This window comes from Streptomyces sp. NPDC006372 (assembly GCF_040612515.1).
Lineage (GTDB): Bacteria > Actinomycetota > Actinomycetes > Streptomycetales > Streptomycetaceae > Streptomyces.
Genome location: NZ_JBEXQJ010000018.1, coordinates 1 through 113,255 on the forward strand (window position 1 = coordinate 1; position 113,255 = coordinate 113,255).

Consider the following 113,255-nt stretch of genomic DNA (forward strand, 5'->3'; position numbering starts at 1 on the left):
AGGCAGCACCTGAACAACCCGCATGCCACCGAAGCCATCAACGAGACACCGAAAGAAAAGCAACGTCACCAGCCGGTCAACCCCGCAACCCACACGCCGGCCCCGGAAGGCGCTGTGCCTCGTCCAGCACCAGCACGCGCGGCTGCCGTAGCGCGTTCACCAGCATCAGGTCTGCCTCCCCCGCACCGCGCGGCAGACGCCTGCCCAGTTCAAGAGCGTCCGCGAGCACCCGGCGCAGTTCAGGGACTGTCGGGTGCACACCGACATGGACCCGACGGACCCTGGCCGGGTGCGGCAGCTGGGACAGGGCGTACTGCAGCGCGACGGTCTTCCCCTGGCCGGCGTCGCCGTACAAACACACCACCGCCCCCACCGCGGCCGCGTGCGCGACCGTCCGCAGCACCGACCGAACGGCAGGTGTGTGCACCACCTGGGCATCCGGGACCAGGACCGGGACCTGCGCCAGGTGCTTCTGCTCCCGCAGAAACACCTGCCCACCCACGCCCTTCTCGGCCACCACGTTCAGGCCCAGCTCGCTGAGGGGATCCGGCCGGCGCGGCCCGGCCACCTCAGGCTCCCGCCCGGTCAGCAAAGCCCGCCCCGCCCGTCGGTCCCTGCGGATCACCCGGCTCAACGTCGACATCGACGGAACGGGCACCTCACCGCCGGCAGCCACCAGCCGACGCCTCAGCTCCGAGACATTGCCCCCCGCCTCACCGAGCAGCTCCCACACCTCGTCCGACACCGCATACCCCTGCCGGACCGGCGCTTCCACCCGCCCGGAAGCCTTCGCCTGCTCCAGCCAGCGCCAGACCGTACGCTCCGAAACACCCACCGTCTCAGCGACCGCACGCACATGCCGCGTCGACAACTCCCCCGCCTGCTGCCGCTCCAGCAGACGACGCACCACCAACGCCCTCGGCAGCACAGCCCTCCGGCCGGCTCCTACACCTTGATCCACCCCACGATCACACCCGCCCAGCCCACCTCAGCGCATAAGAACTCACGAGCCTGAGACAGCATCACCCACCATCAGATAAAGCCCCACGCCAGCGACCCCACCCACCAGCCTCTCGCCTCATGACAGTGCCAGCCCTCCCTTCAACACCCCACCGACCAGCACCAAAACACCAACCACGACACCAGCACCACCGACTCTCACCACCACCGACGCCACACCGAGAGGCCGCACGTGGGGGGTAGTTGACGCAGGCGGCGGTAGGCGAGGAAGTTCTGCAGGAGGGCCAGGGGTGCGCCGACGATGAGGCTCAGCGGGCTCCACCAGCCCTGCCAGAGGGTTCTGGTGGTCATCTGGCGTATAAGCGCGATGCCACAGATCGAGCAGCACCAGGCGGAGATGGTCTCCCACTGCATTCGGATCAACAGGCCTCGGTGGGCCCGGATGTCGACGTGGGCGGCCGGGAGCCCCCCGCAGACCTGGCAGGCATCGCGTGGTGGCGCGGGCATGGGCCCGACTGAGTGCCACGGCGGTCCGCCCTGCTGCACCGGATCCAGGTACCAGGCCGGTGGCTCGTACTCCGCCCGGACCTGTGAGCCCGGAGAGGTGTTGCCATAGTCCGGCGTGGTCACCAGGCCCCCTTCGGTCGGACGTCCGGTGCTACGGCCAGCGGGTCGAATGCGTCGTCCCATCCCGGCGTGCCCCGCCACGCCGGCTCGGCGAGGCAGCGCAGGGCCCAGCCCAAAGCGCTGATTCGCGCGGCGAACTCGTCGATGTCGGCCCTCCGGGCCAGGTCCCGGTTCCTGTCCCACTCGCCGAGGATGCGCTCGATGCCGGCGGCCAGCTGCCGCTCCTCGCGGCACCCGGTGGCGTCGATGTGGGCCAGTCGCTGACGGATGAACAGAGCGAGGGCTGCATCTCGGGCCTGCTCCCACCTGTCGTCCGGGGCCTGTTGGGGCCATCGCGGCTCAGCCGGGGCGGGCTGGGGATCGCCGGGGCTCACTTGGACCCCGTGATCCGGTATTCGAGCTCCGTCACCTTTGCCTTCTTCTGGGGCTGGAGCTCGGCCAGGCCCTGGCCCTCGTAGCTGTTGGTGATCGCGATGCGCGGGGTCGGGTTGAACACCGCCGCTTCCTCGCCTGGAGTGATCTTGGAGTTGTACAGGTATGCGGGTTTGAGGACGGACGTCTCGGTGTGCGCGGTGGGGAAGACGGCGAGAACGCCGCCGTTGGTGAGGTTGAGCGCGTACACCTTGGGGTGGGCGGGTGCCGTCTCGCGGTAGGTGGTGGTCGACCAGCGGCCTTCCTCGCCCGCGTTGCGGTCCGTGTAGACCTTCGTGGATTCACGGGTGTCTGCGGTGGAAGCGAAGTGCCGCTTGGCCTGCTTGCCGCCTGTGGCGAAGAAGTCCTCGTAACGCTTACCGAGTTCGTTGGGGGCGAGCGTGCCGACCTTCTTTGACGGATCGGCCGGTGTGGCGAAGCCGTTCTTGTCGAGAGCGATCGTCGGTGCGGATTCGAGACCGAGAGCGGCTGTCATCTTGTAGCGGCCGTCGACCTTGTCGAAGATCAGCAGGCCGCCGGGGTCCTTCGGGTCCTTAACCGAGCGGGCCTTGACGGCGAACCAGGTCGCCCCGCTGTCTTTGGTCGGTATGTAGTACTGGCGGTCGCGGTAGTAGAACGGGCTGGCATAGGTCTTCTGCCGCTTCTTCGTCCAGGTCGGCCAGAGCTTGTAATCCGCCTTGGACTGCTCATGGACCTGGCCAGCCTCCACCGTGCCCAAAAGCTTGGCGTTCCGGGTCGCGTTCGCCTTGTTGTTGGCCTTCTGGTAGTCGTCGACGACGGACGCCGCGGTCGTCTCGTCGACGACGCCCTTGGGTGTGGGGCTCGCACTCGGGGTAGCGGAGTCGCCGCCTGCCTCGTTGCTGGAGCTGCCGCATCCGGTGAGACTGATCGCCGTGGTCACGCCGATAGCGAGCACGGTCATGCGGCGTATGGGGCGCCTGGTAAAGCTGGACATGGGGTGTTCCTCCTCCTGGAACGGTGATGTGGGGGGGATGGAGCGGGTCGTCAGCGCACGGGTCGGCGCACGCCTTCGGCGAAGGCCTGGGCAACTTCGGCCGCGGCTACATCGGGGGCTTCGGGCTGGGTCTGCATGTGGCGGATCACGGCTGAGCCGACCACCACCGCGTCCGCGTAGGCGGCTGCTTCGGCGGCTTGAGTTGGGGTGCTGATGCCGATACCGACGGCCACGGGCATGCCGGTCTCGTCCCGCACGCGTCGCACGACGCGCGGCAGATACCGAGTGAGCGGCCGCTGGGCGCCGGTGCGGCCTGGGGTGGCGGGCGCGTAGACCATGCCGCTGGACTCGGCGCCGATTGCGGCCAGGCGGGCGTTGGAGACGTGGGGCGGGATCAGCGGGATCATGTACAAGCCTGCCTCGCGAGCAGCCCAGTGCCAGGTGGCGGCCGCATGCTCGGGAAGGTCGGGGATCAGGACGCCGCCGACGCCGGCCACGCACAGCCGCTCCGCGAAGGCCTCGGGGCCGTAATTCTCGATCGGGCTCCAGTACGACATCACCACCAGGCCCGCCGTGGTCGATGCGGTGAGCTCGGTAGCCACCTCGAAGAGGTCGACCATCTGGAAGCCCTCGGTGACTGCTTGTGCGCTGGCCTGCCGTATCACCGGACCGTCCATGTGGGGGTGGTGGTGCGGTATGCCGAGCTCCAGCACATCGGCATGCTGGGCCATTTGGCGAAGCGCTTTCACGCTCGCTCGACGCGTGGGGTAGCCAACGGGGAGGTACAGGCCCAGCGCGGCTCGCTGTTCAACGCGGCTGGTCGCGAGGGCGTAGTCGAGACGGGCGGCCGCCCAGGACGGGGGCATGGACGTGATCACGTGGGCCTCTCGAACGGGTGGGGGGCGTCGGCGGCCGCAAGGTAAAGGCATTCGCGCTCCAGAGCGCGGATGGCGCGGTAGTCGCCCTCGATGGCCTTCGAGTCGCTGCTGCTGAGCACGACTTCCGTCCTGGCCGGTGGGGCGGCGGGCACGGTCGCCTGGAGGTTGGGGCTCACGGCAGCCACGGTGGGCAGTCCGCGCAGGATGCGCGCGGTACACGGGTCGATCCGGCCGCTGAGGCGGGGGTGGAGGTGCACGCGGGTGACTCGGTGGCCGGTCGGTGCGGGGATGAGCTGGCCGGGAGCGGGTGGAATTACCGCGTCGAGTGCCGCGGTGAGCCGGTCGTGGCCGGTGGCCTCACGCAGTGCTCTGTCCGCCGCTGAGGTGGCTGGGAGGGCCACGGCGGATATGAGTACCGGTCCCCGGGCTGCGGCGTAGGCGATTCGGCTGGTGACCGGCCCGCAGACCACCCTCAGGGCGTCGAGTGCGCGGAGTACGTACATGTGCAGCGCGCGGGTGAGCAGTTGATGCCGGCTCAGCAGGTCGGTTCGGGCCAGCCGTCCGCTGGACGCGTGTGTCTCGGCCCAGGTGTCGGTGATGACGTGGTCAGCCTGACCGTCGACCATCCGGGTCACGCTGTTCACAAGGTAGCGGCGTCCGGGCAGATGCTCGGCGAGGACCAGGTGCTCGTCGCCGGAGGGGTGTGCGGCTTCGCGCTTCATGCTGGGCCAGGTGGCACTGATCTGGAGTTCGTGCTCGCACACCACGGGCTCGACGGGCGCTCCGGCCGCGGCCGGAGCCAGCATGTAGGCGGGCAGGCGGTGCTTCTCGGCCCAGGTGAGCGCTTCGGCCAGGCTCGTGGTTCGCATGCTGCGCAGCGCTGGGAGGCCTGTCTGTTCCAGGGCGGTGGCCTGTGCGCCGCGGTCATGGCGCAGCAGCGAAGTTTCGGGGTCGGCTCCAGCCAGGTGCAACTGCCTTGCTATCAGTTCGGCCAGGGGGATGCCTGCCGCGCTGCCGGCAACCACCGCGGACACTCCCAGTGCCCGCAGGGACTTCACCGTGTGGTTTAGAGAGCCGGTGTGTTCCAGCCGTTGTGTGTAAGGTCCGGGTGCGTTCGGCGCTGTGAAGGCGGGCGGCCGCCGACTGGGGGCCAGATCGACGGCGACGGGCTGCCAGCCCTGACGGACGATGGCCGCCGCGTAGCGGCATTCGCTGTCTGGCGCGACCACTGCCGCCGTGCCGACGGCAGCAGCGGACCGAGTTCGGGCCTCAGACGCCGCTGGGGGGATGGCCATGGGGACAGGGCTCCAGGTCGAAGGACTCGAGGCAGACCGGACGTGAGTCTGGGAGGGAGATGGCCGAGACCGCGGGCGTGGAGGAAACGCGGCGGATGGAGCCGGAGCTCAGCACTCGGTCGACCTTTAGCGTCGAAGAGCGGGTGGTCGACGTCGTAGGAGTCCGGAGCTCATGGCAGCCGCCGGATCGACAAATCCCCGCGTGCTCGTCGTGGACGCTTTCGCGTTCTGCCCGGCGGTGGCCCCGGGCGACGCGGAGGCGTGTCGAATTGGATGTGGCCAGCAAGCGGACCTTTGCTCCGGTACCGGCCGATCGCGGAGGGAGGGACGAGTCATGCGGGATCCCCTTGGGTGAGGGGAGCTCCGGCCAGAACCTGTGGTTGCCGAGGAAACGATCCCTTGGTTCGTACAGGCAGGTCTACTCGGGTCTTGGCGGCGTGGTCGCAGCACGCTGCCGGAGCGCCCCAGGGTTTCGGGTTTGGATTCGGTCTGTGGTGCGATGACTCTGGCTGAGTCAGGTGTGGTGGCCGTCTCCTGGGCCAACGGGGGACGCCCACACTCAGGTCACGGGCTGTACGGGGCGCTCCGCCCAAGAGCAGGATGATGCGGCCTGCTTAGTCGCGGCCCTGGTCCTACTCCGGTCGCGGCGGAGGTATGCACGGTCAACAGCTCCTGAGTCGCCCAGGGTGCTCCCCCGTGGTCAAGCCAGCCGCAGTGTTCGAGGAGCTCTCGGTAGTCGCCGCTGCCAACCTGGTTCCTGGCACGATCGCTCGCACCAGTGAGCACCCCAGTGAGGTGGGTCCTGGTTCTGATGGTGGAGTTGTGGCGGCCGTCCTTGCGGAAGCAGAGGACAGCCAGCGTCATTTCGGCCACGGCATGTGAACCGCAGCTAGCTCGATCCTTCTGCACACGCAGCCTCACTGTCAACATTTGTAAACGACTGTGGCGTGAGAGGGTGGCCGCCCGTACGATCAAGGAGCAGCCGATCTGCGGACCACGTGCGCGGTACTCTCGTGGCACCCCCACTGAAATACCGGGCCACCGATGGAGAGCTACAGGTGACAGATGCCGCCCCAGAGCCGGCCGCGGTGGAGGACCAGTTCACACCCTGGCTGAAAGAGGGCAACCAGATTCTCTCGCAGCTCGGCCTGTCCTGGGCCGACGTGCTCTCAGACCTCGATCGGGTGAGCTATGCGACAGGAGTTACCCCTGAGCGCATCAGGGCCCGGCTCGAGGGGGCTCCTCCCAGAACTGACCCGGCGACCTTCGCTGAGCGGCTGAGTTTCCTGCACGAGACCCGCAGGGACGCAAACGGCAAAAAGCACGTGCTGCGGGTCATCGCGGAGACCATCGCAAGCGAGCAGAAGGTCAAGCTCACGGCCTCGGCGGTGCATCACCTCCTCCACGGCCGCAACGAGCCCACCCGGCAGACTGCGGCCTGGCTAGAGAAGTATTTCAAGGTGCCCGTGGGGTGGTGTTCCCTGAGCGAGGGCGAGGCACTCGCCGCGTACGTCGGGGCCCGCCTGACGCCTCTTCGGGCTGCCCAGGACACACTGCAGGCCCTGCAGACTCAGGGCGTCACCTCCGTTTCGGCGCGCCGCACCGGCGACCTCGCAAAGCAGCCCGGGCTGCTCGCAGACCTGCTGCCCACGCTGCTGGCTGTCGTCGACAACCCCTGGGAGCCCCGGACCTCTCGCGACGGAGAATGACCACGCCACGCGAGCACGCGTGACGGACAGGGATGCCGCCATCCTTGACGGCGGCATCCGCTGGGTCTTAGCGGCGCCTCAACGGCCGCCTCAGCCTGTCCAGTACGCGGCCGACAGCGGCAGCCCGCAGGGCCCACCGAGGGAGCAACGCGAGATGTGGGAACATCAGCGTCCTTTCTGATCAACGGATCGGGGAGGCTCCTCCCCCACCAAGGTGGCCAGAACACCGAAAGGCCCATGCTCTGGCTGGAACCTGCTGCCTGCGGTGTCAGACTGGTGCGGGCGCCTCACGCGCCTGAACGGTCATCACCATCTTCCCCGGCCGCACCGTCGCCCCTCCCACCGGCCGAACTGTCTGCCCAGGGGCCAGATCGAAGCGCAGGCGCCGCAGGATCGTGGCGACTGCGGTGATCAGCTCGGCGCGGGCGTAGAAGTCACCGATGCACTTGTGCTTGCCGTGCCCGAACGGGAGGTACGCACCGGACGGCGGCGGCTGCTCCGTGTCCAGCCAGCGGTCGGGGTTGAAGGACAGCGGGTCAGGGAAGAGCGCCGGATCACGGTGCAGGGCGTGCTGGCAGTAGGCGAGTTCGGTGCCGGCAGGCAGTGTCCACTCCCCCAGGCGGGTCTCGGTGAGGGTGCGCCGAGTCACCAGGAGACCGGTGTGGTGAAGTCTCAGCACTTCGTCGAGGACGCGCTGCAGGTACGGCAGGCGGGCCTCGCCCTTGACCCTGACGACGTCTGCGAAGGTGACCGGGCGGCCGGCCAGGACCTGGTCGAGTTCGGCCAGGACGCGGGCCTCGATGTCGGGGTGGCGGGTGAGCTCGTAGAGGGTCCAGGAGAGCACGGACGCGGTGGTTTCGGTGCCGGCCACTGCCAGGGTGAGGATCTCAGAGCAGATCTGATGCCTAGTCATGTTCGCCCGCAGGAGCATGGACAGCATGTCGTCAGCGCCGTGGTCGCCCGAGACGCGCCGTTCGGCCTGCAACTTGTCGACGGCACCCTCGATGGTGGCGCGTACGGCGTCCCGGGCCCTGTTGAAGCGGCGGTTGGCGGGCAGAGGCAGCTTCTCGACCCAGTCGGGCATCATCACGCGGGCACCGACGCCGGCCATCACGACCGACAGGTCCTGGCGCACGCGGCGAAAGGCGCTGTCGTCGAGACTGTCGGACAACACGGTCTTTGCGAGCATGTCAAGGGAGAGCTTGACCATTGCCTCCCGCACGTCGAAGGCCTGGCCCGGCTTCCAGCTATCAACGGCCGCAGTGACCTCGTCGCGCATTTTGTCGACGTACCGGGCGATCTCGTCGCGGGCGAAGGCGGGCTGCAGCTGATGGCGCTTGTCGCGGTGTACTTTCCCGGCGGCCGTGACGACGGAGTCGCCGAGGAGCTGCCCCATCTTCTCGAAGAACCGGCCCTTGTCAAGGTGGGGGCTGAGGTCTTTGAGCATGACTTGGATGAGTTCCGGGTCTTGGACGATGACGGTCCGGGTGCCGGGCTGGAGGGTGATCTCGACGACAGGTCCGTAGTCGCGGCGGAGGGAGGCGATGAAACCGAGGTTGTCGCGGATGAGCGGAATCATGTGACCCAGGAGCGGCAGGGAACCCGCGGCCCTGGGTATGGGGGGAGACTCAGCGGTCACGACAGTCCTTCCACGAGGATGACTCCTGATCACTGCCCATTGGGTGACCGGCGGCATGCCCGCTGCAGGCGTGGTGTCGGCCACGCTGAGGCAACCGGTGCACTCGCTCAGCTTGCTCTTAATCAGAGCGCAGTCGGGCGCGCAGGACTGCCGCACAGTCCCCCTCAAGGTCCCCGCGAGCTGCTGATCGGCCTGCCATCCCCATCACCAGCGAGAGGGTCGGCCCCCGAAGCAGATCCCCCGAGCCGGTGGTGAACGGTCCGTCTGTGGCCTCGGCCCAGGCAGCGTGCGCCCGGCGGACTGGGAGGGAACGGAAGCGTGACTGCCGAGCGCCGTCCTGCCCGGCCCAGGCAGCCAGGCAGCCCGTCCCGAGCAGAAGGCGGTGAACCGGCCAAGGAACGAGGTCGGATTCCCGCCCGCCGCGGCCGCTGCCCGGCAGTCTCGCCGAGGTCGCCGCGTCTCTGCTGGGTGCGCGGGTGCCGGTGTCGACGCTGGTGCGGGTCCTGGACGAGGTGCTTGGCGGGGATCCGCACGTGGGCCGGCTGTACCTGGTCACCGGCGGCGCGGACGGTGACGGACGGCCCGGCGCCGCGGGGGCTGCTGGCCGCCGGCGCGGTGCAGATGCGCTCTTCCGGGACGCAGGCGCCGTCGTACACGCGGTCTGCGGGCCTTCCGACTACCCGCCGTGGCGCACGATCTACGGGTTCGCCAGGAGGTGGGCCGTCACTGGTGTCCTCGGCCTCATCCGGGACCAACTGCGCCGCCGCATCCGACTCGCTGCGGGCAAGACACCCCAGACCGCCTCGGTGATCGTGGATTCCCAGTGATCTGCGACCATCGCAGTCTTGTTCTGCTCGTCATGGTGACTCCCGCCGACGCCCAGCTCCCTCGTGGCACGGGAGTTGCTGTTCCGTCCTGCCCTGCTGCACCCGGAGATCGCCATCGTCTGGGCCGACTCCGCCTACGCCAAGAACGGGCTGGTGCCCTGGGCGAAGAAAGATCTCGACATCGCCATCAAGACGGCCCGGCGCCCCACGGACGCCAAGGGCTTCGTCGTCCTCCCCCGCAGGTGGGAAGTGGAACGATCCGGGTCGTGGATCACGAGGGCCCGCCGCCACTGCCGCGGCCACGAACGCCTGCCCGAGATGAGCGAAGCACTGGTACCGACGAGCCGAGCTTGACAGGAGCGGTCGGCGCTCAACCACCTGGCGATGGGCTCAAGGGCCTCAGCGGCGCACCCTGCCCCTGCCCAGGCGGCCACCGTAAGACGAGTGCCGATGGCCGCCCAGCCGTTGCTCGCGAGCTACACGGAACACCAGTCCGTGTTGTTCCAGGACGCGAACAGACTCCTGGTCTGCGGTCCGGCGACTCCGTCGATGTCGGCGCCCAGGAAGTTCTGCAGCGCCTTGATCGTGTTGTTTCCGACGACGCCGTCCGCGACGAGCCTGCTGCCGACGTTCAAGCCATAGTGGTTGAAATACCTCTGGGTCGCCTTCCAGCTGTTGGAGCCCAGATGTCCGTCGATGGTGCCAGGGTTGAAGCCCCTGGATTTCACCCAGCACTGCCAGTGCTTGGCTTGCTTGGTGTTCAGGCCGAGGTTGTTCACGGCGAGGATGGAGACGTCCTGGGTGCTCACCGCGGGTTTAGCGGCCGGCTGGGGCGCCGCGAAGCCGGCATTTGCGCCCGCCAGGCTCCCGGCAGCAATCCCGACGACGGCAGTGACACTGACGAGTGTCCTCGTCACAACATTCGGTTGCATTCGCTTCCCCTCGGGTCGTGGGACGTCACCTGACGCGGCTGCGCGCAGGTGGCGGTGGCGATCAGTTCGAGCGCGAGCGCACTTTTCCTTGGAGACTGTGGCCGTACGCCGAGCACACGAGCTATGCGAGGCAGGTCACACAGAGCAGGGCAGAAAGCCAGCGTCTTCGGATATTTCGCCGAAGTTGGCGTACGACATCCAGCCGTGGGTCTCGGTGCCTGCCTTACGGACGTAAACCCACACGTTCCCGTAAGAGTTGATGACATAGCAGTGGAAGTACAGCTTGGTGCCGGAGCCGAGGCTTGTCACGTTTCCGCAGGACGCGTAAGGAGCCTTCTTGAGGTTGTACGTCCCCTTCAACTTGCCCCAGCCAGTGGAGTTGTTCTCGTGGTACGGGGGCGTGCAGTCGACTGCGGCGGAAGCCGGGCGGACATCCGCTGTTGCCGTGCCGCCAGTCCCGGTCAGCAGTCCAGCCGCGGCGATACCTGCAGCGAGAACCGTGCTGATCTTGGTACGTGTGAGCATCATTCTCCTTCGTGGTCGTTGGACGTCCTTTGCCGCACCGCGTATTCGAGGTCTCCGCGCATGTTTCCTCGACTGCAAGTCCAGGCTGGGCCCAAACGACGGGCCCAAGTAGGGGGACGCCGGCCCGTGGCCAGGGCGACCGCTGGGGTCGTCCTGGATCGAGTTCACCGGGCTGGGGGTTGTTGCACAGCCGTGTCCCGGGCGTGAAACAAAGCAGGTCACCGGCCTGAGTTGGCGAGATGGTGTCTTCTCGTGGCGGTGGGGCGGGTGTTGGGATGAGACGCCGCTACTGGTCACGGGGGAAGGGATTGATATGGGGCGTCCGGAGTCGGACCTCGATCCGGGGCTGGGGCCGGTTCAGCGGTTTGCGTTCGAGTTGCGCCAGCTGCGTCAGGAAGCGGGCGGCATCACCTACCGGCAGATGGCCCGGCAGGTGGAGGTCTCGGTCTCCACCCTGTCGAGAGCGGCCAAAGGTGAGCAGCTGCCCTCCCTGCCGGTGGTTTTGGCCTACGTGCGGGCGTGCGGCGGCGAGGAGCGGGCGTGGGAGCGGCGCTGGCGCGAGGCGGTGACGGAGCAGGCCCGGGCGGCCGACCTGGTGGCGGAGGAGACCAGCCCTTCCCCCTACCGTGGCCTGGCCCGGTTCGAGGTGGGAGATGCGGAGCTCTTCTTCGGCCGGGACGAGATGACCGACGCGCTCGTCCGCGCAGTGGCGGAGCACCGCGTGTTCGCAGTCTTCGGGCCGTCCGGCAGCGGCAAGTCATCCCTTCTGCGGGCGGGGCTGATTCCCCGCCTGCGCAGCCTCGACGGACCACACCGGCCGGCCGCGGTGCGGATCCTCACCCCGGGTGAGCACCCGCTGCGCACCCACGCCACCGTGTGCGACCCAGCACCGGGCAAGGGGGTCACCTGGCTGGTCGTGGACCAGTTCGAGGAGGTCTTCACCCTCTGCCACGACACCGGTGAGCGGGCCGGCTTCCTGGCCCGCCTGTTGGCCGCCGCCGAGCCAGCAAGCCGGCTGCGCGTCGTCCTCGGCGTACGCGCCGACTTCTACGGACGCTGCGCCGAGCACCGCGAGCTCGCCGACGCCCTGCGGGAGGCCAACCTGCTGGTGGGCCCGATGAGCCCGGCCGAGCTTCGCGAGGCGGTCGTCAGGCCCGCGCAGTCGGCCGGACTGATCGTCGAACGCGAGCTGACCGCGCGCCTCGTGGAGGAGGTGGACGGAGAGCCGGGCGGTCTGCCGCTGCTTTCGCACGCCCTGCACGAGACCTGGCGGCGGCGGCGCGGCAGGGCGCTCACCATGGAGGCGTACGAGGCGGCGGGCGGTGTGCACGGCGCGATCGCGCAGACCGCCGAGGAGATCTACACCCGGCTGGCGTCCAACCACGCGGAGCTGGCCCGGCTGATCCTGCTGCGGCTGATCGCCCCCGGCGAGGGCTCCCAGGACACCCGGCGCCCAGTCAACCGGAGCGAGCTCGACATCGGCACCGCCTCCCAGGACGACATCGCCCTCGTCCTGGACCGGCTCGCCCGCGCCCGGCTGCTTACCCTTGACGACGACACCGTCGACCTCGCCCACGAGGCTCTGATCCCCGCCTGGCCCCGGTTGCGCGGCTGGATCGAGGAGGACCGGGAGCATCTGCGTACCCACCGCCGCCTGACCGAGGCGGCCCGCGCCTGGGACGACCTCGGACGCGACCCCGGCGCCCTGTACCGCGGCACCCGGCTGGCCACCGCCGAGGAGACGTTCGCCCCGCCCGGACACGGCGCCGCTCTCACCGTGCTGGAGGCGGACTTCCTCACCGCCAGTGCCGCAGGACGTGATCAGGAGCGGCAGGCGGTGACCCGGGCCCGACGCCGGCTGCGCACGCTGGTCGGCTCACTGTCCGCTGTGGTGGTGCTCGCCCTTTTGGCGGGCGTCGTCGCCTGGCAGCAGACTCAGCAGAGTGACCAGCAGAAGGTTCTCGCCGCTGCCCGCAAGGCCGCCGTCGCGGCAAACGGGCTGCGCTCCGCCGACCCCCGTCTGGCGCTTCAACTCAGCGTCGCCGCCTGGGAACTGAGCCGCACTCCGGAGACCGAGTCGGCGCTGCTGGGCGCCTTGGAGCAGCGGGAGCGGGCGCGATTCGAGCTGCCGTTGGCCTTCGACTACCAGGCCCAGCAGTTCCTGAGCGGCGACGGCCGCACCTTCACCCGTATCGAGAAGACGCGCATCACGGTGCGGGACGCGGAGACGGGCCGGGTGACCGGCACCTACCGCGCATTGCCGCATAACGTGGACGCGGAGGCAGGCCGCCCTCTCCAACAACACACTCCCGACGGCGCAGCGCTCGCCATCCCCACGGGCGCCGGCATGCAGGTGCGGCTGTGGGACATCCGCGCCGGACGGTACCGTAGCCCCGCCCTCGGCCCTACCTATGCAGCAACCACCCCGTTCTCCGTGGGATTCAGCAGCAGCGGGCGGGCAATGTTCTTCAGCACCGACGACCGCGGCATAGAGGTGTGGGACACGCGCACCGGGCGGCGGCTGTTCTCCGCCCCGGATGCCTCCGTACCGGAAACGGTGGACGTCAGCCCGGACGGCCGCCTGCTGGCGCGCTGCGGCAAGGACGGTCACCTCGAGCTGTGGGACATGCGCCAGGACCGCCGATCGGCTGCCGAGTGGCTTATGAAGGTGCCCTGCCCGGACCTGCCGGGCACACAGTTCTCCCCCGACGGACGCACCCTGGCGGTAACGGATGGGCAGGGACTGCGGCGCTGGCGGATCTCCTCCGGTACGGAACTGCCCAGGCTCCGCCAGACCTCCCCGGAGCAGTATGTTTTCAGCGACGACGGGGAGTTCGTGGCGGGAGCGGGCAGGAACGAGATTCTGCTCTGGCGCCTTGACCGACCGCAGGTCCCGGTCTTCCGCCACGCACTGGCCGACGAGTACAACGACTACGCGGGCCCCGGCGGCATCGCAATCGACATGAGGTCCCGTGCGATCCGCTACGTGGGAAGCGGGACCGGTACCCGACCCGTGGTGCACACGCTCGATCTGGGCCGGTCCGTCACCTCCTCCTGGCGTGCGCAAACCGTCGACAACGCCACGTTCAGCGCGGACGGCAGCACACTGGCCCTGGCCCGCGCGGGCTCCCGGGCGGACCGCTTCACCCTGCTCGACGCGCGCAGCGGCAAGGCCACGGCGGAGGTTCCCGGGCTGAAGCGGTCCGCCTCGGCCGACAACGACAACCCGTTCCTTCCGATGTCGCTGAGCGCCGACGGGGACCGCTTCGCCTACGGCCTTGATGAGTCGCCCATCCCGTACGGCGCAGACCGGATCCGCGTGTGGGATACGAGGAGAAACCGGCAAGTCACGGAGCTCACCCTCGGGGACGCGGACTTTGAGTTCATGGCAGTGGTCGTCAGCCCGGACGGTCGGGAGGTGATGACCACCGGATCGGAAAGCGGAATCAAGGTCTGGGACACCCGCAGTGGAAAGCGGCTGCGCACCCTGCCCAAGCCGAACCGTGGCAACCACGATGAGCACGTCCAGGAAATCAGCGGGCTCAACGCCGACGGCACGAAGCTTCTGACGGACACCGGTGCCCTGATGAGGATATCCGACGGCAAGACCCTGCCCGACGAACTCGGCCAGTGCGATTTATGCCTCTTCGCGTTCAGCCCGGACGCGTACCGGATCGCAGTGGCGACATACCGGGGAAAGGTGTCCATGTGGGACGGCACCCTGCAGACGCCGCTGGGCACACTGCCCGGCACCCTCTCCCGCACCACACCCGGCGAACCGGAGGAAGCAACTGCGATGGCATTCTCCCCAGACGGCACCACCCTCGCCCTCGCCGGGAACCAGGGCACCCTGCAACTGTGGGACATGGCCTCCCAGCAGCCCCTCGGCCCCGCCCTGCCCACCCCGGGCGACGCCCTCCTATCCCTGGCCTTCAGCCCAGACGGCGGCACACTGTACGCGGCAAGTGAACACGTGCCGTGGCAGAAGTACGACATCGATCCGGACCGAGCCGTCGACACCGTGTGTGCACGCGCCGGAGCGCCGCTGTCCCCAGCCGCTTGGAACCGGTTCCTCCCCGACGTCCCCTACAGGCAGTTGTGCCGAACCTGAGCGTACGCAGTCCCCCGAGCGCGCTACCACGTCCACGGCGCCCGACCTGAACCTGATCTCCACCGATGCGGACGTCTCCAAGGATCAGCGCCGCCAGCACATCGGCCGGCTCCCCCCCCACCCTCGGGGAGGTGAAATCGATGCCGGGTCAGTCTCCCTCGGCTTTGGCAGGTCAGGGTCAGACACAGGCTCTAAAGCCCAGAGGGGTGACGACGGAGAACCGCGGCGCAGTCCTACGTCGCCCGCCCTGTCCACCGAACGAGGCCCATGCCGTTGAACGAACCCGAGCTCGACAGGGCGGTTGCTCAACTCCGACTTTGGAATGCAGCTACAGCGACTCGGAGAAGGTGGGGACCGGCGCCGGAGGTGGGGCAAGGCGGTCCACGACGGTGGTGACGACAGGGTCATGCACACAAGCCGCTACCCGCAGGAGGTAGCCACGCTCGTCGGTAGGAAGGCCATTGGCGGCGTCCGTCGAGGCACGACTCGGTGTCGCCTCCCCACCGCGGTGTGCGTCCGAGGCACTCCGCAGGCGGCGGTCGTAACGTAGGGCGGCAGCGGTCTTGAGCGCCCTGAGGTGTTCGAGATCATCAGCGGTGGCGTCGTTGATCGTCCTGTACTCGGCTTCGACCTGGTCGTGGACTGCGCGGTGGGTCCAGGGGCGAAGCAGTCTGATGTTGTCGAGGATCTTGATCACGATGTGGGTGAGCGCGAACTGGCTGTTGAGCCAGCTCGGGGGCAGAGGGTCGGACTGCCCAGGAAGCGCCACGACCTCCCACAGGGGGATCAGCGCCTGGTGGTCGCGGCGGTCGGCAGCACGAGCGGTCAGCGCTGGCTTGGCCAGTCCGTAGCTGGCGACGAGAGCGCTGCCTCCGGCGAACACCCAGGCTGCCGCGGCAAGCCCGTCGAAACGGTGATCATCTTGGGAGGCTGCGATGACGGCGAGCGCTGTTCCCGCGACGTAGGCGAGGTCCAGGGCGACGGCGGCGGCAAAGAGTTTGAGGCTGTGCGCGAGGTCGGGTCGCTCGGGCAGGGCGATCACGCCGTCCGGTCCGCGGCACTGTCGTACCGTAGCGATGATCCCGACGACCAGTGCAGTGAGAAAGATCAGCTCAAAGGCAAGCACCCACGGCAGGTGTGCAAACGCTACTGCGAAGGTGAGCGGACGGGCTGGCCCGACCGGGCCGGCAGCCACGAACGAGATGATCATGGCGGCCACCGCGACCGTGTACATCGGGGCCCACGTGGCTATCGACCGTCGCAAAGCGTCGTGGGTCCGGCGCCGAGGATGCCACAGCATGGTCAACAGGTGGGCGTGCCCCATGCACAGCAATATGAAGACGCTGACCGGCAACGAGGCCAGGTTCGGCCAGCTGAGCGCCTCCCCCACCGCCCGGTACACCGCCGGTGCCGACAGCAGGTAGACGGCCGAGGCGAAAAGCAGGACCGATGCGGTGATCTTCAAAGGCAGGCCCGGCCTGCTGCGCGCGTTCACGGCCTTCCCGATGCCCGCGCCTGCGCACACGACCGCGACGAACAGGTTCACGCCGGTGAGCACGGCGTCGAGCATCAGATTCCGGTCCCCCGCTCCAGAGAGGAGATGATGGCGCCGGACCCGGTATCCGCGTTCAACGGCAGGAGCCCAAGCAGCTCCGTTCCGAAGGTCTCTGCCGCATCGAGATCCTCGTGTTCCCCCGCGCGCATGTGCACCCTGACACGTCGTTCTTGAACATCCAGCACGAGGCTGTCCGGCAGTGCCGGCAGCAGGCCGGCAAGCAGCTCTGGGGAGAGCAGCGAACGGTTTGGGTCGTCGCACGCCGTAGGACGGGGCGTCCGCAGGTGGCAGCGCTCAAGGAGCCGGACCAGCCGGCGCCGTAGACGTTGGGCGCGGCTCCCGCAGTCCTTGAGCAGGTGCCGCACCTCATGCCCGAGGACCTGCAGCCCCAACAGGGGTGTAGCCGCCGTGTCGATCAGGATGATGTCCGCTTGGTTCGTCTCGATGCACAGCCCGGACACATCATTGAGCAGGGGCTCGTACTGGACGATCAAGGGCTTGCCGCGCATACGGGCGACGGCCTCGACGAGGGATTGCAGTCCCTCGTGCGGTTTCAGGCGGCCTTGCCGCAGGAGACGTCTGGCGCTGGCGCGAGCCCATGCCACGGTGAGCTCGGCGCGCAGGGTCTGTATGAGTCCTCGTCGGCGCTTACTCATGATCGAAGGAGCGCTGTCTCGTCAGAATGGAGGTACTGAACGTCGCCACCCACGCTCCCTGGCCTCCCCTACCGCATGGTCTGTTTTGCGTGGTCACCGTGAGGCTATCAGCGACAGCAGTTCGTTGGTGGGGCGGCGGGGCAGACGATGTGTGATCAGGAAAGAAACCCTGGTCGGAAGGGCTTACATGGCTATTTCTGTGCGGTGCAGCGGGAGGGGAACCGGTCTGCCCGGCCCGTTTAACACCCAACCAATCGGTCTGTTTTGCTGGTCAGGCTCTCGACCGGGTGCAACTCCGTGAGGAGGATGCCGGCGGACGACCCCTGGATTGGTTGTCCGCCGGCACGCTTTACGGAACCCGCCGCTATGCGGCGAGCCGGTCAGCCAGTTGCACGGGCAGGCATGCCGCGCTCTGCGACGAAAGGGACGCCATCCGTGGCAGAGAGGCCCGGCTCTCCGGCGCGGTCACCTTCCGCTGGGTGAACAGCACCCGCAGGGCGATCTCGGCTCCCATTTGCGCGAGCTGCGCCCCCAGGCAGTAATGCGGTCCGTAGCTGAAGGACAGGTGGCGCATCTGCGCCGGCGGACGGTCGAGCCGGAAGACGTCCGGGTCGGGTGCGGTACGCGGGTCCCGGCCGATCGCCGTCAGGCAGAACAGGACCGCCTCGCCCCTGCGGACGGTCACTTCACCGATCGTCGCGTCGCGCAGGGCGAAGTAGAACATCAGCGTGCTCAGCGGGCTGTCGTAGCGCAGCGTCTCGCTGACCGCCGTGGCGTAAGTGGCGACGCCGGCGAGCAACAGGCCGAGTTCCGCGGGGTGGTCCAGCAAGGCCAACGCACTGTTGACGATGAGGTTCTGCGTCGTCTCCATACCGGCTATGAGCAGCAGGAACAGCACCTCGTGCAGCTCCTGGTGGCTCAGGCGGTCCTCGTCATCTCGAGCCCTGATCAGCGCGCTGGTGAGGTCGTCGCCCTGCTGGTGCCGCTTTCGCTCGATCAGTCCGGTGATCACTTCGTGAATCACCGCCTGGGCAGTGCCGGCCTGCTCCTCGGTGACGTGGCTGTCCAGGAGGGCGTCGCAAGCGTCCGCCAACCGCTCCCGGTCATGGGGGTCCTCGAGGCCGAAAAGCTCGCTGATGACGCGGATCGGCAGAGGGCGCGCGTAGTGCCGGCGCAGGTCCACCCTCTCGCCGGTGGGCTTCGACGCCGCAGACGCCCGGCCTGCCAGCATCCGAGGGCAGGGCCGCAAGGGTGTCCTTGCCGCGCTGCGCGACGCCGCTGTCCTGAAGACGATCTACGCCTACGGGACCCGACGCACGGAATCCTCCCGGGTGGACCTGGTCGACTTCAGACGCAACCGCAAGGCGCCACGGTTCGGCAACTTCGGAAGCGTGATGGTCCGCTTCGGCAAGGCGTCGGCGGGGGCCCCGTCCAAGCGCCGGACCGTGCTGACGGTCCCGGAGATGGACTGGGTGGTCGAAGTCCTCCAGGAATGGCTGACCGAGATACGCCCGCACTTCTCCCCGGGCCGGCACCCCGCGCTCTGGGTGACCGAGCGGGTGAGCCGCCTGTCCCCGAGGTCGATCAACGAGGCTTTTGTGAACGCCCGCGAGGCCGCAGGCTTGGACGAGGACCTGGACCTGCACTGTCTCAGGCACAGCTACATCACCCATCTGACCGAGTTCGGCTATCCCGCCAGGTTCGTTCAGGAGCAGGTCGGTCATTCCCACGCATCGACCACAGCGATCTACATGGGCGTCTCGAACGAGTACAGGAACAAGCTGCTGGAGGCCTCGATGAAGGCACGGCTGGGCGAGGACTGGGAGTGACGGCGTGATCCGGAAGATGGGGTATCAGTGGAAACTGCGGCAGCTGATGGCCGAGCGGGAGATGTTCCAGACCTCGGACCTGGTTCCGCTGCTGGCCGAACGCGGGGTGGCGTTGTCCCGCGAGCAGGTCTATCGGCTCGTCACCCAGCCCCCGCAGCGGCTGAGCATGGACACTCTCGTCGCGCTCTGCGACATCCTGGAGTGCACCCCTAATGACCTGATCAAGCCGGAAGCCGTCAACGCGCAAGTCCGCAAGGCCGCCGACGGGACGCCCGGTCCTGCTCCGGCAGCTCCGCGCCGGACCGTAGTGCGCCGGCCCGGCCAGTCGTGACGAGCGCCCCACAAATACGGCGGCGCGAGGTTACCGAAGTCCGGTCCTGGCTCATCGGCCGCCTCCAGGAGGTCGTCGGCCCGGCGCTCTCCGTGGAGGGCGCCGAGGCGATTCTCGTACAGGCCAAGGCATGGAGTCCGGCCGTCGCGCGAGAGATGACCGGCCACCTTGAAGAACGCCTTGATGCCCCGACGGCCCCTTCGCCGCACTGCCCGGCTGCGCTGCCGCGGCTGCTGCAGCAGCTCGATGCCCAGGGCTACGGCTTCGCCGTCACCCAACTCGCGTGTCCTCGATGCGGACGTACCGACAAGCCGCTGGTTCGTCCGATGCCCGAAGGCCGCTGCTGCGGATGGTGCGGAGCGCGCACCGAACTGCGCGCATGCGCCCGCTGCGGCATTGACGGCCACATCGTCACCCGCCGGGAAGAGGGACCAATCTGCCGCACCTGCTACCGCACGGACCCGGCACGGAAGACTGAGTGCGCGAGGTGTGGTCAGCGGCGCGAGCCTGCCGCCCGCCGCCAGGACGGGGCGGCCATTTGCAAGCCGTGTGCTCCCAAGCCGGAGCGCGAGTGCTCGCGCTGCGGCCGGCTGGCGCCTGCCGCGGTGACCGGCGACGAACCCATCTGTCATTCCTGCTACACGCTGCCGCTTCGGCTCTGTGGGGTCTGCGGAGAATCCCGGCCGATGGCCAAACGAGCCGTTGACGGGCAGCCGGGCACATGCCGGAGCTGCTACCGCTCCCCGCTCGGCGAGTGCAGCGCCTGCGGCCGTCAGCGTCCCGTCCGGCGCCGGAAGGGACCAGACGGCGCCCTGTACTGCGATGCCTGCCGTCCCCGATCCATAGCGACTTGCGTCGACTGCGGCAGGAGACGGCCGTTGAAGGCCACCTGGCCGGTCGGGGCCCTGTGCGACACCTGCTACCGGCGCCGCACCCGCGCCCCCGGGCCCTGCTCCGGCTGTGGCACTCTGCGGGTTCTGGTGGGCCGCTCCGAGATGGGACAAGATCTCTGCGGTCCGTGCTCAGGCACGGAGATCGACTACGTCTGTCGCCGTTGTGGCTTTCCCGGGAACATCTATGCCGACGGGTGCTGCGGTCGGTGCGTCGTCAGCGATCGAGTGCAGGACCTCCTCAGCAGCGAGGACGGCAGCGTGGTACCGCAGCTGCGCCCGCTCAAGGACAAGCTCACGGCCGCGAACCCCTGGGCGGTGGGCAACTGGCTCACCACCAGCAGAGGCGCCCGCCTCCTGGCCGATCTCGCCGCCCAGAAGGCGGAGATCACCCACGACGTCCTCGACGGACTGGAACAGGACGCCAGCACCCGCTACCTTCGCGAACTCCTCGTCACCACCGGCGTCCTGCCGCGGCGCGACGAGAACTTCGCCCGGCTTCGGCTCTGGCTCGACGCGGCCCTCGACAGCCTGCCGACCACGCGTGTGCGGGTCCTTCGTCCCTTCGCGGAGTGGTGCATCCTCCGCGATGCCCGACGCCGGTCCGAGCGCGGCAGGTACACCCCCGGTGCCGCCTCCGTCGACCGCATGGAGTTGCGCGCCGCCATGGACTTCACCGCCTGGCTGGAGACGGAAGACCTCGATCTCGGCTCGCTCACCCAAGGCGAACTCGATCTCTGGCTGACCTCCCACCCGACCCGGCGCATCGGGGCATTCATCCGGTGGAGCGTCGCCCGTCGCCTCACTGGGAAACTCACGGCCGTGCGCAAGCACAGCGGCCTGCCGACCCGGTTCCTCAGCAGCGAAGAACAGCACGGACAGCTGCGACGATGCCTCAACGACAGTGAACTGCCCCTCGAAGTCCGCATCGTCGGAGCCCTGACCAGGCTCTACGGGCTGCCCACCGCTCGCATCCTCCAGCTCACGACAGACCGGTTCCAGCGCGAAGATGACGGTGCTTCCCTCACCGTCGACCAGAACCCTGTTCTGCTGCCCCCCAGGCTGGCCCGGCTCATCGAGGAACAGGCCGCCCGCCCCGTCGGCCACGTCTCGATCCTCGAACAGCCAGGTGGAGACCACCCGAGGTATTTGCTGCCCGGACGCCCACCCAGCCGTCCGCGATCTGCTGACGGAATTCACTCGCTCATGCGCCGGCACGGTCTTCCGGGCCTCAGCGCACGCAACACGGCCATGATCGAAGCAGTCGCCGACCTTCCACCGATCGTCGCGAGCGACCTCTTCGGCATCCACCCCGACACTGCACACCGATGGACCCGCTTCGCGCAGGACAGCTGGGCGGACTACCTCGCCGCCTGTGCAGCCACAGAACAGTGAGTCACGAAGGCGGGGCTTGGGCTGTCCGCCTACTGGGAGCCGGAAGCAGACGCGGGATCGTCCGGTAGACGACCAGGTCGATCCCCTCGACGAGGGGTCCGGGTGATCAAAAGCGACTGCGGCAACAGCCAGTGCACGGGGCAGGGCGAAGGCCGGGCAAGGACGACGAGGGAGTTGCGGGTCGCGCCGGTGAACACGGTGGTCCGCCCGTCGGGGGCGTCGAGACGCAAGAGGCGTGTGGCGGCGAGATGCGTCGGTCCTCCAGCGCATGACGTCTTGCGCCTCTGACTTGACAGCGCCGGTCGCAATCTGTCCTGGCTTCCCGTGTCACTCACGATGCGGATTTGCTTTTTTGGGAAAAGTGTAGGCAATCGCTCCTTTGACACTTCGCGAGACACGCACACAGCCGGAAAGCAAGCGTCTTTGAGAAAAACCAGAATTCTGGAGGCACACAGGCGACGTACGCCTGTCAAGTGCGAAAACGCCACATGGCTGCCGTCCAGGAGGGCATCGGTTCAGGCGTCGCAGTGGTGCTAGAGTTCCGATTCGTATCGCGCTGGCCGACCCTCTCAACTAGTGTGCGATGCACGGCGTTGACGCCCTCCCAGCCCCATTCCTTTCAGTCTCGGGCCTATTCGGAAAACAATTTCAAGGAAATTGAACTCCTTGTTTTATTCTCGATGCCCGGGCTCCTCATTTCTTTTCCTGGAGTTGTATTCATGTCCACTGCGGGTACGTCTGTCGCCGATTCCATGCCCCGGGGGGCGCCCTCGGGGGGACGTCACCTGGGCCTGGCGCTGATCGTGATCGCCTCGGCGCAGTTGATGCTGATCCTGGACGGCACGATCACGAACATCGCGCTTCCGAGCATCCAGACGGACCTGGGTGTGTCCGATGCGAATCTCGCGTGGATCGTGAATGCCTACGCGCTGGCCTTCGGCGGGCTGCTGCTGCTCGGCGGGCGGGCCGGTGACCTGTTCGGGCGCCGGCGGATGTTCCAGGCGGGCATCGCACTCTTCACGCTCGCTTCCCTGCTGGGGGGTCTGGCCCCGAACGAGGAACTGCTGATCGGTGCGCGGGTGCTGCAGGGCATCGGTGCGGCACTGACCGCCCCCAGCGCGCTGGCGTTGATCACGACGACGTTCCCGGAGGGCAAGCCGCGCAATACCGCGATGGGCGTGTACGCGGCGATGGCCGGCATCGGCTCGACGGTTGGTCTCCTGCTGGGCGGGATCCTGACCGAGGCACTGGACTGGCGGTGGGTGTTCTTCGTCAACATCCCCATCGGCATCGCCATCCTGGCCGGGACCCGCATCCTCGTGGAGGCCGAACGGCACGCCGGGCGGCTGGACGTTCCCGGTGCGGTCACCGGCACGGGCGGTCTACTCGCCCTGGTCTACGCCATCACTCGCGGCGGTGAGCATGGCTGGGACAACAGCCTCACCCTCGCCTCGTTCGCCGTCTCCGCGGTGCTGCTCAGCGTGTTCCTGCTCATCCAGAGCCGAAGCGATGACCCGATGCTGCCGCTGAACCTGTTCCGGGACCGTAACCGGTCGGGGTCCTACGCCACGATGCTGTTCATCGGCGCGGGCATGATCGCCACGTTCTACTTCCTGACGCTGTACATGCAGCTGGTCCTGGGCTACGGAGCGGTCAGCACCGGCTTCGCCTACCTCCCTTTCAGTGTGGGCATGGGTGTTGCGGCCGCGGGCAGTTCCAAGCTGATCGCCCGGTTCGCTCCCCGCCTGATCGCCGGTCCCGGACTGGTGGTCGCCGCGGCGGGCATGTTCTGGTTCGCCACCCTTGAGCCCGACTCCTCCTACGCCGGGCACCTCATGCCGGCCATGTTCCTGACCGCTCTGGGGTTGGGGATGTGTTTCGTCCCGATGACGCTGGGAGCGGTCAGCGGTGTACAGGACCAGGAGACGGGCATCACCGCGGCGCTGTTGAACACCGCGCAGCAGGTCGGCGCCGCGCTGGGCCTGGCCGTCCTGGCGACGATCTCCACGTCCTTCGCCGACGACAAGCTGCCCGACGCCGCGCAGTCCCTGTACCGGGGTCTGGGCACCAAGGACGCCGCCTTGATCGACAAGGCCAGTTCAGCGCTGACGCACGGCTACACCATGGCCTTCGTCGCCGCCGGGGTCATGTTCCTGGCCGCCCTGCTCATCACAGTGATCGCCGTCAATGCCCGCAGGCAGGACAACACCGAGGCCACCGCCCTCGTCCACATGGGCTAACGGCCGCCCCCGGCCGGCTCTCGTGCCCGGCGCGCACCAGCGCGTCGGGCCACAGCCACACCACGAATTGCCACCGCACCTGCCGCCGTCCTGCGCCGGCGGTGCCACCTGCACGTCACTGCACGCCAATGGGGTGAGGAAGGACGAAGGCATGAACGACACCGGTGCAAAGGCAACACGGTCAAAGGCCCGTACCGGCAGGCCGCCGCAGACACCGCCCGCGGGGACGGCCGGCACGCCGCGCGGCCGCTGGCTCTTCCTCACCGGGGCGGCCGTCTTCCTGGCCGGGCTCCTTGGCTACGGAGTCTTCGAGGACCGGCAGCAGCATCAGGCCGAACAGGAACGCAGAGCGGCCGGGGCAAAGAAGCACGTACGCGGCGAGCAGACCTGGGACGCCGAAGAACTCACCTACCGGCACGTCAAGGGGAAGGTCGCCTACCGGGTGAACCCGCCGGTCGGCGGCGATCACAGTGCGCTGTGGATGAACTGCGACGGCGACGTCTACACCGAGGCCATCCGCAAGGAGAACGCTGTCCACTCCCTGGAGCACGGCGCCGTCTGGATCACCTACAACGCCCAGGCCGACGCCGCCTCGGTGCGAGCCCTGGCAGGCAAGGTCGCCTCCATGCCGTACACGCTGATGAGCCCGGTCAGCACACAGCCCGGCAGGATCATGCTGACCGCCTGGGGCCACCAGCTGAGCCTCGACACCGCCCATGACCCGCGGATCGCGGAGTTCCTCACCACCTATGTCCAGGGCCCGCAGACACCTGAGCCGGGGGCGCCCTGCACCGGTGGGAGGGCCACGCCGTAACCGATAGCTGAGCCGGGTCGGGCGAGGCGTCAGTCCTTGTCCGACGCAGTGCCTGTGCGGTGTTGGCTCGGGCTGATGCCCCGCGCCTTCTTGAACGCGGTGCTCAGGGAGAAGGCGCTGGAGAAGCCCACGCGCGCGGCGACCGTACCGATCGTCGTCTCGGGCTCGCGCAGCAGGTCGGCCGCCAGGGCGAGCCGCTGCTCGCGCAGGTAGGTCATGGGAGGTTGTCCGACCAGTTCGGTGAACATCCGAGCCAGGGCCGCACGGGAGACGCCCGTCGCGGCGGCCAGAGAGGTGACTGTCCACGGGTGGGCGAGGTCGGTGTGCAGCAGCCGCAGGGCCGATCCGATCACCGGGTCGCTGTGGGCGCGGTACCAGGCGGGAAGCGGGGCGCCGGGGCGGGTGAACCAGGCGCGCAGTGCGGTGATCAGCATCAAATCGAGCATCCGGTCCAAGAGCACCTGCCGGCCGGGAGCCAGACAGAACATGTCCTCGAAGGCTTCTGGGTTCACTGGGCAGGTGCCCTGGTGCGAGGGGACGACGGCGAGCGGGGGCAGAGCTGCGAGCAGACGGCCGGGGGTGACACTCGGCAGGGTGTAGAGACCGTTCAGCAGGACAGTGCCGCCCGTGTTGGTGACACGCGCAGGGCCCAAGTCGTGGGTGAGGTGCTCGGTGCCGTCGGGCACGGTGCAGCGTCCGCCGGGGCGGATGGTCACGTCCGGGGCGGCGGACGGGTCGCCCGCGATCGTGTACGGGGTGCCGCCGCTGAGTACCGCGACGTCGCCCGGGTCGAGACGGACCGGCTCCTCGTTTTCAAGGACAACCCAGGCAGGTCCGGTCATGGGCACGGCCAGGGCGAGCGGGGAGCCGTCCTCGAAACGGACCGCCCAGGTACCGGACAGGGCGGAGCGGTTGAAGACCGCGCCGGTGGTCCGCACGCCATCGAGCAGGTCCGTCAGCGGATCCGTACCGGCCGGCGTCAGGGCGTCCATGCTGGTCAGCGTAGACGAACGCGTATGTATGTGAGCGGGCCCGCCATGGCTCGGAGCGCAGTCGTCCGCTTGGCTTGGCAGACATGAGCAACGAGACGATTCTGGTGACCGGCGCCACCGGCAAGACCGGCCGCCGCGTGATGCAGCAGCTGACGGACCGCGGAGTTGCAGCGCGGGCGGCATCCCGCTCCGGCGAGGTGCGCTTCGACTGGGCGGATCGCACCAGCTGGGAGTCGGCCCTGCACGGGGTGGACGGGATGTACCTGGTCGCCCCTGATCTCGGCAGCCCGCAGGCGGCAGACGACATCACCGCCTTCGCCCGTCAGGCCGCCGCGACCGGGGTGCGGCGTGCGGTGCTGGTCTCCTTCCCCGACACCGGTGCTCCGGGTCTGGAGCACGCTGTGGCGGCCGAGCAGTCGCTGGGCGAGGCGGGCCTGGAGAGCACGGTGCTCCGGCTGCGGTGGTTCTCCCAGAACTTCAGCGAGGACTTCCTGCACGACGCCGTCCTGTCCGGTGATGTGCGGCTGCCGGCCGGGGCAGGCACGGAGGCGTTCGTCGACGCCGAGGACATCGCCGCCGTCGCCGCAATCACCCTGACCGAGACCGGGCACGCCGGAGAGACCTACGAACTGAGCGGCCCGCAGGCGATGTCATTCGCCGACGCCGTCGCACATATCGCCGACGCCACCGGCCGCGACATCCGCTACACCCCGCTGACGCCCGAGGAGTACGCCGCTGAGCAGCGCGCGCACGGCGTGCCCGAGCAATGGGTGCAGCTGACTGTCGACCTATACGCCCAGGTCCGCGCCGGCGCTCTCGCCTCGGTCACCGATGACGTGGCGAAGGTGCTGGGCCGCCCGCCCCGCACTTTCGCCCAGTACGCTCGATCGGCCGCCGCACAGGGCGCCTGGAACGCCTGATACACCACAGGGGTTACTGCCGTCCCGCTGCCCTACGCGGTCAAAGATCAAGCTGTGCCCGCCGCGGAATAGCGCAAGGTTGAAACACTGCCTCTTCGCCAGTAAGGCGAGTCCGGTAGAGCGGAACCGGAGTCGACACTGAAGGCTGCCGAGTGACCGTGCCCTTCCCGACCGGTTCGGCAGTACGCAGCGTGGAAGGCACCCGTGCATGACGTGGCCCTTGCCCGAGCCGATGCTCACCGGGGCCGTCGACAGCACCGCCCTGGTGACGCGCGTGAAGCGGCGGTGCGGCCTCGTTGAACTGAGTGACTCCAAAGAGCGCCACGACTCCATCCGCTTCGAGTGGCGCGTCACGCCCTGGCCGGACTCGCTGATGGCGCCCCCACCGGGAACTCCGCTGGTCCCGAACCGCGCACCGGGTGTGGCCGAGGATGCGCTGCCACCGGAGTATCAGCGCATCCTTGTCGCCGTGCGGCACTCCGCAGGCCCGGTGACGACCGGCCGCCCGTCGCCACGGCGGGCGGCACCGATCACGGCGGCCCGGCTCTCTTCATGCCAGGGACGACGCTGTGTGCCCGGCAAGGAGGACGATGAGGAGGGCGGAGGCGGCGAAAGCGGCGCCGAACCGCTACTGGGAGTGTGCGTGTCGCCCCTCGCACAGCCCTGCCTGGACGACGGCTTTCATGTCGTCGTCCTGCGCGTCCGTTCCACCCGGGTCGACGTTCGTCATGACCGTCGCCTGCCTGCCGTCGGCTGTGGCGCCGCCCGCGGTCTGATAGCCGAAGATGTCGCCGCCGTGGCCCCAGTAAAGGCCGCCGCAGGGCAGCGCCCGGCTCTCCAGGCCCAGGCCGTACTCCCGGCCGTCGTCACTGCCGGTCGACCGGGTCTTCATCATCGCCCTGAGCTGGGCCGGGCGCAGCAGCTTGCCGCGAACGAGGGCGCCCAGGAAGCGGTTGAGGTCGGCAATGCTGGAGATCATCTCGCCGGACGCGCCCGCGACGGAGGGGTTGAATGCGGTGATGTCCACGAGCGGCGCGTCCTCGGCTGGGCGTACGTACCCGCGCGGGTGCGGTCCGGGGATCGACGTGGCATCGCCTGGCACGGACGTATCGTGCAGGCCGAGAGGCTCGATGATGCGCCGACGGATCTCTTCGCCATACGAGTGTCCGGTCACCTTCTCGATGAGCATGCCCGCCAGCAGGTAGTTGGTGTTGGAGTAGTGCCACTCGGAGCCGGGCTTCGCACCGGGCTTGTCAAAGGTCGGCGGGTGGGCGAGCGCGAGGTTCACCAGGTCGCGGGTGTCGTGGTGGGCCAGCGGGTCCTTGAGGATGTCCTGTGGGTTGAGGTAGTCGAGGTAGTCGGGCAGGCCGCTGGTGTGCTGGAGGAGCATACGGACCGTGGTCACCCGGCCGTCGTTTCCGTGGCCGCGGACGACGCCGGGCAGGTAGCGCTCCACCGGGGCGTCGAGATCGACGCGGTGCTCTCCCACCAGCTGGAGCACGACCGTGGCCACGAAGGGCTTGGTCATGCTGCCGATCCGGAACCTGCTGTCGCCGCGTACCGGCGCCTGGCTGTCCACGTCCGCGACGCCGCTGGTCAGCACCGTGCTGCCGCGTCTGTCCCGCGTCGCGGCGAGTGCTCCGGGCGCACCGTCAGCGGTGGTCAACCGGTGCATGAGCGCGCGCAGATGAGTGTCCTCGGCAGTGTGGGTGGATGGTGCGGTGGTGATTTTTGCCGCGGTCGCCGCGGTGGCGGCGTTACTCGGAAGGCTGCTTCCCATCACACCGACTGCCACGGCCAGCGTGAGTGCCCCACCCAGTGCACGCTTGTGCTTGATCACGTGTCCATCCTCCGTCGTCGTGGCAAGACCGCTGCGACGGAGCACTCTTCACACCCCGCCCTCTCGTCGCCAGTTCACGATGCCCGAGCGGTGCCGGCCGATGCGATGGGGAGATCATCCGGAACGGCAGTGGGGATAACCCCCGGTAAGGATCGATGACTGAGCCTGCGTCACCTTGAAATGTCTGGTCAGGGGGCTGGCGTGGCGATGCGCGGGGGTGTTGGTCGCCCACGCCCTGCTTGGCTCCGTGTGGGCCGCCGCCGACAGCCTGGATCAAGTCATCCAGCAGACCGCCCAGTTCCTCGACCACCTCAGGGCTGCCGGGCTACTGACCTCCGTCGACGGCCCGGGACACACAGACGGCCGGCTGCGCAGTGCCGACAGTGCGCTGCATCGGGCACGTGAGGCGTTCACGCTGCTCCCCACCGCGCTGCGTGACGCCCGCGTCGCCACCAGCGGACTCGACACCACCACGCCTGAGAACGGCAGATGGACACTCCCCACCGCATCCGGCTCCATGCCCTCCATGGTGAGTCCGATGCCCACGGACCCGGCCGAAACAGGGAAGCGGGACAGCTTCTGATCTCTAAGCTAAGAGCGCGGTCCCCAGCGACGCTCTAAGCCTGGCCTCAGGTTGATCGGGGACAATGAGCGGAAAAAGCATCGACTGGACGGGGGCGGGCTGGCGTGCGGATCATGATCGCGGATGATGAGGTGGCCATCCGTGAGTCGCTGGAGCGGGTGCTCCAGGTCGAGGGTTACGACACCAGCACCGTCGCCAACGGTCTCGCCGTGCTCGACGGGGTCGGTGGGGCCGGCGGTGACACGCTGGATCTGCTGATCCTCGACGTGATGATGCCCCGCCTCGGCGGGTTGGAGACCTGCCGGCGATTGCGGGCCGCGGGTCGGGATCTGCCGGTGCTGATGCTGACCGCCCGTGACCAGGTCTCCGACCGGGTCACGGGGCTGGACGCGGGCGCCGACGACTACCTGCCCAAGCCGTTCGCCACCGAGGAGTTGCTGGCACGGGTGCGGGCCCTGCTGCGCCGGCGCACGCCGACCGACGGGGAGTCGCAGATCCTGTCGTTCGCCGACGTCCGGCTCGATCCCGACAGGTTCGAGGCCTGGCGGGGCGTGCGGCCGCTACGCCTGACCCGGACCGAGTTCTCCCTCCTGCAAGTCCTGATGCGCAACGCGACCCGGGTCTTGACCCGCGACGCGCTGTTCGAGGCGATCTGGGGCTTCGACATGAGCGCCACCGCCAACAACCTCCAGGTATATGTGAGCTACCTGCGCCGCAAGATGGAGGCCGAGGGTGAGCCGCGATTGATCTACACGCTGCGCGGCCTGGGATACACGTTGCGGGAGACTCCTCCGTGAGCGGGCCCGCCGGCCGGGAAACGCGCCGGCTGACCCGATGGTGGCGCCGGCGGTCCCTGCGGACCAGGCTGACGGTGATCGCGGCGACGGCCATCGCGGTCAGCGTGTTCGTGGCCTTCCAGGTGGCCAGCGAGCTGATGGACTGGGAGCTGCGGGACACCGCCGAGGATCAGCTACGCGCCGACTCCCGCGTCCTGGCGACGAACGCGGAGCGCGCCGGTCTGGCGCAGGTCGAGCTACCGCCGTATCCCGGATCGGGTCGGCTGGTGCGGGTCATCCTGCCCGACGGCTCGACCCGGACGCCGGCCGGCCAACCCGCGCTGCCCCCCGTCAGCGAGCACGCCGAGCGCGTCGCGCAGGGCGCGTCGGCCGACCTGATGGAGTCGAACGACAGCGAGGAGGGCTACCTCATCTACACGCTGCGGGCGGGCGACGGCGCGGTCCAGGTGGCCCGCCTCGCCGACGACAGCCCGATCAACCGGTTCGGGTTCGGCATGCTGCTGATCGGGTTGTTCTGCGTGGCCGGCGGCGCCCTTGTCGGGCGGACCGTGGCGCGGACCGGGCTGGCGCCGATCGACCGGCTGACCGCCGCCGCGGTACGTGTCGCGGACACCCGGGATCTCGACGCCGACATCCCGGACGAGGGCGGAGGGGAGATCCGGCGGCTGATCCGGTCGATCAACGACATGCTCGCCGCGCTGCGGGACTCCCGGCGGGCCCAGCGGCTGCTCGCCGAGGACGCCGCCCACGAGCTCAAGACCCCGCTCACCAGCCTGCGCCTCAACGCCGAGCTGCTGATCCGGCTCGATCGGCGCGGCACGCTGGACAGCGCACTGCCGGCGGAGAGCCGGACCCGGCTGCTCAACGATCTCGGCGCCCAGGTGGCCGAGTTGAGCACCCTGGTCGCCGAGCTGACCGACCTGGCGCGCGGTGACGTCAGCGACGAGAACACCGAGCTGCTCGACCTCGCCGACGTGGTGGTGGCCGCCGCGGCCCGGGCGCGTTCTCGTGTGCCCGACATCGAGGTGGCGCTCGACGTGACCTCCGTGTGGGTGAGCGGGCGTCCCGCTGCGCTCCAGCGGGCGGTGCTCAACCTCATCGACAACGCCGGCAAGTGGTCCCCCGCGGACCAGCCGGTTAAGGTCCGGCTCCGTGCCGAGGGCGCGTCGGCGGTGCTCGAGGTCGACGACGCCGGGCCGGGCATCGACGCCGCCGATGTACCGCGGGTGTTCGACCGGTTCTACCGTGCCGACAGCGCCCGGGCGTTGCCGGGATCCGGTCTGGGGCTGTCGATCGTGCAGCGGGTCGTCGACGCCCACGGCGGCCGGGCAACCGTCGCCCGCTCCGCACGCGGTGGCGCGCTGCTTCGGGTCGACCTTCCGGCCGCGGCCCCGCCCGACCCGATCGCGCCGCGCGCCGCCGGTGAGGACACCGCGGTGCGCTGACCCGCCCCGGCGGCGCGGCGCAGGACAAGGGACGGCGGGCGACCCTCGGGCATGGCCCCGCGCGGCTCACCGTCGGGGCAGGACACCGCGGTGCGCCGGCCCCAGCCCCGGCGCGTGGCGCAGGGCCAAAGGGCGGCGACCGTCGGGCCCATGAAAAGATCCGGGACGGGCCCTGCTCCCCGTCCCGGATCTCGTCCGTGCCGCCGCGCTCACCGTTGCAGCGCGGGCTCCTCGTCGTCGGCGAGCGGCTGTTGACCGTCCGGCAGCTCCGCCGCCGGCCGGGACAGTCGGCTCGGCCACCAGATCCGCCGGCCGATCAGCAGGGTGAGTGCGGGCACCAGGACCGACCGCACCAGCAGGGCGTCGAGCAGCACGCCGAAGGCGACCAGGAACCCGACCTCGATCAGCATCACCAGCGGAAGTGTGGCGAGGACCGCGAACGTGGCCGCCAGGACCAGGCCTGCCGAGGTGATGACGCCACCGGTAGCGGAGAGGGCTTTGAGCATGCCCTCTCTGGTGCCGAGGCGCACGCTCTCCTCCCGGGCCCGGCTGGCCAGGAAGATGTTGTAGTCGACGCCGAGCGCCACCAGGAACAGGAATGCCAGCAGCGGCACCGAATAGTCGACGCCCTTGAACCCGAGGATCGTGTCGAAGACGAACATGCTGCCGCCGAAGGCCGCCGCGAATGAGACGATCACGGTGGCCATCAGGACCAGCGGGGCCAGGATCGCGCGCAGCAGCAGCCCCAGGACGATCAGGACGACGGCGAGCACCAGCGGGATCACCAGCTTCTCGTCGCGGCTGGTGGTCACCTCGGTGTCGAGGTTCTCCGCGCTCGGCCCGCCGACGATCGCCTCCGCCCCGCTCACCGCGTGCACGGCGGTGCGCACCCGCTTGATCGTGTCGTACTCTGCGACGGTGTCCGGCGCGTCCGTCGGGAACACGGAGATGCTGGCCCAGCCACCGCTGGTCTGCTCCGGGATGGCCAGGGCCACACCGCGAGTGTCCTTGACGATGTCGAGCACCCGCTCCTGGTGCGCCGGCCGCGTGAAGATCGTCATCGGCTGGCCGCCGAGCTCCGGGAAGTGCTGGCGCAGAACCGTGAAGCCGGTGACCGACTCCGGCGCGGTCAGGAACTGGTCCTGCTCCCGCAGGTTGCCGGTGTTGCCCGCCAGCCCGATGGCGAGCACGCCGAGGACCCCGAGCGAGCCGAGCGCCGCCACCCACCGGCGGCGGCTGATGGCGGCGCCAAGCCGCCCCCACAGCCCCGGCTTCTGCTCCACGGCCGTGCTGAACCGCGGAATGGCCGGCCAGAAGATCCGCCTGCCGAGCACCACGAGCACCGCCGGGAACAGCGTCAGCATGGCCACCAGCGCGCACAGGATGCCGGCCGCGCCGATCGGGCCCAACCCGCTGGTGCTGTTCAGGTCCGCGACGAGCAGGCAGAGCAGGCCGGCGACCACGGTGGCCGCGGACGCGACGATGGCCGGCGCCGCGCTGCGCAGCGCATGGACCATCGCAACCCGAACGTTCTCATGGTGGTGCAGTGCCTCCCGATATCGAGCGATCAGTAACAGCGCATAGTCCGTGCCGACGCCGAACACCAGGATCGTCAGCAGCGCCGAGTTCTGGTCGTTGACCACGATGCCGAAGCCCTTGACGAGCAGGTAGACGGTCCCCATCGAGGTCAGTGCGGCCGCGCCAACGGCCACCAGCGGGATGATCCACAACACCGGGCTGCGGTAGGTGAGGATGAGCAGGAGCGTGACGACGACGATGGTGGTGAGGAGGACCTGCACGTCGATGCCGTCGAAGACGGCGTCCATGTCGCCGTCGATCGCGCCCGGGCCGGTCACGTCGAGTTCCAGGCCGGCGGGGCGGTCCTTCGCGGCGTCACGTAACGGGCCGACGATGTCCTCCGGTGCGCCGTAGGTCGTGCTCACCTCGAGGGTGAACATCATCGCCTTGCGGTCGGTGGAGGGGCTCGTCGGTGAGCCCTCGTCGTCCTCGCCGGCCGCCGCCCTCGCCTTCGGCGGGTACCGCTTGGCAAGGGTGTTGTAGTGGCGCTCGACCGTCGCGCGGTCGGCGTCGGTCATGCCGCCGGCGCGGTGGTACACGAAGACGAACTCGTTGTCGTCACCCTCGGGGAGACTGTCCTCCAGAACCGCCACCTTGGTGGACTCGGCACTGGCCGGCAGGGTGTCTACGGCGCTGTCGGTGGTGACCGAACTCAACTTTCCACTCAGCGGCACCATGAACACCGCCAGCACCAACCACAAGCCAATCACCAACCACGGCACCCAGCGGCCTGCCAACCAACCGGCCGGCGCTCGCCCGGACGGCGCTGCGTCGACTGCCATCACTAGCCTCCTACACACGGGTTACATCGCTCATCTGACGCCAACTTCCTAACGAGCGAACCTGAGACCACCGTTAGAGCCTGTGAAGTAACCGGCGCCCAGTGCATGTGATAACCGGCGCCCAGTGCAGATGGTGATGTTGATCAACGATGTCCTGTGAGTAGGTCTCCTGGGCCAACTGCGACAGCTGGAACCCCGTCGACCCCCGCCGCGTCCTCGCCTCGATGACGGCCACCGCCTACGCGGAGTGGGAGCAGGAGTACGCGGCCCAGGCCAAGCCCCGCGCCGACATCATGGCCGCTGAGGTGACCGCCTCCGCCGAGGCCCGCAAGGCCACCGAGGCGATGATCGAGTCCATCGGGCAGGCGTGGCTGGCCGAGCAGATCCTGCTCTGGCAGAAGTACTGGGCCGCCGAGCCCAAGGACAACATCCACCGGCCCAAGGCCGCCGTCTTCACCCAGGCCAAGACCGATCTGACCAACGCACAGAAGCGGGCCGCCGACCAGCTCGTCCTGGCCAACAAGGCGGTGGCCGCTGCCAAGACGGCGTCCAGCACGGCCGACACCGCGCAGAACAGCGCGTACGCCATTGCGGACGCTGCCAAGACGCCCCGAGGGCGGGGGCTGTTGCACGCGCAGCAGTCGGTGCAGGTCGCTAAGGCCTCGTACGCCGTTGCCCAGGCGGCGGCGAAGGCCACCACCAAGGTTCCGGCGGTCGCCAAGGCGATCTAGCGGGTCGGCAACGGCATCCACTCCTACTGGCAGGGCCTGGACAGGGCCAAGGACCCCCTGGACCGGCTCCGTACGGTCGCGGACCGGGTCAAGAAGGGTGAGAGCGCCGTCGCGTGCCTCTTGCCGATCGCCCAAGGCGCCGCCACCCCACGGGCCACGTTCCACGGTGCCTCCGAAAGGCCGTCCCCGCTGCCGTCTCCGCCGACAAGCCGAAGATCTGCGTGACCTCGGCGCTCGGCAAGAACAGCAGGCTCGCCAAGCTCGCCGAGGAGTCCACCAAGAACCAGGCCGTCCAGCGTGAGATGAACGCTCTGATCAACAAGCTGATGGACGGCAACGACCAGCCGGGGAAAGGCTCCTCCGGGCTGTCAGGCGGCATCCGGTACCTTCGGGGCCACGAGCGCGCACGTCTGTTCTTCCGTCTGGTCGACGGCGGCTGGGAGATCGTCGGAAAGTCCGACAAAGAAGCACGAGTCGAAGGTCATCGCGGAGTTGATGAAGATTTATGGCTCATGATCCTCTGGTTGTCGTAGAGACGGCCGACTTCTCCGTCACATTCATACTCGCTCTGGAGGATGACGCCGAAACGGTCGAGGATATCGACGCGATCATCCGCGCCCCCGGGGGGCAAGAGTTGGACCGTCACCCTCATGACCCCCCGGAAGATCGTCGAGGTGATGGACCGCTGCTCCACCACCGGCGGGTACGCCGGCGGTCTGTACGTCCACATCCCCGACCTCATGATCGTCCGTGAAGGCGGCCTGGACGCCATGACCAGAGCCCTGGCCGACCTCTTCGGCAAGTACGGCATGGACACGGACGTCCTACCGAGCTTCTACGACGAAGAGGACTAGGGCGACGGACCATAGGCGCCCACCTACCGAGCCCCGGCGGAAGGTTCCCTTTCTCCGCCGGGGCTCCGGCACATCCGGCCGCTTAACAGGTCCCCAACCAGGGCGTGATCCGGCTGCAGACGCGCAGTGCTGTAGCCGGCCGACCTGGGCCCGCGCTCCGTATCCCCTCGCCGGCTTCTGCGTTCAGCACACGTCCTCGGGCACGATCCTCCAGCCTGGGCCTCCGGCGCCTCCGCCTGGATCCGGCAGCGCCGCGTCACCTACGCCAGCAACCTCGACGACCCACGCCACCTCGAAGCCGTCAGCGCCCGCTCCAACCGGAAGGACGACCAGGACCCGGCCACCTGGCTCGTGCCCGAGAACCCGCCGAACGCTGCCACTACCTCGCCAACTGCACGGCTGTGAAACTCCAGTGGGGTCTGACCGTGGACCCGGTCGAGCAGGACACGCTGGCCCTCGGCGCCGCCGAGTGCCCCGGCACCGACATCACCATCAACCCCGTCCCCTGACCCCAGTCGGCCGGGGGTTCCCGCACTGACGGATCGCGGGACCCCCCGGCGAGGGCCAGGCCCGCCAGCTCACCGATCGCCCAGTGGGGTGAACCCCCGACGCAACATGCCGTCCCTGCCCACGGCGGCCAGTACTTGTCGCAGTTCCCTCGCCGGCCGGCCGGGGTCGGCCCCCAGTCGCCGTGCGAGCTCCGGGACCAACATCTCCTGCCAGCCCAGTTGCTTCTCGAAGTGCCGGGCGCGCAGTGACGGCGTGTCCACCACTCAGTGGGCCATCACGGGCTCGCCCTCGGACGGCTCCAGAGCCCGATTCGGAATCAGGAACGCCGCGATCACCGCACCGACCACGAAGAACCCGGAGCCCCACGCCAGGGTGGCCGTGTAGCCCTCGACCCCGGCCTGCGCCGCGGCCAGCGCGCTGGGCTTGTGCGAAGACAGGTAGTCGGCCGCGGCCGACGAGGCAACGGTGGTCAGTAGCGCCGTACTGATCGAACCGCCCACCTGCTGACCGGTGTTGATCAGCGCCGAGGCGACGCCCGCGTCCTCGTGGTGCAGGCCTGAGGTCGCCCCCTGGAACGCGGTGGTCATCACCGCGCCGAGGCCGAGGCCCAGCAGGATCAGGCCGGGCATGATGTGGGTGGCGTAGGTGCTGTCCAGCTCGAGCCGGCTCAGCAGGGCCATACCGGCTGCGGCGACCAGGAAGCCGGCGCTGACGACGATCTTCGGGCCGACCCTGGGCAGCACCAGCGAAGGCATCGTGGTCGACGAAGCGACGACGGCCGCGACCATCGGCAGGTACGCCAGACCGGTCTTGATCGGCGAGTAGCCGAGGCCGGCCGCGAAGTAGTAGGTCAGGAACAGGAAGATCGAGAACATCCCCATGCCGATGACGAACACCGCGGTGAACGAACCACCGCGGGTCCGGTCCAGCACGACTCGCAGCGGCAGCAGCGGATGCGCGACCCTGGTCTCCAGCCAGACGAACACCGCGAGCAGCACCGCGCCGACGATCATGGAGCCGAGGGCGACCGGGTCGGTCCAGCTGGTGGACTCGACGTGCGCGAACCCGTAGACGACGGCGAACAGCGCGGCGCTCACCACGACGATGCCCGGAGTATCGAGTTTGGGCTTCTTGGTGATCACGGGCTTGGCCAGCAGCAGCAATGCACCGATCAGGGCGGGGGCCGCGAAGGCGACGTTCACGTACAACACCCACCGCCACGACGCCCATTCGGTGAGCATGCCGCCGACCAGCAGCCCGATCGCGCCGCCCGCACCACCCAACGCACTGAAGACACCGAAGGCCTTCGCCCTTTCAGACGGTTCGGTGAAGGTCACGCTGAGCAGGGAGAGTGCCGCGGGCGCGAGCAGCGCGGCGAAGAGGCCTTGGGCCACGCGTGCCGCGACGAGGATCTCGAAGCTGGAGGCCGCGCCGCCGACGACGGACGCGGCCCCGAAACCTGCCAAGCCGATCACGAAGAGGGTACGTCGGCCCAACAGGTCACCGAGCCGGCCGCCGAGCAGCAGCAGGCTGCCGAACGCCAGCGCGTAACCCGTGATGACCCACTGCCGACTGCCGTCACTGAAGCCGAGGTCCTGCTGCGCCTCGGGCAGCGCGATGTTCACGACGGTCGCATCAAGCATGACCATGAGCTGTGCCGTGCCTATGACGACCAGCACCCACCAGCGCACGGCATGTGAGCCGCGAAGGCCCGAGTCTTTCTTTCCGGAGGCGGGCGCCCCGCGGTCGATGCTGATACTCATTGTTTCCCTTGCTTGCTGGGCATGATTGAAAACCGTCTGGAAACTGAGATCTCAGGGCTTCGAGATCATCGTGTGGCCGCTTCGGGGCTTCCCTCGGCGATCTCCTGGAGGGCCGCGTCGGTGTCCGCGATGGCCAGCGTCTTGTTGATTTCGGCGCCGGCCAGTGCACCGGCCGCTGCGGAGGCCCCGACCTGGGCGACCGGATCGGTGACGTTGCCGGCCACCCACACACCCGGCACCTCGGTGGTGCCGGCCGCACCGGAGGCGAAAGCGTGGCCCATGTTCGGCAGGTCCTGCACCGGCAGGTTCAGACCTTCCAGGCCCTGGGTGCGGGCCTGCATCTGCGGGCCGACCGCGAGGACGCGGCGGGCCACGACCTGGCCGTCGGCCAGGCGCACCCCGGCGAGGGCGCCGTCGGCGTCGTTGACGACCTCGGTGACCGGGGTGTCGATGATGCGGATGCCGCGGGCGGCGAAGCGGGCGCGGCTGTCCTCGTCCAGGTCAGTGCCGTGGGTGAAGTAGGTCAGGTCCTCGGTCAGCTGACGGAACAGAAACGCGTGGCCGACGGAGGCGGGGCCGGTGGCGAGGATACCGATGGGCTCGTCGCGCACCTCCCAGCCGTGGCAGTACGGGCAGTGCACCACACTGTGTCCCCAGTGCTCGGCGAGCCCGGGCACCTCCGGCAGCACGTCCGTGAGGCCGGTGGCCACCAGGATGCGGCGGGCGGTGATGCTGCGGCCGTCGGCCAGGGTGACGGTGAACCGCAGGTCCCCGTCCGCCGACGCGGCGGCAGGCTCGGCCGAGACCACCTCGCCGAACACGACGCGTCCGCCGTACTGGCGCACCTGCTCCCGGCCCCGTCGAAGGATCTCGGACGGCGGGGTGCCGTCCAGGGCGATGAGGCCGTGCACGGCCTCCGCGGGCGCGTTGCGCGGGGAGCCGCTGTCGATCACGACGACCGAGCGGCGGGAGCGGGCGAGGATCAGTGCACCGTTCAGCCCCGCGGCGCCCCCGCCGATCACCGCCGAGTCGACGGTCCCCTCGGCCAGTGCGTCGCTCGCGTACGGAGGAGTCGTCACAGCCATGACCTCCTGCCTTTCCTTGTCAGTCATGGTTCGGTCAGCCCTTCGAGTTCTGGGTGGTTGGAGGGGGTCAGCTGTTCAGAAAGCCCAGGAAGTGGTCGGCGACCGTCTTGGGCTGTTGTGGAGAGTCCGGCCCCGGTTTGCTCGGGATGTTCGTGATGTACAGATCCCGTACGGCGATCAAACTCGCCATAGCCAGGATCGCGAGGATCGGACCGGGCCTTGTCGGCCCGGAAGGCATCGAAACACCGGGCGGCGCGGAGGAGTTCAAAGGCATGGGTTGCCCTCGATCGCGCCAGGCGTGCACGCAGCCTGTCCGGTGAGCTCAGGAGGGTTGTGTACTGGACAGTCAGAAACCTAGGCGGTTCTGTACTGGATTGTCAAGTACGACAGGTGGGCCCTCGCTCACCACGACGATGCCCGGAATGTCGAGTTTGGGCTTCTGAGTGATCACGGGCTTGGCCAGCAGCAAGGCGCCGATCAGGGCGGGGCACGTCGTGGCGGTGGGTGATGTACGTGAACGCCGCCTGCGCGGGCCGAAGAAGGTGGATCCCGAGCTGAGGGCCCGAGCCGTCCGGCTGGTGCTGTAGCACCGTGCCGAGTACCCGACCAAATACCGCGGCGGTGCTGACAGTGTCCAAGCAGGTCGGTGTAGGCAGATGTCGTTGTGGCGCTGGGGCGTCCAGGCCGAGAATGACGGCGGCGAGGCGCCCGGGGTCACGATCGAGGAGAACGAGGAGATCCGCCGGCTGCGTTCGGAGAACCGTCGGCTACGCGAGGACGTGGCGATCCGGAAGACGGCCACAACTCTCTTCGTCGGGGAGCTCGACCCCCGCAACGGTTGATGGTCGCCGTCATCGACGAGCAGCGTTCACCTCACGGTTCTGACGGGAGTGCCGAACAGGTTCTGCGGCACAGATGAATCCTGATCCACCACTGACAGCTCTGGTCGGCCAGGCTCAGCGCAGCGTGTCCGCCCAGTCCGCCGGCACACGCCCCGCCGGTCCCGGCGTGGGCTGGTCGGCAGGGTGGGCGGCCGGGGGAGCCAGGGCCGGACCGGACTCGTAGAGCTCGGACGTCTCGAAGTTCCAAAACCAGGCCTCGCCCGGCTCGTAACTGCGGATCACCGGATGGCCGGTGTCCCGGAAGTGGCCGGTGGCGTGCTTGGCGGGTGAGTCGTCGCAGCAGCCGATGTGACCGCACTGGGCGCAGCGCCGCAGATTTAACCACCAGCCGCCGTCGGCGTCGCACTCGACGCATCCGGCACCGCTGGGCGGGCCGCTGGGGTCGATTCCGGTGTCCTTGGTCATGAGGGCTCCTGGACCGGGGCGGGGACGGTATCGGGCTCGGTGTCGGGGTCGGTGGCGGTGAGGGGAAGCAGCACCTGGAAGCGGGTGTCGCCGGGTACGGACTCGACTTTCAGGTCACCGTGGTGCTTGTTGACGACGATCCGCCAGGAGATGTCGAGCCCCAGCCCCGTGCCCTCGCCCACCGGCTTGGTGGTGAAGAACGGGTCGAAGATCCGGCCGCGGATCTCGGCCGGCACTCCCGGGCCCGTATCGCGGAACTCCACCAGCAGCCGGTCGTGCACCAGAGCGGTGCGTACGGTCAAGGTCCCTTCGCCGCCCGCGCCCTTGATGGCGGAGACCGCGTTGTCGATCAGGTTGGTCCACACCTGGTTCAGTTCGGCCGGGTAGGCCGGAATGCTCGGCACCGAACGGTCGTACTCCTTCACGACCTTGACCTGTGGACCGATCTTGCCCGACAGCATCAGCAGCGTGCTGTCGAGGAGTTCGTGCACGTCGGCGACCTGGTAGGGCGCGCGGTCCAGTTGCGAGTACTGCTTGGCGGCGTCGACGAGGTGCGAGATTCGGGTGGTGGAGTCCTCGATCTCGGACATCAACAGCTCGGCCTCGACCGTGTAGTTGAGGCACTCGAAGGCACTCTGCAGGATTGCCTGCTCGCCGACGGCCGCCGCGATCTGCTCCAGCCAGTCGACGTCGAGACCGCCCTGCACGAAGGTCGGCGCGATCTGCCAGCCGTTTGGGACACCGTGGTCGTCGAGCCAGTCGGCGAGTTCGTCCTCCCGGTCGGAGGCTTCGAGCGGGCTCAGTGCCGGCGCCTTGGAGACCCGCTCGGCCGTACGCTCCTGGAGGTCGACCAGGGCCTTCAGGGCGTCGCGGTGGTAGGGGCCCGAGGCGATGACGCCGAGCTTGTTGCGCATGTGCGCGACCCGGTCCCTGAGCGACGAGGTGGCCCGTGCGGCCGCCGCGGCGGGGTTGTTGAGCTCATGGGTGAGGCCTGCGGACAACGAGCCCAGCGCCAGCAGCCGTTCGCGCTGCCCGACGGCCCGCTGAAAGGTCTGCGAACCGAGGGTGAGCCCCTCCAGGAGATGGACCGCCATCGGAAACCACTCGTGGATGAAGTTCGCGAACGATTCGGCGGGCAGGACGAAGAACCGTGTCGGCTCCGATACCCGCACCGAGTTCATGTACCGCTGCGGTTTTCCGTCCCAGAGGTACGCCATCACGGCCCCCGCGTACACCCCTGGCTGGGACGTGCGGCTCACCTCGATGTCGTCGCTGCCCACCCGGCGCGACATGACGAGCGTGCCCTCGATCATCACGTAGAAGTCGGTCGCCGGGTCGCCTTCGGTGAACACCGGCCCGGGGTCGAACAGTTCGAGCCGTCCCTCGCTGCACAGCCTGTCGAGCTGCTCGGCGCTGAGCTTCTCGAAGAGGAACAGCGAGCTGATCTCCGCCGCGCTGCACGGCATCAGCCGCCCGCTCACGACTGCTCCAGATACCGGTGTACGAGCATCACGGCCATGGCTCCCTCTCCGACGGCGGACGCGACCCGCTTGGCGGACTCCGCGCGCGCGTCCCCGGCGACGAACACGCCGGGGATGTTGGTCTCCAGGTGGTACGGCGGCCGGTCCAGCTCCCAGTTGGCCGGTGGCCGCCCGTCGGCGGTCAGATCGGGCCCGGCGAGGATGAACCCGCGCTCGTCCCGCAGCACCGTGCCGTCCAGCCAGTCGGTCAGCGGGGCCGCGCCGATGAACACGAACACCCACTGCACGTCGACGAGTTCGGTCTGCCCGCTCGTCGTGTCGCGCAGGGTCAGCTGTTCCAGGTGGCCGTCGCCGTGCGCGGCCTCGACGACCGTGTGGGCCCGTACCGAGATGTTCGGCGACTCGGCGATCTGCTGGATCAGGTAGTGCGACATCGACGCGGTGAGGTCCGCTCCGCGCACCAGCAGGGTGACCGACTTGGCGCCCCTGGACAGGTACATGGCGGCTTGCCCGGCGGAGTTGGCGCCGCCGACGATGTACACGTCGTGGCCCTGGCAGGCGGCGGCCTCGGTGAGCGCGGACCCGTAGAACACCCCGCGGCCCGACAACTCGTCGGCACCCGGCGCCTCCAGCTGCCGGTAGGACACACCGGTCGCCAGGATGACGCTGTGCGCGGCGACCGCCGACCCGTCCGAGAACCGCACGGTGCGGGCCGCGCCGTTGACCTCCAGGCCCGCCACCTCACGGGCGGTGAGGATCTCGGCCCCGAACTTCGTCGCCTGCCGACGAGCCCGGTCGGTGAGCTGCCCGCCGGACACGCCGTCAGGGAAGCCCAGGTAGTTCTCGATCCGCGAGCTCTGCCCGGCCTGCCCGCCGGTCGCCGACCGCTCCACGAGCACCGTACGCAGGCCCTCCGAGGCCCCGTACACGGCCGCGCCGAGCCCGGCGGGGCCGCCGCCGATGACGACGAGGTCGTAGAAGTCGGCGGTCGGGGTCGTGGCGAGGCCCACGCGGGCGGCGAGGTCGGGCGCCTCTGGCTCGACCAGGGGATCGCCGTCTGGGGTGATCACCACCGGCAGCCGCTGCCCGTCCTGGCCCGCCGCAGCCAGCAACCGCTGCCCCTCGGGCTCGTCCGAGGAGTACCAGCGGTACGGCACCTGGTTGCGGGCCAGGAACTCCCGTACGGCCGACGAGCGGGCCGACCAGCGGTGTCCGATCACCTTGGTGGCGGGCACCGGCCGGAAGTCACTGCACCGCCACGCCTCCAGCAGGTCGTCGAGCACCGGGTAGAGCTTCTCCTCCGGCGGGTCCCACGGCTTGAGGAGGTAGTGGTCGAGGTCGACGACGTTGATCGCGTCGATCGCCGCGTTCGTGTCCGCGTACGCGGTCAGCAGCACGCGCCGGGCGCCTGGATACACGTCCAGCGCCTGTTCGAGGAACTCGATGCCGTTCATCTGGGGCATCCGGTAGTCGGCCAGGATCACCGCGACCAGATCACCGCGCAGCTTCAGCTCCCGCAGCGCCTCCAGCGCGGACTCGCCGGACTCCGCGCGCACGATACGGTACGACCCGCCGTAGCGCCGCCGCAGGTCACGGGCGACGGCCCGGGACACCCCGGGATCGTCGTCCACGGTCATGATGACGGTCCGCGCAGCGTCCGCGGTCTGTGCCATACCTCTCCCACCCCGAGTGATGTGATCCGCTACTCGGTCCATGCCGCGATCCTTTCCGCGATCGCCTCGGGGGCCTCGATGTGCAGGAAGTGACCGGCGTCGGGGAAGATCTCCAGCGCGTGCGGGGCGGCGAACCGATGTCGGTCGTCGACCTGCGGGGGGAGGATGCCGCCGTCGTCGGCACCGTGGAGCTGCAGCAGGGGCACCGTGATCGGCTGAGACAGGCGGCGCGTCACCCCCAGCATGCCGGGTCGCAGCATCTGCCGGTAGTACTTCAGAGGCGCGGGCATGCTCGCCCGCAGGTGCTCGTGCAGCTCCGCCTGGAGAGCTGGATCGAGCGAGAGGCTGGGCGACCACTGACGCCAGAGGTGGTCGATGAGGGCGAGATCGCGGGCGGTGGCCATCCAGCCGCTTCCCGGCAGTTGAAAGAGCCCCATGTACCAGCTCCGGCGTAGCTGAGCGGGGCGCGGCCTCAGGAACGTGAGTGGGTGGGGGATTGCGAGCGTGACCGCGCGTTCGATCCGCTCCGGCGCGGTGACGCAGGCATCGTAGGTGAGCAGGGCGCCCCAGTCGTGGCCGACCAACTCCACGGCTCGCCCCGGAGACCAGCGGTCGACCAGCGCGAGCACGTCGCTGGTGAGGGATGCGAAGTCGAACGGCCCCGCGGTCGGGGACGGCGCGTAACCGCGAAGCCAGGGTGCGACGACGTGACGTCCGCGGCGGCCGAGCTCGGCGAGGAAGGGCTTCGCGGTCGGCGGATGGTCCGGGAAGCCGTGCAGGACGAGCGTCGGTTGACCATCGGGATCACCACCCTGCAGCGCGTGAAGGGTGCCGCGTGGCAGGTCGAAGGTGACGTGTTCGAACTCCATGTGCGTCAGCCTTTTCCAAGCGCGGTCGGACGACAGATGCTGATGCCGGCTTCGGTGTCTCTGGTTTTGGACATGTGCGTCTCCTCGGGCGCCGGGTGTACTGCGGGGTCAGCCGGCCAGTCGGTTGAGCTTGCGGACTTGTCTGTCGAAGGCGCGCGAGGGCACGATCCGGCGCAGGGCGCTGACGCGCTTGGCCATCGGGCCGGCGGTGTACCGGAGCTTGGGCTTGGAATCGGTGGCGGCCGCGACGATCACCTTCGCGACAACGTCCGGGTGGTCGGCGTTGCGCACGGCCGTGGCCAGCACGTCTCGGGAGACCTCCCGCTGTGCGGCGTAGATCGGCAGGGGCGAGTCGGGTGCCATGCTGCTCGCCTCGAAACTCGTGCTTGTGTAGGCCGGCTCGACCAGCACCCGGACGCCGTGCTCACGAAGCTCGTGGTCGACGGACTCGGAGTAGCCCTCGACCGCATGCTTGGTGGCGGCGTAGACGGCCATGAAGGGGGCTGGGATCAGACCGAGTACCGAGGAGACGTTGACCACGCGGCCACTTGCCTGGGCGCGCATGTGGGGCATCACTGCGTTTGTCATCCGAATCAGGCCGAAGACGTTGATGTCGAAGACCTCCTTGGCCTGGTCGATCGAGCTCTCCTCTCCGGCGCCGACCGCGCCCACGCCTGCGTTGTTGACCAGGACGTCGATCCGGCCGAACCGATCGAGCACCTCCCCGACCAGCGAGCGGACCGACTCGTCGCTGGCCACGTCGAGATCGAGGAACGTCACCCCGGCGAGCGGCTCGGCGTTCGCCGCGTTGCGGCTCGTGCCGACCACCGCGAAGCCGGCACCCACGAGAGCGAGCGCTGCCGCCCGCCCGATCCCGGAGGAGGCGCCCGGCACGAGGGCCACTGGGGAAGCTGTCTGCATGGTGGTTCCTTCGGTTGTGGCCATGACCGACACGGTCCGCACTGGTCCTGCAAGCCCGGACCAAGCCGGTCCGGCAAGCCCAGGAAGGTTGTGTACTGAATAGTCGGAAACCTAGGCGGTTCTGTACTGAGTTGTCAAGAAGGGCGGGTCGGCTTTACCTTCTGTGTATGGCGAGACCACGAAGCTTCGACCCCGACCACGTCCTCCATGCCGCCGAGCGGCAGTTCCGCACCTCGGGCTACAACGGCACGAGCGTCGACGACATCAGCGCCGCCACCGGTCTGGGCCGCGGCAGCCTCTATGCCGCGTTCGACGGCAAGCACGGCGTGCTGCTGCAGGCGATGGCCGACTACTTCGCCCGGCTGGGGCACTTTGCGCCGAAGGCGCTCGCCGGACCGGACGAGGGCGCCCTGGAACGACTGCACGCGTACTTGCTCCGCGCCGTCCACGGAGTGCCACTCGCCGCCGACGTACCCCCCGCCCCTGACCGGGCGGCGTCGGCCTGCTTCGCCGCCAAGATGGCCCTGGAGATCGGCGCCTCCGACCCCGAGGTGGAACGCCTGGCCAAAGACTGCTTCTCCGCGGTCGCGACGGCCGTGGCCGAGTGTGTGCGAGCGGCGCAGCGCAACGGGGACATCGACCCCGACGCGGACCCCGACGACCTTGCGTACCTTCTGCTGACCGTCATCCGCGGAATCGATGTCGTAGGCGCGGCCGGCCACAGTCCCGCCCGCCTGACCTCGATTGCGGAGAGCGCGTTCGCCTTGCTGCCTCGCCCGCGCCACCGCTGACAACGGCACGGCCGGCCTCGTTGCACAGGCATCTGATGCGGTCGGCCCACTTCGCCGCCGCGCAGGCACGGCCCGAAGGTTTGCCCGCCGCCGGGCGGTCGTCTGGGCGGTTGGCGAAGAACTGCGCCCGCATCCAGTCGAGTTGCTCCACCGCATGCGCGGTGTCGCCGGGCTTGAACTTCACGGTCAGTCGCCGAACGCCTCGCCGCCTGCAGACGGTGGTACTTCAGCCGCCGCCTGGAGGCACATGGCAGCTACAGAAACTCCGACCAATCGATCACGGACTCCTACCGGTGTCACACCCCGACTGGCCTTGACCGCGGTCGGGTCCGCTCGGCAGCCTCACCGAACGCTCAACCATTCCGCAGGTTCGCATAACCACGTTCGCCAGTACTCCGCGAGGCCCTCAAGCGGTCTGCGAAGGCCGCCGTGGCCAAGTACGCGTGGTCCGGCCGCGAGTGGCTGGGCCTGCTGCGGGTGCGCGAGGAGGCGATCGTGCTGCACGCGATGCGCTGGCCCGACGAGATTCGTGACCCCGCTGAGCTCGTGCCGGAGCCGGTCGAGCTGAGCGATGACGGGATCGACGGTGCGCTGGAGCCATTGGACAGCATGACCCGTGAGGACCTTGAGGGAGACGAGTTCCAGGACGCCTGCACCGAGGCGCTCTCGCAGATCATCGAGGCGAAGCGGGAGCACCGCGAGCCATCGCAGGTGGAGGAGCCTGAGTCGCAGCCGGGGCAGATCGTCGACCTGATGGCGGCCCTGAACGAGTCCGTGCAGCAGGCCAGGGCCTCGCGCGGCGAGGACGCCGACGTGCACGAGTGCCGAGGCAGAAGGCCGCGAAGAAGCAGCCGGCCAAGAAGACGTCGGCGAAGAAGACCACGAAGAAGGCCGCGGCCAAGAAGACGTCCGGGTCCGGCCGCGCAGCGCTTAGTTGGGAGGAGGCCGCCCGCAAGGCTGGGCGTAGCCCCGGCCTCCCTCACCTCTGCCCCTCCCGCGCCCCGCTTCGCCCAGACTTGGGCACGGATGCAGCAGGAGCCGCCCTGCTCGGCCTGCGGCCGGCCGTCGCGCACCAGCGGCGTCATCCACGACCCGGACCATGGGACCCGCTGGCTGGACCGATGCCGCGAGTGCTTCCTCGCCACGCCGCCGACGCTGCGCGCGCCGCCGACGCAGTTCCTTGAGGAACTAGGGCGGGTGGGAAGGTGAGTGACGTGGACGACGAGCGGTTCCGCCTCATCCTGCCGGCGGGCGGGAAGCTGGCTATCAGCTGGGACGGACGCCCTCTCCGAAGCCGGCGCCTCACGCAACCTGGCGAACCTATGCAGTCACAACATCAGACCGTATGCGCCTCGTTACTAGCGGTGATCGCTGAAGCCCTCGACGATGAGGGAGATTCCGATGCCCAGCGTCCAGACGTCCTTGGCCAGCGCGGTTCCCTGCTGAGTGGGTCGCAGGCTGCCCTCCTTGCGCATGCCCGGCGCGCGCAGGTACAGCCCGAGCGTGCCGGCAGAGAACGCGGTCAGCGCGGCTCCGGCAACTGCGGCAGGGACCACCGGCAAGAGCAACGCGGCGGCAGCGGCGGCCTCTCCGGCAGAGAGCAACCGGACGAACTGCTGGGCATCGAGTTTGCCGAGGAAGGGGTAGGCGGTGGTGGCGAACTGCTGCAGTCCCTCAGCGGTGGCCTGATCCGCGCCGCGTTTCGACAGCGCGGAGTTGAGGAAGAACGTGCCGACGGGGAGCCTGAGCGGCAACTGCCGCGCTGCGGATCGCCAGATGGAATCGGATGCCATGCCGAGCCTCCCAAGTGGGCAGTTGGCTCCTGCCAGAACGACCGTCGGGCCTACGAAGCACCGACCGAGTCACGGAACGTCACAGATCAGGGCGGAGCGACACCACTTCTCAGCGCGTCGCCCAGCACTGCGACGGCCTGGGCAACGGCCGCACGGGTGGCATGGGTGTCGCTGAGGGGGTTGAGCATCATGAAGTCGTGGGTGATGCCGTCGTAACGGACCGTGGTGATGTCGACGCCCGCCGCGCGGAGCTTGGCCGCGTACGCCTCGCCCTCGTCGCGTAGCACATCTGCCTCGTCGACAAGGAGGAAGGCCGGTGGGAGGTCGGCGAGCTGATCGAGGTCGGCCTTCAGGGGAGAGGCGGTGATCTCGCTGCGCTGCGCGCGGTCGGGAACGTAGGCGTTCCAGAACCACTCCATGGCCTTGGCGGTGAGGAAGTAGCCGGTGGCGAGATCGGCGTAGGACTTGGTGTTCATGCCGGCGTCGGTGACTGGGTAGTACATGGACTGATGCACGAAGCGGACGTCGCCGCGCTCCTTGGCCATCAGGGCGAGAGCAGCCGTCATGTTTCCGCCGACCGAGTCGCCCGCCACCGCCATGCGGTCCGGATCGAGGCCATGGGCAGCGCCTTCCCGGACGATCCACTGCGCGGTGGCGTAACCCTGCTCGATCGCCACCGGGTAGTGCGCCTCGGGAGAGCGGGTGTACTCGACGAACACGACCGCAGCCTGCGCCCCGTCCGCGAGCTCACGCACCAGTCGATCATGGGTGTCGGCGTTGCCCAGAATCCATCCACCGCCGTGCATGTAGAGAATCACTGGGAGGGGCGGCGCGGCGCCTCATGGCCGGATGATGCGGACACGTACATCACCGACATCGGCAGGAACGGTGATCCACTCCGAGTCGGCATCGAGCTTCTCGATCGGTTCCGCTTGAAGGTCGTCCAGCACCCTGCGGGCCTTCTCGGGCCCCAGTTCGTACAAGAACGGCGGCTGGGAGGTGGCATCTGCGAACTGTTGGGCTGCGGGCTCCAAATGCGTTCCCGCCACTGGGCAGGCAGCGCAGCATTGCCACAAGCAACAGCGTTGCCCCTTCCAGTCTTGATCGCATCTGTGCAGTCGCACAACCATGTCCGTACCACCACTGATCGGTCAGGCGCCTCGGTCGCGATCACGGGCAAATCATCGGATGCGAGTCTTCCGGCCGCCATTCACCAGACGGCCCCTTCCGCGGATCTGCCTCACTCACGGGCTCAGCCTGGGTACGCCTCGTGGTCGAAGCGACTGGTTGGCAACAACGGTCCAGGTCCACGTCGTGCGGTCTGGGATCGGTTCTGTTTCGCCCGCATCTGCCGCGGACCCAGCGACACGCACCGTAACCGACCTTCGCGACACTGGGCGTCCGTCGTGTCGATGTGCGGAGAGCCAGGAAGTCTCGGAAGCGATCGGCGGCCACCGTATGGGGCGGCGTTGCAGAGCGTGCGCCGGTGGGCCGCCACTTCATCGCTGCGGTTGTACGACCGCTGTTCGAGTTCGACGATTGTTACAGCCCGCAATCGGAAGGAGCATCATGAGCGAGTCGACGACCAATGCCCCACCGATCGTGCTGATCCACGGGCTTTGGATGACCGCCAGAAGCTGGGATCGCTGGGCGCAGTACTACCGGGCGAAGGGCTACGAGGTGATCGTACCGACATACCCAGGGTTCGAGATCGAGGTGGAGGCGCTGCGCGAAAAGCCCGAGATCATCGCCGCAGCATCCGTCCCCGAAACCCTCGACCATCTCAGCGACGTGGTCGAGAGGCTGGACCGTCCGCCGATCATCATGGGCCACTCCTTCGGCGGGACCTTCACCCAGCTCCTGGTCAACCGAGGGTTGGGCGCCGCCGCCGTGACGATCGACTCGGCGCCACCCGAGGGCGTGAGGGTGAACCCGCCGTCCCAGATCAAGTCCCTGTTCCCGGTCCTCGCCAACCCGGCCAACCGGCACCGCGCGGTGGGCTTCACCCGGGAGCAGTTCCACTACGCGTTCGCCAACACGTGCAGCCGGGAGGAGTCCGACGCGGCGTACGACCTCCTCCACATCCCGGCGCCCGGCAGCTGGGTGTGGGCCTACGGCCTGATAGCCAACTGGAAGCCGGGCCACCAGGAGACCTGGGTCGACTACGACCTGGATGACCGGGCGCCGCTGCTGTTCATCATGGGCGGCAAGGACCACCTGATGCCGCCCTCGGTGATCCGCTCAAACGCGAAGAAGTACCGCAACTCCGAGGCGCTGACCGAGACCTACGAGTTCCCGGACCGCTCACACTTCAACGGTGTCGAGCCCGGCTGGGAACAGGTGGCCGATTATGCGCTCGAATGGGCAACCAGCCACGCCCGAACCCCGCAGGGCTGACAAACCGCCGACCGCGGCAACCCACGACGCCTTGTCGCCAACCCTGTTGGCGCGCACCGAGTTACCCGGTCTTAGCCGGCGACCGCGTGCGACCGGATGCACGGCGAGGGTTCGGGCTGCGTGTCCCTGTCAGCGCCCGGATCGTGGACCGGGTGACACAACACCGTGCACATGTGCCGGGGGCCCGCCAAGCTTCCCGGCAACCACTGCAAGGGCTGCGCCCCTGTCCGGTTGAACTGGGCCGGAGATGGGCGGCTGCTCCGGACGTCATGGCACCGACACCTCCGAAGCCGCCGTCCCGTGACGGGGTCAGCCGGCTGCACCGCCCCGCACCGACTTCTCCCCCGCCGACGTCCCCCTCCAGGCCACGCCGCCGTGAGAGGGGCTATGCATCTGGTACATCGCTCACCCACGGCCGCCGCCTGGCTGCCATTGGCCGGCCCGAGGCAGAGACCGACGCGCTGGCCTAGCTGCTGACTGCGCGCCAGGTGCCAGCCGGCGTCGCATGACCCCATTCGTGCTGCCTGTCGCGGGCGCCAAGCGACCCGCTAAGCGGAACTCGCCCCCGGGCGCCCACTGCTCAGCTCCATCACTGCCGAGACGGCCTAACCTTGAGCGCGTGCCATCGGAGATTGACGGGCGCGAGCTTGTGTCATCGAAGATTGATCGCGCTGGTCAGAGCATCGGCTGAGCCGGATGACGCGCGCCACTGGGCCCGGAATCAGTGAATCGCCTGCCTGGCCGCATCAAGAAAGGCTTGGCGAAGGGGCGCGATGCGCGCCCGGGCTCCAGGCGGCGCGGGGTGGTCCGTTGGAATGTCGGCTGGAGCAGCCTGCAACTCCCTGACGGCCTGGCGCACGTCCTCACGGCCTTCCAGTTCGCGCTTATGTCAGGCTGGATCCGTGGCCTTGACCAGTACATATGGGCGCTGACCTGCCCGCGCCCCATTAGCGTCCTCGCCGTTCGTCGCGCCGCTCCCTCATCCTCAACTTCAGTTAGGCATGAGCGAATGGGGGGCTCCTCTGCCCGCGGTGAGCAGCTGTGGAGGGGGTGCGTGAGGGTTTCGCTAGGGACAGCGGAAGAGGGCCATCAGGAGCCACTCGCGTCTGCCTGGGAGCTATTTCGGGGTAATAGCCAGACCTGCACTGCCCTCACGTTCGTGGTGCGCACTCCCGCCGTGTCACGGAACCCGGCGTGCATCACGATGCAGAAAGCGCCCTCCCTATTACGGCGTATCAGCAGCCGGCCGCTGTCGGAGCACGACCTCGGCCCTCCCGCAGCAAGGCAGATGCAGCGCCGTCGATTCGGCATGGCAGACGAAGCGGCTCCCGAGCGTCCGGCCCCAGCAACAAGGAGCGGTCTACGCTTTGCCCTGTCACACATCGGCATGCTTTCTGCTTAAGGGAGCAGACACGGCGCAGCGGGCGCCGTCTGAACGGTGGAGCACTCATGGGTCCGGTGACGATCGCAGTCACGGCGGGGGCGGCAGCCGGGGGATACCTGCTGCGCCTCGGCTACCAGTGGATCAAAGCCCGCGCAGAGGTGCGTCGCACGGAACTCGAACAGCAAGGTTTGTCAGAGCGCATTCGCTCCTTGCCGCCCGGCAGCCGACTGACGGAGAAGAGCGCCGATCGTGAGGTTGACATCACCGTCGGCAGCAGTCACCCGGCCGCCGGGAACCAGGAGGTATGACTCCGTGACCGAGCCCCCGGTGGCGGCCGGGACCGACGCCCAGCACCGTCAAGTGGTACTGGGCCAACCGGCCGCACGACGCGAGGACTTCGAGGCCTTCTACATCAGCGAGATGCGGGCCGTGTCGGTCTTCCTGATGCACCAAGGCGCCACGCCCTACGAAGCCGCCGACGCCGCCCACGAAGCCATCGCCAAGCTCCTGCCCGACCAGTGGCGCACCCTGGAACACGTCGGAGCCTGGCTTCGCGTGACTGCGCAGCGCTGCTACTGGCGTCAGAACGACTCCCGTACGTCCCCGACGGACCCGGTGCCCGACCGCACAGGTGGGACCTGCCCGGTCACTGAAGTGGTGCTCACCGACACTCAGCAGCGGATCGTGGACGCGCTACATCAGCTCTCGCCCGGCCGACGCACTGTCATGGCCTGGTATCTCGATGGCTTCGACTACAACGAGATCGCTCAGATGCTCGGCATGACGCCCGCAGCCGTGCGGCAGAACATTTGCCGAGCCCGCAAAGACCTGATCGCCCTCCTCGGCCTCGACAAGGGGGTTGCACATGCTTGACCACACACCCCGCGTGGGCGAGAGCCACACTCCCGAGGACCTGCTCGACGCCCTGCTGGTCATCAACCGCGATGAACTGCGGGCCACGATGACCAGGACCCTGGACACCGATGCGGGCCTGCGAGCTCTGGCAACCATGCATACCGGTCCGCTGGCAGAGATCGAAGGCGGAGCCGGCCAAGCGACGACACCATCCACACATCCCCTGGACGCCCCCAGGGCGCGCGAAGTCGAGACTCTGTCCGTCGAGGAGAACCCCTACCCGGCGATCGAGCTGGTCGATGACTTCCTCGTGGGTTTGGAGGAGGTACGGACGTCGCCAGGCATGCCGGTGGACGGTGCAGTGGCCTGCACCGACTGTGCCGACGTTATGGAAGAACTGACGCTTGGTCTGGAGGAACGGTCTGTAACGCGCAATGAGGCCAAGAAGCTTCTCGCCGAGGCCGAGGGATACCTGAAGGTTCTGGAAGATCTTGCCGCAGAACCCCTGCGAACCGGCCACGGCTGGATCGATGCCTCGACCGCAAGGCTCATCGATGCATTGGTCGCGCAGCTCAAAGCTCTCGCGAGTGTGGTGGCCCGCATGTTCGATGACGCGCACGAAAGTATCTCCATCGAGAACTGACAACACGAGATCGAGAGCTGCCCCGGTCGTGGGGAGGCCCGGTGCCCGCACCGCCCGCCGCATCCCCTGCCGGACGTGCGGTGCCGCGCCCGATAACGGCGACAAATATCCTGAAACGCGAAAAGGCCCGCACCCCCAGCAGCATCCTTCCGTTCTGGTGGTCGTCGCAACACCCCAGTTCAGGGGATGCGATGGACTTCAAGATCCGGGAGTTGCGGACCGTAGCTCAAGGACGCAAGAAGCTGCTGCGTGAGCGGGAGGCATACTTCCAGCTCATGCAGCAAGGCCTGAGCAACAACAAGGCATGCCAGGTCGTTGGCATCAACCCGAAGACCGGCCGACGATGGCGCGACGGTCGCAATGCCGACCGCAAGCAGAAGGTGGCACCACCGGTTCGACCAGCGGTGCAACCTTCCGGCTCGTCCCGGTATCTGCAGGAGGACGAGCGGATCTACATCGCCGACCGGCTGCGGGAGAAGGTCACCATCCGGGCGATGGCCGCTGAACTGGGCCGTAGCCCGTCCACCATCAGCAGGGAGATACGGCGGAACCGGACGGTGGGGACCCGCGGTCAGTGGCACTACAGTCCACACGCCGCCCGGGCCCGGGCCGATGCGCGCCGCCCCCGTCCCAAGCCCGGAAAGATCGGTCAGAACCCTGAGCTGCGTGCCTTCCTCCAGGACCGTCTGGACCTACGGTGGAGCCCGGAGCAGATCTGCCGGGCCCTGCGCGCCCGCTTTCCCGACCGGCCGGAGATGCACGTGGTCCATGAGACCGTCTACCAGGCCCTCTACGTCCAGGGCCGGGGCGAGTTGCGCCGTGACCTCGCCAAGGCACTGCGGACCGGACGGGCACGGCGCCAGCCCCGACGGCAGGCCCAGCAGCGTCAGCTCCGTTTCCGCGACCCCATGGTGATGATCAGTGAACGCCCCGCAGAGAGGCCGAGGACCGGGCCGTGCCCGGCCACTGGGAAGGCGACCTGATCATCGGCAAGGACGGCGCCTCCGCCATCGGCACGCTGGTCAACCGTTCCACCCGCCACGTGATGCTCCTGCACCTGCCTGACGGCCGTGGCACCGAGCTGGTCCGCGACGCCCTGGTTGAGACAGTCCAGACGCTGCCGGCCCATCTGAAGCGGTCCCTGACTTGGGACCAGGGCAGCGAAATGGGACGCCATCACGAGTTCACCGTCGCGACCGACATCCCTGTCTACTTCTGCGCCCCGGCCAGCCCCTGGCAGCGCGGCTCCAACGAGAACACCAATGGCCTGTTGCGGCAGTACTTCCCCAAAAACACTGACCTGTCCGTCCACACCCGCGAGGACCTGGACGCCGTCGCCGCCGAACTCAACGGCCGTCCGCGCAAAACGCTCGGCTGGGAAACCCAGCCGAGCGCCTGCATAAACTGCTCGCAGCTTGACCAACACGGCCACGTGTTCCGATGCCCCCTGGGCGCCCTCACGCCCGAGGGGCGTGCACCGGTGATTCTGCACCCGGGCGAGTGATCGTGATGCCTCCGACGCTGGAACACCCAGTGGCCGGCCTGCCTACCGCAGGAAGCGGAACCACCGCACCACGGCGGCGGTTCCCGCCTGCTGAGATCCAAGATGGCGCGAGCCGCCATAGTCAGGAGTGCCGAGGCTGTTCGACGCGGCCACGTACACCTGCGTGAACGCCCCCACGCCCAGCACGGCCTCCTTGCGGTATTCGGGGCTGCGCTCGCGCATCGAGGCCTTCGTCGCATGGGCCTCCGGCCTGGCCCGGCGCCTGGGACGGGAGGGCGAGGTCATCCCCGACGATCCGCATGGCGCGATCGGTCTGGCCCGGTTCCGCCGGACCCTGACCTGGCACATCACGCGCCGCCCGGGCGGCCTGGTGGCGCTGGCCATTCAGTACGGGCACATGCGCACCGCGGTCAGCGGCGGGTACGCAGACCCTCGGGAATTCCATCAGACGGGCGAGTAGTCGCAGGTCCGACATCCTCGCCGAGTGGAACGCCAAGGTCGCCCGACCCGTCCTCCGCACCCTGGCGAGGTCGCCCGGGACGAGATGAACACCGAGCTCCGCAGGCAGCTTCGTAAGGCGAGAGCCGAGATCACGCAGCTCAACGGCAAGCTCGCCGCCCTCGCGACGGTGACCGCGACCCTCTACCACGAGAACCTGGCCCTGAAGAAGCGCAACAGCGACCGATGACTCGCCCCCTCTCCCCTCCAGCAACGGCCGCTGCTCCGAGCGTGCGATTCAGTTGCGTCGTATGCAGCGACCGGTGAACTGTCCGTTGTCGTTGTGGTACTCCGGCCAGCGCAGGGAGTAACTCGAGGTCGGCCCGAAGATGCCGTCGGCGGTGATCCCGGCCCTCCTCTGCGCGGCGCGTAGGGCCCGCTTGGTAGCGGGGCCGAAGCTCATGTCCACGCTGATCCTCGCCCCGTAGCAGCGGATCAGCCCAACTTGCAGCGCCGTTACGCCGGGAGCCCGATCGCCCTGCCTGAGCGTGCAGGTGAAGTTGCCAGGCCGAACGCCTGGCCGGGTGACGTGGCGCTCACTGTCTATAGAGCGCTGTTCAATTGCGTACTCGCAGAAGGGCAGGCGTGCTGCGGTCGCTTCTGTCAGGGCCATCTGTGCGGGCCGAGCGGTGGCTACGGCCGAGGAGTCGGCGGCCGTCGTGGGCGCGACGAGAAGTCCTGCCCCGAGCGCTGCAGCAGCGGCGCATAGTGGAAATCGGGTCTTCAACTGCACGATTGGTTTCCTCCAGTGATTGGAGCCGCTGTCCGTCCGCGACTGCACGGACGACCGGGCAGTCGTCCTGAGAAAAGGCACGACGCAGGCAGCGACGCATTCCCGTTCAAGTTCGGTGACCGGCCGCACGACGGCCGGGACTCATCAGGCCGCTCTCACAAGGCGACTCTCACCAGCAGGTGCCGCCGTTGGTGGTGGACTTCTCCCAGTCGAAGTTGTCCATGGACATCCAGCCGTACGTTTCGGTACGCGCAATGCGCGCGTACACCCACCAGTTGCCGCTGGAGTTCTGCACCCAGCAGTGGAAGTACAGCTTGGTGCCCTTCTCGACGCGGGCGACGTTGTCGCAGTACGAGTACCACATGTTCTTGAGGTTGTAGGTGCCTGCCATGATCCCGTGGCCCGTGTCGACATTGCGGCCCGACTGGGTGTTGCACGTTGCTGCCGATGCCGATTTCGGGGCTGCGGTCACGGTCGAGGCGGTTACTCCGCCGAGTCCGGTGACGAGGGCAAGGGCCGTCGTGGTGACGGCGAGCTTCCTCTGGATCTGCATGTCGTTCCTATCTGATCTGCGGTGTTTTGCGATTGGGGCCGTGTGTCCACGGGCTATGTGAACCGTGGCGGTTCAATCACCTGTTTCTCCGTCAGGGCAGCCACTGGGGCGTCCTGGATCGAGTTCACCGGGTTCGAGGTTGTTGCACAGCCGTGTCCCGGGCGCGAAACAAAGCAGGTCACGGGCTGGGGTTGGCGAGATGGTGTCTTTCGCGGTGGTGGGGCGCGTGTTGGGATGAGACGCCGCTGCTGGTCACAGGGGCGGCACGGGGGAAGGAAGCGATATGGGGCATCCGGAGACGGACCTCGATCCGGGGCTGGGCCCGGTTCAGCGGTTTGCGTTCGAGTTGCGCAAGCTTCGTCAGGAAGCGGGCGGCATTACCTATCGCCAGATGGCCCGGCAGGTGGAGGTCTCGGTCACCACCCTGTCGAGAGCGGCCAAAGGAGAGCAACTGCCCTCCCTGCCGGTGGCCTTGGCCTATGTGCGGGCGTGCGGCGGCGAGGATAAGGCGTGGGAGCAGCGCTGGCGCGAGGCGGTCACGGAGCAGGCCCGGGCGGCCGACCTCGTGGCGGACGAGACCGTCCCTTCCCCCTACCGTGGCCTGGCCCGGTTCGACGTGGCCGATGCGGATCTCTTCTTCGGCCGGGACGAGGACGCGCTCGCCGAGGTCGACCTCATCTCGCGAGGCAAGCTCCACATTCCGGGCGAGACGTCGTACGCGCTCGCCGATGCCGCGGCGACGCACACCGACAGCCAGGCCGGCCACCGTCGCGGCCGCCGAGTCGTGGTCATCTGAGCAGATTTCCCACGCGGTTACACAACGGGGCACGAATTCCTTCCACCGCACCTGCCGGGGCCTTCCCGGCAGGTGCGCGGCAGACCTCCAACGGCGCGAGTGGCTGACACGGCGCGCCGCTAGGAGACTGTCCATGGAGGGTCTGCAACGTCTGACGCACTCGAAAGAGTGAACAGGCTGACCAGCCCGTCTCAGGTTCGTGGCCGACTGGCCACCGGGTGGTCAGCAGTCGTGAGGTTTGGCCACGGAGTCTGAGATCCCACAGCTGGGGGGTGCTCGGGGTCACTGCGGAGGTCCGTCATGCCCCGAACCGTGTGGTCAGGTGCGATCAGCTTTGGGCTCGTCACTTCTCTGAACTACGCGGAATCGAATCCGATGGTTCTTTCGTGGTGCTCGGCGCGCGAGGCCCAGCCCTACTGCGTAGATGTGACGCCTGACCCATGCACATGGACCCGCCACCGAGCTGGGCGCGATGCCCGCGGACAGTACGCGGCGGCCGATGAGGGCTCAAGGCCTGCAAGCGACGCCCTGATCAGCCGTAGTGCAACTGGTCGGTCGCCCCGGCGTGGGTGGACGCCAGGCTGGCGAGGAGTTTGAGGCGCTCTTCGGACGTGCTGCCCGGTTCGGCGGTGTAGAGACTCAGGTCGTGCACCGCTCGCTGCGACACGGGCAGGTCCAGAGACTGGTAGGTCAGCTCCAGGAGGCCGACCTCGGGGTGCTGAAGCCGTTTGATGCCCTCGTGACGGATACGGACGTCGTGCGCGGCCCACATGGTGCGGAAGTCGGCGCTGACGGTGGACAGTTCGCCGATCAGCTCGCGCAGGGCCCGATCATGCGGTTCGCGCCCGGCCTCGGCACGCAGCAACGCCACGGTGGCGGTGGCGCCGGCCTCCCAATCGACGAAGAAGTCCTGTGAGCCGGTGTCGAGGAAGTGGTAGCGGGCGAAGTTGGGCCGGCCGTGCTTGTCGATGGTGCGGCTGTCGAACATCGACGCGTGCAAGGCCCTGCCGAGCGCGTTGTGGGCGATGACGTCCAGGCGGCCATTGCGTACGAAGGCAGCGGACATCGTGATGGAGTCGAGCAGCCACTGGGTGCGGGGCGGGACCTCGACGTCTTTGCGGCGGGACGACTTACGCCGGGCGGGCCTCGCGGCGCGGGCCAGGTCGAACAGGTAGGTGCGTTCGTCCTCGTTCAGCTGCAGGGCTTGAGCGACCGCGGCCAGGACGTCCTCGGAGACGCCGCTGATGTGGCCCTTCTCAAGGCGGGTGTACCACTCGGTGCTCACTCCGGCGAGCACGGCGACTTCCTCACGCCGCAGCCCCGGGACCCTGCGCCGTCCGCTGGTGGGCAGGCCAACCTGTTCGGGGGTGATCTTCGCGCGGCGGCTGGCGAGGAAGTCGCGGATGTCGGTGCGGTGGTCGGGGCTGCTTTCCATGCCGTCCACGCTACGGCCGGGATCCGGCGGGAGGGGGGGTTGAGCTTGTACCCCCGATAAACGCAGCCTTCCTCGACTTCGGCGGTGGCGGTTTCCTGGTGTGTGCACCTCGAAGTCAAGCCGTTGTGGAGTTCGAAAGTAATGAGTACGCGAGGAGGGACCCTTCAGGCCCCCGCCGCTGCGCGGGCCGAAGGCGGTGAGCGTTCACGCTCCCGTCTTCCGCTCGTCGTCTACGTGCTGGCCCTGGGCACGTTTCTGATGGGCACGACCGAGTTCGTGGTGGCGGGCCTGCTGCCGGAGATCGCGGGAGATCTGCAGGTCAGCGTGGCCCAGGCCGGACTGTTGATCACGGTGTTCGCGGTCGGGATGATCGTGGGGGCGCCGCTGATGGCGATGCTCACGCTGCGCCTGCCCAGTCGTCTGACGTTGATGATCGCCCTGGGCATTTTCGCGGCCGGGCACGTCATCGTGGCCCTGGGGTCCAGTTTCGCGCTGCTGCTGGCGGCGAGGTTCCTGACGGCGCTGGCCACCGGGGCGTTCTGGGCTGTGGCCAACGTGGTGGCCTCTCGCACCGTCGGCCCTGCCGCAAGTTCCCGCGCGCTGGGCGTTGTGGGCGCTGGTGCGATGCTCGCCAACGTCGTCGGTGTGCCGCTGGGCGCCTTCGCCGGCCAGCTCATGGGCTGGCGCGGACCGTTCTGGGCCCTCGCCGTCCTCGGAGCGGCCGCCACGGCGCTGATCGCACGCCATGTCCCGCGCGAGGGCCGCGGCGGTGAGGCGGTGTCGATCCGCTCCGAGCTGTCCGCTCTGCGTTCGGGGCGCCTGTGGCTGGTCCTGGCGGCGTGCGCGACCACGACCGGCGGCGTGATCTCGACCTACACCTACATCTCGCCCCTGCTGACCGGCCGGGCCCACCTGGCCGCCGGCCTGGTGCCGCTGATCCTGGCCGGGTTCGGTATCGGTGCTCTGGCGGGCTTTCTCGCCGGAGGCCGTCTGGGAGACAAGCGTCCTTACCTGACGACGATCGTGGCCCCTGTGGTGACGACGGTCCTGCTGATGGCGATCTGCCTGCTGTCGGGCCAGGCCGCGCTCACGACCGCGTTGGTCGTCCTGCTGGGGCTGTTCGGGCTCGGCGCCAATCCGGTGCTGATCGCTCTGGGCGTCCGGTTCGCAGGCGAGGCCCCCACGCTGGGCTCGGCGCTCACCGTCTCGGCTTTCAACCTCGGCACCGCCATCGGCTCCTGGTTCGCCGGCCGCGCTCTGGACTCCCCACTCGGAGCCACGGGCCCGGCCGTGATCGGGACCGTCATCGCCGCGCTGACCCTGATCCCCACGATCGTCATCGCCCTCATCCAGCGCCGCCGCACGGCCTCGACCGTCGTCGCAGGCGGCCTCGAGCGCACAGCCGAAGGCTGAGACCTTTCCGGTCAGCCGCGTAGCCGACCGGAAAGGGAGCCCACCCAGAGCAGACGGTTCAGGCGAATAGGAAGTGCAGCGGTGATGCTCGCACGTATCGCCAGCCTCGTCAGTCTGCTCTGCTCCCTGCCAATCCCCCATAAATCCGGCCGACTCCACGGCCGGCCCAGAAGGAAGTTCAGGAGTACATCTGATGCGCGCTGCAATACTGCACGCTCCCGGCGACGTCCGGGTGGAAGACATCGCCGAGCCGAAGATCACCGCCCCGACCGACGCGATCATCCGGCTCGCCGCAGCCTGTGTCTGCGGGTCGGACCTGTGGCCCTACCGCGGCATCGACGCCGTCGACAACCCAGTGCACATGGGGCACGAGTACGTCGGCGTCGTGGAAGAGGTCGGCAGCGAGGTGACGACCATCAAGCCCGGCCAGTTCGTTGTCGGCTCGTTCGTCATCGCCTGCGGTACCTGCGAGGCATGCCGCTCTGGCTGGCCGTCCTCCTGCATCCACCGCACCTTCCAGGCGGGCACGCAGGCCGAGCGTGTCCTGATCGCCCGTGCCGACGCCAACCTGGTGGCCACCCCCGGCATGCCCGACGCGGATCTGATCCCGAGCCTGCTGGCCGCCTCCGACGTACTGGGCACCGGCTGGTTCGGCGCGGTCGCCGCCGAGGCCGGTCCCGGCAAGACGGTCGCGGTCGTCGGTGACGGCGCGGTCGGCCTGCTCGCGGTCCTGGCCGCCAAGCAGCTCGGCGCCGAGCGCGTCATCGCGATGAGCCGCCACGAGCCCCGACAGAAGCTCGCCCGCGAATTCGGCGCCACGGACATAGTCACCGAACGCGGCGACGACGGCGTGGCGAAGATCAAGGAGCTGACCGGCGGCATGGGCGCCCACTCCGTCGTCGAAGCGGTCGGCACCCAGGAATCCATGAACCAGGCCATCCGCTCCGCCCGCGGCGGCGGGCACGTCAGCTTCGTCGGCGTCAACCACGACGTCACCCTCAGCGGCGAAGAACTGTTCTTCTCCCAGGTCCACCTGGTCGGCGGCCCCGCCCCGGTACGCCGGTTCCTGCCCGAGCTGATCGACCTGATCTGGCAGCGGAAGATCAGCCCCGGCAAGGTCTTCGACCTCACCCTCCCCCTCGACGAGGCCGCAGAGGCGTACAAGGCCATGGACGAGCGCCGCGCCATCAAGGCCATGCTCACCCTCTGACCGCCACCCCCGTTCGGGCTGCCCGGCCCGCTGCAGGGCCGGGCAGCCCGCCCTCGCAACCCTCCTGGAGCTGATCATGACCACGTACGCCCTCATCGGCGCCGGCCCCGGCCTGGGCCTGGCCACCGCCCGCCGCTTCGGCGCCGCCGGCCACAGCGTCGCCCTGATCTCGCGCAGCAGCCAGCACCTGGACCAGCTGTGCGCCGAACTGGACCGGGACAACATCACCGCGCGCGGCTTCACGTCCAATGTCCTGGACGCCGCCTCCCTCACCACGGCACTCGACGCAGCCGCCTCCGCCCTGGGGCCCGTGGAAATCCTGCAGTACAGCCCCGTGCCCCGCGCGGACTTCATGAAGCCGGTCCTCGACACCACCGCCCCCGATCTGGACGCCCCCCTGGCCTTTTCGGTCAAGGGCCCGATCGCCGCTGTGAACGCCGTCCTGCCGGGGATGCGGGCGCTGGGCCGCGGCACGCTGCTGTTCGTCAACGGCTCCAGCGCAGTGCGCCCGAACCCCACCGTGGCCGGCACCTCCATCGCCTTCGCCGCGGAGAGCGCCTACGCGGCCATGCTCCACGACGTGCTCGCCCCGGAGAACATCCACGCAGCCCAGTTGATCATCCCCGGGGCCATCCGCCCCGACGCCGAGCATTCCAGCCCCGACGTCCTGGCCGAACGCCTGTACGCGATGCACACCGAACGCGACGGGTTCCGGCACTACGCCGAACCCCTGCCCGAGTGAACTGACGGCCACGCACCGGCCCGGCCCCGCCGGACACAACAACCCCGCGCCATGCCACCACCGCCCCCGCCCCCGCCGCCCGCACGGGATGGCGGACAACGCACCAACCCCACGAGAGGCACCCCCATGAGCATCAGCAACGACACCTGTGTCCCTGACGGTCAACGGAACACGCCACGCCATGACCGTCGACAACAGCACCTCGCTGCTTGACCTGCTGCGCGAGCACTCGATCTGACCGGTTCGAAGAAGGGCTGCGACGCCGGGCCTGCGGGGCGTGCATGGTGCTGGTCGACGGACGCCGGCAGAACGCCTGCCTGACCCTCGCGGTCCGCCTGGACCGCGTCGAGGTCACCACGATCGAGGACCTGGCCGAAGGCGACCGACTCCACCCGTTGCAGCAGGAGTTCGTTTGCCCGCGGGGTGAGGGGTCGAGCTCGTACCCCCCATAAACCCGACCTGCCACGCCCGGTGCAGAAGCAGTTTCCTGGAATCGCGCCTCGGTCACGACACCACCGACCGTCGCGCCATTTTCCCCCACCGATCGAATATGAGGTCCACTCCATGGAACGTCGCAAAGCGCTCGGACTGATCGCCGCCACCGGCGCCGCCACCGCCACCGCCTTCACTGCTGTGCCCTCCTTCGGTGAGGAGACCGGCCGCGCCGCCGGTGCCACAGGACAGGGCGAGGCCATGGCCAAGGGCGGCTACACCTTCGCACTGGACAAGAACGTCAAACGGACCTCTGTGCGGTTCAAGAACCGCTACGGCATCGAGGTCGCCGCGGACCTCTACGTGCCGAAGAACGCCAGGGGCAAGCTGCCCGCCCTGGCGGTCAGCGGCCCGTTCGGCGCGGTCAAGGAACAGGCCTCGGGGCTCTACGCCAACGAGTTCGCCCGCCTCGGCTACGTCACCCTCGCCTTCGACCCCTCCTTCACCGGACAGAGCGGCGGCACCGTGCGCGACGTGGCCTCGCCCGACATCTACACCGAGGACTGGAGCGCCGCCGTCGACTTCCTCGGCCTGCAGAAGATCGTCGACCGTGAACGGATCGGCGCGCAGGGCATCTGCGGACTGAGCGGTATGGCGCTCACCGCGGCGGCTGCGGACAGCCGTATCAAGGCGGTCGCCACGGCCGCGATGTACGACATGTCCCGCGCCATGTCCCGCGGCCACGAGGACTACTACACGCGTGGGCAGCGCCAGAAGATCGTGGACCACCTCAGCCGGCAGCGCTGGATCGACGCCGAGAACGGTACCTTCACGCGCGGGTCCCACGAGATCCCCTTCGACGAGAACGGCAGCCCCGCCCCCTCCAACCGCGTCCTGCCCAAGACCCTCCCGGCGGACGCCGACCCGATCACGAAGGTCTTCTTCGACTACTACCGCACCAAGCGCGGCTACCACCCGCGCTCGATCAACTCCACCACCGCATGGACCGCGACCACACCGATGTCGTTCTTCGCCTTCCAGCAGATGGCGAACATCGACCTGCTCGCGCCCCGCAAGGCCCTCCTGGTAGCCGGCGCCGAGGCGCACTCCCGCTACTACTCCGAGGACGTCCAGACGATGGCCCCCGACACCGTCGACCTCGTCATCGTCCCGGGCGCGGACCACGTCGACCTGTACGACCGCAAGGACCTCATCCCCTTCGACAAGCTCGACGAGTTCTTCACCAAGAACATCGCCTGACCGGAAATGCCCCCGACAGGCCGGTACCGCCACCGGCCCGTCGGGGAGCCTCCACGGCGGGAACGGGTCCTGTGCTCCTCGCGACGATGCCACCACCGAAGTGACGGGACGCTTCTACCCAGGCCGCAGGTGTGAGGTGCCGTGATGACCAGTGACGTCGCGGAAGGTGGGGATGCCGAGGTCCACAGCGGTGCTGCGGCGGGCTTGTTCGGCATCCAACTGGCCGAGCTTGTCCTGGGCTCCGGCGAGGCTGACTTCAAGTCCTTCCAGCTCGCCCAGCCAGCCTTCACGTTCGGCTTCGCTGATGCGGGCGATGAGGTTGTCGCGGATCTCCGCCAGGCGGCCACGTTGGCCGGGCTCGGGGCGGAGCATCGAGCAGCGGATGCAGGCATGCTCGTGGGCGCAGGCGGTGCCGTAGGCGCGGACACAGGTGCCGACGGAGAGCTTGCGGCGCTCGAAGTGGCCGAGGAAGTCCTCCCACTCGGCCTCGGTCGGCGTGCGGTATTCCTCGGCGGGGCGCAGTGAGCGGCGTCGGATGATGAAGGCGCGGTGGGCTTCGATGGTTTCGGCAGAGTAGACGGCGTAGTAGCCCATGGGGGTGGTGATGTTGGCGTGGCCTGCGATGACCTGCGCGATGTGTGGCGGCAGACCGGAACGAATGGCATCGGTGATGAACATGCGCCGGAAGTCGTGCGGGGCGAAGTGCAGGGGCTGACCGGTTGAGTCAGTCAGCCCGGTGAAGGCAAGTACATCACCCAGCGCCTTGCGGATGAACTCGCCGCTCATACGGGACATCTCCCAACCCCGGTCCCACTGGAACAGCAGCGGTGCTGGCGGATTCCAGGCGCGTTCCTCGTAGTCGTAGGCGGCCAGGAGGGGATAGTGCCGGTCTTGCGGTCACGGACCCGCCGGATGATCGTGGCCAGGACGTCGGCCAGTTCGGGACTGACGAGCAGCACCCGCTCCTGGTCGCTCTTGGACGGAGCGATCTGCAGCAAGGGGACGACCTCGCCGGTGGTGGGAAGCCGGTACTGGATCATGGCGTGATGACTGGTCTCCAGCATCTCCTCGATGCGGGCGCCGGTGTGGCGCAGGAACTCCACCGCGGCCCAGGCCCAGAACGCGCGATGCTCGGCGAAGTCAATCGAACAAGGTTGCCCTGGGCGTACGGGCGGTCGCGGTGGTCGCGTTCCTGGTGCGGACGAAGACCTCGCCGAGCGTGAAGGTGGCGCCGGGCTCCACGGCCAGGAGGGTCTGGAGCCGGACGGTGTGATGACGCAGGTGATCGGCCGCGGCCTTCGCGAAGGTCTGCAGGGCCGGAAGCCGCTCCCGGGTGCGCTGGTCCATGCGGGCCTTGGTCCGCTTGACGTTCTTGCGGTTGGAGGTCTCCGCCTCCTTGATCAGGCAGGGGGCTGCCCAAGGCCCTCATCGGGCAGGCTCCTCGGCCGCCCAGCGGGCGATGTCGAGATAGAAGGCCCGCACCGTCATCAGCAGTTGCGCGTGCTGAGCGCGCTGTCGACCGCCACGGCGTGCTCTGCACGCCGGTCCGCGATTGCATTCCGTGTCCGGGTGGCTGGGAAGGCGGACATCGTGCGTGCCAAGACGGAGTCGGGCCACACGGCGGCCGGGGAACACCGCACGGGAAAGCGGGCCGGCATGACTTATCAGGTGATGACGGAGCAGGCCGAGGCACGGTCCGCCTTGTTCGACGAGCGGTACGGGCAGCTTGTCGGTTACGCCCGCAGGCGGCTGCGCGACTTCGATGTCCCGACGTCGTCGGCGGATCCCGAAGACGTGGTGACGACCGCGTTTATACGCGTGTTGGCCCGCACCGAGCACGGCTCACAGCTCATGTCTGCATCGTGGTTACGGCGGACCACCTCGACGGTGTCCTTCACCGACCCGCGGATGAGTAGCGTCCTTGGAGCCCCACTTGACCCGGATCTTCCTACTACCCAGGGGCGCGTTTCGAGCGTACCGGACTGACGATCCAGGCGCGGATCTCGCCCTCTGCCTCGTGTGGGGTGGTCACGACGAGCAAGGAGTCGCTACCCGGAACGGCGGAGACAGCACTGACGTCTTGCTGGGGGAAGGTGTGATCCCAGACGGTCTGTTGCTTCTCCGCCTCCCAGATGACAGCGCGGCTAAACGATGTGCCAGCCGCGTAGTACCGACCCGATCCGAGCACAGCCACTTCGAAAATGTGATCATTGGGGAGTGCGGATACCGTCTTGTCGTGCAGGACAGTACGTGTTTCCACATCGACTGTCACCGCGTGCCCATCAGCTGTGCCGAAAATCGCGAGTTGCCCGTCATCGCTGAGTCTTACACCGTTGGCCGCGCACTGGCAGGTCGCAGGCTTGGCTGTGTAACGGGGATTGCCGGTGTGCCAGGTCTCAACGCCCTCCAAACTGGCGGCGAGAAGTCGACCGTCGTCCGTGACAGCCCAGTCTTCGTACGCTGTACGCCCACCGTCCGGGGGCGGTTTGTCCGGGTAGGCAATCGATAGGCCCGTCGCGACGTTCACCAAGTGGATGTCGAATTGGCCGTAGACAAATGTCTGTCCGGACCGGCTTAGGTTGCCAGCGGCTTCGTAGGGGTCGATTTTGAAGTCCTTCGGGGCACCGCCACGAACCTTTACGGCGCGTATGAATCCGGTATCCGAGACTGCGGCCACCGTGCTGCTGTCACGTGAGACGTGTAGATCCTCCACGCCTCCGGGGACGGAGGTCAACAACTGCGGGACAGCGGCGTCGTTCAGGGAAACGAGATGCACCTTTCCCGCCGACGTGCCCAGGACGAACAGCCGTTGGCTGATGGCCGCGACGGCCGTCACTCGGTCCTGGCCAGCGGTCGGCAACTCACTCAGGAAGAAGCGCGGCCTTGGCTCAGCCTGCTCGGAGCGTTGGCTATGGCCACCGGGCTCTTTGTGGGGTTTCCAAAGGGCAACCCCAACACCGACCCCGATCGCCGCGAGCAGCACCAGGGCCACAGCCAGGATGCGCAACCGTCGGGAGTGGAGGTGGAGACGGGCGGCGATTCCTAGCGCACGTTTCACCCTGTGCTCCCCTTCGACGGCTTGGGTTGGGTAAACGCTTCACCTACGCGGAGGCGCCGGTCGGAACCTGTCCAGGAGCTGTTGTAGTCCCACGACCACATGGGTGGCTTCGGTAGCGGGGCGGTCCGGAAGGGCTTCCCTTCGTTGTCCACACGCAGGCTGGACGTTCTGCCCTCCGAGGTGACGTCGAGTTCCAGGTACCAGGCGTAGCGGGCGTGTTTGGCCAGGGCGGTCACCAAGAAGGTCTCGATCTCCCCTTTGTTGACCGTGAAGCCGAATGGGCGGCCGTCTGTCGCCTTGTACTTGGCGCGCGGCAGGGCTTGGTCAAGGTCGATGTCGATGGGGCGGAGGTTCGCGTTACCGGCGGAGGGGCACGTCAGCCCGACAGATGGCGGCGGCTTGTCTCGCTTTACGACGATGACCCGGAGATTGTTGATCTGGACCTGCTGTGACGCGCTTCCCTGCACCGCGACTTGCAATTTACTCTTCCCAGCGTCCACCCCACCATTCCTCGTCATCCAGTCGTGAAAGGTGGAGCATCCCCGGCCCGGCCCGGTTGCCGGCCGTGTGCCGATCGGCACGACACCGACGATGCTTTGGTCACTGAATCCCCCGATCTTCGCCGGGTTTGTCTCGACGGAGATGGTGACGACTGGCCCGTCATCCTTGCCCCAGGTCTCAACTGCGGTGGTGAGGTAGGTGACGACCCAGGAGGCGACGCCGACAACAACCGTAGTCACGATCAGTGCCGGCAGCGAGAAGAGTAATGTTCGCCATTGTTTTTTCTCGCCAGCGGCTGAGTCGTCTTGCGGCTGTGGAGCTTGGTTGGTACTCGTCATGACACCGCCGTAGGTTCGCGCACCGGGCCTGCATCGCCACAAGGGGAATGTTACGGCTAGCACCGCGACGTCAGCACCAAGTAGCCTAATTATTGGATGGGTTGGCCTTCTTGCTGCTATGAGGTCGACCGGGCCGCCCGCCCTCCCCTGAAGAGGTCCTCCTCATCGGTCGTGCCTGGCGTGTGATGCCGGACAGCACGCTCTTCGACCTGGTGAAGCTCTCCTTCGGTGTCGTGGCGGGAGCCGGCGCTCTGGTTGCCCTGATCGTTGCCTACCGACGCCAGCGGGTCGACGAGGACGGCGCACTGCGGGAAGCGACGCGTCTGCACACCGAACGCTTCACGACGGCTGTATCCCAACTCGGCGACAACTCGGCCGCAGTCCGACTCGGCGGCGTGCACGCCCTGGCCGGACTCGCTGACGACGCCCCCTCCCGAGAACTCCGCCAAACCTGCATCGACGTCCTGTGCGCCTACCTCCGCCTGCCATACACCGCAGAGACTGACCTGCCAGCAGGTGACGCGGAAGCCCGGCACACCTATTTGGCACTGCGGGAAGTCCGACACACCGTCATCCGGCTCATCCGAGACCACCTCCGTCTGGAACCCGAGCACCCGCACTCCTGGCAGGGACACGACTTCGACCTCACAGAAGTCACGTTCGACGGTGGTGACCTCTCCCAGGCGACTTTCTCCGGCAGCAGGGTCAGCTTCCGGGGGGCAAGCTTCTCCGGCGGCAGGACAGACTTCAGCGGGGCTGAGTTCTCCGGCGGCACGGTCTTCTTCGGCGGAGCAAAGTTCATCGGCACCGTCGACTTCCGCTGGGCTACGTTCTCCGACGGCACCGTCGACTTTCGCAGGGCGACGTTCTCCGACGGCACTGTCATCTCTAGCGAAGCGACGTTCTCCGGCGGCATGGTCTGCTTCCGCGAGGCGAGGTTCTCAGGCAGCACCGTCAACCTCGGTGCGGCGAGGTTCACCGGCGGCTTAGTCGACTTCTCTCAAGCTATTGGCTCGGCGCCGACCGGTCTGGTTCTGCCGAGCGGGCACCCGCGGCCGGCTGGGCTGTTCCTGCCTCCCACTGGTAGCTACTCCACAGGGCAAGCGTGGCCCACTGGTAGGCACGCCAAGCTCAGCGCGCACAAGCTCCAGGCGCCGGTCGACGTCGGCTGGACTGTGGCGGTGTGGGCCTGCCCCGGCCCGCCGACGCAACGCCGTCACCCCCGAGGCATACGGCATCCCCCGGACGTACTTGCCAGCGACGACGTTGGCCACGTTCGACCAGAAGTCGGTGAACTCCAGGCGCGCTGCTCGAAGTCGACCGAGCCGTCGCGCCAGCTGGTCATGACGACGTCATGGCGCTCCCACGCCACCTCGTCGTACGGGTGGCCCCCGGGTGGTGTGGATTCGCTCGACACGCAGGGCCCTTCGTGGCTGACAGAGGGCGGCGGACTGTCCTTCAATCGATCCGGGTAACCCTTATTGCGATGAATCTGCAACAGCTTACGTTTATCAATAAGGGTGTGAGGTCCATGACGGTCCGACGGATACGGACGGCCGCCGCCACGGCGGCGATACTCACGGCTGTCGCCGCCTGCTCGGCCCCTGGCAGCAGCACAGACAGCGGCGGCGCAGCCGACTCCGTCGTGATCGGGGTGGCCTCCGAGCCGGACACGCTCAGCCCACTGCTCGGTTACGGCAAGGACGGCAACTCGAAGATTTTCGACGGCCTGCTCGCCCGCGACGCCGGCTTGCGACTGAGACCGGCACTGGCGAAGGCCCTGCCCGAGGTCGCCGCAGACGGCCTCACCTACACCTACACCCTGCGCGACGGCGTGAAGTTCAGCGACGGCGAGCCGCTGACCTCCGCCGACGTCGTCTTCACGTACGACACGATCCTCGACGCGAAGACCAACAACACCAACCGCAGCGAACTGGACTCCATCAAGGACGTGCGGGCCGACGGCGACGACAAGGTGGTCTTCACTCTCAAGTACCCGTACGCGCCCTTCGCCGGTCGCACGGTGCTGCCCATCGTCCCCGAGCATGTCGCGGGCAAGCAGGACCCCAACACCGGCACCTTCAACACCAAGCCGATCGGCACCGGCCCTTACCTGCTCGCCTCCTGGAGCAAGGGGGAGAAGCTCACCTTCAAGGCCAACCCCGGCTACTGGGGCGGTGCGCCGAAGGTGAAGAAGGTGACCATGGCGATCATCGAGGACGACGACGTGCGGGCCACCCGGCTGCGTTCCGGCGACCTCGACGGCGCGATCCTGCCGCCCAACCTCGCCGCCACCTTCAAAAGCGACCAGGCGAAGAAGACGTACGACGCGAAGACGTACGACTTCCGCGCGGTCACCCTCCCCCAGGAGAACAAGGTCACCGGCGACCGCGCCATCCGCCAGGCCCTGGACGCCGCCGTGAACCGGCAGGCCATGGTCGACAAGATCCTCGACGGCGCCGGGCGTCCGGCCTACGGGCCGCTGCCGGTCGACGCCCCCTGGTTCGCCAAGGGCATCGAGCGAGGGCAGGACCTCACCAAGGCCAGGCGCGTCCTGGACCAGGCGAGCTGGAAGAGCGGCGAGGGCGGTATCCGCGCCAAGGACGGGCAGCGGGCCTCGTTCACCCTCCTCTATCCCTCCGGCGACAAGGTCCGCCAGGACCACGCCCTCGCCTACGCCTCCGACGCCAAAAGGGCCGGCATCGAGGTAAAGGTGGAGAGCGCCACCTGGGAGGTCATCGAGCCGCGCATGAAGAACGACGCGGTCCTGGCCGGCTTCGGCAGCAGCGGCGACCCCGACTACGGCCTCTACACGCTGCTGCACTCCTCCCTTGCCGGCAACGGCTTCAACAACATGGCCCGCTACGAGGACCCAGCCGTGGACGAGGCTCTCGACACCGGCCGCCGCAGCTCGGACACGGCGATCCGCAAGGCCTCCTACGACAGCCTCCAACGCGAACTGGTGAAGAACCCCGGCTACACCTTCCTCACCCACATCGACCACGTCTATGTCCTCGTCGACCGCTGGACCGGTCTGGCCACGCAGGTCGAACCGCACGAGCACGGCTTTGCCTCGGGCCCGTGGTGGAACCTCGAAGCCTGGCAGCCGAAGAAGTGAGGCACTCCCTGCCCTGGGGAGCGATGGCACGACTGGCGGGGCGACGGCTGCTGTTCGCCGCCCCCGTCCTCCTCGTCGTCACCTTCGGCGTCTTCGCGATCGCCGCCGCCTCCCCCTTCGACCCCGTCAAGGCGTACGCCGGCACAGCAGCCCTCGGCGCCGACGCCGAGACGCTGGAGCGGCTACGGGAGAACCTGGGCGTGGACCAGGCGTTCACCTCTCGCTGGTGGAACTGGCTGACCGCAGCCGTCACGGGCGATCTCGGGCAGTCCAGCGTGATGCGGCAGCCGGTCGCCCAGGTCATCGGTGAACGCCTCGTCTGGTCCACGCTGTTGTGCGCGGTGGCTTTCGTGGTGGCCGTGCTGTCGGGGACGGTTCTGGGTGTGCTGGCGGCCCGGCGGCCGGGATCGGTGTTCGATCGAGCTGTGACGTCGCTGGCCTACTCGCTGGAGGCGGCGCCCGTCTTCTGGCTCGCCCTGCTGGCCGTCTGGCTGTTTGCCCTCCAGCTCGGCGTGCTCCCGGCCGGCGGTCTGACGGACACTGCCATCGAGCAGGTCACGCCTGGGCAGGTGACGAGCCACCTCGTGCTGCCGGCCGGGGTGCTCGCCGTCTCCCAGCTGCCCTGGTTCACCCTGTACGTCCGCCAGGGTGTCGGCGACGCGCTCGCCGAGGACCCGGTACGCGGCGCCCGCGCGCGAGGCTTGAGTGAGCGCACCGTCGTGCTCGGCCATGCCCTGCGCTCCGGTCTGCTGCCGGTGCTCACCCTGGTCGGCTCGAGAGTGCCCGAACTCATCACCGGCGCGCTGCTGGTGGAGAGCGTCTTCAGCTGGCCCGGTATCGCGGCGGCCACCGTGGAGGCGGCCACCGCCGTCGACTTCCCGCTCCTCGCCGCCCTGACGGCTTTGGCCACCGCCGCAGTGCTGGTCGGCAATCTCCTCGCCGACCTGCTCTACGGCCTGTTCGATCCGAGGGTGAAGTTCAGTGACATGTGAAGCCACCGGTGACGTGACGGGTGAGTCGACGGCCGAGCCCGTCTGGCGGTCGTACGGCACGAGACACCGCCCCACCAGGGCCGTGCGTGTCCGCGTCTCGGTGGCCCTGGTCACCGCCACCGTCCTGGCCGTACTCCTCGTGCCACCGCTGGTGCAGCTCGACCAGCAGGCCGTCGACCTGTCCTCGAGGCTGCTCCCACCGAGTTGGTCGCATCCCTTCGGCACCGACGACCTCGGCCGGGACCTGCTCCTGCGCTGCGTCTACGGCCTGCGGGTGTCCCTGCTGGTCGGGGTGGTGGCGGCTCTCACGGCGACGGTGATCGGCACTGCTGTCGGAGCGACCGCCGGGGCGCTGGGCGGCTGGGCCGACCGCGGTCTCATGCGGGCCGTCGACACGATCTCGTCCGTGCCGCACCTGCTGCTGGGCATCTTCATCGTGGCCATGTTCCGGCCCGGGGTATGGCCGGTGATCGTGTCCGTCGCACTCACCCACTGGCTGTCCACCGCCCGGATCGTGCGCGCCGAGGTGCTGTCCCTGCGCTCGCGCCCCTACATCGACGCCGCCGTCTCCGGTGGCGCGTCCCGGTGGCGGGTGACGGTACGGCATCTGCTGCCCGCCGTAGCGCCGCAGGCCGCGCTGGCCGCTGTTCTGATGGTGCCGCACGCCATGTGGCACGAGTCGGCGCTGTCCTTCCTCGGCCTGGGCCTGCCCACCCACATGGCCAGCCTCGGCAACCTCATCCAGGGCGCGCGGAGTTCGCTGCTCGCCGGTCAGTGGTGGCCGACCCTCTTCCCGGGCCTGTTCATCATCGTGCCCACGCTCGCCATCGCCGGCCTCGCGGGAGCCTGGCGGGAGCGGATCAACCCCCGCCGCCGATCGGAGCTGATGCTGTGACCGACCGAACGCCGGTCCTCTCCGTACGCGGGCTGTCCGTGCGCTTCCTCATGCCGGGTGGGCGGCGGATCGCCGCCGTCACCGACGCGCAGTTCGACGTGGCGGCCGGCGAGTGTCTCGCCCTGATCGGTGAGAGCGGCTGCGGCAAGTCGGTTCTCGCCTCCGCCCTGCTCGGTCTGTTGCCCGCCAACGCGCAGGCCGCGGGCGAGGCCCGGCTCGGCGACCTGAACGTGATCGCCGCCGGTGAACGGACGCTGGCGCGGACGGTTCGGGGCCGCCTGATCGGGCTCGTCCCGCAGAGTCCCGCCGCGCACCTCACGCCCGTGCGCACGGTCCGTTCCCAGCTGGAAGAGACGCTCGGCGCGCTGACGGATGCACGAGGGCGTACTGCCCTGCGTTCGGCAGCCGAGGCGGCCGCCGAACGTGCTGCCTTCCCCACCGGCCACCTCGACCGTCACCCGCACGAACTCTCCGGCGGCCTGGCCCAGCGCGCTGCCACTGCCCTCGCCCTCGTCGGAGACGCGCCCCTGCTCCTGGCCGACGAGCCCACCACCGGCCTCGACCGCGACCTGGTCGACCACACCGTCGATGAACTGCGCCGCCATGTCGATAGCGGCCATCGGGCCTTGCTCGTGATCACCCACGACCTGGTCGCTGCCGAGCGCATCGCCGACCGTGTGGCCGTGATGTACGCGGGCCGGATCGTCGAGCTCACCGACGCGGAAACGTTCTTCGGCAGTCCGGGCCCCCGCCACCCCTACAGCCGCGGCCTCCTGCGTGCCCTCCCCGACCGCGCCTTCACCCCGATTCCCGGTATGCCGCCCGAGCTCGGCGACCTCCCCGAGGGCTGCGCCTTCGCCTCACGCTGCGAGCGGGCCACCCACGCCTGCACCGCCCTCCCCTCCATGACCGGCGGCGTCGCCTGCCACCACCCGCACATGACGGAGGACTTCCGTGCTTGAACTGCAGGAGATCACCGCCGGATACGACAGGAACGCCCCCGTCGTCCGCAATGCCACCCTGACCATCGCCCCTGGCGGGTCCGTCGGTCTCCTGGGTCCCAGCGGTTGCGGCAAGTCCACCCTCGCCCGGGTCGCGGCTCTGTTGCACCGCCCCGAGGCCGGCACTGTGACGCTCGACGGCGAACCCGTACGCCGCTGGCGCCACCGCGCCCCACGGGCCCAGCGCGTAGCCATCGGCGTCGTCTTCCAGCAGCCCCGTCTCTCCGCCGACCCGCGCCTGCGGCTCACCGATTTGATCGCCGAGCCCCTGCGCGCCACCGGCCGCCGCGACGAAGTACCGCACTGTACAGCCGAGTTGGCCTCAGCCGTCGGCCTCACCCCCGACCTGCTGGGCCGCCGCCCCCACGAGGTCAGCGACGGCCAGCTCCAGCGCGCCTGCCTCGCCCGCGCGCTCGTTCTGCGTCCGCGCTGGCTGATCTGCGACGAGATGACAGCGATGCTCGACGCCTCGACCACCGCCGCCCTGGTGGCAGCCGTCGAGGAGTACCGCACCGCCACCGGCGCCGGACTGCTCGCCGTCGGCCACGACCAGGTGCTCCTGGACCGCTGGTGCGACCGCGTCCTCCACTGGGAGGAGGTCGTCGCTCCGGACATGGGAAAGCTCCCGCAGGTATCGGGCCTGCGGGAGCCGTCCGCTGTACCGCCTGCTACGTGAAGGGTGAGAAGACGATCACGAACAGGGCGTCCGAGTGCCGCTGCTACGGCGTCACGGGGCGAGCAGCAGGCTGTCGCCGCGCTCCTTGGCGGCGGCGTAGCGCTTGGCCACGTCCTGCCAGTTGACGACCTTCCACATGGCCTCGATGAAGTCGACCTTCTGGTTCTTGTACTGCAGGTAGAAGGCGTGCTCCCAGGCGTCGAAGACCAGGATCGGGGTCGAGCCCTGGCCGACGTTGCCCTGGTGGTCGTAGACCTGCTCGACGATCAGCCGGCCGCTCAGCGGCTCGTAGGCCAGGACGCCCCAGCCGGACCCCTGCGTGGTGGCCGATGCCTTGGACAGCTGCGCCTTGAAGTTGGCGAAGGAACCGAAGGATTCGGCGATGGCGTCCGCGAGTTCGCCCACGCCGTCCTTCTCCAGCGGCTCGCCGCCACCGTCGCCGGTCATGTTGTGCCAGTAGATCGAGTGCAGGATGTGCCCGGAGAGGTGGAAGGCCAGGTTCTTCTCCAGGCCGTTGATCGAGCCCCAGGTCTCCTTGTCCCGCGCCTCGGCGAGCTGCTCCAGCGTGTCGTTCGCGCCCTTGACGTAGGCCGCGTGGTGCTTGTCGTGGTGGAGCTCGATGATCTCGGGGCTGATCACCGGAGCGAGAGACGAGTAGTCGTACGGGAGCTCCGGGAGCGAGTAAACCGCCATGTCCAACATCCTCCGCCATAATTGCCACTCATGTGCAACTGCACGCTAACAGCAGGAGAGGCGCGATGCCGATCAGGCATTGGTCCTAGGTCCGCGGACCGTGTCACAGGGAGCAAGGAGCCGGCTTCTGCCTCCGTCAGAGAGGAAGCGCGGTGAGTGGGGCCGGGCACCGCGAACTGCTGCGAGGACAGGGGCTGCGCTGTACGCCCGCCCGGCTGCGGGTACTGGCTCTGCTGTCCGTCTCGGCGCGGCATCTCTCCGTCTCGGAGGCTTGCACGCGCCTGGGGCAGGCCGGGAAGAGCCTCCACACCACGACCGTCTACCGAACGCTGGAGACCCTCACGGCCGTCGGTCTGGCCCACGCCGTGCCGGGCCCGGGGCCCATGCGCTACGGCATCAACGGAGAGCCTCACCACCACACCGTCTGTCAGGGCTGCGGGTATGTCGCAGCCCTGGCGGCCGGGCATCTGTCGGAAGCGGTGGATCGAATCCGGGAACTGACCGGGCTGCGGCCGGACGCCCGCGGGTCACTGGGCTCTACGGCCGGTGCGGCGACTGCGCGCCTGAGGGTGCGGGACGCCGTCCGGGGACGGTACGCCGGGGCCGGGGACGGCACTTCGGGGGCAGGGGCCTGCTCTTCCGCACGTGGCTACCATCCCCGCGCATGTTATTGCACACTGATTGCAATAACACAGCGAAGAGGTCGACCGGCCGAAAGGCGCCGCCGAAGACCTCCCGCGCATCGGCCGGCTCCCGCAACCAGCGCGGCGCTGGCGAGAGGGAGTTGCGGCAGCGGAGCAAGGCGAGCTGTACCAGCGGCAACCGAACACGGTGTACCCGGCCGGTCCAAGACGAGCCGTGAGGAACTCGCCGACGTTCTCGCCCATGCCGGGCGCCGCCGCAAGAAGAGCACCACCTGCCCCCGCAATCCTGACCGGCCGGGCGCCTCACCGGAAGAGGCCGGCGTTCTCCGCAGCCCACTGCCGGAACGTTCTGGCCGGGGAGCCGGTGACCTGCGAAACGGTGTCGCGCACCATCAGCAGTTCGTCGTTGACGTCTCCGCCCGTGACGTCGAGCACCGCGTCCGCGGCCTCGTCCCCGAAGACCGCGGCCATCTGGGCGTGAGCCTCCTGTCGGCTGATCTCGACGAAGGGAACGGCCCGCCCGATTGCTGCCGCTATGGCTTCGACCTGCTGCCGGGCGGTCACCGGTTCCGGACCGGTCAGCGCATACGTCCGCCCCCTGTGGCCGGGCTCGGTCAGTGCGACCCGCGCCACGGATGCGATGTCCGCGGGGTGGATGGTGGGCAGCGCGGTGTCCGCATACGGAGCGTGCACCGTTTCATGGTCACGGATCGCCGCCGCCCACATCAGAGCATTCGAGGCGAACTGTGTCGGCCGCAGGATCGTCCAGGCCAAACCGCTGCTCTTGAGCAGCAGTTCGACCGCGAGGTTCTCGGCGGCGGGTCCCAGATACGGATGGGTCTGAACGGTAACGGACGAGACCAGCACCACATGCTCCACCCCCGCCAGCCGGGCGGCCTCGATGATCTCGGCGTCCGGACCCAGACGCGGCACGAGGAACAGCGAGCGCACCCCATCCAGAGCGGGCTTCAATGATTCCGGCTCCGCGAACTCACCCTCGACAGCCTCCACGCCTGCGGGGAACGTGGCCCGTGAGGCGTCACGGGTGAGCCCTCTCAACGGCCCCACACCACATGCGTGCAGCTCCCTCAGCAGCGCACTTCCTATGTTTCCGGTGGCACCGGTCACGAGGATCACGGGCGCGTTCTCCTGTCGTCAGATGATCAACCTGAGGGAGACGTTAAAAGCTCAATCGCACTTCAGGTCAAGGAGAACCCTCTCCCTCCCTGATGCTTGACGCACGCGAACACCTCGGCGCTTCGCGCCGGGGACTGCTCTCCACGGTCCACCACTGCCCTTGCACCCGCTGACCGTGAACACTGCCTGACAGGGCAAGTCACGTTGTGGCTGCTGTCGCGCCGCAGGCAGGCGCATGACCCAGCAATGGATCAGGACGTGTCTGGAGTCAACGGGAGCGTGGCGCTGGATGTCCGTCCGGTGATGCCGGCGAACGAGGGCATCCCGAGGTCAGTGAACTGCCGTGTGCGGTCCTGTTCGTCGAGTTGGGCGAGTTTGTTGTGCGCTCCGGCGAGGCCGACTTCGAGTCCCTCCAGTTCGCCGAGCCAGCCCTCGCGTCCGGCTTCCAGCACCAGGGGCGGGCGCTGGGACGGGTCCGGGCGGAGCATGGTGCAGCGGACGCAGGCGTGCGCGTGAATGCAGGAGGTGCCGCGCGCGAGCGCAGATGCCGATGGAGAGATTGCGGCGTTCGAAGTGACCTAGGAACGCGTCCCATTCCTCCGCTGTCGGGGTGCGGTACTCCTCGCTGGGGCGCAGGCCCGGCGGCGGGCGATGAAAGCGTGGTGGGCTTCGATGGCTTGGGCCGGGTAGAGCGCGTTGTAGCCCCTGGTGGTGTTGATGTCGGCGTGACCGGCGATGGCCTGGGCAATGTGCGGGGCAGGCCGCTGCCTGGCGCTCGGTGAGCCGCCGTCCTGCTGCTCGAACCGGAGCGGGCGTCCGGGCCGGTCAGTTCAGCAAGCCAGCCGTGAACGTCTCGCGGCGGTCCGCCAGCCAGGTCTGCATGCGGTCCCAGCGTTCCCATCCGCCACGCTCGGCCAGCGCCCGGAGATAGACGGGGTCCCCGGCCGTCACGCGGGCCGCTACGAAGGACCGGCAGACCTCCGTGGCCTGCTCGATGACGCCGGGCAACTCGGCGCGATCCCGCAGCGAGAGGCCGTAGCCATCGGCAAGGATCCGCAGGCGTGCGGCCGCGTCCAGCCCGGAGGGGAAGAAGGCGGCCGCGGATCCGGGGTCGACCATGGGCACCCAGTAGCGGGCGGTCATGGCCACGTCCCAGAGGGGGCGGCCCGGGGCTGCCAGGTCGAAATCGATCAGGGCAGCGGCACGGCCGTCGCGGAAGACGACGTTCTCCGGGCACACGTCGTTGTGGCACAGCATCGTTCCCCCTTCCGGGTCGGCCAGGTCCCCGGACCACCCAGCACGGGTGTCGACCTCGACGGCCACGCTGGCCTCATGCAGGCGCCGCAGCAGGCTCCCCACCGATTCAAGGGCAGCCTTTGTCATTGCCCAGTCCGGGAACGGCGGCAGAGCCACGTCGCCCGGGATATAGGTCAGCTGCTCACGGCCATCCGCGGTGAGACCGACAGGGGCCGGCGCCGCATCGAAGCCGTGCTCCTTCAGCGCAAGGAGATAAGCATGCAGGGCAGGTGCGTTGCGCGGCGCCGGGCGTTCAACCAACGCACCCCGGCGGAAGACCGCCCCCGCGTTCGCCATCCCGCCGACCAGCGCCTCGTCTTCAGCCGTCATGATGATCACGCTATCGCCAGATGGCCCCCTCGCGGACCGAGCCGGTCGGCTGGGGTTCCCGCAACGCTGGATCGAGGGAGCCCCAGCGAGGGCCAGGGCCACCGGCGGAGGCGGCCAGGACTGCCCTCAGCGGCTACTGCCGAGTGTGCTCAGCTACGGGAGCCTCGGTGGATGCAGAGATCCACTCGCAGGACGCAGGGATTCTCCTGGTGAAGCGGTCCTGCACACCGGGCGCTACCGGGCCAGGCTTGGCCGGGCTGTCTGTCGGTGCTGTCCTGACCCGTCGGCGTGGGAGGTTGTCAGTCGACGGAGTCCATGAAGTTCAGCATCCTGCGGTTGATCTCCCCCGCGTGGTCGATCTGCGGCCCGTGGCCTGTGTCGGAGACGATCTCGGCTCGGGCGCCGGGGATCAGACGGGGCACACGCTCCACCTGCCGCTGAGGGTGTACGAGGAGGCTTCGCTTGCCGAACACCAGATAGAGCGGAGTCTGGATGGTGGACAGCTCCTCCTCGGACAGGGGAAGCGGCGACGGGCGGCGTATGCGGTAGGCGCGAACAGTCGTTCGGATCATCGCGCGCAGTTCCGGGACGACGAGGACCGGCTGTTCGAGCCAGGCCGCCAGTCGCGGGCGGAGCGCCTTGGGCGCGAAGGTCGCGAAGAGGCTGGCGAAGATCCAGACGAAGAAGCGCAGTCCCACCTTTTCCAGGCCGCCGGGGTCGAGCAAGGTGGCCGAGGCGAGGCGTCCGGGCCTGAGGTGTGCCTGGTTCAGGACGAGCCATCCGCCGTAGGAGGAGCCGACGAGGTGGACGCGGTCGAGGCCGAGTCCGGCGAGCGTCTCGTCCAGCCACTGTGCGGCGCGTTCAGGTTGGTGGATGGGTTCGCGCTGCGTGCTGCGGCCGGGGTCGCCCGGTGTGTCGATCGCGTAGACCGGGCGGTCTGCGCTGAGGGCAGGGGTGTTCGGGTACCACATGGCGGAGCAGGAGCCCGCCCCGTGTATCAGGACGACGGGGGTGCGGGATCGGGCGGACCCGTTCGCGGGGCCGTAACGGTAGACGTGCGTGGTGCCGAAGGACGTGTCCACGTCCTCTTCCGCGAGTGCGGGCGCTCCCAGTGCGTAGACCGCATCGCAGGCCGTGAAGTGGCGCTCCCGCCAGGCATCGCTCACGTAGCGGCCGACATCGGCCTGGGGTCGGGCAGCGGTCTCGGGCATGGCCACCTCCGGCGTCTCGGTTTCGTGGTACGAACGTACCACGGAGTTGGTACAGCTGTATCATCAAAGGCCTCCATGGAAGCCACAGCGGGAACGACGAGCGGAGAACCGGCCGATGCCCAAACGCGTGGACCACGCAGAACGGCGCACCGAGATCGCCGAGGCCCTCGTCCGGGTCGCTGGCCGACGCGGGCTGCATGCCGTCGGGATGCGCGATGTGGCAGCGGAGGCGGGCGTATCGCTGCGGCTGGTGCAGTACTACTTCCAGACCAAGGAAAAGTTGCTGTTCTTCGGGCTGGAGCTTCTTGCGGAGCGATTCGGGGAGCGGGTCTCCGCCCGTGTACGGGCCGCCGGAGACAGTCCAGGTCCGCGCGCGATGGTCGAGGCGTTGCTGATGGCGGCGCTGCCGACAGACGACGAGAGCCGCACCTTCCACCACCTCTACACGTCATACGCGGTTCTGGCCGTGAACGACGCGGCGCTCGCAGCCCAGCCCTTCATCAGGAACCCTGATGCCGCCGAAGATGCCCTGACCGAACTCCTCCGGCAGGCGCAAGAAGCGGCACTGCTCGAGCCCGGTGTGGACGCGCGGTTGGAGGCAGCCGGCCTGCTCGCCATGTCTGCGGGACTCGGCACCGGCATCCTCGTCGGCCAGCGCAGCCCCGAGTCCGCGACGACAATTCTGAACTACCACCTGAACCGGATCTTCCGCACTGGTGATGCGGTCTTGACATGAGGGACCGGAGCCCAGGATCCGTGGAGCTGCAGACCGCCCGGCTGTTGCTGAGACGTCCAACGGCAGCCGATGTCGACGTGATCTTCGCCGTCCACCGCGATCCTGAGACCTGTGCCCACAACCCGTCCGATGCGCTCGCCCGGTTCGAGGAAGCGGAGACGCTCTACCAGCGTTGGGACGACCAGTGGCAGCAGTACGGATACGGGTACTGGGTTGTCCGGCACCACGGCTCGGCTCAGCAGCTCGGGTTCTGCGGAATCAAGCCAGCGGAACTCCACGGGGTCCCGGTCCTGAATCTCTTCTACCGTTTCGCCACCTCAGCCTGGGGCCAAGGCTTCGCCGGTGAAGCCGCAGCCACGGTTGCCACTTGGGCATCCCATCACCTGCCCGACCTCCCGCTGATCGCCCGCGTTCGGCCAGCCAACCTTGCTTCTCAGCGCGTGGCGATACGCGCCGGGCTCAACCGAGCACAGCATCTCGACACCGAGGGATACGACGGCTTCGACTGGATCTACATGGCCCGACACGCCAACAGGGCCCTAAACGGACGCGATCACACACCAGGACCCGAGATGGAAACGAAGCTCCCCCGCCAGTCCTCCTGGGAGTGACCGGGGGCCTGTAGGCGATGCGGCGGCTGACCAGGCCGGAGCCCGGTGATGGCCACCCGGCGCTCGCACCTCCACGATTCCATGCCCGCCTGGTCCCGGAGCGGCCGATCGATGTGCACCGACGGGCAAGGGAGCGTGCGCTCGGACGCAACCGGCCGGCAACTGGCGGCCGTAGCGTCCTCATGTTCCTTCCCAGCGTCCGGACACTCGCTGATGCGAGGTGTCCCGAGGTGAACCTGTGATCAGAAAATTATGCGCCGCGCTCCTGGCCCTGGCGATGTCCATGGGCCTCGTGACGAGCCTCAGCTCGACGGCTTCGGCGGCCAACTACCAGGTCGTCGACTACAACATCTCCAACATCACCGCCGGAGGGATGGACCACGCCCTCGCCTACTACCACGTCATCGACGCGATCCACCGGCTCAGCTACGGAGAGCCCACGGAAGAGCGCTCCATCGCACAAACCACGCAGGAACAGGGCCGAATCATCCAGGTCCGGATCCGCGACACCGGCGGCAACGACTTGGTCTCCATTTACATCTGGGCCAACACCCTCTATGTGGCAGGCTTTTACGCCGCCCGCGGAGGTGGGCACTACGTCTTCAACGACGGCCGGGAAGCCGAGTTCGAGCAGACCCTGGGCATCGCCAGAAACAGTGCTGAACGCCTCGGACGAACCGGCAACTACACCGGCCTGCCGACCGGGAACAACCGGGAAAGCCTGACCATCAACCCGCAGGCCATCTACGGCGCCGCGTCCACCCTCGGGTATTCGCGCGGATACAACGACAACGTGGGCCGCGCTCTCGTCGTCATGATCCAGACGTTTTCAGAAGCGGCCCGCTTCGGGCGCGTCATGGAGAACGTCTACTACAACATCTACCACCCCGGAAACACTGAGCAGATGGGCGCCCTCGCCGGTCTGCAGAACCAGTGGCGGAGCATCTCCCAGTTCGCCCGCGACCTGCGCAGCGGCTACACACCGTCAATCACCGTCCTCGGCACCATCGTGCGGTCCTTCGAGCAGCTGCGACAGCGTCTGTCCTTCGTCGAGCTGCTCGGGTCGGTCGCCCTTCTGTGACGCCCCCCCCGACCAGTGCGGACCGTCCCTGCGCACCCCCGCTGGGCGAGGCGGGGCCGGGCAATTGCCAGCGTCTGCGGGAACGTTGCCGTCGGGACGGTCAGCGGGTCGTGAAATGTGGGCGCGATCCTCGGTTTCCGAAACCGGGGATCGCGCGGAAGGCAGTCAGTCCTTCCACCACCACGCCCTGACCGCCCGACCGTAGTCACGATCCGTAAGCATGATCGGCCAGCGGCAAGACGCGACGGCGCGCTGGACGGAGAGCACCATCGATCCCATGCCCCGACGACGCCTCCTCTCGCCGGCGGATGAACGCCGCTGGTCCACGGAGAGGTGTCTCCTGCACACTCCCTCGCGCATCGCTGCCGGCAGCTTCGCGTGGGGGTGGGCGGGGAATGTCAAGGTCCGGTCGTCGAACAGCAGACCCGCGGGCAGTGCACGATCGGTCACCGCCCTCTGCAGATCGAGCCCATGCGGCAGCAGAGCGGGGTCGTGGCGGAGCCGGAGTGGACGGTCGAGGCGTCAACGAGGCGGCTGGCCGACGGCATCGGGCTGTCAGTCGCCACGGCGAAGACCACGGTGGGTGGCCTCCTCTGCCAGGAATACCGCAGTCCGAAGACAGCGTCGTATACGGTCCACCGGGCCTGACGAACATCGAAAGGAGGCAGAACGCGGTTCGCGGCGATCCTCACGACGCCGCCGGATGGCTCGGATGGCTCACCCACCGGGCCGCTCGTTCTTCCTTCACCTTTTGCGCCGTCAACTGCTTCTGAGCTCGCCGTCCCGTCGTCCGAGGAGGACGATGGAAGCAGAGGCACCCGGCGCCGCGGGCCCGCCGCGAGCCCGCGCGGCCGGTGCGAGGAGGTCGTCGTCATGGCCCGTATCGCTTCCGCCATCAGATCTCGGATGCCCGACACCGTCCGGCTCGCCGGAACACACACGGGAAACCACCCATGGAAAATCCAGCTGGTCGAACATCCCGGGCGCAAGGAGTCGACGTTCTTCCGGGCCGCGAAGACAACGGTGAAGAAGATCCTCGACGAAACGAGCGACGAGGACCTGCCCTACGGCCCCCGGCCCACCGGATCCGAGCACTGGGAGATGCACCACGGCGGCAGCCTGTGGGTGAAGGGGCGCGGCGGCTGGCGCATGTACCGCGCCAAGGCAGGCATCGAGTGGAGCATGCAGTTCTGCGCGGACCCTGAGAAGGTCGACCGGCTGCGCCTCCTCGCTGCCGAACTCGTGGAAGCCTTTCCTCTCACCCTGCCCGCCCTGGAGGCATTGGGATACGAAGAGGCTCGCGAGCTGCTGCACAGGCCGATCACGGACGCCGACGGAGTCGAGGCGTGGACCGACTCCCTCTTCAACTCGTGCGTGCCCCTGAACCGCGGGGACCACCAAGGAATCTTGCCCCGGACCCCCGGCGAACACCACTACCCCTGGCCGGTCAAGGGCGCGGACTACTTCCGCTACTCCGACTTCAAGCTGTGGGTGACCCTGCCCGACGGCACCCATGGCGCCGTGGCCCCGGTGGGCAGGCGGGGTTCGGGCGACGGCCGTGTCCGCCTGTTGCACGCCCCGGAGGACAGCAAGGCGGCAGGCACCCTGGCTCAGGCGCAGGAGCTGCGCGAGATGGCCGTGCTGCCGTCCGACAGCCCTGTCGCACTGGAGGCGTTCGAGATGCAGATCGCCGAGGCGGACGGGACACAGCACAACGGAAGATCACGGCGCGGCAGACGACGGCACGAATAGACAGGGCGCGACTGGCACGCACGATTGAAACGCCCCGAATGCTTCCAGTGGGCCTACGTTCCCTGACTCCCCCGGCGGGATGACCGCTCCAACCGCTCCCTGAACCGGGAGTAGTTGGAGATCACCCACACCGGGCCGCCGCAGTATCATCTGAGGCCGTTGTCATGCATCCGTCGACTGAACGGATGGACGCCCGCACGTGTCGGCGAGCGGCGGCTGGGGTCCGCGGGGGTGCGGGCCGGATGGGGGAAAAGGACGATGACGTATCGGCGTGTGCTCGCGCCCGCGGTCTTCGGGGCACTCTTGCTGGCGGGGCTGCTGTGGTGGGCGGGGGCCAGTGCCCACGCACTCAGCCTGCCCGGCGCCACACGATTCTTCGGCCCCGATCAGGCGAACCGCCTGGCCGCGTGGACGATGCCCTGGTCGACCGACTCCCCGTCATCAGCCCAGTTCAACGATCCCGCAGGCGCACCCGGCCATGGGGCGGACTACGCGGCCCTGAGGGAGGCCGCCATACGGGTGCGCTACGCCGCGCTCGTCTTGCTCTTTGCGTGCGGTGCGGCGCCACTGCTGCGCCGACTGTCGGGCCGCGGCGCCGGGCGCGCGGCCGTCGCCGTGGCGGCCCTGTGGGGCTGGGGGATCGTTGCGGCCATGCTTGCCGTCACGGTGTCCGCGCCCTGGATGGTCGCTTCCGGCGGCTCCGCCGCGTTCCGGCTGCTGCCCGGCCTTGCGAGTGCCATGTCCCAGGGCCGCGAACTGCCGGTGGGTGCTGCCCTGGTCGCCGCCGCGGGCGCCGTCGGCCTCATGACCCTGCTGCGGCCCGAGGTGACACCCCCACCTGGCCGGTCTGTGCCGACCGCGGCCACCGCGCGGCTCGCCGCGACCCTGGGCACCGCCGTGGTCGCCATCGCCCTCGCCGTCCTGTCCAACGACCGGGTGGCCGGGCGGATGCAGACCGGGTTCACGGGCAACGGGCAGCTGTCCGAGCCCGGTGATCTGCTGCGGCAGTGGATCCAGCTTGGCGCCTGGACCCTGCCCACCGGCTCCGCTCCCGGGCCCTGGCTCCTGTACCGGCTCGGTGACGTGGCGCTGCTCGCCCTGGTCTGGTGGGGGCTGCGGCTGTTGCCCGTCCTGCTCGACCGTGTCACCTACCCCGCCTACTCGCTCGGCGCCGTCGCCGCCACCACCCTGGGCGTGGTGGTGAGCGGAGTCTGGCACTCGCTCCTCTCCTATCAAGGCAGCACGGGTGGGCCCCTGCTCTACTACGTCTCCGTAGGCTCAGGCGTGTCGGCGGCGCTCGTCTTCGGCACCCTCGCCGGCTGCGCCAGCACGGCGACCGTCCGGATCCGCAGCCGCGCACAGCAGCCCGCCCCGCCCACGCCGCGAACCCAACCGGCCTGACCGCCGGCCGAACAACGGGTGACCCAAGTGCTGGATGCGGCGCTGAGCGACGAGCGGTTCAGCCGGCCGGAGGAGTTCGACCTGGCCACCTACTGGTCCTCCTACCTCGACTATTTCCAGAGACGGCGCTACACCGGCACGGCCACCATCCGCCTGTCGCCACGCCGACGCCTACGCCTGCCCGACAACGTCCCGCCGGAAGTGGTACGGGCCGTCGACTCCACCGCAACCGCTGTCGGCGACGACGGATGGGTCGAGGCGGTCATCCCGACCGAAAGCACCGAGCACGCCTGCGGCGAGCTGCTGCGGCTCGGTACCGACGTCACGGTCGTCGCACCGGCCGAACTGCGCCAGGCTGTGGCTGACACGGTGGGCGAACTCGCCAAAACCTACGGGTCCGACCGATGGGCTGGGACTGGACTGGCCTCGCAGTGACGCGGGCCTGGCTCAGGTGGAGACGGGAGTTCGGGACAGGGCGGTGCGCAGCGCGAAGGCGCCGAGCAGGCCACCTGCCGTGAACCGCTGGGCGGTCATGGCGCGGGGGCGGGCTGCCAGAAAGCCCGACACCCGCGCTGCGCCCAGCATGATCAGAGCGTTCACGGAGATCCCCACGATGATCTGCACAGCACCGAGCTGGAGCAGTTGCCCCCAGGCCGGACCTGCCTGCGGATCCATGAACTGGGGCAGGAGGGCGGCATACATTAGAGCGATCTTGGGGTTGAGCAGGTTGGTCAGCAGCCCCATCGAGAACAGGCGGGCGTCGGAGACCGGAGACAGGTCCTGGGCCGGAGCGAAGGGCGAGCGGCCGCCAGGCTTGAGCATCCCCCAAGCCAGGTAAGCCAGGTAGGCGGCCCCGGCCAGCTTGACCACCATGAACGCCACCGGCACGGCGGCGAACAACGCGGACAGGCCCGCAGCCGCGGCCAGCAGATAGCACACGAACCCCACGGCGGTCCCAGTCAGGCTGACAAGGCCCGCCCTGCGGCCTTGGGTGATCGCGCGGGAGGCGAGGTGGATCATATTCGGTCCCGGAGTCAGGGCCATGCCCAGTTCGACCAGGGCCACTCCCCCCACTGCGGCCAGACTGATCACCGGTCAACTCCTGATCGTTCGCCGGGTTTCTGGTACCCGGAGTGGGGCGGCGCCCGCTGCGCCGGGCGGCTGCGACGCATCGGCGGATGCCTGCATCGCCTGCCTCAGGATACGGCCCTGCCGGTCGGTGTCGCCGTGCGCCCTGACTCCAGCCGGCCGACGACATCAACGACTGCAGCCGCATTGCCCACGGTCGCGTGGGCGATCTCCGCGTGATCGGCCGGACAGATCCTGGGCACCGAGGCCGCCGTGCAAGGCTTCCGCGTGTCGCTATCGCTGCCGATGAGTCCTAATCTGCTCGACCGTCGCGACCTTCAGCACTCCGAGCACACGCAGCACGTCGCCGCGCGGGTTGTTCGACGGCCCGCCGGGTTCTCCTCAACCTTCCCCGCCATCAGCCCCGCTCCCCGCTCTGGCGTTGTCCAGCTGCAGTGCTGTGCGCAGCCAGTTGTCCGCGGAGCCCGGGGTTGGCTGTGGGCGGCCGCCCGGCGGAGTGAGGACAATGCCGGCGAGCTCCCAGTACTGGGACAGGGGCGGCTCGGCCGATAGACGGGCGGCCAGCGAGCGGCGGAACTCGTGGGTGTCGTGGCTGCGGTAGGCACTAGCGTACGCCCCGACGTAGGCGTCCAGCGCCTCACCCGGATGCGGGTCGTGTGCACGGCGAAGGCGGGGGGCCGCGAGTTCGAATGCCTCGAGGAGGCCCGCGTACAGCAGGGCGGCACCGCGGGCTCCCGCTACTCGGTGCACCTCCGGCTGGGGCTGTTGACCGTCTGGGCAGGGAGCCGTCGTCATCGCGTGCAGGCGGGCGAAGGCGAGGGCCTGGGAGGGGTGCGGTTCGTCCGGCGGCTGAGGGACGGCCGCATCCAGGAATGCCGCAGTTGCCCGGGCCGGCATCCGTGGGGGCAGCCAGGCGCGCCAGAACCTGGCCAGGGGTGCGGTGCTCGGCGGCGTGTTCAGCGCGGTGAGCAGTCTCAGCCGACCGGCGCGTTGGGCCGGCGGGCAGTCCCGTACCAGTTGGAGTGCCGCTTCCCGCCAGCGCAGGGCCTTCAGCTCGCTGCCGAGCTCACGCAGGCGGCTGTCGACGGCGCTCTCCAGTACAGAGCCGACTGCGTCTTCGTCCTCGAGGATGCGGCGTATCTCCGGCAGGGACAGGTCAAGGGCGCGCAGGGAGCGGATCAGCTGCAGTCGTTCCAGTGCCGGGAGGCCGTAGCGGCGATGGCCGCCACTGCTGCGGGCGGCTTCGGGGAGCAGGCCTTGGTCGGAGTAGAAACGGACGGTTTTCACGGTGGCGCCGGCGCGCTCGGCGAGCTCACCGATGCTCCACAACAGCTCGTGTGACGTGGACAGTTGAACCTCCCTTTAGGGGAGTTCCTACGGTACCGGTGCGCGGGCGAGGGCAGAGGCCGGTGGCCCGCGGACGATGCCGTACGTGATCGGCGGCGGTGTGTGACGAGTCCGGGGAGGGCTTTGTGCAGGTGTTCATCATGGTGGCGGGTGCGTTCACCGGGGCCCATGTGTGGCAGGAGACGGCCGCCCGGCTGGTCGCGGCGGGCAGTGCGGTGCACGCGGTCGCGCTGACAGGTACCGACCCGGCCCGGCCCGCCACGTCGGCGCAGGTCGGTCTGGAGACGCACATCGAGGATGTGATCGCGGCGATCGACGCGGTGGAGGTGACGTCCGGGCGTGAGATCGTGCTCGTCGGTCACGACTACGGGATCCATCCGGTGCTCGGCGCCGCTGATCGGCGGGCAGAGCGCATCGCACGCGTCGTGTACCTGGACTGTGGAATGCCGCAGAACGGAGTTCCGGCGCTGGCCGCCGTGCCGGACCAGGCTTTGCGCGCGCAGTTGGCCGAACGTGCCGAGGCAGGCGAGTACGAGGGCGTCCTGGCACCACCGGCCCAGGACGAGTGGGAGCGCTGGGGCAGTACCGACGGCGTCGGCGGGGCGGCGCTGGAGCGGCTGACCGCGCTGGCAGCACCTCAGCCGCTGGGCACCCTCCTTCAGCCGCTGCGACTGACCGGAGCGGTGGCCGCGGTGCCCGTCACCGGCGTGCTGTGCACCCGGAACGGCGCCAGTATCGACCTGGTGCAGCGGCTCGTCGACTTCGGCGACCCGGCGCTGGCGGTCCTGACCGAACCTCAGGTCACCTTCTTCGAGCTTCCCACCGGGCACTGGCCGATGCTGTCCTGCCCTGCCGCGCTGGCAGATGTCCTGCTGCGGGCCGCTGCCGGTGAGGGGCACCGTCTGCGGCCGGCGGGCGACGATGCGCCGGTGCCCGCCCATCTGCGCCCGTTCCCGTTGGACGTCCCCGAGCTGCCTCGCGACCGCCAAGGTCATGTCGATCTGTACGTCCCCGACGGGGAGGGCCCGCGGCCGGCCGTGGTCTTCGTGCACGGCGGACCGGTGCCCGCGGGAGCGCGGCCGCGCCCGCGTGAGTGGCCGCCCCTGGTGGGCTATGCCCGTATGGCTGCCGCCGAGGGCATGGTCGGCGCGACTGTCGACCACCGCCTCCACGACATCGCGGATTACGAACGCGCCGCTGCGGATATCGCCGCCGGCGTCGAACTGGTGCGGGCCGACGCCCGGGTGGACGCCGACCGGATCGCCCTGTGGTTCTTCTCCGGCAGCGGCCTGCTCACCACGGACTGGCTGACACAGCCCCCCGCCTGGCTGCGCTGCCTGGCCGCCTCCTACCCTATCCTGGCGCCCCTTCCCGCCTGGGGGATGGCCGGCAGCCGCTTCCATCCCGCCAGGGCGGTCGATCAGGCGGGGTCCTTGCCCATCGTCCTCGTCCGCGTCGGGCGGGAGACTCCCGAGATCGCCGCGACCGTCGAAGCGTTCGTGGCCGCGGCCGACGAGTGTGCAGCGCGACTCGAACTGGTCGATGTCCCGGGCGGCCACCACGGGTTCGAAACCCTGAACCCACCAGAGGAGACGCTCCCGGCCCTGCACCAGGCGATGCGCTCGGTGATCACCCACCTGACCAGGTGACCCCCTCGGACACAGCGGTGCGGTGTTGTTGATGGTGTTGGGCGGTTCTCCGGGTCAATCACTTCGCACGCCTGCCGTGCCCGCAGCGGGACGCCGGCTGCGGCGAGGAGTTTCTCCTTGACCGCAGCCCGTGGTGGTCGGCCCAGACGCTCTGGGACGGCAGCCGGTGGCTGTCGTGCTCAGGTGCAGTTTCCATTGTCCGAGTTGTAGTAGATGTCGATCGAGCCGCTCCACGTCAGGCACTGCCCGTCGTCGGGAACATCCTTGTAGACCGGGCCCGCGTAGCTGGTGAACGAGCCGGAGTCCTTGGCCTCGCCGCTGCTGTAGGGCCAGGTGTCCAGCGTGACCTCCATGAAGACACGGGCACCCGGCTGGGTGCGCACGGTCACCGCGCAGACCTTGCCGGCGCTGCTGTTGTAGGTCACGAACGTGGTGGCGGGGATGGTGGTCTGCGACGAGTGGATCGGCGTACCCCTGATGACGTCATAGCCGGTGCCACAGGCGCCGTTGTAGCGGGTGGGTGTGGCAGCCGAGGCCGGAGTGGTCGCGGCGAGCGTGCCGCCCAGGGCAAGGACAGCCAGAGCGGTGGCGGTGGCTGCCTTGCGGCGGGTCGACTTCATGGTGTTCCCCCTGTTGTGCTCTGAGTCAATGCGCCGTAAACGGCGGGTCGTTGCCGTCCACGCATGATGAGACCCGGGGTACCCACCGATAGTTGTGGGCAGTTTCGTCACTGCTCTGTCACCAGTGTCACGACAAGATGGGGCCAGCCACCGGCCACGAGGTACGGGTGGCGTGCGGCCCTCTTCACATCCCAGTCGATCTGACGGCCTGCCGGAGTGGCCTCGGCTCGTCAGTCACGTGTCGTGCCGCAAGGGCTGGTCGCGCCCCGTGAGCGGCCTGTGAGCGGCCTGTCTCTGTCGTGGCCGGGATTGCGCGGGACACGGGGAGAACCGGGGGGACTCGAAGTGCACGATGTGGGAACCGGAAGGGGAGCCCTGACGCACGAGGGCAGGCCGGATGGCCGGACGCCCGGCTTCCTCACCGGAAGAGAGACCACGATGGCGCACGAAGACGACGCCCAGCAGGCCGTGCCGAACACGCCGGGGACGCGCACGGACGGCGTCACGCGCCGCCGTCCATTGCGGGAGCGGCACGTCGAGGAGACGATCGAGGTCGCGGTGCCGGTGCGGACGGCGTACAACCAGTGGACGCAGTTCAAGACCTTCCCGCGCTTCTCGACCGTGGTGCACGGCGTAGAGCAGATCAGGCCCACCGTGGCCGCCTGGACCATCGGCTACGGACCGCTACGCCGCCGCTTCGCGGTCGAGATCGTGGAACAGGACCCCGACGCCTACCTGGCCTGGCGCGGTCTGGAGCAGAACCCCTCCCACCAGGGTGAGATCGAGTTCCGGTCGACGGAGTCCGGCGGCACCGCGATCACCGTCCGGATGCTCCTGGAACCGCAGGGAGCCGCGAGGATCCTCAACCGCTCCTCCACGGCCGCCCGGCTGACGGCCCGGCTGGTGCGGGGTGAACTTGTGAACTTCAAGCGGTTCATCGAGGGACTGGGGCAGGAGGGCGGGGCCTGGCGCGGCACCATCCGCAACGGCCGCGTGCAGCACGACCATCCGGAACCGCCCAGGAGCCGCGTGGCCCAGTGGCCTGTCGGCTGACCGGCGTGCCGGACACGGCAAGAGAAAGGCGAACCGATGCAGAACCCGCCCGGCGAGGAGCCGGAGACCACCCTCTCCGTGACACCGCCGAAGAAGTGGGCGGCCGGAGTCCCCGCGGTCGTGCACGCGCTGGAGTACTCCCTGCAGCAGACCTCCCCGCGCAAGACCGGGGTGGACCTGCTGACCATGAACCAGGTGGGTGGTGTCGACTGCCCCGGCTGTGCATGGGCGGACCCGGCCCCGGGCCGGCGCCATCGCAACGAGTACTGCGAGAACGGCGCCAAGCACATCAACGACGAGGCCACCACGCGCCGGGTCACCGCCGACTTCTTCCGTGAGCACAGCGTCTCGGACCTCGCCGGCCGCTCCGACATGTGGCTCAATCAGCAGGGCCGGCTCACCGAGCCGTTGATCAAGCGGCCAGGCTCCGAGCACTACGAGCCCATCGGCTGGAACGACGCCCTGGGCGTCCTCGCGCAGGAACTGAAGTCGCTGGCCTCCCCCGACGAGGCCGTCTTCTACACCTCCGGCCGCGCCAGCAACGAGGCCGCCTTCGTCCTGCAGCTCTTCGCCCGCGCCTTCGGCACCAACAACCTGCCCGACTGCAGCAACATGTGCCACGAGTCCAGCGGCTTCGCCCTGAGCGAGACCCTGGGCACCGGCAAGGGCACCGTGAGCCTGAACGACCTCCACCACGCCGATCTGATCTTCCTGGTGGGGCAGAACCCTGGCACCAACCACCCGCGTCAGCTCTCCGCCCTGGAGGAGGCCAAGCGGGGCGGCGGCCGGATCGTGGCGGTCAACCCGCTGCCGGAGGCCGGGCTGCGCCGCTTCAAGAACCCTCAGAAACCGAGCGGCATCGTCGGACGCGGCACCCAGATCGCCGACCGCTTCCTGCACATCAAGCCCGGCGGCGATCTCGCCCTGTTCCAGGCCCTCAACCGCCTGCTCCTGGAGGCCGAGGACGCGGCGCCCGGCACCGTCCTGGACCACGACTTCATCGGCGCCCACACCACCGGCTTCGAGGAGTTCGCCCAGCACGCCCGCGCCGTCGACTGGGACGAGGTGCACACGGCGACCGGACTGACCCGCGAGGAGATCGAGCAGGTCCGTGACGAGGTCCTCGACAGCGAACGCGTCATCGTCTGCTGGGCGATGGGCATCACCCAGCACAAGCACGGCGTGCCCACCATCCGGGAGATCGTCAACTTCCTGATGCTGCGGGGCAACCTGGGGCGCGCCGGCACCGGCGCCTGCCCGGTGCGCGGCCACAGCAATGTCCAGGGTGACCGCACCATGGGCATCTGGGAGCAGATGCCGGACACCTTCCTGGACGCCCTGCAGAAGGAGTTCGGCTTCGACCCGCCGCGTCCGCACGGCCTGGACTCGGTGAACTCGATCAAGGCGATGCGCGAGAGCCGTGTCAAGGTCTTCCTCGCCCTGGCCGGCAACTTCGTCCGCGCCGCTCCCGACAGTGAGGTCACCGAGGAGGCGATGCGCTCGTGCCGGCTGACCGCCCACATCTCCACCAAGCTCAACCGCTCGCACACCGTCTGCGGCGACACCGCGCTGATCCTGCCCACCCTGGGGCGTACCGAGCGTGACGTCCAGGCCGACGGCGAGCAGTTCGTCACCGTCGAAAACTCCATGAGCGAGGTGCACACCTCCCAGGGCCGCCTCGAACCGGCCTCCCCGCTGCTGCTCAGCGAGGTCGCCATCTTGTGCAGGCTCGCCCGATGCACCCTGGACGGCAAGGCGGACATCCCCTGGAAAGAGTTCGAGGGCGACTACGGCACCATCCGCGACCGCATCTCCCGCGTCGTGCCGGGCTTCCACGACTTCAACGCGCGGGTGACCCGCCCCGGAGGGTTCCAACTGCCCAACCCGGTCAACGAGGGCGTCTTCAACAACGCAGTCGGCAAAGCCCTGTTCACCTGCAACGAGCGGGTGGTCCCCCGGGCGCCCGAGGGGCACCTGCTGCTTCAGACGCTGCGCTCGCACGACCAGTGGAACACCGTTCCCTACAGCAACAACGACCGCTACCGCGGCATCCATGGCAGCCGCCACGTCGTCCTCGTCAACCCGGCCGACCTGGTCGAACTCGGCCTCGCGCAGGGCGATCACGTCGACCTGGTGAGCGTCTGGGCGGACGGCACCGAGCGCCGGGCCGAGAACTTCGAAGTCGTGCCCTACCCGGCCGCCAAGGGCTCGGCCGCCGCCTACTACCCGGAGACGAACGTCCTGGTGCCGCTGGACAGCGTCGCCGACATCAGCAACCAGCCCACGTCGAAGGGCATCGTGGTACGCCTCGAACCCGCCCTCGACCGGACACAGCCCACACCCGCCTGACCGGCGGCACGATCCTGACGGGGCCCGATGTCCTCGGGCCCCGTCGGGCGTTGCCGGCGGGGTGACGCGCCCTCGGCAGGTCAAGGAAAGAGCCACATGGCCCCTGCCTCAGCGCTGCCTGATCGCCCACCGCCATGACCAACGCCTCCGTCAGGACCCCTCAGGAAGGGTCCCGCGCGTCCCCGTCCCCGTCGGCCCTCCTGGTTCGCCGCACGACGGCGAGCGCGCCGAGCACGATGCCGACGGCCACGATCGCCAGCCCGCGCAGCCACACCTGTGCCTCGATCTGCGTGGCCAGCACGACGCAGGACGCGATACCCAGTACCGGCAGTGCCGTTGGGGTCCGGAAGTGGTCGGCCTCGCCCGGGTCTCGGCGCAAGACCAGCACCGCCGTGTTGACCATGAGGAAGACGACCAGCAGCAGGAGGACCAGGGTGGACGCCAGGGTGGCGTCGCTGCCGGTGAGCGCCAGGAGCGTCGCCAGCAGCGCGGTGACCGCGATCGAGACCCACGGGGTACGACGGCCCGGCAGCACCTTGGTCAGTGCGGCGGGCAGCAGCCCGTCCCTCGCCATGCCGTAGGCCAGACGTGAGGACATGATGCCGGTGAGCAGCGCGCCGTTGGCCACGGCAACGAGTGCGACGGCACTGAACAGGCGGGCCGGCACGCCGCCTGCCTCCTCCACGACCTCCAGAAGTGGCCCGCTCGACCGAGCGAGCTCGGCGGTCGGTACCGCGGCGGACGCGGCGATGCCCACCAGCACGTACACGGCCCCGGCGGTAGCGAGGGCGCCGAACAGGGCGCGCGGGTAGGACCGCCGCGGGTCGCGGGTCTCCTCGGCGACGTTCACCGAGGTCTCGAACCCGACGAAGGAGTAGTACGCCAGGACCGAGCCGCTCAGAACGGCCCTGACTCCTTGATGCCTCGCGCATTGACCAGGGCGAGCAGGGCCAAGAACATCACGGCCACGAGCCCCACGGGCAGGGTCACGAAGGCCGACAAGTAGTCGCCGCCGAAGCCGCGGGCGAGCGCGGCCACGGAGACGAGGCCGGCGGCCAGCATGCAAAATCCTGCGATGAATCCGGCAAACGGTCCGAAAGCGCGTGTTGTGTAGTGGGAGGATCCGCCCGCCCGCGGGTACTTCGTCGCCAGTTCGGCGTAGGAGGCCGCGGTCAGCAATACCAGCAGCAGCGCGACGACCAGCGGCACCCACACCGCTCCCCCGGCGTCGGTCGCGACTTGGCCGATCAGGACGTACACGCCGGCGCCGAGCACGTCGCCCAGAATGAAGAAGTACAGCAGCGGGGTCGTCAGCGCGCGCTTGAGCGCCGTGCCCTCCTGTGCCCCTCGCTGTTCCACCGACTCCGCCGACGCCCTGTTCCCGACGTTTCTCGCCATACCGCCTCGTGTCCCCCGTGCCGCGCGATGCACGCCCGACCACCGGCCGCCTCACGGAGGCGCGCATGACTTCGGCCGCTCGTCACGAACGGGTGGGCGGCCTCAGTTTCAGGGCTGGGAGGTGGCGACCTTGATCCCGAATCCGATCAGGACGACACCTGTGAGGCGGTCCATGGTGCGTCGCACGGAAGGCTTCTCGAAGAAGGCGCGGGCCTTGGCCAGCACCAGCACGTAGCCGCCGAGCCAGACCAGGGTGAGGGTCACGTGCACGAGTATCAGCAGGGCCATCCCCATGTGCGGGGAGAAGCCAGACGGTGCGAGCGTGGGCAGCAGGCCCGTGTAGAAGACGGCGATCTTGGGATTGAACACGTTGCTGATCAAGCCCGTGCGCCAGGGGCTGCCGGATGGGGACGGGGCGCTCACCCCGGAAGTCACCGGACGGCTGCGCCGACTCTGCAGCAGTGCCTGCACACCCAGGACGCCGAGGTAGACGGCACCGGCAAGCTTGACGACCGTGTAGGCCGTGGCGGACGCCGCCAGAACAGCGGCCAGGCCGACCACGGTGAGCGCACCCCAGATCAGCAGTCCGGCCGCTATGCCGCCGACCGTGCGCAGGCCGTCTTGCCAGCCCGACGCGATGGCACGCTTCGTCACCACCGCCATGTCCGGGCCGGGAACCACAGTCAGGACAGCCAGTACACCTGTGGCCGCAAGGAGCTGAACGAACATGCGTTCAGTCTCGCACCCGGGATTGCCTCCGTGTTGCACCCCTCTGCGATTTCCGGAGCCGGGCGCCTGGTGCTCGGAAAGGGCTCCTGCCTCGGTCGTCAGGCTGCGCCCTTCGGGTGGGTACGAAGCAATTCCGCAGAGGCCAACAGCCGGGCGGGCATCTTCCGATCAGAGTCACTGCGGCTCAATCGATCGAGGAGTGCCCATGTCAGGACAGTTTGAAGCGACCGTCGAGATCAATCGGCCGGCCGAAGCAGTGTTCGACTACCTTGCCGACGGACGCAACGACCCGCAGTTCAGCCCCCGGGTGCTCAGGATCGAGCGAGTTCCCGATGCGCCGACCGCCGTGGGAACGGTCTTCCGCAGCACGGTCAAGGACGCCGGAATGAAAACAGCCAGAGAGTTCCGTATCACCGACCTCGAAGCTCCGGTGCGGGTCCGGTGGGCCGAGGTGTCGAAGAACAGCGTGACAGCCAGCGAAGGCGGCTATGACCTGGAGCCTCTTGCCGGTGGCGCGACTCGGGTCCGCATCTTCAACGTTCTGGAGGGCCACGGGCTCGGCAAGCTCCTCGTCGGCCTGGCGCTCACTGCTGCCCGCAAGGATGCCGCCGCCTTCGGCGCCCGGATCAAGGCAGCAGCCGAAGCAGCGATCGTCGCGCGCTGACCGGTACGGCCCGGTACAGCCGCCGGGCGCGACTGCAGGTCATGCTCACCGGCACTGCTCCGGCTCCCGCAGGCACGGCAGGTGCCCTTTCCCTCGGATCACGTTCTGGCTGGTGGACTCGTCGAGGTAGGAAAGGAAGCTGGCGGCCAGGGAGCCGGGGCGAGGGGGGCCGTAGGTGTAGGCGTACTCGATGTCCTTGTACGGGTAGTGTCCAGCGCCTCGGTCGATCCGCCGTTCGTCGGGCCAGTCGCCTGCCAGGGGCACCTTGTTCACCTTGCCACCCCTCTGCCTGGCGAGGCCGACTTCGCTGTAGCCGATGGCGCCGGGCTGTTCCTCGATTCTGTTCAGTACGGCCCTGGTCGAGCCGAGTTCGCAGCGCGTGACGGTGTCACCGGACCGTGCGGGCGGCCTGCAGTCCAGTGACGTGCTCGGCGCCTGCTCCCACCCCTTGAGCACCCGGTCCTGGAAGATCTGCCGTGTACCCGATTCGTCCCCTCGGCTGACCAGGACGATCGGCAGATCGGCGATCTCCCGCCGGTCGGGGAGGACTTGGCCCCAGCGCTGGTACCTGCCCGCGTACATCTCCCTCACCTGCCGAAGGGTCAGTCCGCGCGGGCCGAGGTCGATGTCCTTGTGGGTGACGAGGGTGAAGAAGGAGAGAGCGACCTCCTTGCCCCTCAGGTTCCAGCGCCGCCCCATCGGCCCGTCCGAGAAGGCGATCACCGACCGGGCGGAGTTCGCCGACCGCTCCCCCAGCTGTGCGAGTTCGGACACGCCGTCCTCGCTGCCCCGCGCCTCGACGGAGATGTCGGCGCCCTGGCACTTGTCCTCGTACTGCTGGGCGAGCGTCTGGACGACGGGCTCGAAAGCCGTAGAGCCCGTCAGGGTCAACTCGCCCTGCTCGCACTCGATCGGATTGCCGACGCGCAGCACGATGATGCCGGCGAGGGCGAGCACGGCCAGGGCCAGGACGCCGCTGAGCAACCGGGCCGGGAGACTGAACGTACGCAGCTTCTCGTCCGGCTTGGGAGCGCTGTTGCGGTGGACCCGGCCGTCCCGGAGGCCGCCGATCAGCTTGACCTCCCCTTCGGCCGGACCGCCGGAGAGCAGCACCAGCAGCTTGAAGTGGTCGCCCGGATTGAGCGGCACGCGCGGGATGGTCACCGTGCTGCCGAGGTGTTCGAACCCGTTGGCGCTCGTGAAGTGACTGTTCAGGTGCTCGATGCCGGACGGCTGGGTGACCGCGACGGCCTGGACCGTGCGGCCCGTGAACTCGGCGGTCAGGCCGTGGACTTCGGACGAGGTGTAGTCATTGTCGGCGACACTCTGTGATCCGTCGTTCTCGATACGCAGCAGGACGAGCGACGCGTCGGCCATGTTCGGTACGTCGAAGTCGCCGAGACGCGGATTGGACGACCCGTCGCCTATGGGGCTGTCCATCTGTACGCGGTAGCCGATCAGCTTGCGGCGGGGTACCCGCCGGTCGTACAGGAACATCGCGACGGGCACGAGGAGACCGAGGACGGACGTGCCGATGGCGATGACGTTCTCGATGCTCAGCCACTCCACTGGTGGTCCCCCGCCACTCCCAGAGCTCAGTTGGTGGGGTCACCGTATGTCTGTCCCGAACGGCCCGGCAGGGCTCTGGCCCCAATGTTCGCTCTACGTTCAACTTGCCGCGGCTCTGTGCCTGGGCTGTCTGCGCGAAGCCGGGCGCGACTCGGTGACGTCCTTGCTCAGGCGAGGAAGATGCAGAACGGGTGGCCCGAGGGATCGGCGTAGACCCGAAAGGGTTCGTCAGGGCCGTGCTTGTGGTCGGACAGCAGACGGCCGCCGAGGTGCAGGACACGCTCGTGTTGCGCCTCGAGGTCCTCGATCGACGAGACGCTCAGGTCCAGGTACAGTTGCTGCGGTACCGGGCCGTCGGGCCAGGTCGGCGGCGTCAACCGGCCGACGTGCTGGAAGGCCAGTTGAGGTGTGCCGTCGGGCGCCCGCAACACCAGCCAGTCCCGCCCCCGCTCATCGGGCTCACCTTCCTTCGGCGGTTCGTCCCCAGGACCGTAGACCAGCCCGAGCAGCGCGCGGTAAAACTCCGCGAGTCCCCGGATGCCGGCGCTGTCGAGTACCACCTGATGCAGTCGCAGCGCGGCTTGCCCGGGCATGGGATCACCTCCGGCAGCTAGAGTCCCCCGTGAGCCGGTCCGAAACAGGTCGACGTCACCGGATGCCTGCGAAGCGGGACTCAGACCGCGGTGAGCGGTAGTCGGCGCCGGCTCTTCGGTGATGCGGAGGTCGTCGAGCGCTGCCGGGACAAGAACCGCACGCGCGTTTCGCTCGACGCCAGGCGGTGCCGCGGCTGCGGCACCGCCTGGCGTCCGGCAGGGCCGAGACGTCGGCGGCGGACGACATCGGATACCCCCGTCATTTTCAAGCCCAAGGCACTGGGAGGAAATGCAGTGCCCGAAGCCGACGCCTCAGAGGTCTTGGCACCCATGCCGGCGCCGTACGCTGATGTCTCATGCGCGGCGTCAGCCCCCCGTCACTGCCTCCGGCGAGCCGAGCAGTCGGCGTAGCGTGGCCGCGCGCCACTCATCCCGGATCTGCCGCGCCACCTGCGGCGTGAAGACCGCCGAGGCCGGATCGGCGTCCGGGCCGGTAGTGACGAAACTGGGTTCAGTTCCCATGGAAACAGTGAAGAAACCAGGCAGATCGCTCGCGTGTTCTTCGGATCGCCGGGCACACGGAGCGACGGAGGTTGATAACTATGGTTCCCTTGCTTCTCGTTCTGCTTCTGGCTCTGATCCTCTTCGGCGCGGGGTTCGCGCTGAAGGCGCTGTGGTGGATTGCCGTCGTCGTGCTGGTTGTCTGGCTGCTGGGCTTCGTGATGCGCAGTGCGGGCACAGGCGGCCGCAAGGGCCGCTGGTATCGCTGGTAGCGCCACCGAACAGCAGCCATCCTGTGGGCCCCGGGTACACCGGGGCCCACAGGCATGTCCCGTCTCAGGACACCTCACGCCGGCCTCGCTCCCACCAGCAGCAGTGGGCCGCCACGAGGGAAACCCCGCCCGATGACCAGACGCGTGCCCGAAGCTAGTGGATCAGGGCATTCACCATGATGATCACGAGACCGATGAGCATATCCAGGCCGCCTGCCCGGCACGAGGACGGCCATCCGTGCCCAGCGGTGCGGGCGGCCCAGACGCCCAAGCCGAACAGGGCGACGGTGTTGAACAGCAGGGCCGTGTCGGCAGCCGTGGCCTCTGCCCACCACCCGGCCAGCGCGGCAAGCAGTATCCCCAGCGTGGGAAGCACGGCGGCGACCAGCGGCCACTCGGCGAGCACCGACCGCAGTCTGCTCGTGGTGGCTGCCTTGTCGGGGGATGCACGCTGAGCGATGACGTGCGCGTATCCATGGGCGGCACTGGACGCCAGCGCCGTGATCAGTACCCACAGCGCGTCCGCACCGGGATCGGCCTGCTCGTCCCCCGCGTCCAGCGCGGCCACCATGGCACTGGCCAGCACCAGTCCGTAGATTCCGCTGAACAGCCACTGCTCCGACGGCCGTCGCCTGAAGGCCCCCCTCGGTGCGACGCCCTCGGGGCGGACATGGTCAGCGCGGTCGGGCATCGTATCCCCTCGGTGCGGGAAGAAGGCCTGGCCCGCACATGCTCACGCGCGTGGCGGCGACGAACACGACGCCACGCGGGTGAGCGTGATTGTTGTGCCCAAGAAGTCGTCTCGATTGGTACGTGTGGCCTGAGGTGACGCCCACGATCAGCGAGGCTGAGGCATTCGTAACACTGTCTGAAGGTTCTTCGCAGGGCCGAGACCAGAAACGGTTTCTCTGATCCAGTCGATGCACCGCTTCATCCGGGGTCGGTCTGCGGAGAAGTACCCCTGCCACGGCTCGTCCAACGGTAACCAGGCTGCGGGCTGCCCATCCTCTGGGGCCAGAGGAGCCCGGCGGTCGACGACCGTCATGAAGGACACGCCCATGACAGCAGGCCAGTCGGGGTGATACGAGCGGACGGTGACAGCAGCCGGGGTCCGAAACAGTTCAACCGCCAGCCCTGTCTCTTCGAACAGCTCCCGTACGGCCGCCTCGCGTGGAGTTTCTCCTGGATCCACCTTGCCACCCGGCGCTACCCACCCACGCCAGCGGTGATCCACCATCAAGACGTGGGTCAGCGTCGTGTCGAACGCCCACACCTCCGTTGCCAGGGGACCGTCTTCGGGCGTGACGGGACGGAGCAACCACTCCAAGGCGTTGTCGTACTCGACGTCGCATCTTCGCCGGTTTGTCGCTTCACATGTCATCGGGAGGACTGTTGCGTCCAACGCTGATATGGCTCGTACGGCTGTGCTCGCTCGCGGCCTGGGTCGCGGCCGACGTCGCCTGCGTGTGGCTGCTGGGGGCCACCGCCATGGCCCGGCCCTGGCACGAACCCTTCGTGTGGGGTGCCTTCGCGGTGGGGTGTGCGGTGGTGCGGGTGGTGGCGCTGTGGGTGCTGCGTGGCGCGCCCAAGGGCGGCGAGTTCGGCGACGAGTTCTGGGTCAAGCTTCGCACCGGCACCCTCTGGGTCATCGTCGCGTTCTCCTCCGCCGTGTTCGCCGCCGCCCTCCTGACTTCGTCCAACGCGGGCGACAAGCTCGATGTCCTGCGTGATGCGGGCGCAAGGGTGAGCACCGCGACGGTCGTGGAACGGCAGTCGACCCGGGAGGAGTTGAGCGAGGGCGTCGTGAAGGGGTACGTGTCCCGGCTCGTGGTCTCCGTGCCCGGTGGTGGGGAACGGCTGACCGTGCGCGGGGCTTACACGTACGAGAAGCCCGGCAAAGGCGCCGAGGTCGACGTTCTGTGGGCCAGGTCCGACCCCGGTCTCGGCGGGTACATCAACGAGAGCAAGGACCTGCCCACGCTCGCCGAGAACCGCTGGAACGCCTTTCAGGACGACGAGTTGGGCACGGGATCGCTGATCGCCTTTATCGTCGTCGGGGTTCTGGGGCTGGAGCCCGTTGATGCTGGGGATGCAGCCGAACGTTCCGCAGGTGATCGTCGCCGTTGGCAGCTCCTGTCTCGTCCTGCTGGGGTACGTCCTCACCTCACTCCGCGGCTTCGGCTGATGAACGGCCTCCTGCCGCGGAGTGAGGCGACGGCAGGCTCTCAGTGGTCGGTGGTGACGAGGTCTTCGAGTTGGTGGGCCAGGTCGGCGTTCGGCTGCGGGATGGGGCCGAAGCCGTCGATGCGGTCGACGTCCAGGTCATCCACGGCGTCCTTGACGGCGTCTTCTGGAACGGCGGCCGCGTTGTCGGGCAGGGCGAGGAAAACGGTCAGCGCGCCGTCGGGACCGGCGGCGCTGGTGGTGGTGTCGACGACCTCGTGTGGGACGGGCGCGTACTGGCAGGGTTCGTGTTCCAGGGTTTCGATCTGCCTCGCCCAGTACTTCGCGTCCCGCCATTCGCCGCGGCGCAGGTGCATGAGGTAAAGGCAGATGGCGCCGGTGGCCTGGCCCCCACCGGCGGCGAACTGGAGCCAGAACTGGGCGCCTTCCTCTCGGTCGGCCAGGAGCAGGAGGCTGGCGAAGGCCAAGGCGCCGCCAGGGTCGCGGGCGGTGTCGAAGCGGGCGATGCGGCGGGCGGCGTCGGTGTCGTGGAGGATGCCCTGACACAGGGCGCGCAGTTCGTGTGCGGCCCGCTCGTGCAGCAGCAGCGCATGCCGGCGCGGCCGCCGCGTGGTGGCAGGAGGCTCGGCAAGGGCCTGCATCCAGCGCATCTCGTGGAGCTGGTCGCTGATCCGGCGACGGGAGGCCTCCCGGTGGGCGGGTGTGTAGGTCTCCTGGTCGACTATGCGGGCGCGTGCCAGGGCTTCCTGCAGGGTGCGCGGCTGGGGCGGGCGCATCGGGGTCTCACTCCTCATCGTCGGTGTCCTCACCGAGTTCCAGGCCCAGGTCGGCGGACAGGCGGCGTTTGGCGGCGCGGCGGGTGGAGCGCACGGTGGCCTCGCAGACGCCCATGACCAGAGCGGTCTTCCTGGTGGGGAAGCCGAGGGCGTACTGCAGGACCATGACATCGAACTGGCGCTCCGGCAGGCGGGCCATTGCCGCATACAGGCCCATGCCCTCTTCGAGTTCGGTGACTTGTGCGCGGAATATGGCGCGGAAGCTGCCCAGGATGGGGTCACAGGCCGCGCGTATCGCGCGTTCGAACGCCAGGGTCTCCAGCGCTGCCGGTTGGCGGCCCCGGTCTTCGAGTTCGGCTGCCACGCGCTCCTTGAGCAGCGTCCAGGCGAACGCCTCGGGGGTCTCCTGGGTGGTGACGTCCTTCCAGATGACGGCCAGGAACACGAATGTCTGGTCGACCAGCCGGTCGGCGGCGACCTGGTCGCCTAACTGTACGAAGGCGTACTCGAAGTAGGCCTGGTGGTAGAGCTCGTGGAACGCCCAGAAGGCCGGCGGCATCAGGTCGCTGGAGTCCTGCAGCGCCTGTTCCCTGTCGTCCGGAGACTGTCCGGTCATCGGCTTCCTCCCGCCTCGTCCAGGCGTGCCGCGTCGGGGCGTACGGCCGGCTGGTGCTGGGCGATGAGGCTTTCCGCACCGAGGCGGACACCGGCGCGCAGAAGGCGCCGTGTACCGGCGCGCACGTCGGGCGCGAACGCCCTCGCCGCGGCGGCCGAGGCCAGCACGAGGCTGGCAACGTCGTCCAGTGTCACGGTGGATCCCTTGATCTCGTGCAGCACCGGGCGCCTCCCCGCGTTCTGAACTACCGGTGCCTGGAGCCTCGTTGCTCCTGAAGGCAGCAAACAACCCCGCACCGCCGGTTCGTGCAGAACACCCCACCACCACTTTTTAACGGAGAGTAACTTTCCGTTTACAGCAAATGCGTACACTCATTCGCACCATCGCCCGCTGCAATACGCCACCCCGAGCGCCACCCCACTACCTGCGGCGCTTCGGGATGCGCCAACATCCGCCATGATTTGCGCAAACATGCCACGAACGTGCGCTTGCGTGACTGTGACCCAACTCACTACATCTGCCTGAACCTGAATCGCCCCTCACTCGTGCATCAGCCCCTCACAAACGATGCACGGCGCCAGGGGTGAACATGGCTTCGCGTTGCCGCCGGTCGTTGCGGAACCAAGTTCGGGATCTTGAGAGCACGAGCAGCCCATGGCAGGCTCATGCCGCGTGATCGATGAATTCGCGAAAAACAACCTGCACGGGAGACTGCGGCGGGACCGCGAGGCGCTGCTCTGGAAACTCGACGGCTTGTCCGAGTATGACGCCCGCCGACCTTTGACAGCGACCGGGACGAACCTCCTCGGCCTGGTCAAACACGTGGCCACCGTCGAGGCCAGGTACCTCGGCGAGGTATTCGACCGCCCTTCCCCAGAACCGCTGCCCCTGTGGCAGGACTACGACGGCAGCGATCTGTGGGCGACCGAGGACGAGACCCGCGATCAGATCATCGGGTTCTACCGGCGCACGTGGGAACACTCGGACGCGACGATCAACGAGCTTCCCCTCGACGCCCCCGGCCACGTGCCGTGGTGGCCGGAGCCTTATCCCAACACGAACCTGTTCGCCATCATGGTCCATGTCCTCGGCGAGTCCATCCGGCATGCCGGGCACGCCGATATCCTGCGCGAGGGCCTCGACGGCCGGACCGGGGTGCGCGCCGAAAACGAGCAGCAGATCGACGAGCAAGCCCGTGCAGCCTACTGCGCGAAGATCGAGCAGGCCGCACGGTCAGCCGCACACATCAACGCTTAGAAGGTGTCAGGCCGGCGGTCTCACGTGACTTGATGTTCGTGCGGCGGAAGGGGCGGACCCGCCGGCCGGCCCTCAGGAAGCCAGGTCGATCCTGTCCCGCCATGCGCCGCTCGCGGCGGTGCTGACGGACTTCTACGTCAAGATCCAAGACGAGAGCAGGGAGATTCCGTACCCGGTGGAGACGCTGCGCAGGGCCTGCCACGCGGATCAGTCATTGCTCAATTCCCCAAGGTCTGAGGGGCCTTGAGGGTCATGGGTTGTGGGACAGGCGCGTGGCGGTTTCGAGGAGCAAGGCGTGTACGAACGCCTGTGGCAGGTTGCCCCGGAGCTGGCGCTGGGCGATGTCGAACTCTTCCGCGTACAGGCCCGATGCACCGCAGGCCCCGCGGTTGCGTTCGAACCAGCGGTGCGCGGCCACGGCGTGACCTTGCTGGTGCTCGGCCATGGCCATGACGAACCCGCAGAGCAGGAACGCTCCTTCGGCCTCCTCCAGAGGCCTGTCGTCGTGGCGGAAGCGGTAGGCGAAGTGGTCCTGCGTCAGCTCGCGACGGCATGCGCTGAGCGTGGCGCGGGTGCGCCTGTCGTCGGGGGGCAGTGCCCCGCGTACGAGCGGGAGCAGCAAGGCCACGTCCACGTCGGGGTCCTTGGGGGCGCGTTGCCAGTGCCCCTGTGGGTGCAGGCAGGTCGCCGAGGTGGCGGCGAGCAGGGTGTCGGCGAGCCGGGTACAGGTGCCGGCGAGGGGATGGCGGGGTGCCGCGGTGGCGATGGCCCGTAGACCGGCGACGCAGATGAGCCGGCTGTGGCTCCATGTCCTGTCATCCAGTTCCCAGATGCCGGCGTCGGGTTGCTGCCGGCGTTCGGCGATGGCGCGTACGGCGATGGCGACGGCTTGCCAGGCGGTGTCGTCGAGGCGGCCCTGGCGCTCCGCCGCGGCGAACAGGAGCAGGCACTCGCCGAAGCAGTCGAGCTGGAACTGTTCGCGGACGTGGTTGCCGATGCGATCGAACCCCCCTGGGTAGCCGGGGAGGTCGAGTTCCTGCTGGCTGGGGACATCGGTGCCGTGCACGGTGTAGGCGGGGGCCAGACGCGGGCCGTCCGTGTGCAGCCGCTCGGTGACGAAGCGGACGGCGGTGTCGAGCAGCTCGGGGGCGCCCGCAGCGGCCGCGGCCTGCCCGGCGAAGCTCTGGTCGCGGATCCACACGTACCGGTAGTCGTAGTTGCGGCCTTCTTCCGCACGCTCCGGCAGGCTGGTGGTCGCGGCCGCGACCATTCCGCCGCCGTGCGAGGTCAGACCGCGCAGCACGGCGTAGCCGCGTCGCGCGTCCACGGGGGCGATGGTGTCGGTGAGCGGAGGTACCGTCCGCTGCCATGCGGCTTCGGTGGCGGACCAGGTCTGCTCGGCCTCCGGAAGCTCGCGGGGCAAGGGGGAATGGGAGCATTCGAGGACGAGGTCGTGGCGTTCGCCCTGCTCGAGTTCGATGTCGGCGACGAGTCCGCGTTCACCAGGGACGGCGAACGGTGCTCCCTGCCAGCGCAGGTGGTGAGCGCCGCTGCGCAGGTCCCACACACCGTCGTCGCGCCGCCGGACGGAGGAGAGCGGCTCACGGCCGTATCCGCCGTGCGGGTCGAGGACGACGGACAGGCGGGCGGGGCCGTCGACGGCGCGGAGCTGCCGCAGCAGGACGAGCCGGCCCGCTTCGCCGGGGAAGGCGAGGGCCTCGCGGCATTCCACGATGCCGTCGACGGTGACCCAGCGGCTGCGCCAGATGAGGGTGCCGTCCTCGTAGTAGCCGCCGAAGACATGTGTGGCGCGCGGGGTGACGGCGTAGACGCCCCTTCCGCCGATGAGGGAGGCGAAGACCGCGTCGTCGTGCCAGGTGGGCGCGCACAGCCAGCCGATGGCGCCGTCCGGTCCGATCAGCGCGCCGCGCTCCCCGTCGGCCAGCAGCGCGTAGTCGTGCAGCGCATGGGGCGGGAAGGATGTGCTCATGGGTGGTGTCCTCCGATTCAGCTCACCCGGTACTGCCGTGCTCGCTCGGTGTTCAAGGTCAGGCCCAGGCCGGGCTCGGCGACGCTGCCGGGGGTGATGCTGCCGCCGCCGGGGTCGAGCACGCCGTCGAACAGGGTGCGTTCCATGCGGACGTGGTCGTGGAACCACTCCAGATGGCGCAGGTTGGGTACCGCTGCCGCGGCGTGGACGTGAGCGTGCGGGGCGCAGTGGCCGGAGACGTCCAGGCCGCGGCTCTGGGCGAGGGCGGCGACGCGCAGCCAGACGGTGATGCCGCCGCACCGGGTGATGTCGGCTTGCAGGCAGTCCACCGCGCCCGCGGCGAGCATGTGCTCGAAGTACGGGAGGGTGTAGCCGTACTCGCCGGCGGTGACGTCGGCCGTGACGTGGTCGCGGATGCGGGCGAGGAGGGCGAGGTGGTCGGAGGAGACGGGTTCCTCGAACCAGGTCACCCCCTCGTCGGCCAGCGCGTCGGCGACGCGGACGGCCTGTTTGGCGCCGTAGGCTCCGTTGGCGTCCACGTACAGCGCGGGCTCGTCGCCGATGCTCGCGCGGGCTTCGGCGACTCGCCGCAGGTCGCGTTCCTCGCACTGCCCCCACGATTCACCGATCTTGATCTTGACGCGGGGTATGCCTTCCTCCTCCGCCCAGCCGCGCAGTTGGCGGTCCTGCCGATCGGCGTCGTAGGTGGTGAACCCCCCGCTTCCGTAGATCGGCACGTCCCGGCGGGCGGTGCCCAGCAGATCGACGAGGGGCAGGTCCAGCAGGCGGGCTTTGCAGTCCCACAGTGCGATGTCCACGGCGGCGATCGCCTGCGCGGCGACGCCGGGCAGCCCGGCGTTGCGCACGGCGCGGTGCATGGCCTCGTTCAGGCGCGGCACGTCGAGGACGGGGCTGCCGACGACGATGCCGGCGAGCAGGTCGTCGATGATCCGGGCCGCGGCTGCCGGGGCGTAGGTGTAGCCGATCCCGGTGACCGGGCCGCACCGCACGGTCGCCAGAACGAGCGTGGTGCTGTCCCAGCTCAGGGTGCCGTCCGCCTCCGGCGCGTCGGTCGGCATCGTGTAGACGGCGGTGTCGACCCGCTCCGCGACCTCGTTCCGCGTCACTGCGCCTCTCCGGTACCGGGCCGGTCCTCGCGGTGCCGTTTGCCGGGCAGCATCTCCTGGACCTTGGCCTTGAAGCCCTGGCGGACCATGGCGGCCCGGTCGCTGTCGCCCTTGAGTACGGAGGCCGCCGCGGCCTCGATCTGGTCGAGGGACGCGTGCGGCGGGATGGGCGGCACGGCCGGGTCGGTGCGGAAGTCGAGGACGAAGGGCCGGTCGGAGGCCAGTGCCGCCTCCCAGGCGCTCTGTACGTCCTGCGGCTTCTCCACCCGCATCCCGTTCAGGCCCACCGAGCGGGCGAAGTCGGCGTAGGCCACGTCCGGCAGGGACTGCGAGGGCAGGAACTGGGGCGCGCCGGACATGGCCCGCATCTCCCAGGTGACCTGGTTGAGGTCCTGGTTGTTGAGCACGGCCACCACCAGGCGCGGGTCTTCCCACTGCTGCCAGTACTTGGCGATGGTGATCAGCTCGGCGAGGCCGTTCATCTGCATCGCTCCGTCGCCGACGAGCGCGATCGCCGGCCGGTCGCCGTGTGCGAACTTCGCTCCGATCACGTAGGGGACGCCGGGCCCCATGGTGGCGAGCGTGCCGGACAGCGAGCCGCGCATGCCGCCGCGCAGCCGCAGGTGGCGGGCGTACCAGTTGGCGGCGGAGCCGGAGTCGGCGGCCAGGATGACGTTCTCGGGCAGCAGGCCGTTGAGGGTGTGGGCCACGTACTCGGGGTTGATCGGGTCGGCGTCCACCGCGGCGCGCCGCTCCATGACCTCCCACCAGCGGGCGGTGCTCTGCTCGATCTTCTTGCGCCAGCCGTCCTGCTCGGCCTGCCGCAGGTGCGGCAGCAGCCGCTGCAAGGTCGCGCGAGCGTCGCCGATGAGGTTGACCTCGAACGGGTAGCGCATGCCGACCATGTGCGGGTCGATGTCGATCTGCACGGCCCGGGCCTGGCCGAACTCGGGCAGGAACTGCGTGTAGGGGAAGCTGGAACCGATGACCAGCAGGGTGTCGCAGTCCTGCATCAGCTCGTACGAGGGGCGCGTGCCGAGGAGGCCGATCGCACCGGTGACATAGGGGAGGTCGTCATCGAGGGCGTCCTTGCCGAGGAGCGCCTTGGCCACACCGGCGCCCAGCCGGTCGGCGACCTCCATGACCTCTTGCCGGGCCCCGCGAGCGCCCTGCCCGATGAGAAGGGCGACCTTCTCACCGGCGTTCAGCACCTCGGCGGCGCGCTCGATGTCGGGATCGGCGGGCACCGGGGCGTAGTGGGACATGCCCAGGCTGGAGGGCACCATCTTGAAGGCGTGCCCGGGGGCGGAGTAGTCAAGTTCCTGCACGTCGGCCGGGACGATGACGGCGGTCACGGAGCGGCGTGCCATGGCGGTGCGCATGGCCCGGTCGAGCACGTTGGGCAGTTGCTCCGGAACGGTGACCATCTCGCAGTAGTCGGAGGCGACGTCCTTGTAGAGGCTCAGCAGGTCGACCTCCTGCTGGTAGGAGCCGCCCATGGCGCTGCGGTTGGTCTGCCCGACGATCGCGACGACGGGCACGTGGTCGAGCTTGGCGTCGTACAGGCCGTTGAGGAGGTGGATGGCGCCGGGCCCGGAGGTGGCGGCGCACACCCCGACGCGGCCGGAGAACTTCGCGTAGCCGACGGCTTCGAAGGCGGCCATCTCCTCGTGCCGGGCCTGGATGAACTCAGGCTTGTTCTCGGCCCGTTCCCAGGCGGCGAGCAGTCCGTTGATGCCGTCGCCCGGGTAGGCGAAGACGTGCTCGACCTCCCATTCGCGCAGACGCTGAAGGATGTAGTCGGAGACCTTCGTCGACATGGTGCTGACCTTTCCGGTGGGGCACGTGTGTCTGGTTGGTTGTCGGCTACGCCCGGCGCAGGTGGCGTGCGGCGCTGCGAGCGGCCACGGCGGCGGCCCCGGCTGTCAGGACCGCGGCGCCCGTGGTGATCGCCCAGCGGCCCGCGCGGGACGGCTCGAGCGGCCGCTGCGCCAGGCGTTCGGGATGCTCACTGGGCAGGTTTCCGTCCAGGCCCAGGGCCAGCACCTCGGCGAGGTGCAGCGCCCGGCGGCCGGTGTCACCCTGTTCGATCTGGGTGCGGCAGCTGAAGCCGTCCGCGAGGAGCAGGCTGCCGGGTGCGGCCGCGCGCACTGCCGGCAGGACACCCTGTTCCGCGACGGCCATGGAGACCTCGTGGTGGCCGCGTTCGAAGCCGAAGTTGCCGGCCAGGCCGCAGCAGCCCTCGTCCAGTACCTCGGCGTCGAGGTGAGCCCGGCGCATCAGTTCACGATCGGCGTCGTCCTTCATGATCGCGTGCTGGTGGCAGTGGGTCTGCACGACGGCCTGCCGGGACAGCGCGGGCGGCCGCCAGCCGTCGGGCGCGTGCCGCACGAGGTGTTCCGCGAACGTGCGGTACTGGCCGGCCAGACGCCGTACGTCCTGGTCGTCCGGCATCAGCTCGGGAGCGTCGGCGCGGAACACGGCGGTGCAGGAGGGTTCGAGCCCGATGACCGGGGTGCCGGCCTCGATGTAGGGCCGCAGGGTGTCGAGTGTGCGGCGCAGGATTTTCTTGGCGGTGGTCAGTTGCCCGGTGGAGATCCACGTCAGGCCGCAGCACACGGAGTCCGTGGGCACGGCGACGCGGAAGCCGGCGTCCTCCAGGACACGCACCGCCGATTTCGCGATCGAGGGGTGGAAGTAGGTGCTGAACGTGTCGGGCCACAGCACGACTGTCCGTGGATCGGCGGGGTCCGGCTCTTCCGGGGCGCGATCCCGCCACCACTGTACGAACGACTGCGGTGCGAACACCGGTGCCTGGCGGGCACCGTCCACGCCTGCCAGCCGCTTGCCGAGGCCGGCCAGTCCGGGGGCTTGCAGCGCGCTGTTGACCAGCGACGGCGCGAGCCGGGACATACGGGCCCACACCGGCAGCCAGCCCATGGAGTAGTGCGCCGCAGGGCGCAGGCGGCCGTCGTAATGGTGGGCCAGGAACTCGGCTTTGTACGTGGCCATGTCGACGCCCGTGGGGCAGTCCGACTTGCAGCCCTTGCAGGCAAGGCAGAGATCGAGGGCGTCGCGGACCTCGGTGGATCGCCAGCCGTCGGTGACCGCGGAGTCCGTGTGGCCGTCGAGCATCTCGAACAGCAGCCGGGCCCGCCCGCGCGTGGAGTGTTCCTCCTCCTTCGTGGCCCGGTAGGAGGGGCACATCACGCCGCCCTGGTGGCTGCGGCAGTTGCCGATGCCGACGCAGCGCATCACCGCGCGGGTGAAGGAGTGCTCGTCCTCCGGGTAGCCGAAGTGCGTTTCGAGGTGGGCCGGCCGCCATCCCGGTCCGAGCCGCAGCTGCCCGTCGACGGGGTTGGGGTCGACGACCTTGCCCGGGTTCATGAGGTTGTCCGGGTCGAAGAGGGCCTTCACCTCGCCGAAGGCGGACACGAGCCGTTCGCCGAACATGCGGGTGAGCAGCTCGCCCCGGGACTGGCCGTCGCCGTGTTCGCCGGACAGGGAGCCGCCGTAGGAGGCCACAAGGTCTGCGGCGCGCTCCAGGAAGCGGCGGAAGTCGGCGACGCCCTCGGCGGTCTTCAGCCCGAACGGGATGCGGGTGTGCACGCAGCCCTGTCCGAAGTGCCCGTACAGCGACGGGTGGTCGTAGTCGAACTCGGCGAACAGCTTCTTCAGGTCGCGCAGGTAGTCGCCGAGTCGCTCGGGCGGGACGGCCGAGTCCTCCCAGCCCTCCCAGGTCTCCCGGTCGTCCGGCGGGCGCGCTGTCACTCCGAGGCCTGCCTCGCGGGCCTTGAGCATCTTCTGCTCGCGTGCCGGGTCGTCGGAGAAGGCCACGGTGGGCTCCTTCTCGGAGCGGCCCAGAGCGCGCAGCAGTGCGTGCGCCTGTTCGTCGACGTCTTCCTGGCTGTCGCCGGTGAACTGCAGCATCAGCCAGCTGTCGCCGTCCGGCAGGACGTCAAGGGATTCGAGGTAGGCGTGCTCCTCCCGCATGAGCTGTGCCATTCGGCCGTCGAGGGCCTCCAACTGGCCCGGCGAGCAGTGCTTCAGGAGCTCCGGTACGTCGTCGGCGGCGGTGCAGATGTCGTCGTAGCCGAGGACCAGCAGTGACTGGTAGGGCGGCACCGGCACCAGGTCGAGTTCGGCGCGCAGCACCGTCACCAGGGTGCCCTCGCTGCCGACCAGGGCCTTGGCCAGGTCGAAGCCGTTCTCCGGCAGCAGGGAGTCCAGGTTGTAGCCCGAGACCCGGCGCGGGATCTTGGGGTATCCCTGCCGGATGTCCGCCAGGTACTCGACGACGACGCGCTCCAGACCGGTGTGGATCTCGGCCCATCGGCCGCCCTCGGCGGCGATCCGCGCCCGTTCGGCCTCGGACGTCGCCCCGACCCACATGCGGGTGCCGTCGTAGGTGAGGATCTCCAGACGGCGCACGTTGTCCACGGTCTTGCCGTACGCCTGGGCCGACGCCCCGCACGAGTTGTTGCCGATCATGCCGCCCAGTGCGCAGTGGCTGTGCGTGGACGGCTTCGGCCCGAACTGCAGACGGTGCTGGGACAGCTGCCGGTTGAGCTCGTCCAGGACGATTCCGGGTTCGACCACACAGGTGCGCGCATCGGGGTCGACCGACACCAGCGCGTGGCAGTACTTGGTCCAGTCGATGACCACCGCCGTGTTGGTCGACTGTCCCGCGAGGCTCGTGCCCCCTCCCCTGGAGAGGACGGGGGCCCTGAACCGTGCGCACACCTCCACCGCCCGCACTCCGGCGTGCACGCTGCGTGGAACGACCACGCCCAGGGGCACCTGGCGGTAGTTGCTGCCGTCCGTGGCATACGCTCCCCTGCTGCCCGCGTCGAAGCGGACCTCTCCGTCGACCGCGTCACGCAGCGCGGCCTCCAGCTCCACCACGTCGACCGACTCGTGCGGCCCGCCGGTCGAACTGCGGGTTCCATGTCGCGATGTACGAGTCATCAGGAGGACCATCCCTTGGGCCTGCCCCGCACACGAGGCGAGATCATGCGTTGACGGGCTCTTTCAGCTGGTGCGCCCGATCTTGGGCGGGTACACGCGTCCATGGGGTCCGCCGCCTTCCTTCTCGCACGCTTGGGCCGGGAACTGAGGCCCTCAGAGGACCTCCGGCCCACGCGTACCCACCATTGCATTCTGCAATGATGATTTTCGGAGGGCATTTCAGCGAGATCCGGACCTCGCGGGCTGGTCCTCCCCGTGCGTCACCCAGTGGTCGCCGCAGCGGCCCGCTGCGGCCGGAGCGTCAGCAGACGTTCGGCGTGGTGTTCCTCGTGCAGGTCGATGCTGCGCGCCTCCAGGAGGTGACGCAGGCTGAGGACGCCCTCCACCTCGGCCTGCGGGCCGCGGCCGACGATGAGCAGGCGGGTGACGCCGTGCTCGGCCATACGGTTCGCCGTGGTCCGCAGGGTCTCGTCGGGATACGCGGTGACCGCGGGCGCGGCCAGCCGGCGCAGCGGCGTGGACTCGGACGGGTCGGCGTGGAGCAGCTGGGCGCGCGTGACCACGCCGACGAGGTCGCCGTCCTCGTCGAGGACCGGGTAGAGGCGCTGGGCCAGCAGCTGTTCCGGGTCCGCCGCCTCGTGCGCGGTGCGCAGCAGGGCGGTGGCCGAGCCCGACGTCTGGTCCGCGCGGAAGCTGACCGCTATCGCTGTCTCCAGCTGCCGGACGAGGTGGACTTCGAGCGGGTCGACGGAGTATTCGCGTGTCAGGTGCAGGCCGCGCCGGGCGAGCTTCTCGGTCAGCACTGATCTCTTGAGGAGCGTGACGGACAGCAGATACGCCGCGGAGGCAGTGATCACCATGGGTAGCAGGGCGTTGATCTCGTGGGTGAGTTCCAGGCAGAACAGAAGTAGACGAGCGCGGTGGCACCCAGCGCCAGCAGGCCGGCGACGATTCCGGAGACGACGCACAGGCCGTAGGCGGACGCGTCGATGTGTGCGGGGACGTGGGCACCCCCGAAAAGCGGCTCACCACCCAGGAGCGGGCCGCGGACCAGCGTCGCGGTGACGGCGGCGACGGCCACGGGCAGATAGGAACGCGGCCGCCACTCGAACAGCAGGAGTTCCACGGCCAGGAGGATGGAAGCCAGCGGCGCGTTGAAGGTGGCCGCCATGCCCGCCGCCGAACCGGCGACCAGCAGCGCCTTGCGTTCGTCGGTGGTGACCCGGAGGAACTGTGCCAGGAGCGAGCCGACCGCGCCGCCCGTCATGATGATGGGCCCCTCGGCGCCGAACGGGCCGCCCGTGCCGATGGAGATCGCAGCGGACGTCGGCTTGAGCACGGCGACCCGCGGCTGCACCCTGCTGCCCCCGACCAGGATCGACTCGATAGCCTCCGGCATGCCGTGGCCGCGGATCTTGTCCGAGCCGTACCGCGCCATGACTCCGATGACCAGCCCTCCGACCACCGGCATGACCAACAGCAGCCATCGGTGCGCCGTGTCGCCCGGCACCGCTTCGCCGAAGCCCGCGCGGCCGTGGAAGCTCAGGTTGGTGATCAGGGCGATGAGCTTGAGCAGCCCGACGGCCACCAACGCCGCGATCGCGCCGATCGGCACCGCCAGCGCGGTGATCGCCACGACACGGGGCGGGACGTGGAAGTCACCGAGGTGGGGGATCTTGACCGGCCCGTGCGGCCGTGGGGGCCCGGAAGGCGATGGCCGGGACGGGGCTTCTCGTCTGTCAGGGCGGGGCGAGGGCACAGTCGAAGTCTCCTGGGTGCGGTGGGTACGGGGGACAGGGGAATTGCTGCCACCGCTATGAGGGCATGGCCGGACTCAGACACGTGGGTCACGGGGAAGCACAG

Annotated in this window: 102 protein-coding genes and 9 pseudogenes; 53 read left to right on the top strand and 58 right to left on the bottom strand. The window is 68.8% G+C overall.

The window, feature by feature from the left end:
- Positions 1–76 precede the first annotated feature (76 nt).
- The 6 genes from ABZ016_RS24495 to ABZ016_RS24520 form a co-directional block, all read right to left on the bottom strand.
- Positions 77–835, bottom strand: coding sequence for an ATP-binding protein (locus ABZ016_RS24495; protein WP_356918802.1), 759 nt, complete (start codon positions 833–835; stop codon positions 77–79).
- A gap of 323 nt (positions 836–1,158) precedes the next feature.
- Positions 1,159–1,311, bottom strand: a complete 153-nt coding sequence (locus ABZ016_RS24500; protein ID WP_356918803.1) for a hypothetical protein — start codon at positions 1,309–1,311, stop codon at positions 1,159–1,161.
- 275 nt (positions 1,312–1,586) lie between these two features.
- Positions 1,587–1,961, bottom strand: coding sequence for a hypothetical protein (locus ABZ016_RS24505; RefSeq protein ID WP_356918804.1), 375 nt, complete (start codon positions 1,959–1,961; stop codon positions 1,587–1,589).
- On the bottom strand, positions 1,958–2,941 hold the full coding sequence (locus ABZ016_RS24510; RefSeq protein WP_356918805.1) for a hypothetical protein: 984 nt from the start codon (positions 2,939–2,941) through the stop codon (positions 1,958–1,960). The genes ABZ016_RS24505 and ABZ016_RS24510 overlap by 4 nt, the downstream gene beginning before the upstream one ends.
- Positions 2,942–3,024: 83 nt before the next feature.
- On the bottom strand, positions 3,025–3,903 hold the full coding sequence (gene trpA / locus ABZ016_RS24515) for a tryptophan synthase subunit alpha (protein ID WP_356918806.1): 879 nt from the start codon (positions 3,901–3,903) through the stop codon (positions 3,025–3,027).
- Positions 3,849–4,721 (bottom strand): hypothetical protein, encoded by an 873-nt coding sequence (locus ABZ016_RS24520; protein WP_356918807.1) that lies wholly within the window; start codon positions 4,719–4,721, stop codon positions 3,849–3,851. The genes trpA and ABZ016_RS24520 overlap by 55 nt, the downstream gene beginning before the upstream one ends.
- A 1,484-nt stretch (positions 4,722–6,205) precedes the next feature.
- Between ABZ016_RS24520 and ABZ016_RS24525 the strand changes: the two genes are divergently transcribed.
- Entirely contained in the window at positions 6,206–6,856 is a 651-nt protein-coding gene (locus ABZ016_RS24525; RefSeq protein WP_356918808.1) for a hypothetical protein, read from the top strand.
- 268 nt (positions 6,857–7,124) lie between these two features.
- Here the strand turns inward: ABZ016_RS24525 and ABZ016_RS24530 are convergent, their stop codons facing one another.
- Positions 7,125–8,552 carry a cytochrome P450 gene (locus tag ABZ016_RS24530; protein ID WP_356918960.1) on the bottom strand — a complete coding sequence of 476 codons (1,428 nt, stop codon included), beginning with the start codon at positions 8,550–8,552 and terminating at the stop codon, positions 7,125–7,127.
- A gap of 419 nt (positions 8,553–8,971) precedes the next feature.
- Here ABZ016_RS24530 and ABZ016_RS24535 point away from each other — a divergent pair, with 419 nt between their 5' ends.
- Positions 8,972–9,322, top strand: coding sequence for a hypothetical protein (locus ABZ016_RS24535; protein WP_356918809.1), 351 nt, complete (start codon positions 8,972–8,974; stop codon positions 9,320–9,322).
- Between the two features lie 63 nt (positions 9,323–9,385).
- Positions 9,386–9,643, top strand: a pseudogene (locus tag ABZ016_RS24540) (transposase); the annotation flags it as partial.
- A 155-nt stretch (positions 9,644–9,798) separates the two neighbouring features.
- Here ABZ016_RS24540 and ABZ016_RS24545 read toward each other — a convergent pair.
- A complete protein-coding gene (locus tag ABZ016_RS24545; RefSeq protein WP_356918810.1) occupies positions 9,799–10,131 on the bottom strand; it encodes a peptidoglycan-binding domain-containing protein in 333 nt (110 codons plus the stop codon).
- Between the two features lie 258 nt (positions 10,132–10,389).
- Positions 10,390–10,779 (bottom strand): hypothetical protein, encoded by a 390-nt coding sequence (locus ABZ016_RS24550; protein ID WP_356918811.1) that lies wholly within the window; start codon positions 10,777–10,779, stop codon positions 10,390–10,392.
- A 313-nt stretch (positions 10,780–11,092) separates the two neighbouring features.
- Between ABZ016_RS24550 and ABZ016_RS24555 the strand changes: the two genes are divergently transcribed.
- Positions 11,093–14,890: a helix-turn-helix domain-containing protein gene (locus ABZ016_RS24555; RefSeq protein ID WP_356918812.1), complete on the top strand. Its 3,798-nt coding sequence runs from the start codon at positions 11,093–11,095 to the stop codon at positions 14,888–14,890.
- A gap of 328 nt (positions 14,891–15,218) precedes the next feature.
- Here ABZ016_RS24555 and ABZ016_RS24560 read toward each other — a convergent pair whose 3' ends face one another.
- The 3 genes from ABZ016_RS24560 to ABZ016_RS24570 form a co-directional block, all read right to left on the bottom strand.
- Positions 15,219–16,460, bottom strand: coding sequence for a DUF6545 domain-containing protein (locus tag ABZ016_RS24560; RefSeq protein ID WP_356918813.1), 1,242 nt, complete (start codon positions 16,458–16,460; stop codon positions 15,219–15,221).
- Entirely contained in the window at positions 16,460–17,101 is a 642-nt protein-coding gene (locus ABZ016_RS24565) for a hypothetical protein (protein WP_356918814.1), read from the bottom strand. The genes ABZ016_RS24560 and ABZ016_RS24565 overlap by 1 nt, the downstream gene beginning before the upstream one ends.
- Positions 17,102–17,465: 364 nt before the next feature.
- Positions 17,466–18,284 carry a cytochrome P450 gene (locus tag ABZ016_RS24570; protein WP_356918815.1) on the bottom strand — a complete coding sequence of 273 codons (819 nt, stop codon included), beginning with the start codon at positions 18,282–18,284 and terminating at the stop codon, positions 17,466–17,468.
- 16 nt (positions 18,285–18,300) lie between these two features.
- Here ABZ016_RS24570 and ABZ016_RS24575 point away from each other — a divergent pair.
- From ABZ016_RS24575 to ABZ016_RS24595, 5 genes and pseudogenes are all read left to right on the top strand, one after another.
- Positions 18,301–18,930, top strand: a pseudogene (locus tag ABZ016_RS24575) (tyrosine-type recombinase/integrase); the annotation flags it as partial.
- Between the two features lie 4 nt (positions 18,931–18,934).
- Complete coding sequence (locus ABZ016_RS24580; RefSeq protein ID WP_356918816.1) at positions 18,935–19,261, top strand: helix-turn-helix transcriptional regulator; 327 nt, start codon at positions 18,935–18,937, stop codon at positions 19,259–19,261.
- A gap of 1,118 nt (positions 19,262–20,379) precedes the next feature.
- Positions 20,380–21,546 carry a hypothetical protein gene (locus ABZ016_RS24585; protein ID WP_356918817.1) on the top strand — a complete coding sequence of 389 codons (1,167 nt, stop codon included), beginning with the start codon at positions 20,380–20,382 and terminating at the stop codon, positions 21,544–21,546.
- A gap of 719 nt (positions 21,547–22,265) precedes the next feature.
- Entirely contained in the window at positions 22,266–23,786 is a 1,521-nt protein-coding gene (locus ABZ016_RS24590) for an MFS transporter (RefSeq protein ID WP_356918818.1), read from the top strand.
- A 151-nt stretch (positions 23,787–23,937) separates the two neighbouring features.
- The gene (locus ABZ016_RS24595) at positions 23,938–24,600 is read left to right on the top strand and encodes a DUF3105 domain-containing protein (RefSeq protein WP_356918819.1); all 663 of its coding nucleotides are present in this window, start codon (positions 23,938–23,940) and stop codon (positions 24,598–24,600) included.
- Between the two features lie 29 nt (positions 24,601–24,629).
- Here ABZ016_RS24595 and ABZ016_RS24600 read toward each other — a convergent pair whose 3' ends face one another.
- Entirely contained in the window at positions 24,630–25,592 is a 963-nt protein-coding gene (locus tag ABZ016_RS24600) for an AraC family transcriptional regulator (RefSeq protein ID WP_356918820.1), read from the bottom strand.
- An 83-nt stretch (positions 25,593–25,675) separates the two neighbouring features.
- Here ABZ016_RS24600 and ABZ016_RS24605 point away from each other — a divergent pair, with 83 nt between their 5' ends.
- Positions 25,676–26,512, top strand: a complete 837-nt coding sequence (locus ABZ016_RS24605) for an NAD(P)H-binding protein (protein WP_356918821.1) — start codon at positions 25,676–25,678, stop codon at positions 26,510–26,512.
- 628 nt (positions 26,513–27,140) lie between these two features.
- Here the strand turns inward: ABZ016_RS24605 and ABZ016_RS24610 are convergent.
- Positions 27,141–28,352 (bottom strand): serine hydrolase domain-containing protein, encoded by a 1,212-nt coding sequence (locus ABZ016_RS24610; protein WP_356918822.1) that lies wholly within the window; start codon positions 28,350–28,352, stop codon positions 27,141–27,143.
- A 217-nt stretch (positions 28,353–28,569) separates the two neighbouring features.
- Here ABZ016_RS24610 and ABZ016_RS24615 point away from each other — a divergent pair, with 217 nt between their 5' ends.
- The 3 genes from ABZ016_RS24615 to ABZ016_RS24625 all read left to right on the top strand — a co-directional run bounded on the left by ABZ016_RS24615 (position 28,570) and on the right by ABZ016_RS24625 (position 31,177).
- Positions 28,570–28,935, top strand: a complete 366-nt coding sequence (locus ABZ016_RS24615) for a hypothetical protein (RefSeq protein WP_356918823.1) — start codon at positions 28,570–28,572, stop codon at positions 28,933–28,935.
- Between the two features lie 104 nt (positions 28,936–29,039).
- Positions 29,040–29,732: a response regulator transcription factor gene (locus ABZ016_RS24620; RefSeq protein ID WP_356918824.1), complete on the top strand. Its 693-nt coding sequence runs from the start codon at positions 29,040–29,042 to the stop codon at positions 29,730–29,732.
- On the top strand, positions 29,729–31,177 hold the full coding sequence (locus ABZ016_RS24625; RefSeq protein ID WP_356918825.1) for a HAMP domain-containing sensor histidine kinase: 1,449 nt from the start codon (positions 29,729–29,731) through the stop codon (positions 31,175–31,177). Before ABZ016_RS24620 ends, ABZ016_RS24625 begins: the two co-directional genes overlap by 4 nt.
- A gap of 209 nt (positions 31,178–31,386) precedes the next feature.
- Here the strand turns inward: ABZ016_RS24625 and ABZ016_RS24630 are convergent, their stop codons facing one another.
- Positions 31,387–33,537: an MMPL family transporter gene (locus tag ABZ016_RS24630; RefSeq protein WP_356918827.1), complete on the bottom strand. Its 2,151-nt coding sequence runs from the start codon at positions 33,535–33,537 to the stop codon at positions 31,387–31,389.
- Between the two features lie 224 nt (positions 33,538–33,761).
- Between ABZ016_RS24630 and ABZ016_RS24635 the strand changes: the two genes are divergently transcribed.
- From ABZ016_RS24635 to ABZ016_RS24645, 3 genes are all read left to right on the top strand, one after another.
- Positions 33,762–34,268, top strand: coding sequence for a hypothetical protein (locus ABZ016_RS24635; RefSeq protein ID WP_356918828.1), 507 nt, complete (start codon positions 33,762–33,764; stop codon positions 34,266–34,268).
- A gap of 221 nt (positions 34,269–34,489) precedes the next feature.
- Positions 34,490–34,801: a hypothetical protein gene (locus ABZ016_RS24640; RefSeq protein WP_356918829.1), complete on the top strand. Its 312-nt coding sequence runs from the start codon at positions 34,490–34,492 to the stop codon at positions 34,799–34,801.
- Between the two features lie 117 nt (positions 34,802–34,918).
- Entirely contained in the window at positions 34,919–35,122 is a 204-nt protein-coding gene (locus ABZ016_RS24645; RefSeq protein ID WP_356918830.1) for a hypothetical protein, read from the top strand.
- 773 nt (positions 35,123–35,895) lie between these two features.
- Here ABZ016_RS24645 and ABZ016_RS24650 read toward each other — a convergent pair.
- From ABZ016_RS24650 to ABZ016_RS24660, 3 genes are all read right to left on the bottom strand, one after another.
- The gene (locus ABZ016_RS24650) at positions 35,896–37,395 is read right to left on the bottom strand and encodes an MFS transporter (protein ID WP_356918831.1); all 1,500 of its coding nucleotides are present in this window, start codon (positions 37,393–37,395) and stop codon (positions 35,896–35,898) included.
- A 65-nt stretch (positions 37,396–37,460) separates the two neighbouring features.
- Positions 37,461–38,480 (bottom strand): NAD(P)/FAD-dependent oxidoreductase, encoded by a 1,020-nt coding sequence (locus ABZ016_RS24655; RefSeq protein WP_356918832.1) that lies wholly within the window; start codon positions 38,478–38,480, stop codon positions 37,461–37,463.
- Positions 38,481–38,547: 67 nt separating this feature from the next.
- Positions 38,548–38,670: a hypothetical protein gene (locus ABZ016_RS24660; protein ID WP_356918833.1), complete on the bottom strand. Its 123-nt coding sequence runs from the start codon at positions 38,668–38,670 to the stop codon at positions 38,548–38,550.
- Positions 38,671–38,935: 265 nt separating this feature from the next.
- On the opposite strand from ABZ016_RS24660, the gene ABZ016_RS24665 reads away from it, so the two are divergent.
- Together ABZ016_RS24665 and ABZ016_RS24670 are read left to right on the top strand one after the other, a co-directional pair.
- Positions 38,936–39,067: a hypothetical protein gene (locus ABZ016_RS24665; RefSeq protein ID WP_356918834.1), complete on the top strand. Its 132-nt coding sequence runs from the start codon at positions 38,936–38,938 to the stop codon at positions 39,065–39,067.
- 69 nt (positions 39,068–39,136) lie between these two features.
- Positions 39,137–39,322 (top strand): hypothetical protein, encoded by a 186-nt coding sequence (locus ABZ016_RS24670; protein ID WP_356918835.1) that lies wholly within the window; start codon positions 39,137–39,139, stop codon positions 39,320–39,322.
- 114 nt (positions 39,323–39,436) lie between these two features.
- On the opposite strand, the gene ABZ016_RS24675 is transcribed toward ABZ016_RS24670, so the two are convergent.
- The 5 genes from ABZ016_RS24675 to ABZ016_RS24695 all read right to left on the bottom strand — a co-directional run bounded on the left by ABZ016_RS24675 (position 39,437) and on the right by ABZ016_RS24695 (position 44,731).
- Complete coding sequence (locus ABZ016_RS24675) at positions 39,437–39,787, bottom strand: UBP-type zinc finger domain-containing protein (protein ID WP_356918837.1); 351 nt, start codon at positions 39,785–39,787, stop codon at positions 39,437–39,439.
- On the bottom strand, positions 39,784–41,268 hold the full coding sequence (locus ABZ016_RS24680) for an ATP-binding protein (RefSeq protein ID WP_356918838.1): 1,485 nt from the start codon (positions 41,266–41,268) through the stop codon (positions 39,784–39,786). The genes ABZ016_RS24675 and ABZ016_RS24680 overlap by 4 nt, the downstream gene beginning before the upstream one ends.
- Positions 41,265–42,941, bottom strand: coding sequence for an FAD-dependent oxidoreductase (locus ABZ016_RS24685; protein ID WP_356918840.1), 1,677 nt, complete (start codon positions 42,939–42,941; stop codon positions 41,265–41,267). Before ABZ016_RS24685 ends, ABZ016_RS24680 begins: the two co-directional genes overlap by 4 nt.
- 29 nt (positions 42,942–42,970) lie before the next feature.
- Complete coding sequence (locus tag ABZ016_RS24690; protein ID WP_356918841.1) at positions 42,971–43,810, bottom strand: alpha/beta fold hydrolase; 840 nt, start codon at positions 43,808–43,810, stop codon at positions 42,971–42,973.
- 108 nt (positions 43,811–43,918) lie between these two features.
- Positions 43,919–44,731, bottom strand: a complete 813-nt coding sequence (locus ABZ016_RS24695) for an oxidoreductase (protein ID WP_356918842.1) — start codon at positions 44,729–44,731, stop codon at positions 43,919–43,921.
- Between the two features lie 167 nt (positions 44,732–44,898).
- On the opposite strand from ABZ016_RS24695, the gene ABZ016_RS24700 reads away from it, so the two are divergent.
- Positions 44,899–45,522, top strand: a complete 624-nt coding sequence (locus ABZ016_RS24700) for a TetR/AcrR family transcriptional regulator (protein ID WP_356918843.1) — start codon at positions 44,899–44,901, stop codon at positions 45,520–45,522.
- A 429-nt stretch (positions 45,523–45,951) separates the two neighbouring features.
- Positions 45,952–46,731, top strand: a complete 780-nt coding sequence (locus tag ABZ016_RS24705; RefSeq protein WP_356918844.1) for a hypothetical protein — start codon at positions 45,952–45,954, stop codon at positions 46,729–46,731.
- Between the two features lie 149 nt (positions 46,732–46,880).
- On the opposite strand, the gene ABZ016_RS24710 is transcribed toward ABZ016_RS24705, so the two are convergent.
- Complete coding sequence (locus ABZ016_RS24710) at positions 46,881–47,315, bottom strand: hypothetical protein (RefSeq protein ID WP_356918845.1); 435 nt, start codon at positions 47,313–47,315, stop codon at positions 46,881–46,883.
- Between the two features lie 86 nt (positions 47,316–47,401).
- A pseudogene (locus ABZ016_RS24715) lies at positions 47,402–48,364 on the bottom strand (alpha/beta hydrolase).
- 520 nt (positions 48,365–48,884) lie between these two features.
- Here ABZ016_RS24715 and ABZ016_RS24720 point away from each other — a divergent pair.
- The 7 genes and pseudogenes from ABZ016_RS24720 (at position 48,885) to ABZ016_RS24750 (ending at position 54,786) form a co-directional block, all read left to right on the top strand.
- Positions 48,885–49,712, top strand: a complete 828-nt coding sequence (locus tag ABZ016_RS24720; protein WP_356918846.1) for an alpha/beta hydrolase — start codon at positions 48,885–48,887, stop codon at positions 49,710–49,712.
- Positions 49,713–51,161: 1,449 nt separating this feature from the next.
- Positions 51,162–51,404: a hypothetical protein gene (locus ABZ016_RS24725; RefSeq protein WP_356918847.1), complete on the top strand. Its 243-nt coding sequence runs from the start codon at positions 51,162–51,164 to the stop codon at positions 51,402–51,404.
- A 4-nt stretch (positions 51,405–51,408) separates the two neighbouring features.
- On the top strand, positions 51,409–51,969 hold the full coding sequence (locus ABZ016_RS24730) for a sigma-70 family RNA polymerase sigma factor (protein ID WP_356918848.1): 561 nt from the start codon (positions 51,409–51,411) through the stop codon (positions 51,967–51,969).
- Positions 51,962–52,594, top strand: coding sequence for a hypothetical protein (locus tag ABZ016_RS24735; protein ID WP_356918850.1), 633 nt, complete (start codon positions 51,962–51,964; stop codon positions 52,592–52,594). The genes ABZ016_RS24730 and ABZ016_RS24735 overlap by 8 nt, the downstream gene beginning before the upstream one ends.
- 425 nt (positions 52,595–53,019) lie before the next feature.
- A pseudogene (locus ABZ016_RS24740) lies at positions 53,020–53,978 on the top strand (IS30 family transposase); the annotation flags it as partial.
- Positions 53,979–54,225: 247 nt separating this feature from the next.
- On the top strand, positions 54,226–54,558 hold the full coding sequence (locus tag ABZ016_RS24745; RefSeq protein ID WP_356918851.1) for a hypothetical protein: 333 nt from the start codon (positions 54,226–54,228) through the stop codon (positions 54,556–54,558).
- Between the two features lie 24 nt (positions 54,559–54,582).
- A complete protein-coding gene (locus ABZ016_RS24750) occupies positions 54,583–54,786 on the top strand; it encodes a hypothetical protein (protein WP_356918852.1) in 204 nt (67 codons plus the stop codon).
- A gap of 48 nt (positions 54,787–54,834) precedes the next feature.
- Here the strand turns inward: ABZ016_RS24750 and ABZ016_RS24755 are convergent, their stop codons facing one another.
- On the bottom strand, positions 54,835–55,329 hold the full coding sequence (locus ABZ016_RS24755; RefSeq protein ID WP_356918853.1) for a peptidoglycan-binding protein: 495 nt from the start codon (positions 55,327–55,329) through the stop codon (positions 54,835–54,837).
- Positions 55,330–55,498: 169 nt separating this feature from the next.
- Positions 55,499–55,882, bottom strand: a complete 384-nt coding sequence (locus tag ABZ016_RS24760) for a hypothetical protein (protein ID WP_356918855.1) — start codon at positions 55,880–55,882, stop codon at positions 55,499–55,501.
- Between the two features lie 283 nt (positions 55,883–56,165).
- Here ABZ016_RS24760 and ABZ016_RS24765 point away from each other — a divergent pair, with 283 nt between their 5' ends.
- A complete protein-coding gene (locus tag ABZ016_RS24765; protein ID WP_356918856.1) occupies positions 56,166–56,678 on the top strand; it encodes a helix-turn-helix domain-containing protein in 513 nt (170 codons plus the stop codon).
- Between the two features lie 532 nt (positions 56,679–57,210).
- Here the strand turns inward: ABZ016_RS24765 and ABZ016_RS24770 are convergent.
- A complete protein-coding gene (locus tag ABZ016_RS24770) occupies positions 57,211–58,113 on the bottom strand; it encodes a helix-turn-helix transcriptional regulator (protein WP_356918857.1) in 903 nt (300 codons plus the stop codon).
- A 141-nt stretch (positions 58,114–58,254) separates the two neighbouring features.
- Between ABZ016_RS24770 and ABZ016_RS24775 the strand changes: the two genes are divergently transcribed.
- From ABZ016_RS24775 to ABZ016_RS24795, 5 genes and pseudogenes are all read left to right on the top strand, one after another.
- Positions 58,255–59,526, top strand: coding sequence for an MFS transporter (locus ABZ016_RS24775; protein WP_356918859.1), 1,272 nt, complete (start codon positions 58,255–58,257; stop codon positions 59,524–59,526).
- A gap of 193 nt (positions 59,527–59,719) precedes the next feature.
- On the top strand, positions 59,720–60,736 hold the full coding sequence (locus tag ABZ016_RS24780) for a zinc-dependent alcohol dehydrogenase family protein (RefSeq protein ID WP_356918861.1): 1,017 nt from the start codon (positions 59,720–59,722) through the stop codon (positions 60,734–60,736).
- A 76-nt stretch (positions 60,737–60,812) separates the two neighbouring features.
- Positions 60,813–61,478 (top strand): SDR family NAD(P)-dependent oxidoreductase, encoded by a 666-nt coding sequence (locus ABZ016_RS24785; protein WP_356918862.1) that lies wholly within the window; start codon positions 60,813–60,815, stop codon positions 61,476–61,478.
- Positions 61,479–61,626: 148 nt separating this feature from the next.
- A pseudogene (locus ABZ016_RS24790) lies at positions 61,627–61,891 on the top strand (2Fe-2S iron-sulfur cluster-binding protein); the annotation flags it as partial.
- Between the two features lie 151 nt (positions 61,892–62,042).
- Positions 62,043–63,170: an alpha/beta hydrolase gene (locus ABZ016_RS24795; RefSeq protein WP_356918863.1), complete on the top strand. Its 1,128-nt coding sequence runs from the start codon at positions 62,043–62,045 to the stop codon at positions 63,168–63,170.
- 114 nt (positions 63,171–63,284) lie between these two features.
- Here the strand turns inward: ABZ016_RS24795 and ABZ016_RS24800 are convergent, their stop codons facing one another.
- Genes ABZ016_RS24800 through ABZ016_RS24810 form a run of 3 tightly spaced genes read right to left on the bottom strand, consistent with a single transcriptional unit; the run spans position 63,285 to position 64,517 of the window.
- On the bottom strand, positions 63,285–63,956 hold the full coding sequence (locus ABZ016_RS24800) for a tyrosine-type recombinase/integrase (RefSeq protein WP_356918865.1): 672 nt from the start codon (positions 63,954–63,956) through the stop codon (positions 63,285–63,287).
- A complete protein-coding gene (locus tag ABZ016_RS24805; protein ID WP_356918866.1) occupies positions 63,953–64,273 on the bottom strand; it encodes a hypothetical protein in 321 nt (106 codons plus the stop codon). Before ABZ016_RS24805 ends, ABZ016_RS24800 begins: the two co-directional genes overlap by 4 nt.
- 37 nt (positions 64,274–64,310) lie before the next feature.
- Entirely contained in the window at positions 64,311–64,517 is a 207-nt protein-coding gene (locus ABZ016_RS24810; protein ID WP_356918867.1) for a hypothetical protein, read from the bottom strand.
- Between the two features lie 243 nt (positions 64,518–64,760).
- On the opposite strand from ABZ016_RS24810, the gene ABZ016_RS24815 reads away from it, so the two are divergent.
- Positions 64,761–65,156: a hypothetical protein gene (locus ABZ016_RS24815; RefSeq protein WP_356918868.1), complete on the top strand. Its 396-nt coding sequence runs from the start codon at positions 64,761–64,763 to the stop codon at positions 65,154–65,156.
- Here the strand turns inward: ABZ016_RS24815 and ABZ016_RS24820 are convergent.
- The 3 genes and pseudogenes from ABZ016_RS24820 to ABZ016_RS24830 form a co-directional block, all read right to left on the bottom strand.
- The gene (locus tag ABZ016_RS24820; protein ID WP_356918869.1) at positions 65,122–66,177 is read right to left on the bottom strand and encodes a hypothetical protein; all 1,056 of its coding nucleotides are present in this window, start codon (positions 66,175–66,177) and stop codon (positions 65,122–65,124) included. The two genes, ABZ016_RS24815 and ABZ016_RS24820, sit on opposite strands and share 35 nt — an antisense overlap.
- A gap of 47 nt (positions 66,178–66,224) precedes the next feature.
- The gene (locus ABZ016_RS24825) at positions 66,225–67,067 is read right to left on the bottom strand and encodes a hypothetical protein (RefSeq protein WP_356918870.1); all 843 of its coding nucleotides are present in this window, start codon (positions 67,065–67,067) and stop codon (positions 66,225–66,227) included.
- Positions 67,068–68,305: 1,238 nt separating this feature from the next.
- A pseudogene (locus tag ABZ016_RS24830) lies at positions 68,306–68,530 on the bottom strand (hypothetical protein); the annotation flags it as partial.
- Positions 68,531–68,598: 68 nt separating this feature from the next.
- Between ABZ016_RS24830 and ABZ016_RS24835 the strand changes: the two are divergent.
- Genes ABZ016_RS24835 through ABZ016_RS24855 form a run of 5 tightly spaced genes read left to right on the top strand, consistent with a single transcriptional unit; the run spans position 68,599 to position 73,749 of the window.
- Positions 68,599–70,185 carry an ABC transporter substrate-binding protein gene (locus ABZ016_RS24835; protein ID WP_356918871.1) on the top strand — a complete coding sequence of 529 codons (1,587 nt, stop codon included), beginning with the start codon at positions 68,599–68,601 and terminating at the stop codon, positions 70,183–70,185.
- 23 nt (positions 70,186–70,208) lie between these two features.
- Positions 70,209–71,177, top strand: coding sequence for an ABC transporter permease (locus tag ABZ016_RS24840; RefSeq protein WP_356918872.1), 969 nt, complete (start codon positions 70,209–70,211; stop codon positions 71,175–71,177).
- A complete protein-coding gene (locus tag ABZ016_RS24845) occupies positions 71,167–72,072 on the top strand; it encodes an ABC transporter permease (RefSeq protein ID WP_356918873.1) in 906 nt (301 codons plus the stop codon). Before ABZ016_RS24840 ends, ABZ016_RS24845 begins: the two co-directional genes overlap by 11 nt.
- On the top strand, positions 72,069–73,034 hold the full coding sequence (locus ABZ016_RS24850; protein WP_356918874.1) for an ABC transporter ATP-binding protein: 966 nt from the start codon (positions 72,069–72,071) through the stop codon (positions 73,032–73,034). Before ABZ016_RS24845 ends, ABZ016_RS24850 begins: the two co-directional genes overlap by 4 nt.
- A complete protein-coding gene (locus tag ABZ016_RS24855) occupies positions 73,027–73,749 on the top strand; it encodes an ATP-binding cassette domain-containing protein (protein ID WP_356918875.1) in 723 nt (240 codons plus the stop codon). Before ABZ016_RS24850 ends, ABZ016_RS24855 begins: the two co-directional genes overlap by 8 nt.
- Positions 73,750–73,800: 51 nt before the next feature.
- Here ABZ016_RS24855 and ABZ016_RS24860 read toward each other — a convergent pair whose 3' ends face one another.
- Positions 73,801–74,442, bottom strand: a complete 642-nt coding sequence (locus ABZ016_RS24860) for a superoxide dismutase (RefSeq protein WP_356918876.1) — start codon at positions 74,440–74,442, stop codon at positions 73,801–73,803.
- A gap of 152 nt (positions 74,443–74,594) precedes the next feature.
- On the opposite strand from ABZ016_RS24860, the pseudogene ABZ016_RS24865 reads away from it, so the two are divergent.
- Positions 74,595–74,870 (top strand): annotated as a pseudogene (locus ABZ016_RS24865) (transcriptional repressor); the annotation flags it as partial.
- 519 nt (positions 74,871–75,389) lie between these two features.
- Here the strand turns inward: ABZ016_RS24865 and ABZ016_RS24870 are convergent.
- The 4 genes from ABZ016_RS24870 to ABZ016_RS24885 form a co-directional block, all read right to left on the bottom strand.
- Positions 75,390–76,223, bottom strand: coding sequence for an NAD(P)H-binding protein (locus ABZ016_RS24870; RefSeq protein ID WP_356918877.1), 834 nt, complete (start codon positions 76,221–76,223; stop codon positions 75,390–75,392).
- A 251-nt stretch (positions 76,224–76,474) separates the two neighbouring features.
- Positions 76,475–76,711 (bottom strand): hypothetical protein, encoded by a 237-nt coding sequence (locus ABZ016_RS24875; protein ID WP_356918878.1) that lies wholly within the window; start codon positions 76,709–76,711, stop codon positions 76,475–76,477.
- A 337-nt stretch (positions 76,712–77,048) separates the two neighbouring features.
- Entirely contained in the window at positions 77,049–77,849 is an 801-nt protein-coding gene (locus tag ABZ016_RS24880) for an aminoglycoside phosphotransferase family protein (protein WP_356918880.1), read from the bottom strand.
- Between the two features lie 299 nt (positions 77,850–78,148).
- Complete coding sequence (locus ABZ016_RS24885; RefSeq protein WP_356918881.1) at positions 78,149–79,060, bottom strand: alpha/beta fold hydrolase; 912 nt, start codon at positions 79,058–79,060, stop codon at positions 78,149–78,151.
- A 115-nt stretch (positions 79,061–79,175) separates the two neighbouring features.
- Here ABZ016_RS24885 and ABZ016_RS24890 point away from each other — a divergent pair, with 115 nt between their 5' ends.
- From ABZ016_RS24890 to ABZ016_RS24920, 7 genes and pseudogenes are all read left to right on the top strand, one after another.
- Positions 79,176–79,796, top strand: coding sequence for a TetR family transcriptional regulator C-terminal domain-containing protein (locus ABZ016_RS24890; RefSeq protein ID WP_356918882.1), 621 nt, complete (start codon positions 79,176–79,178; stop codon positions 79,794–79,796).
- A gap of 20 nt (positions 79,797–79,816) precedes the next feature.
- On the top strand, positions 79,817–80,407 hold the full coding sequence (locus ABZ016_RS24895; protein ID WP_356918883.1) for a GNAT family N-acetyltransferase: 591 nt from the start codon (positions 79,817–79,819) through the stop codon (positions 80,405–80,407).
- A gap of 238 nt (positions 80,408–80,645) precedes the next feature.
- Complete coding sequence (locus ABZ016_RS24900) at positions 80,646–81,488, top strand: ribosome-inactivating family protein (protein ID WP_356918885.1); 843 nt, start codon at positions 80,646–80,648, stop codon at positions 81,486–81,488.
- 471 nt (positions 81,489–81,959) lie between these two features.
- Entirely contained in the window at positions 81,960–82,136 is a 177-nt protein-coding gene (locus ABZ016_RS24905) for a hypothetical protein (RefSeq protein ID WP_356918886.1), read from the top strand.
- Between the two features lie 225 nt (positions 82,137–82,361).
- On the top strand, positions 82,362–83,240 hold the full coding sequence (locus ABZ016_RS24910; protein ID WP_356918887.1) for a DUF6424 family protein: 879 nt from the start codon (positions 82,362–82,364) through the stop codon (positions 83,238–83,240).
- Positions 83,241–83,498: 258 nt separating this feature from the next.
- Positions 83,499–84,641 (top strand): hypothetical protein, encoded by a 1,143-nt coding sequence (locus ABZ016_RS24915; protein ID WP_356918888.1) that lies wholly within the window; start codon positions 83,499–83,501, stop codon positions 84,639–84,641.
- Between the two features lie 15 nt (positions 84,642–84,656).
- Positions 84,657–85,076: pseudogene (locus tag ABZ016_RS24920) on the top strand (WYL domain-containing protein); the annotation flags it as partial.
- Positions 85,077–85,088: 12 nt separating this feature from the next.
- Here the strand turns inward: ABZ016_RS24920 and ABZ016_RS24925 are convergent.
- Positions 85,089–85,733, bottom strand: coding sequence for a LysE family translocator (locus tag ABZ016_RS24925; protein WP_356918889.1), 645 nt, complete (start codon positions 85,731–85,733; stop codon positions 85,089–85,091).
- A 378-nt stretch (positions 85,734–86,111) separates the two neighbouring features.
- Positions 86,112–87,080 (bottom strand): MerR family transcriptional regulator, encoded by a 969-nt coding sequence (locus tag ABZ016_RS24930; protein WP_356918961.1) that lies wholly within the window; start codon positions 87,078–87,080, stop codon positions 86,112–86,114.
- Positions 87,081–87,202: 122 nt separating this feature from the next.
- On the opposite strand from ABZ016_RS24930, the gene ABZ016_RS24935 reads away from it, so the two are divergent.
- Entirely contained in the window at positions 87,203–88,726 is a 1,524-nt protein-coding gene (locus tag ABZ016_RS24935) for an alpha/beta hydrolase (RefSeq protein ID WP_356918891.1), read from the top strand.
- Positions 88,727–88,905: 179 nt separating this feature from the next.
- Here the strand turns inward: ABZ016_RS24935 and ABZ016_RS24940 are convergent, their stop codons facing one another.
- Complete coding sequence (locus ABZ016_RS24940) at positions 88,906–89,346, bottom strand: hypothetical protein (RefSeq protein WP_356918892.1); 441 nt, start codon at positions 89,344–89,346, stop codon at positions 88,906–88,908.
- Between the two features lie 438 nt (positions 89,347–89,784).
- Between ABZ016_RS24940 and ABZ016_RS24945 the strand changes: the two genes are divergently transcribed.
- Positions 89,785–90,399, top strand: a complete 615-nt coding sequence (locus tag ABZ016_RS24945) for an SRPBCC family protein (protein WP_356918893.1) — start codon at positions 89,785–89,787, stop codon at positions 90,397–90,399.
- Positions 90,400–90,435: 36 nt separating this feature from the next.
- Complete coding sequence (locus tag ABZ016_RS24950; protein ID WP_356918894.1) at positions 90,436–92,748, top strand: FdhF/YdeP family oxidoreductase; 2,313 nt, start codon at positions 90,436–90,438, stop codon at positions 92,746–92,748.
- Positions 92,749–92,908: 160 nt separating this feature from the next.
- Here the strand turns inward: ABZ016_RS24950 and ABZ016_RS24955 are convergent.
- Together ABZ016_RS24955 and ABZ016_RS24960 are read right to left on the bottom strand one after the other, a co-directional pair.
- Positions 92,909–94,146, bottom strand: a pseudogene (locus ABZ016_RS24955) (APC family permease).
- A gap of 108 nt (positions 94,147–94,254) precedes the next feature.
- A complete protein-coding gene (locus ABZ016_RS24960; RefSeq protein WP_356918896.1) occupies positions 94,255–94,875 on the bottom strand; it encodes a LysE family translocator in 621 nt (206 codons plus the stop codon).
- Positions 94,876–95,080: 205 nt separating this feature from the next.
- On the opposite strand from ABZ016_RS24960, the gene ABZ016_RS24965 reads away from it, so the two are divergent.
- Positions 95,081–95,539, top strand: a complete 459-nt coding sequence (locus tag ABZ016_RS24965) for an SRPBCC family protein (RefSeq protein ID WP_356918897.1) — start codon at positions 95,081–95,083, stop codon at positions 95,537–95,539.
- A gap of 45 nt (positions 95,540–95,584) precedes the next feature.
- Here the strand turns inward: ABZ016_RS24965 and ABZ016_RS24970 are convergent, their stop codons facing one another.
- The 3 genes from ABZ016_RS24970 to ABZ016_RS24980 form a co-directional block, all read right to left on the bottom strand.
- Positions 95,585–97,108: a substrate-binding domain-containing protein gene (locus tag ABZ016_RS24970; RefSeq protein WP_356918898.1), complete on the bottom strand. Its 1,524-nt coding sequence runs from the start codon at positions 97,106–97,108 to the stop codon at positions 95,585–95,587.
- Between the two features lie 167 nt (positions 97,109–97,275).
- Positions 97,276–97,701: a VOC family protein gene (locus tag ABZ016_RS24975; protein ID WP_356918899.1), complete on the bottom strand. Its 426-nt coding sequence runs from the start codon at positions 97,699–97,701 to the stop codon at positions 97,276–97,278.
- Between the two features lie 366 nt (positions 97,702–98,067).
- On the bottom strand, positions 98,068–98,223 hold the full coding sequence (locus tag ABZ016_RS24980; protein ID WP_356918900.1) for a hypothetical protein: 156 nt from the start codon (positions 98,221–98,223) through the stop codon (positions 98,068–98,070).
- Positions 98,224–98,303: 80 nt separating this feature from the next.
- Between ABZ016_RS24980 and ABZ016_RS24985 the strand changes: the two genes are divergently transcribed.
- Positions 98,304–98,474 (top strand): hydrophobic protein, encoded by a 171-nt coding sequence (locus tag ABZ016_RS24985; RefSeq protein ID WP_356918902.1) that lies wholly within the window; start codon positions 98,304–98,306, stop codon positions 98,472–98,474.
- A gap of 154 nt (positions 98,475–98,628) precedes the next feature.
- On the opposite strand, the gene ABZ016_RS24990 is transcribed toward ABZ016_RS24985, so the two are convergent.
- From ABZ016_RS24990 to ABZ016_RS25010, 5 genes are all read right to left on the bottom strand, one after another.
- Positions 98,629–99,165: a hypothetical protein gene (locus tag ABZ016_RS24990; RefSeq protein ID WP_356918903.1), complete on the bottom strand. Its 537-nt coding sequence runs from the start codon at positions 99,163–99,165 to the stop codon at positions 98,629–98,631.
- Positions 99,166–99,312: 147 nt separating this feature from the next.
- On the bottom strand, positions 99,313–99,855 hold the full coding sequence (locus ABZ016_RS24995; protein ID WP_356918904.1) for an NUDIX hydrolase: 543 nt from the start codon (positions 99,853–99,855) through the stop codon (positions 99,313–99,315).
- An 844-nt stretch (positions 99,856–100,699) separates the two neighbouring features.
- A complete protein-coding gene (locus ABZ016_RS25000; protein ID WP_356918905.1) occupies positions 100,700–101,452 on the bottom strand; it encodes a hypothetical protein in 753 nt (250 codons plus the stop codon).
- The gene (locus ABZ016_RS25005) at positions 101,442–102,050 is read right to left on the bottom strand and encodes a sigma-70 family RNA polymerase sigma factor (protein ID WP_356918906.1); all 609 of its coding nucleotides are present in this window, start codon (positions 102,048–102,050) and stop codon (positions 101,442–101,444) included. The genes ABZ016_RS25000 and ABZ016_RS25005 overlap by 11 nt, the downstream gene beginning before the upstream one ends.
- Positions 102,047–102,271 carry a hypothetical protein gene (locus tag ABZ016_RS25010; protein ID WP_356918907.1) on the bottom strand — a complete coding sequence of 75 codons (225 nt, stop codon included), beginning with the start codon at positions 102,269–102,271 and terminating at the stop codon, positions 102,047–102,049. Before ABZ016_RS25010 ends, ABZ016_RS25005 begins: the two co-directional genes overlap by 4 nt.
- A 451-nt stretch (positions 102,272–102,722) precedes the next feature.
- On the opposite strand from ABZ016_RS25010, the gene ABZ016_RS25015 reads away from it, so the two are divergent.
- Complete coding sequence (locus ABZ016_RS25015; RefSeq protein ID WP_356918908.1) at positions 102,723–103,307, top strand: DinB family protein; 585 nt, start codon at positions 102,723–102,725, stop codon at positions 103,305–103,307.
- Positions 103,308–103,557: 250 nt separating this feature from the next.
- Here ABZ016_RS25015 and ABZ016_RS25020 read toward each other — a convergent pair whose 3' ends face one another.
- The 6 genes from ABZ016_RS25020 to ABZ016_RS25045 all read right to left on the bottom strand — a co-directional run bounded on the left by ABZ016_RS25020 (position 103,558) and on the right by ABZ016_RS25045 (position 113,028).
- Complete coding sequence (locus ABZ016_RS25020) at positions 103,558–105,297, bottom strand: glycoside hydrolase family 15 protein (protein WP_356918909.1); 1,740 nt, start codon at positions 105,295–105,297, stop codon at positions 103,558–103,560.
- 17 nt (positions 105,298–105,314) lie between these two features.
- Complete coding sequence (locus ABZ016_RS25025; protein ID WP_356918962.1) at positions 105,315–106,376, bottom strand: enolase C-terminal domain-like protein; 1,062 nt, start codon at positions 106,374–106,376, stop codon at positions 105,315–105,317.
- Between the two features lie 44 nt (positions 106,377–106,420).
- Positions 106,421–108,244: a thiamine pyrophosphate-requiring protein gene (locus ABZ016_RS25030; protein ID WP_356918910.1), complete on the bottom strand. Its 1,824-nt coding sequence runs from the start codon at positions 108,242–108,244 to the stop codon at positions 106,421–106,423.
- A 46-nt stretch (positions 108,245–108,290) separates the two neighbouring features.
- The gene (locus ABZ016_RS25035) at positions 108,291–111,392 is read right to left on the bottom strand and encodes an FAD-linked oxidase C-terminal domain-containing protein (protein WP_356918911.1); all 3,102 of its coding nucleotides are present in this window, start codon (positions 111,390–111,392) and stop codon (positions 108,291–108,293) included.
- A 260-nt stretch (positions 111,393–111,652) separates the two neighbouring features.
- Entirely contained in the window at positions 111,653–112,252 is a 600-nt protein-coding gene (locus tag ABZ016_RS25040; RefSeq protein ID WP_356918912.1) for a CBS domain-containing protein, read from the bottom strand.
- Complete coding sequence (locus ABZ016_RS25045) at positions 112,246–113,028, bottom strand: chloride channel protein (RefSeq protein ID WP_356918914.1); 783 nt, start codon at positions 113,026–113,028, stop codon at positions 112,246–112,248. Before ABZ016_RS25045 ends, ABZ016_RS25040 begins: the two co-directional genes overlap by 7 nt.
- Positions 113,029–113,255 lie beyond the last annotated feature (227 nt).

Bases quoted from the DNA above. Each gene is read 5' to 3' on its own strand.
- ABZ016_RS24500 (WP_356918803.1), bottom strand. From the start codon at position 1,311: ATGACCACCAGAACCCTCTGGCAGGGCTGGTGGAGCCCGCTGAGCCTC.
- ABZ016_RS24510 (WP_356918805.1), bottom strand. From the start codon at position 2,941: ATGACCGTGCTCGCTATCGGCGTGACCACGGCGATCAGTCTCACCGGA.
- trpA (WP_356918806.1), bottom strand. From the start codon at position 3,903: ATGCCTTTACCTTGCGGCCGCCGACGCCCCCCACCCGTTCGAGAGGCC.
- ABZ016_RS24520 (WP_356918807.1), bottom strand. From the start codon at position 4,721: ATGCGAACCACGAGCCTGGCCGAAGCGCTCACCTGGGCCGAGAAGCAC.
- ABZ016_RS24530 (WP_356918960.1), bottom strand. From the start codon at position 8,552: ATGCCGCCGGTCACCCAATGGGCAGTGATCAGGAGTCATCCTCGTGGA.
- ABZ016_RS24550 (WP_356918811.1), bottom strand. From the start codon at position 10,779: ATGCTCACACGTACCAAGATCAGCACGGTTCTCGCTGCAGGTATCGCC.
- ABZ016_RS24555 (WP_356918812.1), top strand. From the start codon at position 11,093: ATGGGGCGTCCGGAGTCGGACCTCGATCCGGGGCTGGGGCCGGTTCAG.
- ABZ016_RS24560 (WP_356918813.1), bottom strand. From the start codon at position 16,460: ATGCTCGACGCCGTGCTCACCGGCGTGAACCTGTTCGTCGCGGTCGTG.
- ABZ016_RS24565 (WP_356918814.1), bottom strand. From the start codon at position 17,101: ATGAGTAAGCGCCGACGAGGACTCATACAGACCCTGCGCGCCGAGCTC.
- ABZ016_RS24590 (WP_356918818.1), top strand. From the start codon at position 22,266: ATGTCCACTGCGGGTACGTCTGTCGCCGATTCCATGCCCCGGGGGGCG.
- ABZ016_RS24595 (WP_356918819.1), top strand. From the start codon at position 23,938: ATGAACGACACCGGTGCAAAGGCAACACGGTCAAAGGCCCGTACCGGC.
- ABZ016_RS24600 (WP_356918820.1), bottom strand. From the start codon at position 25,592: ATGGACGCCCTGACGCCGGCCGGTACGGATCCGCTGACGGACCTGCTC.
- ABZ016_RS24605 (WP_356918821.1), top strand. From the start codon at position 25,676: ATGAGCAACGAGACGATTCTGGTGACCGGCGCCACCGGCAAGACCGGC.
- ABZ016_RS24630 (WP_356918827.1), bottom strand. From the start codon at position 33,537: ATGGCAGTCGACGCAGCGCCGTCCGGGCGAGCGCCGGCCGGTTGGTTG.
- ABZ016_RS24635 (WP_356918828.1), top strand. From the start codon at position 33,762: ATGACGGCCACCGCCTACGCGGAGTGGGAGCAGGAGTACGCGGCCCAG.
- ABZ016_RS24645 (WP_356918830.1), top strand. From the start codon at position 34,919: ATGACCCCCCGGAAGATCGTCGAGGTGATGGACCGCTGCTCCACCACC.
- ABZ016_RS24650 (WP_356918831.1), bottom strand. From the start codon at position 37,395: ATGAGTATCAGCATCGACCGCGGGGCGCCCGCCTCCGGAAAGAAAGAC.
- ABZ016_RS24655 (WP_356918832.1), bottom strand. From the start codon at position 38,480: ATGGCTGTGACGACTCCTCCGTACGCGAGCGACGCACTGGCCGAGGGG.
- ABZ016_RS24660 (WP_356918833.1), bottom strand. From the start codon at position 38,670: ATGGCGAGTTTGATCGCCGTACGGGATCTGTACATCACGAACATCCCG.
- ABZ016_RS24670 (WP_356918835.1), top strand. From the start codon at position 39,137: ATGTCGTTGTGGCGCTGGGGCGTCCAGGCCGAGAATGACGGCGGCGAG.
- ABZ016_RS24675 (WP_356918837.1), bottom strand. From the start codon at position 39,787: ATGACCAAGGACACCGGAATCGACCCCAGCGGCCCGCCCAGCGGTGCC.
- ABZ016_RS24685 (WP_356918840.1), bottom strand. From the start codon at position 42,941: ATGGCACAGACCGCGGACGCTGCGCGGACCGTCATCATGACCGTGGAC.
- ABZ016_RS24690 (WP_356918841.1), bottom strand. From the start codon at position 43,810: ATGGAGTTCGAACACGTCACCTTCGACCTGCCACGCGGCACCCTTCAC.
- ABZ016_RS24695 (WP_356918842.1), bottom strand. From the start codon at position 44,731: ATGCAGACAGCTTCCCCAGTGGCCCTCGTGCCGGGCGCCTCCTCCGGG.
- ABZ016_RS24700 (WP_356918843.1), top strand. From the start codon at position 44,899: ATGGCGAGACCACGAAGCTTCGACCCCGACCACGTCCTCCATGCCGCC.
- ABZ016_RS24710 (WP_356918845.1), bottom strand. From the start codon at position 47,315: ATGGCATCCGATTCCATCTGGCGATCCGCAGCGCGGCAGTTGCCGCTC.
- ABZ016_RS24720 (WP_356918846.1), top strand. From the start codon at position 48,885: ATGAGCGAGTCGACGACCAATGCCCCACCGATCGTGCTGATCCACGGG.
- ABZ016_RS24725 (WP_356918847.1), top strand. From the start codon at position 51,162: ATGGGTCCGGTGACGATCGCAGTCACGGCGGGGGCGGCAGCCGGGGGA.
- ABZ016_RS24735 (WP_356918850.1), top strand. From the start codon at position 51,962: ATGCTTGACCACACACCCCGCGTGGGCGAGAGCCACACTCCCGAGGAC.
- ABZ016_RS24760 (WP_356918855.1), bottom strand. From the start codon at position 55,882: ATGCAGATCCAGAGGAAGCTCGCCGTCACCACGACGGCCCTTGCCCTC.
- ABZ016_RS24765 (WP_356918856.1), top strand. From the start codon at position 56,166: ATGGGGCATCCGGAGACGGACCTCGATCCGGGGCTGGGCCCGGTTCAG.
- ABZ016_RS24770 (WP_356918857.1), bottom strand. From the start codon at position 58,113: ATGGAAAGCAGCCCCGACCACCGCACCGACATCCGCGACTTCCTCGCC.
- ABZ016_RS24775 (WP_356918859.1), top strand. From the start codon at position 58,255: ATGAGTACGCGAGGAGGGACCCTTCAGGCCCCCGCCGCTGCGCGGGCC.
- ABZ016_RS24780 (WP_356918861.1), top strand. From the start codon at position 59,720: ATGCGCGCTGCAATACTGCACGCTCCCGGCGACGTCCGGGTGGAAGAC.
- ABZ016_RS24785 (WP_356918862.1), top strand. From the start codon at position 60,813: ATGACCACGTACGCCCTCATCGGCGCCGGCCCCGGCCTGGGCCTGGCC.
- ABZ016_RS24795 (WP_356918863.1), top strand. From the start codon at position 62,043: ATGGAACGTCGCAAAGCGCTCGGACTGATCGCCGCCACCGGCGCCGCC.
- ABZ016_RS24800 (WP_356918865.1), bottom strand. From the start codon at position 63,956: ATGAGCGGCGAGTTCATCCGCAAGGCGCTGGGTGATGTACTTGCCTTC.
- ABZ016_RS24810 (WP_356918867.1), bottom strand. From the start codon at position 64,517: ATGGACCAGCGCACCCGGGAGCGGCTTCCGGCCCTGCAGACCTTCGCG.
- ABZ016_RS24825 (WP_356918870.1), bottom strand. From the start codon at position 67,067: ATGACGAGTACCAACCAAGCTCCACAGCCGCAAGACGACTCAGCCGCT.
- ABZ016_RS24835 (WP_356918871.1), top strand. From the start codon at position 68,599: ATGACGGTCCGACGGATACGGACGGCCGCCGCCACGGCGGCGATACTC.
- ABZ016_RS24840 (WP_356918872.1), top strand. From the start codon at position 70,209: ATGGCACGACTGGCGGGGCGACGGCTGCTGTTCGCCGCCCCCGTCCTC.
- ABZ016_RS24860 (WP_356918876.1), bottom strand. From the start codon at position 74,442: ATGGCGGTTTACTCGCTCCCGGAGCTCCCGTACGACTACTCGTCTCTC.
- ABZ016_RS24875 (WP_356918878.1), bottom strand. From the start codon at position 76,711: ATGCTCCGCCCGGACCCGTCCCAGCGCCCGCCCCTGGTGCTGGAAGCC.
- ABZ016_RS24880 (WP_356918880.1), bottom strand. From the start codon at position 77,849: ATGACGGCTGAAGACGAGGCGCTGGTCGGCGGGATGGCGAACGCGGGG.
- ABZ016_RS24885 (WP_356918881.1), bottom strand. From the start codon at position 79,060: ATGCCCGAGACCGCTGCCCGACCCCAGGCCGATGTCGGCCGCTACGTG.
- ABZ016_RS24890 (WP_356918882.1), top strand. From the start codon at position 79,176: ATGCCCAAACGCGTGGACCACGCAGAACGGCGCACCGAGATCGCCGAG.
- ABZ016_RS24905 (WP_356918886.1), top strand. From the start codon at position 81,960: ATGCGGCAGCAGAGCGGGGTCGTGGCGGAGCCGGAGTGGACGGTCGAG.
- ABZ016_RS24910 (WP_356918887.1), top strand. From the start codon at position 82,362: ATGGCCCGTATCGCTTCCGCCATCAGATCTCGGATGCCCGACACCGTC.
- ABZ016_RS24915 (WP_356918888.1), top strand. From the start codon at position 83,499: ATGACGTATCGGCGTGTGCTCGCGCCCGCGGTCTTCGGGGCACTCTTG.
- ABZ016_RS24940 (WP_356918892.1), bottom strand. From the start codon at position 89,346: ATGAAGTCGACCCGCCGCAAGGCAGCCACCGCCACCGCTCTGGCTGTC.
- ABZ016_RS24945 (WP_356918893.1), top strand. From the start codon at position 89,785: ATGGCGCACGAAGACGACGCCCAGCAGGCCGTGCCGAACACGCCGGGG.
- ABZ016_RS24950 (WP_356918894.1), top strand. From the start codon at position 90,436: ATGCAGAACCCGCCCGGCGAGGAGCCGGAGACCACCCTCTCCGTGACA.
- ABZ016_RS24960 (WP_356918896.1), bottom strand. From the start codon at position 94,875: ATGTTCGTTCAGCTCCTTGCGGCCACAGGTGTACTGGCTGTCCTGACT.
- ABZ016_RS24965 (WP_356918897.1), top strand. From the start codon at position 95,081: ATGTCAGGACAGTTTGAAGCGACCGTCGAGATCAATCGGCCGGCCGAA.
- ABZ016_RS24975 (WP_356918899.1), bottom strand. From the start codon at position 97,701: ATGCCCGGGCAAGCCGCGCTGCGACTGCATCAGGTGGTACTCGACAGC.
- ABZ016_RS24980 (WP_356918900.1), bottom strand. From the start codon at position 98,223: ATGGGAACTGAACCCAGTTTCGTCACTACCGGCCCGGACGCCGATCCG.
- ABZ016_RS24985 (WP_356918902.1), top strand. From the start codon at position 98,304: ATGGTTCCCTTGCTTCTCGTTCTGCTTCTGGCTCTGATCCTCTTCGGC.
- ABZ016_RS24990 (WP_356918903.1), bottom strand. From the start codon at position 99,165: ATGCCCGACCGCGCTGACCATGTCCGCCCCGAGGGCGTCGCACCGAGG.
- ABZ016_RS24995 (WP_356918904.1), bottom strand. From the start codon at position 99,855: ATGACATGTGAAGCGACAAACCGGCGAAGATGCGACGTCGAGTACGAC.
- ABZ016_RS25000 (WP_356918905.1), bottom strand. From the start codon at position 101,452: ATGAGGAGTGAGACCCCGATGCGCCCGCCCCAGCCGCGCACCCTGCAG.
- ABZ016_RS25005 (WP_356918906.1), bottom strand. From the start codon at position 102,050: ATGACCGGACAGTCTCCGGACGACAGGGAACAGGCGCTGCAGGACTCC.
- ABZ016_RS25020 (WP_356918909.1), bottom strand. From the start codon at position 105,297: ATGAGCACATCCTTCCCGCCCCATGCGCTGCACGACTACGCGCTGCTG.
- ABZ016_RS25025 (WP_356918962.1), bottom strand. From the start codon at position 106,376: ATGCCGACCGACGCGCCGGAGGCGGACGGCACCCTGAGCTGGGACAGC.
- ABZ016_RS25030 (WP_356918910.1), bottom strand. From the start codon at position 108,244: ATGTCGACGAAGGTCTCCGACTACATCCTTCAGCGTCTGCGCGAATGG.
- ABZ016_RS25035 (WP_356918911.1), bottom strand. From the start codon at position 111,392: ATGACTCGTACATCGCGACATGGAACCCGCAGTTCGACCGGCGGGCCG.
- ABZ016_RS25040 (WP_356918912.1), bottom strand. From the start codon at position 112,252: ATGGTGATCACTGCCTCCGCGGCGTATCTGCTGTCCGTCACGCTCCTC.